The organism is Staphylococcus simulans (genome assembly GCF_002902285.1).
GTDB lineage: Bacteria > Bacillota > Bacilli > Staphylococcales > Staphylococcaceae > Staphylococcus > Staphylococcus simulans.
The window spans coordinates 1-115,343 of the sequence record NZ_PPRU01000045.1; the positions used below are offsets into that span (position 1 = coordinate 1).

Annotated in this window: 95 protein-coding genes, 2 tRNA genes, 2 pseudogenes and 1 riboswitch (1 of these 100 running past the window's edge); of the genes and pseudogenes, 68 read left to right on the forward strand and 31 right to left on the reverse strand. The window is 36.2% G+C overall.

The window, feature by feature from the left end; all coding sequences use genetic code 11:
- The 7 genes from CD112_RS13645 to CD112_RS10355 form a co-directional block, all read left to right on the forward strand.
- Positions 1-905: LPXTG cell wall anchor domain-containing protein (locus CD112_RS13645; RefSeq protein ID WP_180991556.1), on the forward strand; the 905-nt coding region annotated here is incomplete at its 5' end.
- Positions 906-1,376: 471 nt separating this feature from the next.
- Positions 1,377-9,809 carry a lectin-like domain-containing protein gene (locus tag CD112_RS10330; RefSeq protein WP_103364262.1) on the forward strand — a complete coding sequence of 2,811 codons (8,433 nt, stop codon included), beginning with the start codon at positions 1,377-1,379 and terminating at the stop codon, positions 9,807-9,809.
- Positions 9,810-10,053: 244 nt separating this feature from the next.
- Positions 10,054-10,440, forward strand: coding sequence for a S1 domain-containing post-transcriptional regulator Ygs (gene ygs, locus CD112_RS10335; protein WP_002481862.1), 387 nt, complete (start codon positions 10,054-10,056; stop codon positions 10,438-10,440).
- Between the two features lie 153 nt (positions 10,441-10,593).
- Positions 10,594-11,721 (forward strand): NADH-dependent flavin oxidoreductase, encoded by a 1,128-nt coding sequence (locus CD112_RS10340; RefSeq protein WP_103364263.1) that lies wholly within the window; start codon positions 10,594-10,596, stop codon positions 11,719-11,721.
- Between the two features lie 262 nt (positions 11,722-11,983).
- Positions 11,984-13,528: an L-glutamate gamma-semialdehyde dehydrogenase gene (gene pruA, locus CD112_RS10345; RefSeq protein WP_002481864.1), complete on the forward strand. Its 1,545-nt coding sequence runs from the start codon at positions 11,984-11,986 to the stop codon at positions 13,526-13,528.
- Positions 13,529-13,718: 190 nt separating this feature from the next.
- Positions 13,719-14,909, forward strand: a complete 1,191-nt coding sequence (locus tag CD112_RS10350) for an ornithine--oxo-acid transaminase (RefSeq protein WP_103364264.1) — start codon at positions 13,719-13,721, stop codon at positions 14,907-14,909.
- A gap of 109 nt (positions 14,910-15,018) precedes the next feature.
- Positions 15,019-16,263 carry a Glu/Leu/Phe/Val family dehydrogenase gene (locus CD112_RS10355; RefSeq protein WP_002481866.1) on the forward strand — a complete coding sequence of 415 codons (1,245 nt, stop codon included), beginning with the start codon at positions 15,019-15,021 and terminating at the stop codon, positions 16,261-16,263.
- A gap of 131 nt (positions 16,264-16,394) precedes the next feature.
- Here the strand turns inward: CD112_RS10355 and argH are convergent, their stop codons facing one another.
- Both argH and CD112_RS10365 read right to left on the reverse strand, forming a co-directional pair.
- Positions 16,395-17,768: an argininosuccinate lyase gene (argH, locus tag CD112_RS10360; protein WP_103364265.1), complete on the reverse strand. Its 1,374-nt coding sequence runs from the start codon at positions 17,766-17,768 to the stop codon at positions 16,395-16,397.
- Positions 17,761-18,963, reverse strand: a complete 1,203-nt coding sequence (locus CD112_RS10365; RefSeq protein ID WP_002481868.1) for an argininosuccinate synthase — start codon at positions 18,961-18,963, stop codon at positions 17,761-17,763. The genes argH and CD112_RS10365 overlap by 8 nt, the downstream gene beginning before the upstream one ends.
- 333 nt (positions 18,964-19,296) lie before the next feature.
- Between CD112_RS10365 and CD112_RS10370 the strand changes: the two genes are divergently transcribed.
- The 7 genes from CD112_RS10370 to CD112_RS10400 all read left to right on the forward strand — a co-directional run bounded on the left by CD112_RS10370 (position 19,297) and on the right by CD112_RS10400 (position 30,780).
- Positions 19,297-20,628 (forward strand): glucose-6-phosphate isomerase, encoded by a 1,332-nt coding sequence (locus CD112_RS10370; protein ID WP_103364266.1) that lies wholly within the window; start codon positions 19,297-19,299, stop codon positions 20,626-20,628.
- Positions 20,629-20,755: 127 nt separating this feature from the next.
- Positions 20,756-21,319: a TVP38/TMEM64 family protein gene (locus tag CD112_RS10375; RefSeq protein ID WP_103364267.1), complete on the forward strand. Its 564-nt coding sequence runs from the start codon at positions 20,756-20,758 to the stop codon at positions 21,317-21,319.
- A gap of 15 nt (positions 21,320-21,334) precedes the next feature.
- Positions 21,335-21,859: a signal peptidase I gene (lepB, locus tag CD112_RS10380; protein WP_023015794.1), complete on the forward strand. Its 525-nt coding sequence runs from the start codon at positions 21,335-21,337 to the stop codon at positions 21,857-21,859.
- 16 nt (positions 21,860-21,875) lie between these two features.
- A complete protein-coding gene (gene lepB, locus CD112_RS10385; protein WP_002481872.1) occupies positions 21,876-22,442 on the forward strand; it encodes a signal peptidase I in 567 nt (188 codons plus the stop codon).
- A 138-nt stretch (positions 22,443-22,580) separates the two neighbouring features.
- The gene (gene addB, locus CD112_RS10390) at positions 22,581-26,051 is read left to right on the forward strand and encodes a helicase-exonuclease AddAB subunit AddB (RefSeq protein ID WP_103364268.1); all 3,471 of its coding nucleotides are present in this window, start codon (positions 22,581-22,583) and stop codon (positions 26,049-26,051) included.
- Entirely contained in the window at positions 26,048-29,707 is a 3,660-nt protein-coding gene (gene addA / locus CD112_RS10395) for a helicase-exonuclease AddAB subunit AddA (protein WP_103364269.1), read from the forward strand. The genes addB and addA overlap by 4 nt, the downstream gene beginning before the upstream one ends.
- A gap of 161 nt (positions 29,708-29,868) precedes the next feature.
- Positions 29,869-30,780 (forward strand): fumarylacetoacetate hydrolase family protein, encoded by a 912-nt coding sequence (locus CD112_RS10400; protein WP_103364270.1) that lies wholly within the window; start codon positions 29,869-29,871, stop codon positions 30,778-30,780.
- 175 nt (positions 30,781-30,955) lie between these two features.
- Here the strand turns inward: CD112_RS10400 and CD112_RS10405 are convergent, their stop codons facing one another.
- The 3 genes from CD112_RS10405 to CD112_RS10415 form a co-directional block, all read right to left on the reverse strand.
- A complete protein-coding gene (locus tag CD112_RS10405; protein ID WP_002481876.1) occupies positions 30,956-31,351 on the reverse strand; it encodes a YisL family protein in 396 nt (131 codons plus the stop codon).
- Positions 31,352-31,485: 134 nt separating this feature from the next.
- Positions 31,486-32,808, reverse strand: coding sequence for a CoA-disulfide reductase (locus CD112_RS10410; RefSeq protein ID WP_103364271.1), 1,323 nt, complete (start codon positions 32,806-32,808; stop codon positions 31,486-31,488).
- A gap of 104 nt (positions 32,809-32,912) precedes the next feature.
- Positions 32,913-33,758, reverse strand: coding sequence for a Cof-type HAD-IIB family hydrolase (locus CD112_RS10415; RefSeq protein WP_002481878.1), 846 nt, complete (start codon positions 33,756-33,758; stop codon positions 32,913-32,915).
- A gap of 228 nt (positions 33,759-33,986) precedes the next feature.
- Here CD112_RS10415 and CD112_RS10420 point away from each other — a divergent pair, with 228 nt between their 5' ends.
- From CD112_RS10420 to clpB, 3 genes are all read left to right on the forward strand, one after another.
- A complete protein-coding gene (locus CD112_RS10420; RefSeq protein ID WP_002481879.1) occupies positions 33,987-34,295 on the forward strand; it encodes a metal-sulfur cluster assembly factor in 309 nt (102 codons plus the stop codon).
- A gap of 301 nt (positions 34,296-34,596) precedes the next feature.
- Entirely contained in the window at positions 34,597-36,450 is a 1,854-nt protein-coding gene (locus CD112_RS10425; RefSeq protein WP_023015798.1) for an acyltransferase family protein, read from the forward strand.
- Between the two features lie 258 nt (positions 36,451-36,708).
- Complete coding sequence (clpB, locus tag CD112_RS10430) at positions 36,709-39,315, forward strand: ATP-dependent chaperone ClpB (protein WP_103364272.1); 2,607 nt, start codon at positions 36,709-36,711, stop codon at positions 39,313-39,315.
- A 99-nt stretch (positions 39,316-39,414) separates the two neighbouring features.
- Here the strand turns inward: clpB and CD112_RS10435 are convergent, their stop codons facing one another.
- On the reverse strand, positions 39,415-39,618 hold the full coding sequence (locus CD112_RS10435; protein WP_002481935.1) for a YjzD family protein: 204 nt from the start codon (positions 39,616-39,618) through the stop codon (positions 39,415-39,417).
- 259 nt (positions 39,619-39,877) lie between these two features.
- Here CD112_RS10435 and CD112_RS10440 point away from each other — a divergent pair, with 259 nt between their 5' ends.
- Both CD112_RS10440 and fabF read left to right on the forward strand, forming a co-directional pair.
- Positions 39,878-40,819 carry a beta-ketoacyl-ACP synthase III gene (locus CD112_RS10440; protein WP_023015800.1) on the forward strand — a complete coding sequence of 314 codons (942 nt, stop codon included), beginning with the start codon at positions 39,878-39,880 and terminating at the stop codon, positions 40,817-40,819.
- An 11-nt stretch (positions 40,820-40,830) separates the two neighbouring features.
- A complete protein-coding gene (fabF, locus tag CD112_RS10445) occupies positions 40,831-42,069 on the forward strand; it encodes a beta-ketoacyl-ACP synthase II (RefSeq protein ID WP_103364273.1) in 1,239 nt (412 codons plus the stop codon).
- 446 nt (positions 42,070-42,515) lie between these two features.
- Here fabF and CD112_RS10450 read toward each other — a convergent pair whose 3' ends face one another.
- Entirely contained in the window at positions 42,516-42,890 is a 375-nt protein-coding gene (locus tag CD112_RS10450) for a DUF3899 domain-containing protein (RefSeq protein ID WP_002481938.1), read from the reverse strand.
- A gap of 285 nt (positions 42,891-43,175) precedes the next feature.
- Here CD112_RS10450 and opp3b point away from each other — a divergent pair, with 285 nt between their 5' ends.
- The 8 genes and pseudogenes from opp3b (at position 43,176) to thiC (ending at position 52,868) form a co-directional block, all read left to right on the forward strand.
- Positions 43,176-44,102 carry an oligopeptide ABC transporter permease gene (gene opp3b / locus CD112_RS10455; RefSeq protein WP_023015802.1) on the forward strand — a complete coding sequence of 309 codons (927 nt, stop codon included), beginning with the start codon at positions 43,176-43,178 and terminating at the stop codon, positions 44,100-44,102.
- Positions 44,102-45,168, forward strand: a pseudogene (gene opp3C / locus CD112_RS10460) (oligopeptide ABC transporter permease). The gene opp3b and the pseudogene opp3C (CD112_RS10460) overlap by 1 nt, the downstream one beginning before the upstream one ends.
- A gap of 14 nt (positions 45,169-45,182) precedes the next feature.
- Positions 45,183-46,265 carry an ABC transporter ATP-binding protein gene (locus tag CD112_RS10465; RefSeq protein ID WP_002481942.1) on the forward strand — a complete coding sequence of 361 codons (1,083 nt, stop codon included), beginning with the start codon at positions 45,183-45,185 and terminating at the stop codon, positions 46,263-46,265.
- A complete protein-coding gene (locus CD112_RS10470) occupies positions 46,255-47,298 on the forward strand; it encodes an ABC transporter ATP-binding protein (protein WP_002481943.1) in 1,044 nt (347 codons plus the stop codon). Before CD112_RS10465 ends, CD112_RS10470 begins: the two co-directional genes overlap by 11 nt.
- A gap of 13 nt (positions 47,299-47,311) precedes the next feature.
- Entirely contained in the window at positions 47,312-48,979 is a 1,668-nt protein-coding gene (locus CD112_RS10475; protein WP_060803839.1) for a peptide ABC transporter substrate-binding protein, read from the forward strand.
- Positions 48,980-49,148: 169 nt separating this feature from the next.
- Positions 49,149-50,135 (forward strand): MsnO8 family LLM class oxidoreductase, encoded by a 987-nt coding sequence (locus tag CD112_RS10480; protein WP_103364275.1) that lies wholly within the window; start codon positions 49,149-49,151, stop codon positions 50,133-50,135.
- A gap of 18 nt (positions 50,136-50,153) precedes the next feature.
- Complete coding sequence (locus CD112_RS10485) at positions 50,154-50,765, forward strand: GNAT family N-acetyltransferase (protein WP_103364276.1); 612 nt, start codon at positions 50,154-50,156, stop codon at positions 50,763-50,765.
- A gap of 89 nt (positions 50,766-50,854) precedes the next feature.
- Positions 50,855-50,953, forward strand: a riboswitch (TPP riboswitch).
- 169 nt (positions 50,954-51,122) lie between these two features.
- Entirely contained in the window at positions 51,123-52,868 is a 1,746-nt protein-coding gene (gene thiC, locus CD112_RS10490) for a phosphomethylpyrimidine synthase ThiC (RefSeq protein ID WP_103364277.1), read from the forward strand.
- Between the two features lie 67 nt (positions 52,869-52,935).
- Here the strand turns inward: thiC and CD112_RS10495 are convergent, their stop codons facing one another.
- Entirely contained in the window at positions 52,936-53,223 is a 288-nt protein-coding gene (locus tag CD112_RS10495) for a hypothetical protein (RefSeq protein ID WP_002481949.1), read from the reverse strand.
- Between the two features lie 624 nt (positions 53,224-53,847).
- Here CD112_RS10495 and CD112_RS10505 point away from each other — a divergent pair.
- From CD112_RS10505 to CD112_RS10525, 5 genes are read left to right on the forward strand one after another with little or no spacing between them, the layout of a single operon-like run.
- Positions 53,848-54,777, forward strand: a complete 930-nt coding sequence (locus CD112_RS10505; RefSeq protein ID WP_103364278.1) for an ABC transporter permease — start codon at positions 53,848-53,850, stop codon at positions 54,775-54,777.
- Positions 54,774-55,814: an oligopeptide ABC transporter permease gene (gene opp3C / locus CD112_RS10510; RefSeq protein WP_103364279.1), complete on the forward strand. Its 1,041-nt coding sequence runs from the start codon at positions 54,774-54,776 to the stop codon at positions 55,812-55,814. Before CD112_RS10505 ends, opp3C (CD112_RS10510) begins: the two co-directional genes overlap by 4 nt.
- A gap of 18 nt (positions 55,815-55,832) precedes the next feature.
- The gene (locus CD112_RS10515; RefSeq protein ID WP_057510798.1) at positions 55,833-56,915 is read left to right on the forward strand and encodes an ABC transporter ATP-binding protein; all 1,083 of its coding nucleotides are present in this window, start codon (positions 55,833-55,835) and stop codon (positions 56,913-56,915) included.
- Positions 56,912-57,850, forward strand: a complete 939-nt coding sequence (locus CD112_RS10520; protein ID WP_057510799.1) for an ABC transporter ATP-binding protein — start codon at positions 56,912-56,914, stop codon at positions 57,848-57,850. Before CD112_RS10515 ends, CD112_RS10520 begins: the two co-directional genes overlap by 4 nt.
- A gap of 46 nt (positions 57,851-57,896) precedes the next feature.
- Positions 57,897-59,519, forward strand: a complete 1,623-nt coding sequence (locus CD112_RS10525) for a peptide ABC transporter substrate-binding protein (protein ID WP_057510800.1) — start codon at positions 57,897-57,899, stop codon at positions 59,517-59,519.
- 103 nt (positions 59,520-59,622) lie between these two features.
- Here CD112_RS10525 and trpS read toward each other — a convergent pair whose 3' ends face one another.
- Positions 59,623-60,618 (reverse strand): tryptophan--tRNA ligase, encoded by a 996-nt coding sequence (gene trpS, locus CD112_RS10530; RefSeq protein ID WP_002481950.1) that lies wholly within the window; start codon positions 60,616-60,618, stop codon positions 59,623-59,625.
- A 421-nt stretch (positions 60,619-61,039) separates the two neighbouring features.
- On the opposite strand from trpS, the gene spxA reads away from it, so the two are divergent.
- The 3 genes from spxA to pepF all read left to right on the forward strand — a co-directional run bounded on the left by spxA (position 61,040) and on the right by pepF (position 64,485).
- Positions 61,040-61,438: a transcriptional regulator SpxA gene (spxA, locus tag CD112_RS10535; RefSeq protein WP_002481951.1), complete on the forward strand. Its 399-nt coding sequence runs from the start codon at positions 61,040-61,042 to the stop codon at positions 61,436-61,438.
- A gap of 312 nt (positions 61,439-61,750) precedes the next feature.
- Positions 61,751-62,470, forward strand: a complete 720-nt coding sequence (gene mecA, locus CD112_RS10540) for an adaptor protein MecA (RefSeq protein ID WP_103364280.1) — start codon at positions 61,751-61,753, stop codon at positions 62,468-62,470.
- A gap of 206 nt (positions 62,471-62,676) precedes the next feature.
- A complete protein-coding gene (gene pepF, locus CD112_RS10545) occupies positions 62,677-64,485 on the forward strand; it encodes an oligoendopeptidase F (protein WP_103364281.1) in 1,809 nt (602 codons plus the stop codon).
- A gap of 343 nt (positions 64,486-64,828) precedes the next feature.
- Here pepF and CD112_RS10550 read toward each other — a convergent pair whose 3' ends face one another.
- The 5 genes from CD112_RS10550 to CD112_RS10570 all read right to left on the reverse strand — a co-directional run bounded on the left by CD112_RS10550 (position 64,829) and on the right by CD112_RS10570 (position 68,427).
- Positions 64,829-65,158, reverse strand: a complete 330-nt coding sequence (locus CD112_RS10550) for a hypothetical protein (protein WP_002481954.1) — start codon at positions 65,156-65,158, stop codon at positions 64,829-64,831.
- Between the two features lie 17 nt (positions 65,159-65,175).
- Entirely contained in the window at positions 65,176-66,342 is a 1,167-nt protein-coding gene (locus CD112_RS10555) for a C47 family peptidase (RefSeq protein ID WP_002481955.1), read from the reverse strand.
- A gap of 237 nt (positions 66,343-66,579) precedes the next feature.
- Positions 66,580-67,365, reverse strand: coding sequence for a protease adaptor protein YjbH (yjbH, locus tag CD112_RS10560; protein ID WP_103364282.1), 786 nt, complete (start codon positions 67,363-67,365; stop codon positions 66,580-66,582).
- A gap of 15 nt (positions 67,366-67,380) precedes the next feature.
- Entirely contained in the window at positions 67,381-67,752 is a 372-nt protein-coding gene (locus CD112_RS10565; RefSeq protein WP_103364283.1) for a truncated hemoglobin YjbI, read from the reverse strand.
- Positions 67,753-67,854: 102 nt separating this feature from the next.
- Positions 67,855-68,427 carry a CYTH domain-containing protein gene (locus CD112_RS10570; protein WP_060803850.1) on the reverse strand — a complete coding sequence of 191 codons (573 nt, stop codon included), beginning with the start codon at positions 68,425-68,427 and terminating at the stop codon, positions 67,855-67,857.
- Positions 68,428-68,581: 154 nt separating this feature from the next.
- On the opposite strand from CD112_RS10570, the gene CD112_RS10575 reads away from it, so the two are divergent.
- The 8 genes from CD112_RS10575 to CD112_RS10610 all read left to right on the forward strand — a co-directional run bounded on the left by CD112_RS10575 (position 68,582) and on the right by CD112_RS10610 (position 76,853).
- A complete protein-coding gene (locus CD112_RS10575) occupies positions 68,582-68,929 on the forward strand; it encodes a UPF0738 family protein (RefSeq protein ID WP_002480403.1) in 348 nt (115 codons plus the stop codon).
- Positions 68,930-68,945: 16 nt separating this feature from the next.
- Positions 68,946-69,581 carry a GTP diphosphokinase gene (gene yjbM, locus CD112_RS10580; protein ID WP_002480404.1) on the forward strand — a complete coding sequence of 212 codons (636 nt, stop codon included), beginning with the start codon at positions 68,946-68,948 and terminating at the stop codon, positions 69,579-69,581.
- An 8-nt stretch (positions 69,582-69,589) separates the two neighbouring features.
- Complete coding sequence (locus CD112_RS10585) at positions 69,590-70,399, forward strand: NAD kinase (protein WP_103364284.1); 810 nt, start codon at positions 69,590-69,592, stop codon at positions 70,397-70,399.
- Positions 70,396-71,274 (forward strand): RluA family pseudouridine synthase, encoded by an 879-nt coding sequence (locus tag CD112_RS10590; RefSeq protein WP_103364285.1) that lies wholly within the window; start codon positions 70,396-70,398, stop codon positions 71,272-71,274. The genes CD112_RS10585 and CD112_RS10590 overlap by 4 nt, the downstream gene beginning before the upstream one ends.
- Positions 71,275-71,294: 20 nt before the next feature.
- Positions 71,295-72,677: a magnesium transporter gene (gene mgtE / locus CD112_RS10595; protein ID WP_002480407.1), complete on the forward strand. Its 1,383-nt coding sequence runs from the start codon at positions 71,295-71,297 to the stop codon at positions 72,675-72,677.
- Positions 72,678-72,687: 10 nt separating this feature from the next.
- A complete protein-coding gene (locus CD112_RS10600; protein WP_103364286.1) occupies positions 72,688-74,550 on the forward strand; it encodes a monovalent cation:proton antiporter family protein in 1,863 nt (620 codons plus the stop codon).
- A gap of 156 nt (positions 74,551-74,706) precedes the next feature.
- Positions 74,707-75,477, forward strand: a complete 771-nt coding sequence (gene fabI / locus CD112_RS10605) for an enoyl-ACP reductase FabI (protein WP_002480409.1) — start codon at positions 74,707-74,709, stop codon at positions 75,475-75,477.
- A gap of 131 nt (positions 75,478-75,608) precedes the next feature.
- On the forward strand, positions 75,609-76,853 hold the full coding sequence (locus CD112_RS10610; RefSeq protein ID WP_103364287.1) for an MFS transporter: 1,245 nt from the start codon (positions 75,609-75,611) through the stop codon (positions 76,851-76,853).
- 78 nt (positions 76,854-76,931) lie between these two features.
- Here the strand turns inward: CD112_RS10610 and cozEa are convergent, their stop codons facing one another.
- Both cozEa and CD112_RS10620 read right to left on the reverse strand, forming a co-directional pair.
- Positions 76,932-78,017, reverse strand: a complete 1,086-nt coding sequence (gene cozEa / locus CD112_RS10615; protein WP_103364288.1) for a lipoteichoic acid biosynthesis protein CozEa — start codon at positions 78,015-78,017, stop codon at positions 76,932-76,934.
- A 196-nt stretch (positions 78,018-78,213) separates the two neighbouring features.
- A complete protein-coding gene (locus CD112_RS10620) occupies positions 78,214-79,857 on the reverse strand; it encodes an alanine/glycine:cation symporter family protein (protein WP_002480412.1) in 1,644 nt (547 codons plus the stop codon).
- Positions 79,858-80,163: 306 nt separating this feature from the next.
- Here CD112_RS10620 and CD112_RS10625 point away from each other — a divergent pair, with 306 nt between their 5' ends.
- A complete protein-coding gene (locus CD112_RS10625) occupies positions 80,164-80,898 on the forward strand; it encodes an esterase family protein (RefSeq protein ID WP_002480413.1) in 735 nt (244 codons plus the stop codon).
- A 97-nt stretch (positions 80,899-80,995) separates the two neighbouring features.
- A complete protein-coding gene (locus tag CD112_RS10630) occupies positions 80,996-81,505 on the forward strand; it encodes a YjcG family protein (protein ID WP_103364289.1) in 510 nt (169 codons plus the stop codon).
- A 195-nt stretch (positions 81,506-81,700) separates the two neighbouring features.
- Here CD112_RS10630 and ltaA read toward each other — a convergent pair whose 3' ends face one another.
- Complete coding sequence (ltaA, locus tag CD112_RS10635) at positions 81,701-82,903, reverse strand: lipoteichoic acid biosynthesis MFS flippase LtaA (protein ID WP_070848496.1); 1,203 nt, start codon at positions 82,901-82,903, stop codon at positions 81,701-81,703.
- Positions 82,881-84,056 carry a diglucosyl diacylglycerol synthase gene (locus CD112_RS10640; protein WP_103364290.1) on the reverse strand — a complete coding sequence of 392 codons (1,176 nt, stop codon included), beginning with the start codon at positions 84,054-84,056 and terminating at the stop codon, positions 82,881-82,883. The genes ltaA and CD112_RS10640 overlap by 23 nt, the downstream gene beginning before the upstream one ends.
- Positions 84,057-84,441: 385 nt before the next feature.
- Between CD112_RS10640 and CD112_RS10645 the strand changes: the two genes are divergently transcribed.
- The 6 genes from CD112_RS10645 (at position 84,442) to CD112_RS10670 (ending at position 92,058) form a co-directional block, all read left to right on the forward strand.
- Positions 84,442-85,926: a UDP-N-acetylmuramoyl-L-alanyl-D-glutamate--L-lysine ligase gene (locus CD112_RS10645; RefSeq protein ID WP_057510811.1), complete on the forward strand. Its 1,485-nt coding sequence runs from the start codon at positions 84,442-84,444 to the stop codon at positions 85,924-85,926.
- Positions 85,907-86,164 carry a YueH family protein gene (locus CD112_RS10650; protein WP_023015819.1) on the forward strand — a complete coding sequence of 86 codons (258 nt, stop codon included), beginning with the start codon at positions 85,907-85,909 and terminating at the stop codon, positions 86,162-86,164. Before CD112_RS10645 ends, CD112_RS10650 begins: the two co-directional genes overlap by 20 nt.
- Positions 86,161-87,723 carry a peptide chain release factor 3 gene (locus CD112_RS10655; RefSeq protein WP_057510812.1) on the forward strand — a complete coding sequence of 521 codons (1,563 nt, stop codon included), beginning with the start codon at positions 86,161-86,163 and terminating at the stop codon, positions 87,721-87,723. Before CD112_RS10650 ends, CD112_RS10655 begins: the two co-directional genes overlap by 4 nt.
- A 266-nt stretch (positions 87,724-87,989) precedes the next feature.
- A complete protein-coding gene (locus CD112_RS10660) occupies positions 87,990-88,805 on the forward strand; it encodes a TerC family protein (protein WP_002480420.1) in 816 nt (271 codons plus the stop codon).
- Between the two features lie 185 nt (positions 88,806-88,990).
- Positions 88,991-90,682, forward strand: coding sequence for a S1C family serine protease (locus CD112_RS10665; protein ID WP_103364291.1), 1,692 nt, complete (start codon positions 88,991-88,993; stop codon positions 90,680-90,682).
- Positions 90,683-90,699: 17 nt separating this feature from the next.
- Positions 90,700-92,058, forward strand: a complete 1,359-nt coding sequence (locus CD112_RS10670) for a TrkH family potassium uptake protein (protein ID WP_103364292.1) — start codon at positions 90,700-90,702, stop codon at positions 92,056-92,058.
- A 135-nt stretch (positions 92,059-92,193) separates the two neighbouring features.
- Here the strand turns inward: CD112_RS10670 and hisIE are convergent, their stop codons facing one another.
- From hisIE to CD112_RS10715, 9 genes are read right to left on the reverse strand one after another with little or no spacing between them, the layout of a single operon-like run.
- A complete protein-coding gene (gene hisIE, locus CD112_RS10675; protein ID WP_002480423.1) occupies positions 92,194-92,823 on the reverse strand; it encodes a bifunctional phosphoribosyl-AMP cyclohydrolase/phosphoribosyl-ATP diphosphatase HisIE in 630 nt (209 codons plus the stop codon).
- The gene (hisF, locus tag CD112_RS10680) at positions 92,814-93,578 is read right to left on the reverse strand and encodes an imidazole glycerol phosphate synthase subunit HisF (RefSeq protein WP_002480424.1); all 765 of its coding nucleotides are present in this window, start codon (positions 93,576-93,578) and stop codon (positions 92,814-92,816) included. Before hisF ends, hisIE begins: the two co-directional genes overlap by 10 nt.
- Positions 93,575-94,279: a 1-(5-phosphoribosyl)-5-((5-phosphoribosylamino)methylideneamino)imidazole-4-carboxamide isomerase gene (gene hisA, locus CD112_RS10685; protein WP_103364293.1), complete on the reverse strand. Its 705-nt coding sequence runs from the start codon at positions 94,277-94,279 to the stop codon at positions 93,575-93,577. Before hisA ends, hisF begins: the two co-directional genes overlap by 4 nt.
- Positions 94,272-94,853, reverse strand: a complete 582-nt coding sequence (hisH, locus tag CD112_RS10690) for an imidazole glycerol phosphate synthase subunit HisH (protein WP_103364294.1) — start codon at positions 94,851-94,853, stop codon at positions 94,272-94,274. Before hisH ends, hisA begins: the two co-directional genes overlap by 8 nt.
- Positions 94,850-95,431, reverse strand: coding sequence for an imidazoleglycerol-phosphate dehydratase HisB (hisB, locus tag CD112_RS10695; RefSeq protein WP_023015826.1), 582 nt, complete (start codon positions 95,429-95,431; stop codon positions 94,850-94,852). The genes hisH and hisB overlap by 4 nt, the downstream gene beginning before the upstream one ends.
- Positions 95,418-96,413 (reverse strand): pyridoxal phosphate-dependent aminotransferase, encoded by a 996-nt coding sequence (locus tag CD112_RS10700; protein WP_103364295.1) that lies wholly within the window; start codon positions 96,411-96,413, stop codon positions 95,418-95,420. Before CD112_RS10700 ends, hisB begins: the two co-directional genes overlap by 14 nt.
- Positions 96,414-97,667 carry a histidinol dehydrogenase gene (hisD, locus tag CD112_RS10705; protein ID WP_103364296.1) on the reverse strand — a complete coding sequence of 418 codons (1,254 nt, stop codon included), beginning with the start codon at positions 97,665-97,667 and terminating at the stop codon, positions 96,414-96,416.
- Entirely contained in the window at positions 97,660-98,274 is a 615-nt protein-coding gene (gene hisG, locus CD112_RS10710; RefSeq protein WP_002480430.1) for an ATP phosphoribosyltransferase, read from the reverse strand. Before hisG ends, hisD begins: the two co-directional genes overlap by 8 nt.
- A gap of 12 nt (positions 98,275-98,286) precedes the next feature.
- Positions 98,287-99,117, reverse strand: a complete 831-nt coding sequence (locus tag CD112_RS10715; RefSeq protein ID WP_057510966.1) for an ATP phosphoribosyltransferase regulatory subunit — start codon at positions 99,115-99,117, stop codon at positions 98,287-98,289.
- A 236-nt stretch (positions 99,118-99,353) separates the two neighbouring features.
- On the opposite strand from CD112_RS10715, the gene CD112_RS10720 reads away from it, so the two are divergent.
- The 12 genes and pseudogenes from CD112_RS10720 (at position 99,354) to CD112_RS10775 (ending at position 111,295) form a co-directional block, all read left to right on the forward strand.
- Complete coding sequence (locus tag CD112_RS10720) at positions 99,354-99,638, forward strand: lactococcin 972 family bacteriocin (RefSeq protein ID WP_023015830.1); 285 nt, start codon at positions 99,354-99,356, stop codon at positions 99,636-99,638.
- Between the two features lie 430 nt (positions 99,639-100,068).
- Positions 100,069-100,655, forward strand: a pseudogene (locus tag CD112_RS10725) (MptD family putative ECF transporter S component).
- Complete coding sequence (locus CD112_RS10730) at positions 100,652-101,347, forward strand: energy-coupling factor transporter transmembrane component T (protein WP_070848503.1); 696 nt, start codon at positions 100,652-100,654, stop codon at positions 101,345-101,347. The pseudogene CD112_RS10725 and the gene CD112_RS10730 overlap by 4 nt, the downstream one beginning before the upstream one ends.
- A gap of 13 nt (positions 101,348-101,360) precedes the next feature.
- The gene (locus tag CD112_RS10735; protein ID WP_103364297.1) at positions 101,361-102,821 is read left to right on the forward strand and encodes an ABC transporter ATP-binding protein; all 1,461 of its coding nucleotides are present in this window, start codon (positions 101,361-101,363) and stop codon (positions 102,819-102,821) included.
- Between the two features lie 167 nt (positions 102,822-102,988).
- Positions 102,989-105,430, forward strand: coding sequence for an NEAT domain-containing protein (locus CD112_RS10740; protein ID WP_158257847.1), 2,442 nt, complete (start codon positions 102,989-102,991; stop codon positions 105,428-105,430).
- A gap of 77 nt (positions 105,431-105,507) precedes the next feature.
- Positions 105,508-106,173 carry a heme uptake protein IsdC gene (gene isdC, locus CD112_RS10745; protein WP_170121957.1) on the forward strand — a complete coding sequence of 222 codons (666 nt, stop codon included), beginning with the start codon at positions 105,508-105,510 and terminating at the stop codon, positions 106,171-106,173.
- Position 106,174: 1 nt separating this feature from the next.
- A complete protein-coding gene (locus tag CD112_RS10750) occupies positions 106,175-107,632 on the forward strand; it encodes an NEAT domain-containing protein (protein WP_103364299.1) in 1,458 nt (485 codons plus the stop codon).
- Positions 107,616-108,497 (forward strand): heme ABC transporter substrate-binding protein IsdE, encoded by an 882-nt coding sequence (gene isdE, locus CD112_RS10755; protein ID WP_070625852.1) that lies wholly within the window; start codon positions 107,616-107,618, stop codon positions 108,495-108,497. The genes CD112_RS10750 and isdE overlap by 17 nt, the downstream gene beginning before the upstream one ends.
- 8 nt (positions 108,498-108,505) lie before the next feature.
- Positions 108,506-109,480 carry a FecCD family ABC transporter permease gene (locus tag CD112_RS10760; RefSeq protein WP_103364300.1) on the forward strand — a complete coding sequence of 325 codons (975 nt, stop codon included), beginning with the start codon at positions 108,506-108,508 and terminating at the stop codon, positions 109,478-109,480.
- On the forward strand, positions 109,461-110,231 hold the full coding sequence (locus CD112_RS10765) for an ABC transporter ATP-binding protein (RefSeq protein WP_103364301.1): 771 nt from the start codon (positions 109,461-109,463) through the stop codon (positions 110,229-110,231). The genes CD112_RS10760 and CD112_RS10765 overlap by 20 nt, the downstream gene beginning before the upstream one ends.
- Before the next feature lie 2 nt (positions 110,232-110,233).
- A complete protein-coding gene (gene srtB, locus CD112_RS10770) occupies positions 110,234-110,944 on the forward strand; it encodes a class B sortase (protein WP_060803872.1) in 711 nt (236 codons plus the stop codon).
- 15 nt (positions 110,945-110,959) lie between these two features.
- Positions 110,960-111,295 carry an antibiotic biosynthesis monooxygenase gene (locus CD112_RS10775; protein ID WP_002480445.1) on the forward strand — a complete coding sequence of 112 codons (336 nt, stop codon included), beginning with the start codon at positions 110,960-110,962 and terminating at the stop codon, positions 111,293-111,295.
- Positions 111,296-111,412: 117 nt separating this feature from the next.
- On the opposite strand, the gene CD112_RS10780 is transcribed toward CD112_RS10775, so the two are convergent.
- Positions 111,413-111,631, reverse strand: a complete 219-nt coding sequence (locus tag CD112_RS10780; protein WP_002480446.1) for an IDEAL domain-containing protein — start codon at positions 111,629-111,631, stop codon at positions 111,413-111,415.
- 210 nt (positions 111,632-111,841) lie between these two features.
- On the opposite strand from CD112_RS10780, the gene CD112_RS10785 reads away from it, so the two are divergent.
- The 3 genes from CD112_RS10785 to CD112_RS10795 all read left to right on the forward strand — a co-directional run bounded on the left by CD112_RS10785 (position 111,842) and on the right by CD112_RS10795 (position 112,731).
- Complete coding sequence (locus CD112_RS10785) at positions 111,842-112,414, forward strand: competence protein ComK (RefSeq protein ID WP_002480447.1); 573 nt, start codon at positions 111,842-111,844, stop codon at positions 112,412-112,414.
- 150 nt (positions 112,415-112,564) lie between these two features.
- Positions 112,565-112,639 (forward strand) — tRNA-Asn (locus CD112_RS10790).
- A gap of 3 nt (positions 112,640-112,642) precedes the next feature.
- Positions 112,643-112,731 (forward strand) — tRNA-Ser (locus CD112_RS10795).
- 128 nt (positions 112,732-112,859) lie between these two features.
- Here the strand turns inward: CD112_RS10795 and lplA are convergent.
- Positions 112,860-113,846 (reverse strand): lipoate--protein ligase, encoded by a 987-nt coding sequence (lplA, locus tag CD112_RS10800; protein WP_002480448.1) that lies wholly within the window; start codon positions 113,844-113,846, stop codon positions 112,860-112,862.
- 203 nt (positions 113,847-114,049) lie between these two features.
- Here lplA and CD112_RS10805 point away from each other — a divergent pair, with 203 nt between their 5' ends.
- Both CD112_RS10805 and CD112_RS10810 read left to right on the forward strand, forming a co-directional pair.
- Positions 114,050-114,235: a YkvS family protein gene (locus CD112_RS10805; RefSeq protein ID WP_002480449.1), complete on the forward strand. Its 186-nt coding sequence runs from the start codon at positions 114,050-114,052 to the stop codon at positions 114,233-114,235.
- 6 nt (positions 114,236-114,241) lie between these two features.
- Positions 114,242-114,844, forward strand: a complete 603-nt coding sequence (locus CD112_RS10810; protein ID WP_002480450.1) for a CPBP family glutamic-type intramembrane protease — start codon at positions 114,242-114,244, stop codon at positions 114,842-114,844.
- Positions 114,845-114,914: 70 nt separating this feature from the next.
- Here CD112_RS10810 and CD112_RS10815 read toward each other — a convergent pair whose 3' ends face one another.
- Positions 114,915-115,121, reverse strand: coding sequence for a hypothetical protein (locus tag CD112_RS10815; protein WP_002480451.1), 207 nt, complete (start codon positions 115,119-115,121; stop codon positions 114,915-114,917).
- Positions 115,122-115,141: 20 nt separating this feature from the next.
- Positions 115,142-115,343, reverse strand: partial view of a TM2 domain-containing protein gene (locus tag CD112_RS10820; RefSeq protein ID WP_002480452.1) — the 3' portion only. Its footprint extends 5 nt past the window's final position; the window shows 202 of its 207 coding nt (coding positions 6-207); the start codon falls outside the window, past its right edge; the stop codon is at positions 115,142-115,144.

The window sequence follows — 115,343 nt, forward strand, 5'->3', positions numbered from 1 at the left end:
TTGCTCAAGATAAAGCAGATGCAGTCAATGCAGCACTTGAAGCGTTGAAAGCAGAACTTGAAAAAGCGAAAGCTATCAATCAGGCTGAGTTTACTCCTAATAGTGTTGAACCATTAGTTGACGCAATGGCAGTTGCACAAGGTATTATGAATAATCCGGAATCTGTAACTGTTGATCAAATCAAAGCAGCTACACAAGCGTTGAAAGATGCGCAAGCAGGTTTAGTTGCGAAAGCAGATAAAACAGAACTTGATAAATCAATTAATGATGCGGAACGTTTAACATTAGATCCGACTGATAAAGAAGATAAAGCCGTACAAGATGCGTTAGACAAAGCAAAAGCAGTACAAGCAGATGCTAATGCGACACAAACAGAAGTAGACGCTGCTAAAGATGCGTTGAACGAAGCAATCGAAGCTAAAGCAACTCAAGATAAAGCTGATGCATTAGCTGAATTACAAAATGCTTTAGATAAAGCACAATCAACAGATAAAACTAAATACACACCTGAATCAGTAGAAAAATTAGATGTATCAGTGAATACTGGTAAAGCGATTGTTGAAAATTCTAAAGAGGTATCAATCAAAGATATTCAAGAAACAACAAAAGCTATCGAAGATGCATTAAAAGCTTTAGAAGTTATTAAAGCTCCTAAAATTGAAAAAGAAACTGATAAAGTTAAATCAACATCAGGTAAATCAGTTGAAAGAACATCTGATAAAGCAGTTAAGAAATCAGAAGGTTCAAAAGCACAAACTAAAGCAAATAAAGCCAAAGTATTACCAAACACAGGTCAAGAAACTCCAGCAGATTCTAAATATGCTACATTAATGTTAGCAATTGGTGGTTTAATGGCATTGTTCGGCAGACGTAAAAAAGAAGATAAAGATAATACAGAAAAATAATCAAATCAACTTTTGAGCACTAAACAGTAAAAGATTTGAGAAAGTATTCACCCCTAGTTGGAATAATCTCCAGCTAGGGGTGTTTGCTTTTTATTAAGTTTTGAAGAATGCATCAATATGAATTATTTATATGACAAGGCTACATTGATTTTATGTACTTTTAACAGATTTATGTTTCTGTCTATTAAGTTCTCATTACATAATTGTAAAAATGAAATTAAAAAACTGAGTTAAAATATATGGTTTAGAACCTTAAATGTGAGAGGAATGGTCGGTTTTGATAACAGAGGTATGTATTCACGCCTGTGTTTTCAACAATCTATATGAATTTTGCATTGTTTTCCCAAATAAAAAAGAATGAATTTAACGATATTTTACTACTAAAACATAAAATTTATATCATATACAATTGGGCAATACAATATTATAATAAAGATGTAGTAGAAATATACTAGTATCGGAGGACATCATATGAAAAAATTGGACTTTTTGCCTATCTTAAGAAATAGATACTCTATTAGAAGATTTACTGTAGGCACAGCATCTATTCTAATCGGATCTCTATTATTCTTAGGTCATAGCGGCGAAGCCAAAGCAGCAGAGAATATAAACGATAACAATACAGTTGTAGAGGCTTCTAATGATAGTAGTACGACACAACAAGCACCTGAGGAAAATAACAAAACGTCACTTGAAAAAACAGTTGATGCTACACAACAGCAAACTGATAATAAAGCACAAACGCAAAATGCATTAGAAGAAGTTAAAAAACAAGCTACTACAGAGATTACTTCACTTAAAAATTTAAACAAAGAAGAAGTTGACAGTTATACTCTAGAAGTACAACAAGCAGACTCAGAATCAACTGTCCACGCTATAGTTGAAAAAGCTAAAGCAGCAGCACAAGCAGTTGAACAAAAAGAAGAGTCAATTCAAACGCAAAAAACTGAAAATTCAAAAGAATCAACAGAAACAACTGTTGAAAAAACAAAAGAAACACCTTCTACTGAAGCTGAACCAGTGAAAGCAGAAGCAACTGTTGAGAAAGCATCAGAACCTGTTGTTGAAAACAAGGAAGAAGCTCCTGAATCAGTAGTTACTCCTGCAACTGAGCCAGCAGTAGAAAAAGCGGTTGAAACAGTAACTGAAACATCTGTATTGTCTCCAGAACAAAAAGTAGAAAAAGTAAAAGCAGACTTGAGTAATGACTATGACAGTGCCAAAGTGGATGCAGTTCTAGCAGTTATTGATACTACGGACTTAACACCAGAACAATTAAAATCAGAAGTATTAAGACTCTTACTTGAAGAAGCATCAGCTCAAAAAGACTTATTTAGCCCTCAAGCAACTTTACCAAGAACAGGTGAAGAAGCTTCAGGTTATTCAACAAGAGCATTTGATCTTGAAGAAGCTGCAAGCCAAGAAATTGTTGTAACTAAAGAAAATTTTGGTGAATATTTTAAAACATTAAATGATGCAACTTATGATTCTCAAAGCGGTGTTGTAACATTAACGACTAATGAAGCGAACAAAAGTGGAGCTATGTCTTTAGATTTTAAACTAAATTTAACTAAAGATTTCAGTTTTTCTGGAGCGGTTAATCTTGGTGATAAATATGAAGCTCATCCAAAAGATGGAGTAACTGGTGGAGAAGGTCTAGCAATTACATTCAACCCAGGTAAGACCTATACCCTTGGGTTAACAGGGCAAGGGTTTGGTATTGGTGGCGAATCATCTAGTTTTGGTTTTAAATTAGATACATTTGTTAACAAGGCTAATGATGATAAAAGCAAAGCATTTTCGGATACTATTCAATTTGAGAATAAAGGTGCTTTTGGCGCATTTATTTACACTACAGACACAGGTCTAGTTAATACTGTAATAATAAATCCAAATGCTTCAGGAAATGCGGCTTTATTAAAAGAACAACCAAACAATCAATTAGTACCTTTTAAATTTAATTATAATGGTACAACTAAAGTGATGACAATTACGTATGGTACGCAAACATGGACTCAAAACATTCAAGACTATATTAACTATTCACGTAAAGATTCATTTGCTTTTTCAATTGTAGCTTCAACTACAGATCATTATAATTTACAACAAATCAAATTAGATGAGTTCAGATTTACAGCTTCAGCTGTATTAGATGAATACTTTATTGATGACGATACAGAAGAAGCAATTGATAAACCTCTTCGTACTGCGGGCGATGTTAACGAAAAAATCACATTAAAAGATCACGCTGAATATTTAGCTGAGAAAGGTTATGAATTTGGGCCCGAAAAAGTCAGAGATGAAGCTCATGCAAATGGTTACGATGGAATTGCTGAAACTGTCATTTTAGAAAATGATGCACAACAACTTGTTTATACAGTCGTTGATATTCAAAATCCTACAATCGCAGAGGTTACAGATGTTACTACAAATGTTTCAGAAGCTATTACACCAATCACTTTGGATATTACGGATAATAGTGGACACTTTGACACAATAGCAGTTACAGGTTTACCAACTGGTTTATCATTTAATGAAACAACAAAACAAATTACAGGTACTCCAACAACACCTGGAGATGCAACTGTTGAAGTAACAGCAACAGATATGGCTGGGAATACAACTACTAAAACATTTAAAATTTCTGTAGCAGGAGCTCAAGCACCTACAATCACACCAATCAATGCACAAACAGGCGAAGCTTATACACCAATTACTCCAATCGCTGTAAATGTTGAAGGGGATTTAAATCCAGCTCCAACTGTAGCAGTAACGGGTCTACCAGCAGGTTTATCGTTTGATGCGGCTACAAAACAAATTACAGGTACGCCAACAGCTGAAGGAACATTTAATGTTACAGTTACAGCAACACAAGAAGCGAGTGAACCAGCTACTTCAACATTTAATATTACTGTTCAGCCTAATGCTGCACTTAAAGATTTGAAAGCAGCAGTAGCAGATGCAGCCACTGTAAATAAAGATAGCTATACACCAAAAAGTGTTGAAGCATATGAAGCAAAAGTAACAGCGGGTGGCACATTAGCTGGTCAACCTGAAAATGGTTCGAATGCACAATTTACTGATGCATCAAAAGCTATTAAAGATGCTAAAAATGCATTAGTTCCAAGAGCAGATAAAGCAGCATTGAATCAATCTATTACAACAGCAGAAGCTCTTCAACCATTAGAGGCTGGAGATCCTGAAGATGATGCGCTTAAAACAGCATTAGAAACTGCTAAAACTGTTCAAGGTGATTTAAATATCGATCAACCTGCAGTTAATAAAGCGAAAACTGATTTAGATAATGCGATAGCAGCTAAAAATTTACAAGATGAATTGGATAAAGAAGATGCTTTAGATGAATTAAGAAAAACATTAGAGTATGTTGAAACTATTGACCCAGCTCAATTTACAACAAGTAGTAAAAAAGCGTTTACTGAAGCTTTGACAAATGCTAAAACTATTTTAGGTTCACCAGGTTCTAAAACAATTGCTGAGATTAAAGCAGCTACAAATGCATTAGAGGATGCACAAAATGTATTAGTTCCTCAAGCAGATAAAACAGCACTTAAAACAGCAATTAACACAGCTAATGGTTATAACAATCTAAATCCAAATAATCCTGTAGATAAAGCATTACAAGATAAATTAGCAGCAGCAAATGCGGTTAATACAAATGGTGATGCAACAGCTGATCAAGTTAAAACAGCTACAGATGATTTGAATACTGCGATTACAGCTAAAAAAGCTCAAGATGATCAAATCGCTAAAGATGCAGCTGCAAAAAAAGCAGCCCTCGATGCATTAAATGATGAATTGAATAAAGTTAAAGCTTTAGACAAAGCAACATATACACCAAATACAGTGACACCATTAACTGAAAAACAAACAGCAGCCCAAGCCATTGCTGATGCACCGGATACTAAAACAACTGAAGAAATCAATGCCGCAACAAAAGCATTGAAAGACGCTCAAAATGCTTTAGTTCCAAAAGCAGACAAAACTGATTTACAAAAAGCACTTGATACTGCAAAAGCTATTACTGGTTTAGAACCAACTGATAAAGAAGATAAAGCAGTCCAAGATGCTATTGATGCTGCACAAACAGTCAACAAAGATGACAATGCAACACCACAACAAGTAGCAGATGCAACAAAAGCCATCAATGATGCTGTTGCTACAAAAGCGCATCAAGATGCTTTAGATCAATTGAATAAAGCATTAGAAGATGCTGCCAAAGTAGATAAAACAGATTATACTGCTGATTCTGTTAAACCATTTGATACAGCAGTAAAAGCGGGTAAAACAGCAGCTGGCGATAACACATCAACAGTTGAAGCATTGAACAATGCGACTAAAGCAGTTCAAGATGCTACTGCACAACTTGTACCAGATAAATCAAAATTAGATACAGCAATTACTGAAGCGAAAGCTTTAGAACCTTTAACTGATTCTAATACAGATCAATTATTGAAAAATGTTTTAAATGCAGCTGAAACTGTTAAAAATAATCCAAATGCGACACCTGAAGAAATCAAAACAGCAACTTGGAATCTTGAAGATGAAATCAATAACAAAAAAGCAGCAGACGCGATTGAAGCTTTAAAATCAGCTGTAAATAAAGCTGAGCAACTTAATGAAGCGAAATATACACCAAATACGTATGAACCGTTAAAAACTGCAATTACTGAAGGACAAAAAATCATCAACAACCCACCATCTGCTGATACACCAGCAACACTTGCGAAAGCAAAACAAATTGAAGAATTAGTGAATGCTTTGAAAGAAAGAGCAGATAAAACTGAACTTGGCAATGCTTTAGATAAAGCAATTGCATATGGTGATTTAAATCCTAATGATGCAGAAGACAAAGCATTACAAGATGCAGTTACTGCAGGTCAAAAAGTAAATGGTGACGGTAATGCGACTACTGAAGAAGTTGCTAACGCAGTTAAAACAATCAATGAAGCGATTGTCGCAAAAGAACGTCAAGATGCTGTAGACGAGTTAACTAAAGCTATAAATGACGCAAAAGCAGTCAATAAAGATGACTACAAACCAAATACAGTAACACCATTCGAAACAGCAGTCACAGCTGGTGAAACTGCAAAAGATGACGCAACTAAAACAGTTGAAGAAATCAAAGCAGCTACAAAAGCCATTACTGATGCTAAAAATGCACTAGATAAAAAAGCGGATAAAACAGAATTGAACACATCTGTTACAACAGCTGAAAACTTAGGTGCACTTGATACTAAAGATGCTGAAGATAAAGCAGTCCAAGACGCTTTAGAGAAAGCAAAAACAGTTCAAGCTGATCAAAATGCAACACAAGAAGCAGTGAATACAGCTAAAACTGAATTGGATAATGCAGTCAATGCTAAGAAAGATCAAGACGCGAAAGATGCACAAGCTAAACAAGAAGCTTTAGATGCATTAAAAGCAGAACTTGATAAAGTGAAAGCAGTAGATAAAACTGTATATACTCCAAACACAGTCACAACATTAACTGAAAAAGAAACTGCTGGTAATGATATTGTTGCAACACCTGAAGCTAAAACAACTGAAGAAATTAATCAAGCAACTCAAGCATTGAAAGATGCCCAAAATGCTCTTGTGAAAAAAGCAGATAAAACAGAATTACAAAAAGCACTTGATAAAGCGAATACTTTCACTGATTTAGCAGCAACAGATAAAGAAGATAAAGCGGTTCAAGATGCTGTAGAAGCAGGTAATACTGTTAAAGCTGATGACAATGCAACAGTTGAACAAGTTGAAAAAGCTATAAAAGCAATCAATGATGCAGTTGCCGCAAAAGAACGTCAAGATGCTTTAGATGAATTGAATAAAGCCATCACAGACGCAAAAACAGTCAACAAAGATGACTATAAACCAAATACAGTAACACCATTTGAAACAGCAGTCACAGCTGGTGAAACTGCGAAAGATGACGCAACTAAAACAGTTGAAGAATTAAAAGCAGCTACAAAAGCCATCACTGATGCTAAAAATGCATTAGATAAAAAAGCAGACAAAACAGAGTTGAACACATCTGTGACAACAGCTGAAAATTTAGGTGCGCTTGATACAAATGATAAAGAAGATAAAGCAGTCCAAGATGCTTTAGATAAAGCAAAAACAGTTCAAGCTGACGACAATGCGAGTCAAGAAGCTGTAAATACAGCTAAAACTGAACTTGATCAAGCCGTTGCAGCTAAGAAAACTCAAGACGAACTTGACGCACTTAAAAAAGCAGCGCTTGATGAATTGAAAGCAGAACTTTCAAAAGTCGGTAAATTAGACTATAAAGACTACACACCAGACAGTGTGAAACCTTTAGCCGACAAAGAAGTTTTAGGCAACGCAATTGTTACAATTCCTGAACTTAAAACTACTGAAGAAATCAAAGCTGTCACACAAGAATTGAAAGATTTACAAAAAGCTTTAGTTCAAAAAGCAGATAAAACAGAACTTGTGAAAGCACTTGAAAAAGCAAAAACTTTAGGTGATTTAGTTGCAACTGACAAAGAAGACAAAGCCGTTCAAGATGCAGTAACAGCAGGTGAAGCTGTTAACGAAGATCACAATGTAACACAAGAACAAGTTGCTAACGCAACAAAAGCAATTAACAATGCGATTGCTGCAAAAGAACGTCAAGATGCTTTAGATGTTTTAACAAAAGCTATTAAAGAAGCAAACTCAGTATTTAAAGATGAATACAAACCAAACACAGTCACTCCATTAGAAGAAGCTGTTAAAGCTGGTGAAACAGCTCGTGCTGATGCTACTAAGACTGTTGAAGAGTTGAAACAAGCAGCACAAACAATTACTGATGCTCAAAATAAACTTGAACTTAAAGCAAATAAAGAAGAATTGAATAAAGTTGTTAAAACTACAGAAACTTTAGAGCTTAATCCAGCTGATAAAGAAGATAAAGCGGTTCAAGATGCATTAAATACTGCTAAAGAAGTTCAAGCAAATCAAAACGCATCACAAGAAACAGTTGATAAAGCTAAAACTGATCTTGAAAATGCAGTAAAAGCTAAAACAACTCAAGATAAAGTAGACGCATTCAACAAAGCGCTTGATGCATTGAAAGCAGAACTTGAAAAAGTAAAAACTATCGACAAAGACTTCTACACTCCTAATAGTGTTAAACCAGTTACAGATGCTGAAACTGCAGGTCAAACTATTGTAAATAATTCTGCTGATAAAACAGTTGAAGAAATCAATAAAGCAACACAAGACTTGAAAGAAGCACAAAAACACTTAGTAGAAAAAGCTGACAAAGTTGAACTTGATAAAGTCATCGACACAGCAGAAAATACTGAATTGAACGTAAATGATAAAGAAGATAAAGCAGTCAAAGATGCTTTAGACAAAGCTATCAAAGTTCAAGAAGACTTGAATGCAACACAAGAAGAAGTCGACAAAGCTCAATCTGATTTAGCAAAAGCACTTGAAACTAAAGCAACTCAAGATAAAGCTGATCAAGTGAATGCTGCATTAGAAGTATTGAAAAAAGAACTTGAAAAAGTAGCTTCAATCGATAAATATGCATATACTCCAAACAGTGTAGAACCATTAACTAAAGCTGAAACAACAGGTCAAGCTATCGTGAAAAATTCTGCTGGTAAAACAGTTGAAGAAATCAATAAAACAACACAAGACTTGAAAGAAGCGCAAAAACATTTAGTAGAAAAAGCTGACAAAGTTGAACTTGATAAAGTGATCGACACAGCAGAAAATACTGAATTGAACGTTAATGATAAAGAAGACAAAGCGGTTCAAGATGCTTTAGATAAAGCAATCAAAGTACAAGAAGACTTCAACGCAACACAAGAAGAAGTCGACAAAGCTCAATCTGATTTAGCAAAAGCGCTTGAAAATAAAGCAGCTCAAGACAAAGCTGACCAAGAAAAAGTACAAGCGTTCAACAAAGCGTTAGAAGCGTTGAAAGCACAACTTGCAAGCTCAAGAACAGTGGTTAAAGATAACTTCACACCAAACAGCGTTGCTCCATTCGAAGATGCACAAGCGGTGGCACAAGGCATCGTGAACAATCCAGAATCTGTAACAGTGGAACAAGTTGTCAAAGCAACAGAAGTCTTGAAATCAACACAATCAAGCTTAGTAACTAAAGCAGATAAATCAGAACTTGAAAAAGTAATTGAAACTGCTGAAGGTTTAGATTTGAACGTGACTGATAAAGAAGACAAAGCAGTAAAAGACGCATTAGATACAGCAGTAACTGTTGAAGCAGATCAAAATGCGACTCAAGAATCTGTGGATAAAGCACAATCTGATTTAGCAAAAGCACTTGAAACTAAAGAGGTTCAAGATAAAGCAGATGCAGTTGCGAAAGCCAAAGCAGACGCTTTAGCTGAACTTGAAAAAGCATTAGATAAAACCGAAACAATTGATAAATCTAAATACACTCCAGAATCTGTTGAAAAATTAGATCAAGCAGTTGTAGATGGAAAAGTCATTGTTGAAAAAGCAGATAATGTTTCTGTTCAAGATATTAAAGAAGCAACTAAAGCTGTTGAAACTGCATTGAATGGTCTAGAAAAAGTTAAAGCTCCTGCGAAAGAAACAGGAAAAACAACTGAATCTACACCAAATACAGCTAAATCTGATACAAAATCTGATGTGAAAGCACAAGATAAACAAACATCTAAAGCTACAAAAGCTACAAAAGAAGGTACAAAAGCTGAAAAAGCTGAAGCAACTAAAGCTAAAGCTGAAAATGCAGGCAAAAATAAAGCGAAAGCATTACCAAAAACAGGTCAAGATGTTTCATCTATCGACCCACAATATGCTTCATTAATGTTTGCGATTGGTGGTTTAATGATGTTCTTCAGAAAACGTAAAAATGAAGACAAAGATAACACTGAAAAATAATCCGTTCTTTCAAAAGAATGATTAAGTAAGTGTGCACCTCTGCGATCGATTTGATATCGAAAGCAGGGGTGCTTTTGTGTTTTTATTGGAATTTTAAGGTAGAGATTTATCTTATTTATTTCAGTGAAATTTGCGCTATAAATCAAAAAATTCGAAAATATCATACCGTTACGGTTAGTGAGCCTCTTTAATTTATGCTATGATGTTATTGTTAGAAATAATACGAAATTAAGGGGTTATTAAGTTGAATAATCACTATAAATCAGGACAACACGTAAAAGTTAAAGTGACTGGTATTCAACCTTATGGCGCATTTGTAGAAACCCCTGACAACACGGAAGGACTCATTCATATATCAGAAATCATGAATGATTATGTCCATAATTTAAATAGGTTCTTATCTGAAGGACAAATTGTCAAAGCCAAGATACTGTCTATAGATGAAGAAGGTAAACTCAATTTGTCATTAAAAGATAATGACTACTTTAAAAATTATGAACGTAAGAAAGAGAAAAAATCTGTTTTGGATGAGATCAAAGAAAACGAAAAATACGGGTTTCAAACATTAGAAGAACGTTTACCGGTTTGGATTGCGCAGTCTAAGAGAATGATTAGAGAAAATAAACTCTAATCTCATATGAAGGTCAATATACGACATGATAAGCATGTGGTATATTGGCCTTTTATTTATTTTGTCTTCAAAATGATTTGAGCGATTCTTTTTTAATTTATTTATCGGTGCTTTAAAATGAATGCACAAAGATAAATTAGGAGGCACGTATAAATGGATAAGAAATATGAACCATTGTTTGAATCATATACTCTGCCAAATGGAGTAGAGATTAGAAATCGTTTTGTGCTTGCACCATTGACACATGTATCATCCAATGAAGATGGTACCATCTCAGAAGATGAGCTGAAACATATGGAGTTACGTTCTAAAGATGTAGGAATCAGTGTCAGTGCTGCGAGTAATGTGACAGACATTGGTAAAGGTTTCCCAGGTCAGCCTTCAGTGGCGCATGACTCAGATATTGAAGGATTAAAACAATTAGCTGAAGTCATGAAGAAAAATGGCGCAAAAGCACTTGTACAAATTCATCATGCTGGTGCGCAATCTCTACCTAACTTAACACCAGAAGGAGATGTCGTAGCGCCAAGTCCGATTTCATTGAAGAGTTTCGGCCAACAAGAAGAACATCATGCGCGTGAAATCACACCTGAAGAAATAGAAGAAACAATCAAAGCTTTCGGTGAAGCGACACGCCGTGTTATTGAAGCAGGCTTTGATGGTGTAGAAATTCATGGTGCGAACCATTATTTAATTCACCAATTCGTTTCACGCCACTACAATCGTCGTCAAGATGAGTGGAGCAAGCCTTATAAATATCCGCTTGCTGTGGTAGATGAAGTGCTGAACACAGTTCGTAAATTCGCAGATAAAGACTTTATTGTCGGCTACCGCTTCTCACCAGAAGATCCAGAAGAAGACGGCATTAAAATGGAACAAACTAAAGAATTATTAGGTTACTTATCTAGCAAACCACTAGATTATCTTCATGCTTCACTGATGGACATCCACTCTAAAACTAGAGAGGGCAAATATGAAGGTAAAACGCGTATTGAGCTCATTCGTGAGTGGATTGACGATAAAATCCCATTAGTAGGTATCGGTTCAATCTTTAACGCTGATGAGGCCCTAGACGCTTTAAATACAGGTGTACAATTCATTGCGCTAGGTCGAGAAATCTTGTTAGATGCTGAATTCATTGAGAAGATTAAAGAAGGACGTACAGAAGATATTATTTCTTACTTTGATTCGACTCGTGAAGATAATCATAATTTACCGCCAAACTTATGGAAACAATTTGATAATGGTTTCTATCCATTACCAGAAAAAGGTGAACATTAATTCATTGGTAAGTGAAATGAAATCATATTATATGAAAGTTTAAGATTTATATATAAGACTGCACGTATTAATCGTGTGGTCTTTTTTAATTTTTGTGTAGAATCTTCTTTTTCCTGTCGTGACAGTCTTGCGCAATCACACTATTTTAAATTTTCGTAATTTTAAGCATTTTTCCTTTTACATCATAGGAGTTTTATGTAATTATTAGAAATGTAAGGGCTTTCTTATACCATTTTTAATATTAAACAAAGGGGGATTAAAAATGATTCCGTACAAACATGAACCATTTACAGATTTCCAAAAAGCAGAGAACAGAGAGGCTTATGAAAAAGCGCTCAAAAAAGTCGAAGAAGACTTAGGTAAAGAGTATCCGCTCATTATTAATGGTGAACGTATCTATACAGACGATAAAGTAAGATCATTCAACCCGTCGAATAGAGAAGAGACAATCGGTTATGTCTCTAAGGCGAATAAAGAATTAGCGGAAAAAGCATTAGAAGCGGCGAAAGAAGCGTTTAAAACATGGCGTACTGTAGCTCCTGAAGTCAGGGCAGATATTTTATTCAGAGCTGCTGCGATTACACGTCGTCGTAAACACGAATTTTCAGCATTGCTTACAAAAGAAGGCGGTAAGCCATGGAAAGAAGCAGATGCTGATACTGCAGAAGCGATTGACTTCATGGAATACTATGGACGTCAAATGTTAGAACTGAAAGACGGTAAACCTGTCAACTCTCGTCCAGGAGAATACAACCAATTTGATTATTTACCAATCGGGGTTTCTGTCGTTATCTCTCCTTGGAACTTTGCGTATGCGATTATGGCAGGTACAACAGTAGCACCTGTAGTAACAGGTAATACGGTATTATTAAAACCATCATCAAACACACCGGTTATTTCATACAAATTTATGGAAGTATTAGAAGAAGCAGGACTTCCAAAAGGGGTAGTAAACTGGATTCCTGGCGATTCTAGTGATATCGGTGACTTCTTAGTAGAAAATAAAGATGTCGGTTTAATTTCATTCACAGGTTCTAAAAATGTCGGTACAAGCATTATGCAGAAAGCATCTAAAATCCAAGAAGGTCAAAACCACTTGAAACGTGTCATTGCAGAAATGGGCGGTAAAGACACAATTGTGGTTGATAGTGAAGCGGATTTAGATGTTGCGACTGATGCGATTGTTTACTCAGCATTCGGTTTCTCTGGACAAAAATGTTCAGCTTGTTCACGTGTTATCGCAGTAGAAGATATTTACGATGACTTATTAGAACGTGTTCAAAAAGCAACTGAAGCTTTAACAGTCGGTGATGCTTCAGACTACAATAACTTTATGGGACCTGTTATTGATGAGAAAGCATTGAAGAAAATTAAAAGTTACTTGAAAGTCGGCGAAGATGAAGGTCGTTTAGTAACTGGCGGTAAAGTAGACGATGAAGTCGGAAACTTTGTATATCCGACAGTATTTGCGGACTTAGCTTATGACAGCCGTGTGATGCAAGAAGAAATCTTCGGACCTGTTGTTGGTTTCAGTAAAGCGAAAGACTTCGATCAAGCGATTGAATATGCGAACGCTACTGAATACGGTTTAACAGGTGCAGTTATTTCTAATAACCGCTTCAAACTCGAACAAGCACGTCGCGACTTCATGGTCGGCAACCTTTACTTCAACCGTGGTTGTACAGGTGCAGTTGTCGGTTACCAACCATTCGGCGGCTTCAAAATGTCAGGTACAGACTCTAAAGCAGGTGGCCCAGACTATCTAGTGCTTCACCTACAAGGTCGTACAGTATCTGAACACCTATAAAATATAACAATATAAACAACTTGAAAGAAGATTGAAGTAAGCAACACAAATCACATTATAGCTCTAGTCGCATTATGCGGTATCTATAATGTGATTTTTTTCAAAAATATTTTAAAGTGTGGAAACTATACAATGGAGTGACATTCTATAAGAAAAATAAAAACAAAGGGATATAGAGGAGGAATCATTTATGACAAGAACAGAAGATATTATCAAAAAAACAGAACACTATGGGGCGCGCAACTATACGCCACTTCCAATTGTCATTTCTGAGGCAGACGGTATTTGGGTAACAGATCCTGAAGGCAATAAATACATGGACATGTTAGCGGCTTATTCAGCAGTTAACCAAGGCCACCGTCATCCTAAAATTATTCAAGCACTAAAAGATCAAGCGGATAAAGTGACACTCGTTTCTCGTGCGTTCAACAGTGATAATTTAGGGGACTGGTACGAGAAAGTCAGTGAATTAACAGGCAAAGAAAAAATCTTACCAATGAATACAGGTGCAGAAGCAGTTGAAACAGCGGTTAAAGCTGCACGTCGTTGGTCTTATGAAGTTAAAGGTATTGATCCAGATAAAGCTGAGATTATTGCGTTTAACGGCAACTTCCATGGACGTACAATGGCGCCGGTATCATTGTCTTCTGAAGCGGAATATCAACGCGGTTATGGTCCTTTACTAGAGGGATTCAAAAAAGTAGATTTCGGAGATGTCGATGCATTAAAAGCAGCTATTAACGAAAATACAGCTGCGATTTTAGTAGAGCCGATTCAGGGTGAAGCGGGTATTAATGTACCACCTGAAGGTTATATGAAAGCGATTCGTGAACTTGCAGATGAGCACAATGTCTTATTTATAGCGGATGAAATCCAATCTGGCTTAGGTCGTTCAGGTAAAATGTTTGCGACAGACTGGGACGATGTAAAACCAGATGTGTACATTTTAGGTAAAGCACTTGGCGGTGGGGTACTGCCAATTTCAGCTGTAGCAGCTGATCATGAAGTGTTAGATGTCTTCACACCAGGTTCACATGGTTCTACATTCGGTGGTAATCCATTAGCTGCAGCAGTTTCTATTGCGGCATTAGATGTGTTGGTAGATGAAAAGCTCGCAGAACGTTCAAGAGAACTCGGTGATTACTTCCAAGAAGAATTAAGAAAGATTGATCACTCAGCTATTAAAGAGGTACGTGGTCGTGGTTTATTCATCGGTTTAGAACTGAAAGAGAATGCGAGACCATATGCTGAAGCATTAAAAGAACAAGGATTATTGTGCAAAGAAACACACGAAACGGTGATTCGATTTGCGCCGCCATTGATTATTTCTAAGGAAGAAATTGATGACGCATTAGAGAGAATTAAGAAGGTTTTCAGCTGAGTTCAAAAAGTTGTAACAAAAGGAATGAAAACCCTTTAAAAAGGTAGCGCTTATGTTACAATACAAATGAAAGCGAAATCATTGTTAGGAAAAAGAGGCGAGAAGGATTATGACTGAGAACAATAATTTAGTGGCATCGACACAACAAATTATCAAAGAAGCTTTGCATAAATTAGGTTTTGATGACGGTATGTATGATTTAGTGAAAGAACCTTTAAGATTTTTAGAAGTTCGTATTCCAGTAAGAATGGATGACGGTACTGTTAAAACTTTCACTGGCTATCGTGCACAACATAATGATGCAGTCGGACCTACTAAAGGTGGCGTTCGTTTCCATCCGAACGTTAACGTGGATGAAGTAAAAGCATTATCAATGTGGATGACAATGAAGTGCGGTATTGTCGACTTACCATACGGCGGCGGTAAAGGCGGTATCATCTGTGACCCACGTGAAATGAGTATTCATGAAGTAGAACGATTATCTCGTGGTTATGTACGTGCAATTTCACAAATTGTTGGACCTTCTAAAGATATACCAGCACCAGACGTAATGACAAACTCACAAATCATGGCTTGGATGATGGATGAGTATAGTGCATTAGATAAATTCAACTCACCTGGATTTATCACTGGTAAACCTATTGTGCTTGGCGGTTCTGAAGGACGCGACCGTTCAACAGCATTAGGGGTAGTTATTGCGATTGAACAAGCGGCTAAAATTAAAAACCTTGATTTAAATGGAGCAAGAATTGTCATTCAAGGTTTCGGTAACGCAGGCAGCTTCTTAGCGAAATTCTTATTTGATAAAGGCGCTAAGATTGTCGGTATCTCAGATGCATACGGTGCATTATCTGATCCAGAAGGTTTAGATATCGATTACCTATTAGACCGTAGAGACAGCTTTGGTACAGTAACAAACTTATTTGAAGAAACAATTTCTAACAAAGAACTCTTTGAATTAGATTGCGACATCTTAATTCCAGCTGCAATTGAAAACCAAATTACAAAAGATAACGCACCAAACATTAAAGCGGATATCTTAGTAGAAGCAGCAAACGGACCTACAACTTTAGAAGCAACACGTATCTTACACGAACGCGGTATCTTATTAGTACCAGACGTACTTGCGAGTGCCGGCGGTGTAACTGTGTCTTACTTCGAGTGGGTTCAAAACAACCAAGGTTACTACTGGACAGAAGATGAAGTAAACGAAAAAATGCGTGATAAATTAATCACAGCATTCAATGATATTTATGAATTAGCACAAAACCGTAAAATTGACATGCGTTTAGCAGCATACATTATCGGTATTAAACGTACTGCAGAAGCAGCACGCTATCGTGGTTGGGCTTAAATTTATAGCTCATAACGAAATTAAGACCTTATCAGTGAAAACTGGTAGGGTCTTTTTTTACTTTTAATTTTATAAATCATAACGAATGAAAAAACCATTACCTGATAACGCTCGGGTAATGGCTTTTCGTATTATAATAAAGCTTTTGCGACTTCAATTTGATGACGTACGGATTCTTGTCCTGTTGAACCGTAACTTTTTCTACGTTTCAAACAATTTTCAGGTTTTAAATAACTATAGATCGTTTCATCAATAGTAGGTGAGAATTCTTGATATTTTTCAAGTGGCACATCGAGTAAATAACAATCGTGTTGAATACACCAATAAACAATTTGTCCTACAATCGCATGTGCTTCTCGGAATGGAATATCTTTTTCCACTAAATAATCTGCAAGTTCTGTTGCGTTTGAGAAGTCTTTGTGTACGGTTTCGTTTAAACGGTCTGTATTCACAGTCAAAGTAGCGAGCATCCCTTCAAAGATACGTAATGAGCCTGTGACTGTATGCACCGCATCGAATAAACCTTCTTTATCTTCTTGCATATCTTTATTGTAAGCTAATGGTAAACCTTTTAATGTCATCAGCATGCTGACTAAATTGCCAGTAGTACGGCCAGTTTTGCCACGAATCAATTCTGCCATATCTGGATTCTTTTTCTGCGGCATGATAGATGAACCTGTTGAAAATGCATCAGATAAAGTGATGAATTTTGCTTCATCTGTTGACCAGAAAATAATTTCCTCAGAGAAACGTGATAAATGAATCATGACAAGCGAAATCGCATTGAGTGTTTCGACAATATAATCACGGTCACTTACAGCGTCTAAACTATTTTCATAAAGTGATGCGAAATCTAAAAGTTCTTGTGTTTTCTGACGATCAATCGGATGTGTTGTACCGCTTAAAGCAGCAGCACCTAATGGATTGATATCGATACGTTTTAAAGCATCGTTAAAGCGGGCTTTATCACGTTCAAGCATCCAGAAATAAGTCATGACATGATGTGCAAAAGAAATTGGCTGTGCACGTTGTAAGTGCGTATAACCTGGCATAATCGTATCGACGTGTTTATCTGCAAGTGAAACAATCGTTTCTTGTAAAGAATGAATCAATTCAATGATTTCTTTGACTGCTTTCTTTGTATAGAGATGCATGTCTGTTGCGACTTGATCATTACGGCTGCGGCCAGTGTGCAATTTACCGCCGACAGGGCCGATACGTTCGATTAATTCATGTTCGATGTTTAAGTGAATATCTTCTAAAGCTTCTGTAAATTCAACTTTACCATCGTGGTAATCTTGTTGGATGTCCTGGAGTCCCTTAATAATGGTGTCGCTTTCTTCAGAAGTAAGGATGCCTTGTTGTGCAAGCATCGTCGCATGTGCAATACTTCCTTGAATATCTTCATCTATTAATAGGTGGTCAAAGTGAATAGAAGCATTAAAAGCATCTACCCACGCTTCAGGTTCTGCTTGGAAGCGACCGCCCCAGGCTTTTTTACTCATGTGAATAACCCCCATGCAACATAGAATTGACTTCAGTCGGCAAGCCGTAAATTTCAATGAATCCTACTGCTGCTTCTTGGTTGAAGGCATCTTCTTTTGTATATGTCGCAAGTTCTTTGTTGTATAGAGAATATGGAGATTTTCTGCCATTTACAACCGCATTACCTTTAAATAATTTCACACGGACTTCACCGCTGACATGTTCTTGAGTTGAATCAATAAATGCTTTTAATGAATCAGTTAAAGGTGAGAACCATAAACCATTGTAGGTTTGTTCTGCGAATTGTTTTTCAATCACAGGTTTGAAGTGTGCCACATCTTTTGTCAATGTGATAGTTTCTAAAGCTTTATGTGCTTTCAGAATGACTTCAGCGCCTGGTGTTTCGTAGACTTCACGTGATTTAATACCGACTAATCTGTTTTCAACATGGTCAATACGGCCGATACCATGTTTGCCTGCTAAGTCGTTTAAATAAAGAATTAAATCATCTAATGGATATGCTTTTCCATCGACTTCTACTGGAATTCCTTTTTCAAACTTCAAAACGATTTCATCAGGTGTATCTGGTGTATCTTCGATTTCTCGAGTTAAATCAAATGCATCTGCAGGCGGTGCTGCGTAAGGATCTTCTAAAATACCACATTCGTTGGCACGGCCCCATAAGTTTTGGTCGATAGAGTAAGGAGAGTCATGGTTGATTGGTACTGGAATGTTATTTTTGATTGCGTAATCAATTTCTTCCTCACGACTCCAACCCCATGAACGTACCGGTGCAAATACTTTCAATTTAGGGTTCAATGCTTTGATGGCTACTTCAAAACGTACTTGGTCGTTACCTTTACCAGTACAGCCATGTGCAATACCTACTGCATCTGTTTTTTCAGCAATTTCAACTAATTTTTTAGAGATTAATGGGCGAGATAATGCTGAAACAACTGGGTATGTGTTTTCATACATTAAATTACCTTTAATTGCATAAGCAACATAGTCATCGCTGAATTCTTTAGTCGCATCAATGATATAGCATTCTACTGCGCCCATATCTAATGCTTTTTGATAAACTTGATCTAAATCTTTTCCTTCGCCGACGTCTAAACAACAAGCAACTACATCGTAACCTTTATCGATCAGCCACTTTACTGCCACACTAGTATCTAATCCGCCTGAATAGGCTAATACGATTTTATCCTTCATAATCTTTACACCTCGTTAGAATAGTTTGAATTTTTTAACATGTTATTATCATAGCAGATTGAAGATGAGAAATAAACCATTATTTTACATAAATATACAAAAAGATGAAATCTCACTCATTTATACCCTATGACAGCAAGGCTTGTTCTAAATGTATGCAAAATTCATAAAAACTATAGAATGTACAACACTTTATTTCCTAGAAAAATAGTAAAAAATGACGATTTTTTCACAATTAAGACGAGTCCTTCAATTTCATAGACAGTTTTATTGATTGTATTATCAGAAATTTAGTAAAATATGAGTGAAATCAAAAAGCAGGAGGCAGTTCAAATGACACATATTGAGCTAGACTATAGTAAAGCTTTAAAATTCGTTGACGAACACGAATTAACACAACAACAAGAAATCGTAAAAACAATTCATCGTGTTATTCACGAAGGTACAGGCGCAGGCAACGACTTTTTAGGCTGGTTAGATTTACCAGTAGATTATGACAAAGAAGAATTCTCTCGTATCTTAGAAGCAGCTAAACGCATCAAAGAACATTCTGATGTATTAGTTGTGATCGGTATCGGTGGTTCTTATTTAGGTGCGCGTGCTGCGATTGAAATGTTAAGTTCAGCATTCAGAACAAGTGATGAATATCCTGAAATCGTATTTGCGGGTAACCACTTATCATCAACTTACTTACATGATTTAATTGAATACCTTGACGGTAAAGATTATTCAGTCAACGTTATTTCTAAATCAGGTACAACAACTGAACCGGCTGTTGCTTTCAGACTCTTTAAACAGTTATTAGAAGATAAATACGGTAAAGAAGAAGCAAAATCACGTATCTTTGCGACTACAGATAAAGAAAAAGGTGCTTTAAAACAATTAGCAACAAACGAAAGTTACGAAACATTCGTAGTACCTGATGATGTAGGCGGCCGTTATTCAGTATTAACAGCAGTAGGTTTATTACCAATTGCAGCTGCAGGCATTGATATCCAAGCGATGATGGATGGTGCTGCTAAAGCGCGTGAAGAATTGAAATCAGATGACTTATCTGAAAACATCGCATACCAATATGCGACATTACGTAATATTTTATACGCTAAAGGTTATACAACTGAAATGTTGATCAACTATGAACCATCATTACAATACTTCAATGAATGGTGGAAACAATTATACGGCGAATCTGAAGGTAAAGACTTCAAAGGTATCTATCCTTCAAGTGCTAACTACACAACTGACTTGCATTCATTAGGACAATATGTACAAGAAGGCCGTCGTTTCTTATTCGAAACAGTGGTTAAAGTTGAAAATCCTAAATTCGATATTACAATCGAAGAAGATGCAGATGATTTAGATGGCTTGAACTACCTTGCTGGTAAAACAATTGATGAAGTAAATACAAAAGCGTTTGAAGGTACATTACTTGCGCACACAGACGGCGAAGTACCAAACTTAGTGGTTAAAGTGCCAAGCATTGATCCAGAAACATTCGGTTATTTAGTATACTTCTTCGAATTAGCTTGTGCGATGAGCGGTTACCAATTAGGTGTTAACCCATTCAACCAACCAGGTGTAGAAGCATATAAACAAAATATGTTCGCATTACTTGGTAAACCAGGTTACGAAGATAAAAAACAAGAATTAGAAGAACGTTTATAATTCTGAAATAAATATAAGACTCTCATATTGCTGACTAGTAATATGGGAGTTCTTTTTTTAGTTTCAAAATACACCTGTTCCCTATATAATAGTAGTAATCGAAGATGAATGAGAGACAGGTGGAGTTATGTCAGCACATCAAATTGAACAGTGGATGCGAGCAATGGGTGAATATGGGGATATACTTGGGTTTTTATTACCGTTTTTAGAATCATTTATTCCTATTTTACCGATGTTCGTATTTGTGTTTGTTAATGTAGATACATTCGGATTATTTTTAGGAATTATAATCTCATGGCTTGGCACATTTTTAGGGAGTTTCGTTGTTTTTTTAATCATACGTTATTTTGCGAACACTAAATTCATGGATAAAGTCAAAGAACGAAAAGAAGTTCAAAAGTTTTTGGGATTTGTGAATCATCAAGGTGTGACACCTATTTTCATTTTATTGTGCTTTCCATTTACCCCAAGTTCTTTAATGAATGTGGTGGCTGGCTTGTCTCAAATGAAACGTCAGACTTTCTTCATTATATTAGCTGTCTCAAACTTGATTGCGATGGCTTTAACAGGTATTTTAGGCAGAGAAATGCATAGCATTTTAGAAAGCCCGATTCGTGTCATGTCAGTGATTGTGATTTTAGCTGGACTTTGGGTAATCAGCAGAAAGTTGGAGCGTCGTTTTATAAAATAACGAAGGAGATAAATAGTGAGAAAAATTGTAAAATATTTGCTTTCCTTGATAATTGCGATTATTATTGTAATGTTGATTCAAGCTTTTATCTTAATCGGTGCAGTGGTACATTCTAATCAGATGTCACCTGCATTGCATCAGGATGATCGTATTTTGGTCAGTAAAGTACAAACCACTTTTAACCAAATACATAATAGTGATATCATCATGTATCGTCATCAAGGACGTATCTACTTTGGACGAGTCATTGGGACACCTGGTGAGTCTGTCGAAATAAAAGCGGGTCAATTGTATCGAGATGACCAACAAGTACATGAAAGTTATCAGGTACAACATCCTATTCAAACCCTAGCATTACGCAATATTAAACATTCAGAAGGAGATATCTTAGCACCTAAACACTATTTAATATTGAATGATGATCGCTCTGATTTAAACGATTCGAGAAAATTCGGAACGATACATCAGCAAGATATTGTGGGGACTGTGTTTTTAAGATATTATCCATGGCGTGATTTTAAAATTTCATTTAATGAATAATTGAGGTGTTTTTACAGTGAAAAAAGAATTGAAAGAATGGATTATAGCCATAGCTATAGCATTGGTTTTAATCTTATTGATTTATAATTTTGTTGCTAAATCTTATACTGTACGCGGAGATTCTATGTTCCCGACGTTAAAAGACGGTGAAAAAGTTATCGTCAACGTGATCGGCTTTAAAATGGGCGGTCTTGATAAAGGTAACGTAATTGTCTTCCATGCAGATAAAAACAGCGACTATGTAAAACGTGTCATCGGAACACCTGGTGACAGTGTAGAATATAAACATGATGTATTGTATGTAAATGGTAAAAAAGTAAAAGAACCGTACTTAGATTATAATGAAAAACATAAAAGTTATGATGAAATCACAGGTACGCTTCAAGTTAAAAACTTGCCTAACTCAGATGGCACAAATAAAATTCCAAAAGGAAAATTATTAGTCCTTGGGGATAACCGTGAAGTGAGTAAAGATAGCCGTTCATTCGGTTTAATTAAAGAAGATCAAGTTGTCGGTAAAGTCAGCTTACGTTACTGGCCTTTAACGAAATTCAAAGTGAACTTCAATCCAGCAGAAAATTAAATGTTAAGATAGATTAGACGAAAAAGAGTTGATACTTTCATTCAAAAATAAGTATCAACTCTTTTTACATTCATAAGGGAAGAAGCACGAAACTATGAGAACATATGTGCTACAATAAATGACAAAGAGGTGAGAAAGGTGACTGAATTTAACGCATATATCGGTCGTGCGGGAACTGGAAAATCCCATGCGATGTTAGACGAAATCAAACAAAAAATGAAACAAGATCCTTTAGGTGATCCGATTATTATCATTGCGCCGACGCAAAGTACATTCCAAATTGAACAAGACTTTGTGAAAGATCCAGAGTTAAACGGGAGTTTACGTGCAGAAGTCCTTCACTTTGAACGACTCAGTCATAGAATCTTTCAAGAAATCGGTGGTCTGACAGAAGATTACGTTTCAAAAGGTGCTATGGAAATGATGGTCTTTGATATCTTGCAAGACCAACGTAAATCATTAAATTTATACCAATCGCAAGTTAAGTATTATGGTTTCAGTTCTAAATTGACAGAACAAATCCAAGACTTTAAAAAGTATGCGGTCACACCTGACCAATTAGATTTATTTATCGCTGAAAATCAGCTTCAACCGAGAACACAAGATAAGCTGCATGATATTGCGTTAGTTTATCATCATTTAGAAGAACGATTAAAAGGCAACTTTGTTTCTTCAGAAGATACACTTTATAAGTTTGTAGAATGTATGGAAAACTCTGAGTGGTTAAAACATGCTGAGATATACATAGATGGTTTCCATAACTTCTCAACACTTGAGTATTTAATGATTGAAACATTAGTTAAACATGCCAAGTCTGTAAATGTTTTACTGACAACTGATGGCAATAAAGACCCATTTAGTTTATTTAGAAAGACATCATCTGTATTAACGCATTTAGAAGAGATTGCGTATCGATTAAATATTAACTTGAACCAACGTCTGTTTACGACACAATATCGTTTCGACAATTCAGATTTAAACCAATTAGAAACACAATTTGACGCACTTCAAGTTAATCCGCAACCAAACAATGGACACGTTAATATTTTAGAAGCTTCTAATGTACGTGAAGAAGTGAATGCGATTGCGCGAGATATTATTCGTAAAGCACGTGAAGAAAATATTCGCTTCCAAGACGTCGCTATTCTCTACCGTGATGAAGCCTACGCGCATTTAATGGAAAGTGTCATGCCTGAATACGATATTCCATTTAATATTGATACAAAAAAATCTATGACGCATCATCCAGTGATGGAGATGCTACGTTCACTCATTGAAGTTATCGAAACAAAATGGAGTTTTGAACCATTGATGCGCTTATTTAAAACACAAGTGCTGACACGTAAATACGAAGATAGCCGTTACCTTACAGATATCTTAGAAAACTTTGTCTTAGAAAGAGGTATTTATGGAAAGCGTTGGATAGATGACAGCTACTTCAAAATCGAACAATTTAATCAAATGGGCTTAAAGCGCCAACCGATGACAGAAGAAACAGAAGAAGTGTATCGTCGTGTCATTGATTTAAAAGATTTTGTGATGCATCATATTTTAAAATTTGAACAAGCTTTAAGTGAAGCACATACCGCAGTAGAATTTGCGGCTGCTTTCTATAAAGTATGCGAAGCCTTTAATTTACCGAGTCAATTAATGACTGAACGTGATGAGTTGGATTTAGCAGGCAAACATCAACAAGCTGAAGAACTTGATCAAGTTTGGAATGGTTTGATTCAAACATTAGATGATCTTGCGACAGTCTTTGGAGATACTGAAATGTCACAAAAACGCTTCTTAGAATTATTCGATGTCGGCTTAGAACAATTAGAATTTGTGATGATTCCACAAACTTTAGACCAAGTGTCTATCGGTACGATGGACTTAGCAAAAGTAGATAATAAAACGCATGTCTATATTGTGGGTATGAATGATGGCATTATGCCCCAAGCGATCTCTAATTCAAGCTTAATCAGTGATGAAGAGAAAAAATACTTCCAAGAAGAAACGCAATTAGAACTGAGTCCGACAGCAGATATCTTACAAATGGATGAAGCCTTTGTGTGCTATATTGCGATGACACGTGCAACTACTTATGTGACATTTTCATACAGCTTAATGGGCTTAAATAATGATGAAAAAGAAGCAAGTCCATTTATCCAAAGTATCAAAGATTTATATACGAATTTAGAGGTACAAAATATCGCCTTTATTGCACAACAAAATCCATTAACGTTAATGGAACACCCACATCAAACAAAAATCAATCTATTTGAAGCTCTTCAAAGTTGGTTGCATCATGAATTAACCGCAGAGTCTTGGTTAGATGCGTATCAAGCAATGCTGCATCACGATAAACTGAAACAAGGTTTAAACTATCTGACATCTGCATTGACGTATGATAATAAAACCGTACAACTGAATGAAACACAAACAAAAGATTTGTATGGGTCAACTATTAATGCCAGTGTATCGCGTTTTGAAGGTTACCAAAATTGTCCGTTCAAACACTATGCTTCTCATGGTTTACGCTTGAACGAACGTACAAAATATAAACTAGAGAACTTTGATTTAGGAGATATCTTCCATGCAGTTTTAAAATATATTGCGGATAAAGTTCAAGGGGATTTCAAAAACCTGACAAATCAACAGATACGTCAATTAACAACAGAAGCTTTAGAACAAATATTGCCGACAGTGCAATACAATCTATTGAATTCTACTGCGCATTATCGTTATATGTCTCAACGTATCGGTGCGATTGTTCAATCTACATTGACTGCGTTGAAATACCAAGGCAGTTTCTCTAAATTCAGACCTCAAGCGTTTGAAAAATCATTTAGAAGAAAACCGAAAAATCCAGATCAGCTTCAAGCAGAAGCGTTATATACTACACAAGGCATACCGATTAATATCCGTGGCCAAATCGACCGTATTGACACGTATACGAACCAAGACCGCAGTTTTGTGAATATTATCGACTACAAGTCATCAGAAGGCAGTTCAGAATTAGATTTAACTAAAGTGTATTATGGACTCCAAATGCAGATGATGACGTATATGGATGTCGTGCTTCAAAATAAAGAAAGACTAAACTTAGCAGCACAAACTGAACCTGGCGGCTTACTTTATTTCCATGTCCATGAACCACGTGTAAAGTTCTCAAATTGGGCAGATATTGATGAAGAGAAACGTCAAAAAGAATTATTGAAATCCTTTAGATTAAGCGGCTTGGTCAACAATGATCCAGATGTGATTGAGGCAGAAGATTCACGCTTAGAACCTCAATTTACTTCTGATATTGTTCCGTTGAATATGTTGAAAAGCGGCGCATTAGGTAAAAGCAATCCAGTCGCAGATACAGATACAATTTATAAATTTATTGAACATAATAAACAGAACTTCACACAAATTGCGTCTGATATTATGGATGGCCATACGGAGGTCGCTCCGATGAAATATGATCAAAAATTACCGTGTCGTTTTTGTAATTATCGTTCCGTGTGTCATGTGGACGGCATGATTGACAGTAAACGTTATCGTACAGTAGATGAAACGATTAACCCGATAGAATTATTGAAAGTAGCATCAGAAGAAGAGGAGGATGACGCATGATACCAGAAAAACCGAATGATGTGATTTGGACAGACGGCCAATGGAAAAGTATTTACGCGAAAGGCCAAGATACTTTAGTAGCAGCTGCAGCGGGTTCTGGTAAAACGGCTGTATTGGTTGAAAGAATTATTCAACGTATCTTACGTGATGAGGTTGATGTTGACCGTTTATTAGTTGTGACGTTTACCAATTTAAGTGCACGTGAGATGAAGCACCGCGTCGAACAACGTATCCAACAAGCATCTTTAGAAAATCCAAGTAATACACACTTGAAAAATCAACGCGTTAAAATTCATCAAGCTCAAATTTCGACGTTGCATAGTTTTTGTTTAAAACTTATCCAGCAACATTATGATGTGCTAGAAATTGATCCGAATTTCAGAACCAGCAGCGAGGCTGAAAACATCTTACTCTTAGAACAAACTATAGATGAAGTGTTAGAACAATATTATGATGCGTTAGATCCAGCCTTTATTGATTTAACAGAACATTTATCTTCTGATAGAAGTGATGACAAGTTCAGAAAAATCATTAAGAATCTGTATTATTTCTCATTTGCGAATCCACAACCGATGGCTTGGCTGTCATCATTAGTGGAGCCTTATAACAATACTGACACTCAAGATGAGTACTTGGCCTTATTAATCAATATTGCGAAAGTCTATATGTATACGGCACTTGAAAATTTAAATAAGAGTTACGACTTATACCATGAATTCGCAGGTGTTGAAAAACATTTAGAAGTGGTTGAAGGTGAGCGTGCGTTTTTAGCACGTGCTATGGAAGGGGATGTTTTAAATACTGAGTTAATCAGTGAACATCAATTGCCAAAGCGTTTTCCAAGTATTACCAAGAAGCTTAAAGAAGCGAATGAAGGCTTTGAAGACGGCCTAAAACTCGCGAAATCATATTATGATGACTATAAAGCAGCAGTTGAGAAAGTGAAAAAAGATTATTTCTCACGTTCAGCAGAAGATTTAAAAGCAGATATGCAGACGCTAGCACCTAGAGTAGCGGTATTAGCACAAATTACACAAGATGTGATTGAACAGTTCAGCCTCAAAAAGCGTAGTCGTAATATCTTAGATTTCTCTGACTATGAACACTTTGCGTTGCAAATTTTAATGGATGAAGCAGGGAATCCGACTGAAATTGCATGTCATTACCGTGACCGCTTCGACGAAATCTTAGTGGACGAGTATCAAGATACCAACCGCGTACAAGAACAGATTTTAAGTTGTTTGAAACGCGGCGACGAAACAAATGGCAACCTCTTCATGGTTGGTGACGTGAAACAATCGATTTATAAGTTCAGACAAGCGGATCCTAGTTTGTTTATTGAAAAATACAATCGTTTCAATATAGATGGCAGTTCTGGCATGCGCATTGATTTATCGCAAAACTTCCGTTCTAGACCTGAAGTATTATCTACAACCAACTATTTGTTTAAGCATATGATGGATGAAGCAGTCGGTGAGATTGTTTACGATGAAGCGGCACAATTGTATTTCGGTGCACCGTTTGATGATAGACCGCATCCATTACATTTAAATGTTTTAGTAGAAGAAGCAGAATCTGAACTTACAGGTGATGAACAAGAAGCGGAATATATTGCAGATCAAGTTGAAACCATTTTAAATCAACATGAAGTCTATGACATTAAGAACAAGACTTATCGTAAACCGACGTATAAAGATATTGTGATTTTAGAGCGTGGATATAGTCGTTCTCGTGCATTGCAGCAGGTGTTTAAAGACCGAGATATTCCGTTTCATGTAAATAGTAAAGAAGGGTACTTTGAACAAACTGAAGTCAGACTGGTCTTATCTTTCTTAAGAACGGTAGATAACCCGCTTCAAGACATCTATTTAGTCGGTCTGATGCGTTCTGTTATCTATCAATTTACAGAAGATGAACTCGCAAGTATTCGTATTGTCAGTCCGAATGATGATTATTTCTATCAATCGATTCAGCATTATATGCAGAGTGAAGAAGCGGATGTGCGCTTAGTTCAAAAACTTCAAGGCTTCTTAGATGATTTAGCATTTTATCAAGCGTTCAGTTTAAAACATCCGGTCTATCAATTGATTGACCGCTTCTACAATGATCGCTTTGTGATTCAATATTTCAGTGGTTTAATCGGCGGTAAAGGCAGACGTGCAAACCTTTATGGTTTATTCAATAAAGCTGTAGAATTCGAGAAATCCAGCTTCAGAGGACTCTTCCAGTTTATTCGATTTATTGATGAATTAATTGAAAGAGGTCAAGACTTCGGTGAAGAGAATGTCGTTGGTCCGAATGATGATGTGGTACGTATGATGACCATTCACTCTAGTAAAGGTTTAGAGTTCCCATTTGTGATTTATTCTGGATTAAGTAAACAGTTTAATAAACAGGATTTAAGTCAACCAGTGATTTTAAATCAAAAATACGGATTAGGTTTGACTTACTTTGATACTGAACTAGATATCACGTTCCCATCACTTGCCTCTGTGACACTTAAAGCCATTAATGAAAATGAAATCATTTCTGAAGAAATGCGTTTAATGTATGTAGCCTTAACAAGAGCCAAAGAGCAATTATTCTTAATTGGACGTGTGAAGAGCGAACAAGCATTAGATAAAATGGTTGGTACAGCAATTGCAGGAGATAAATTGCCTGTTAGTTACCGTTTGAGTGCGAAAACGCCATTTGAACTGATTTATCCGATTTATGCGAAATATCAATCTCACAGTATTACTAATGATTTGAAGTTTGAACAAGATATTAATGATTTAGCATTACCGCTTCAACCTAAAGTAGAAATTCAAATCGATGATTATGGTGATATCAAACCAGATGAAACAGAAGAAGACAAAGAGGATTATCGTACGGTGGCAGATATTATTGATTATCAGTCTGGTCAACCAGAAGTAGAACGTCAAATTGAACAACAATTAGCGTTTGAATATCCATATCAAAAAGATATGGTCAAACCGACGAAACAATCTGTATCTGAATTGAAACGTCAGTTAGAAACAGAAGAAAGCGGCACAAGTTATGAACGTGTCCGCCAATACCGTTTAGGTGCTTCGACTTATGAACGTCCACAATTTTTACGTCAACATCAAAAACGTAAAGCTAATGAAATCGGAACATTGATGCATACAGTGATGCAGCATTTACCGTTTAAAACTGAGCGTATGACTGAAGATGAATTAGATCAATATATTGATCATTTGATTGAGAAGAATATTATCGAAGATGATGCGAAACAAGACATTCGTATGAAAGAAGTTGTTAAATTCATCAATAGTGATCTTTATATGAAGATTGCGCAAAGTGATCAGATTATGCGCGAAGTACCTTTTGTGGTTAACCAAAGTAAAGTTGATCACGAAATGGATCAAAATGAAGATGTTTCTATTATCCAAGGGATGATTGACTTGATTTACCGACAAGATAATCAGTATTACTTTGTGGACTATAAAACTGACGCCTTTAACCAACGAAAAAGTGAAACAGATGAAGAAGTCGGCGAAAAATTAAAAGCGCATTATAAAGTACAAATGTACTATTATCAAGCCGCACTTGAGACGATTTTAAACACGAAAGTCAAAGGTTCGCTGTATTTCTTCCAATACGGTGAATTAAGATTAGATGACACTTCGCATTAATTCCAAATGGACAGGGTAGAGATAATTAAGAGGATTAGACGTTTAGTTTGTATTTTCATATTATCACTCCCTATATTTGGAAGTGTTTATTAAATATTTGTTATTTTTCTGAAAATACAGTTATAATGTAAATTAAGATTGAGATGAGGAGCTGATATTGAATGAAATTTTTATCATTCAAATATAATGATGAAACATCGTATGGTGTGAAAGTAAAACGTGAAGAAGCAGCTTGGGATTTAAGAAAAGTTTTCGCAGATTTTGGTGAAGGCGACTTCCATCCTAAGACTTTATTAGGAGGTTTAGAACAAAACCATACATTAGATTTCCAAGAGCAAGTGCGTAAAGCAGTTGTCGCAGCAACAGATAGTCCAAATTCAGAAGACTATAAAGTACAATTTGCAGACTTAGAATTTTTACCACCTGTGACACCGCCGAACAATGTGATTGCATTCGGACGTAACTATAAAGAGCATGCGGATGAATTGAATCATAGTGTAGAACGCTTATACGTGTTCACTAAAGCAGCATCATCTTTAACAGGTGATGAATCAACAATTCCTAACCATAAAGATATTACAGATACATTGGATTATGAAGGTGAATTAGGGGTTGTTATCGGTAAATCAGGCGAGAAAATTCCTAAAGGTTTAGCATTAGACTATGTATACGGTTATACAATCATTAACGATATCACAGACCGTACAGCACAACGTCAACAAGACCAAGCCTTTTTATCTAAAAGCTTAACTGGAGGTTGCCCTATGGGTCCTTATATCGTTACTAAAGATGAATTACCGACACCTGAAGACGTAAATATTGTCACAAAAGTAAACAATGAAATTCGTCAAGATGGCAATACAAGTCAAATGATTCTTAAAATTGATGAATTGATCGCAGAAATCTCTAAATTTGTTGCTTTACACCCAGGTGATATCATTGCGACAGGTACACCATCAGGTGTTGGGGCAGGTATGAATCCACCTCAATATTTACAACCTGGTGATGAAGTTAAAGTTACAATCGATAATATCGGTACTTTAACTAACTTTATCTCTAAAGAAGAAGAGTAATTAATTATCATCATGCTTTTTAATTAAGCATATTATTATAATAAAGCCCGAGTTGAAATGAATTTGTTTCAACTCGGGTCTTTTAATATCCAAAATAGAAAAATTAATTTTCACTTAAAGTTTAAAAGCAATAAGAAAAGCTCATCACATGTAGTGACGAGCTTTAAATAGTTTATTAATTACCAATACCGAATAGGCTTGAGATTGGTCCTTCTGGTAAGATAATGCCTAATGCCATTGTGATAATGATTAGAACAATTGTACCCCAGAATAAACCTGTGTGTGAAACTGAACGTTCTTTACGGATTAATGTCACTTCCATTAAAGCAACAACTGCGATACCGCAAATCATTTTTAATGTGAGTAACATATGTGCACTACCTGTTGCAGTAGCGAATTCTACAACAACTTGCCACACACCACTGAATAAGATCAGTACTAAGAACAAACGTAATGCCATGTGCAACGGTTTGTAAGCTTTCTTAGGTGCACCGGGTGATTTAAAACTGAAATAAGCTGCGATAAATAAAATGATCCCGATGACCCAGCTGAAAATGTGTAAATGTAACATGTAATTTCCCCATTTCTTCAATATTCCGTATCTATGATAACATATAACCTTAGCTTAATTATAATGATTATAATTATTTTTAATTTATTTTTGAATACTTGATGGTTTTATGGATTTTCTCTAAATAATATATATTATTTAGATTGCGCTTTATAACCCACCATATTAATAATATCTTTAGGTGAACTATAAGGCGGCGCATAAGCTGGTTCAAATTCAGTTAGTTCATCAATGGTCATATTGTTTTGCATGGTCATAGATAGTACATCAATACGTTTATCTGCACCTGCTTTACCGACTGCGGCAGCGCGTAAAATACGACGTGTATCTTTGTCGAAATAGACACGTAAATGGACACGTTCTGCGCCAGGGAAGTAGCTGGCATGGTTGTATTGTTCATTTTCAGTCATACCATAATTAAAGTGTTTCAATTCGTTTGGTGAGATACCGACACTCGTTAAAGTATAATCAAAGAATTTCACCGCATTTGCGCCTAAGAAGCCTTTAAATGGCGGAGCACTGTCTAAAGCGATATGTTGTGCTACAATGCTGGCAGCACGATGTGCACCCCAAGCTAGCGGTACACGTGTTGGTAAGTCAACATGACGATAATAGTAAGAGGCAATGTCGCCAATCGCATAAATGTCTTCAAAGTTCGTTTGGAAGTATGCGTTGACTGGGACATAACCATCGTCATCTAATTTGATGTCAGTACCTTTAAATGATTCATTGTTCGGTACAATACCGAGCCCTTCAATAATCATGTCGAAGTCTTCTTGTTTACCTGATTTGAAGTGCACCGTTTTACCCTCTACAGTGTCAATTTCTTCATTGAGTCGATAATCAATTTTGCGTTCATCCATCGCATCGAAAATCACTTGGTTCATATCTTGATCCATGAATTTATTGACTTTATCTGAGCGGTGGATTAATACCGTTTCTAAACCGTGATGATATAAGTTTTCTAAGACTTCTAATGAAATGTAGCCGGCACCGACAATCAGCACCTTTTTAACATTATTTTGTTTAATGTAGTTTTCAATCGCATCTGTATCTTCTAGGTTACGTAGTGTAAAGGCCATATCAGTGTCCAGTGGGAGTGAGTTTGCGCGACAACCTGGACTTAAAATTAATTTATCGTAATTGTCTGTGAATGTTTCGCCAGTCTCTCTGTTTTTGACTGTCACTTCTTTTTTAGAAGGATCAACATGTGTGACTTCGTGATAGACATGTGCATCGATATCTTTTTGTTCTTTTAAACCTTCAGGTGTGTAATTGAGCAATTGCGAACGATCTGGAATAATACCGCCTAAATAATAGGGAAGACCACAGTTCGCAAAAGTCACATCGCGATCTTTCTCATACACCGTTATCTTATAGTCTGAATTTAATCGGCGTAATTGGCTTGCGACTGTTGCGCCGCCAGCGACACCGCCGACAATAATAATATGTGTCATGTTTTTACCTCCAATATGATGTAATAAAAAAACAAGGTTGATACAAAGTGTCATAATAGATTGTCTTTAAAACACTTGCAAACCTTGAATTGATAAGATTTATATTAACAAGAATGCACGTTTGCGTTTTCTTGATAAGGAATATTTAAACTGAAAAAGTCATTTAAATAACGGCCGATACCGTCTTGGTTGTTAGAATAAGTTGTTTCTTTTGCGATGTGTTTCAGTTCATCTAAGCCGTTATCCATCGCTACGCCATGTTTCGCGTATTTAATCATTTCGGTATCGTTATCTTCGTCGCCGAAAGCGATAATGTGATTACGGTCTACACCGAGTGCATCTTTCACACTATCAATTCCTCTCGCTTTACTTATACCCCGTTTAACAATCTCTATAACTGGGAATGGCGCACCCCAGCGGCGATGTTCAATACTTTCTGCGAAGAAACGTGACAACATTTGTTTTACTCTTGGAATCATATGCTCTTCGGCTTCGATTAAAATAGAAGTCGGTGATTCATTTAATTGGCTGACGATATCTCCAGTCTCAATTTTAGGATTGCCCATAGAGAAACCTTCGAATAGATGTTCATCGTACGTATCGATAAAGACATGGTCTTTTACTTCTGCGATAATATTTTTTACCTGCATATTACGTAATGCGTCAATAATACTTGAGGCCAAGTCTGGATCCAATGTTTCATGTGTGACAGGGAAGTCAGCATCTGTCGGATTATGCACATAGGCACCATTGAAGTTGACAATCGGCGTATTTAAGCCTAATTGGTCATAATAAGGGCGGCTGGCTCTGAAAGGTCTGCCTGTCGCAATCATGATATGGTGGCCTTGTTCTTTTAACGTTTGTAAAACTTTAAATGTATATGGTGAAATTTCTTTTTCATCGTTTAATAATGTTCCGTCTAAATCTAAACAAATTAAATAAGGTTCCATAGTATAATCTCCTTGTGCTTAAGTTGATAAATAAATCTAAATGCGGTTTGACGCATGAAATGGATGAATTGAGTATAAACACTGCTCAATCTCCTTATATGAAACATTGTCTATAAATAGGCTGATTCATTTTTTGTGAATGTATTCCTATAATAGCATTTTATTGGAGTTTTGTCGGATATTTGATATATTGATAATAACCATAATTGCATAAAAGAGGTGAATATAATGGATGAAGCATTAAAAGATAATATCTTAGGTGCATTAGAAAACGTAATTGACCCTGAGCTCGGCATTGATATCGTCAACTTAGGTTTAGTATATAAAGTCAATCTCGAAGACGATGGTTTATGTAAAGTAGAGATGACACTAACATCAATGGGTTGTCCTTTAGGACCGCAAATTATTGAACAAATCAAAATGGCACTTGCAGAAATTCCAGAAATTCAAGATACTGAAGTGAATGTTGTTTGGAATCCGCCATGGAATAAAGATATGATGTCACGCTATGCGAAAATCGCTTTAGGCGTGAGCTAAGAGATATCATGCCAATGATATAAGAAATGAAACGACTTATTTGTTTAAAGCTAATGAAAAATAGCTGAAGACGATAAGTCGTTTTTTTATCCCGAATTGTACTTGTTCACAAAATTGTTATAAATGAGTTGTGCGACTCATGCTAAATAAAAGATTTATTCAAATAACTATAAAATATCTTGATATTGCAAGAATATTACATTAATATTACAATTGGTAATTATGACACTCACGTGTTCTGTCACATACATAGAGCACAATGAACCACGCAAAATCTTAAATCAGAAAGAAAGGTAAATGCATGACTAATTTGAAACGCAGTTCAGCTCAGAACAGTGCATCACCTGAAAAACCTAAAAAAATGAACTATATGCCTGGTTTAGATGGGTTAAGAGCAATTGCTGTGCTCGGTATTCTTATCTACCATTTAAATAAACAATGGCTTTCAGGCGGATTTCTTGGTGTAGATACGTTCTTTGTTATTTCTGGATATTTAATCACAAGTCTTTTATTAATAGAACATCATCAAACAGGAACGATCAGTTTAAAGCGCTTCTGGTACAGACGTATTAAACGTTTGATTCCAGCAATGTTATTTGTGGTCAGTGTAACTACGATATTCACGTTGTTATTCCAAAGAGATGAAATACTTCGTGTTAAACAAGATGCGATTGCGGCTATTTTTTACGTCTCTAACTGGTGGTATATCGCTAAAGATGTCAATTATTTCGACCAATTTTCATTTGAACCTTTAAAACATTTATGGTCTCTTGCGATTGAAGAACAATTCTATTTATTCTTTCCTTTAGTTTTGATTTTATTACTGGCTAAAGTTAAGAAACATAAACAAATTGTATTGATATTTTGGATTATCTCATTAGCTTCATTATTAGCAATGGTGTGGATTACACATCCTGGCATGAACTTCTCGCGTGTGTACTTCGGTACAGATACACGCTTGCAAACGTTATTACTCGGTGTCATTCTTGCATTTTTATGGCCGCCGAACCGTTTGAGAAAAGATCCACCACTTGCGGTACGTATGTCAGTTGATTTGATGGGAGTTATCTCATTAGCAATTTTAATGACTTTATTTGTCGTTGTAGAAGACCAAAGTTACTGGATTTATAACGGTGGTTTCTACTTGATTTCAGGGATTACACTCTTCTTAATTGCAAGTGTGGTACACCCGAGCGGCTTATTAGCACGCTTTATGGGCAATCCATTATTTGTATATATCGGACAACGCTCATATAGTTTATATTTATGGCATTTCCCAATTATCGTATTATTGCATCGCTACTTTGTAGCAGGACAAATTCCAGTATGGGTATATGTCGTAGATGTTGTTTTAACATTCATTATGGCCGAAGTGTCTTATCGTTATGTTGAAACACCATTTAGAAAACAAGGCTTTAAAATGTTGTCATTTAGAACGAAATCAAAACGTATTTGGGTTCATTGGCTGGCATTATTAGTCATTGCGATTCCGTTTGCGGTAATTTTAGCAGGTGTCTTTGATCATTACGGTAAAGATAAAACTGCGGATAAAGCGACTCAATTCAATACAAATTCAATTGATAAATATGTGGTACGCCCAGTGCCGTATGGCAAAATTGATTTCTTAGGCAATGGCGGCGGTAAGCAGCCAGAAGAACAAGTTGAAGTATACAATAAAGTGAAACCTTTATTAATCGGTGACTCTGTTATGGTTGATATTGGTGAACGCTTTAAAGAACAAGTACCGCATTCAGTCATTGATGGTAAAGTGGGACGTAATATGTACCAAGCTAAACCATTAATCGAACAAAATTACAGTCACTATAATAAAAAAGGCGACCAAGTCATTATTGAATTAGGTACGAATGGTGACTTCAATAAAGAACAATTAGATGATGTCATCGCATCATTCGGTAAAGCGGACATCTATTTAGTCAACACACGTGTGCCGCGTTCTTATGAAGGACACGTTAACCAATTGATGAAAGAAGCGGCTAAAGAACATAAAAACGTTAAACTCGTAGATTGGTATAAACGTTCTGCAGGACATCCTGAATACTTCGCATATGACGGTATTCATTTAGAATATCCAGGTGTTAAAGCATTATCTGATGAAATCATTAAAACAATGGGTCTCAGTAAAAAAGACAAATAAATAGAAACGAATACAAGAACTGAAATCAGAAAATGAACGCTGATTTCAGTTCTTTCTTATATTTAGAGTGAGTTTGTTATAGGTAAAAGTTTTGTGGTAAAGCATATGAGGAATGACTTAAAAAGAAGAGAAAAATTTACTGAAACGAAGCGTTATAAGTTGAAAAATAAAGGGGCGATGCTCTATACTATGTATAAGGTCAAAGAAAGTCAAAGTCAAAAGGACTTGCAAGCATACTGAGTAACAGAGGTGAAGAGAATGGATGCAAATAAGATGACCTATGCCGTGCAAGAAGCGTTACAACAAGCGATTCAACTTGCACAAGACTATGAACAACAAAATGTAGAAATAGAAGCAGTGTTATTAGCTGCCTTAAAAGAAACAGATAGTTTATTTAATAGTGTATTAGAACGTGCCAATATTGATACGAGTGAATTAGCGAACGCATATGATTCAAAATTAAAACGCCATGCGACAGTTAAAGGCGATAATATTCAATATGGTCAATATATCGGCAATGAAACCAATACGCTGTTTAATAAAGCAGAAGCTATTATGAAAGACTATGATGATGAGTTTGTATCAATGGAACATGTGTTGTTAGCAGCCATGGAAGTTGATGAGACAACTAAATCATACGTCGGTAATAAAAATGAAGTAATCAAAGAAATTATTAAGAAGATCAGAGGAGGAAATCACGTGACATCACAAAATCCAGAAGCAAACTATGAAGCACTTGAAAAATATGGTCGTGATTTAGTAGAAGAAGTCCGACAAGGAAATATGGATCCAGTTATCGGAAGAGATGAAGAAATTCGTAATACGATTCGTATCTTAAGTCGTAAAACGAAAAATAACCCTGTCTTAATCGGGGAACCAGGTGTCGGTAAAACTGCGATTGTTGAAGGATTAGCACAACGAATTGTGAAAAAAGACGTGCCGGAATCCTTATTAGATAAAACAATCTTCGAATTAGACCTAAGTGCATTAGTGGCTGGTGCAAAATACCGTGGTGAATTCGAAGAACGCTTAAAAGCAGTCTTAAAAGAAATTAAAGATGCTGACGGTCGTATTATTCTCTTTATCGACGAATTGCATATGCTAGTCGGTGCAGGTAAAACCGATGGTGCGATGGATGCAGGCAACATGTTGAAACCGATGTTAGCACGTGGTGAATTACACTGTATCGGTGCAACAACTTTAAATGAGTATCGTGAATATATTGAAAAAGACTCAGCATTAGAACGTCGTTTCCAAAAAGTAAACGTGTCTGAACCTGATGTAGAAGATACGATCTCTATTTTACGTGGATTGAAAGAACGCTATGAAGTGTATCATGGTGTACGTATTCAAGACCGTGCATTAGTTGCTGCAGCAGAATTATCAGATCGTTATATCACAGATCGTTTCTTACCAGATAAAGCAATTGACTTAGTAGACCAAGCATGTGCGACAATTCGTACAGAAATGGGTTCTAACCCAACAGAACTCGACCAAGTCAACCGTCGTGTAATGCAGTTAGAAATTGAAGAAAATGCGCTACAACATGAATCAGACAGTGTCAGCCAACAACGTTTGAAAGAACTTCAAGAAGAGCTTTCAAATGAAAAAGAAAAACAAGCAGCGTTACAATCTCGTGTAGAACAAGAAAAAGAAAAAATTGCGAAACTACAAGAAAAACGAGCAGAGCTTGATGAAAGCCGTAAAGCATTAGAAGATGCTGAAAATAACTATAATCTTGAAAAAGCAGCGGAATTGCAACACGGTAAAATCCCTCAATTAGAAAAAGAATTACGTGAATTAGAAGATGCGTTCCAAGATGATCAAGTTGGTGATGAAGAACGTATTATCCGTGAAATTGTGACAGATGAAGAAATCGGAGATATCGTCAGTCAATGGACAGGTATTCCAGTTACAAAATTAGTGGAAAGTGAACGTGACAAATTACTACACTTAAACGATATCTTGCATGAACGTGTCGTAGGTCAAGATAAAGCCGTTGATTTAGTTGCAGATGCGGTTATCAGAGCACGTGCAGGTATTAAAGACCCTAACCGTCCAATCGGAAGTTTCTTATTCCTAGGACCAACAGGTGTCGGTAAAACAGAGCTTGCGAAAACTTTAGCTTCTAGCTTATTCGATTCAGAAAAACACATGATTCGTATCGACATGAGTGAGTATATGGAAAAACACTCTGTCTCTCGTTTAATCGGAGCGCCTCCAGGCTATGTCGGTCATGATGAAGGCGGTCAATTAACAGAAGCAGTGCGTCGTAATCCTTACTCAGTTATCTTATTAGATGAAGTAGAAAAAGCACACTCTGATGTCTTCAACGTGTTATTACAATTATTAGATGAAGGTCACTTAACAGATTCTAAAGGCCGTAACGTAGACTTCAAAAACACAATCATCATTATGACAAGTAACATTGGTTCGCAAATCTTACTTGAACAAGTGAAAGAAACAGGTGTAATTACAGAAGACACAGAAAAAGCAGTCATGAATAATTTAAATCAATTCTTCAAACCTGAAATCCTGAACCGTATGGATGATATTGTATTATTCCGTCCATTATCAGTAGATGACATGAGCTTGATTGTAGAAAAAATCTTAGCAGAATTGAATATCCGCTTATTAGATCAACGAATTTCAATTGAAGTGTCAGACGCAGCGAAAAAATGGTTGGGTGAAGAAGCATATGAACCGCAATTTGGTGCGCGTCCATTAAAACGTTTTGTACAACGTCAAATTGAAACGCCGTTAGCACGTATGATGATTAAAGAATCATTACCAGAAGGTACAACAATTAAAGTTGACTTAGATGATGATGGTTTACAATTTGATGTAGAAAAAGCACAAATATAATGATTAATATAAAGAAACAGCCGTATCGCATTTGATACGGCTGTTTTCATACATAAAAAAATCCAGCAAGAACTTTTGCTGGATGCGAAATGCGGGCTGTTATTGTTTACTGTCTTCTTCTGCAGCAGATGGCTTAATAGGTTTCATTAGTGCGTCTAAAGCAACGATAGCAAGTGTAAAGACAACTGCTAAAACTAATGGAAGAACCATATCTAATGTTCCGCCGCCGGCTAAACTGTTTAACACGAAGTTAACCATTTGAAGCAGCAAAACAGACCAGAATAGTACCATAATGTATTTCATCTGTTGTGCCTCCATATTTCATCTTTAGTTCAATTATAAAATAGAGTGATTGCTTTGTATAGTGAAATCAGGAAATTCGACACAAGAGCCAAGTTGTAGAAGATGAAACAACATCACATTTATTGTGATACGCGCGTTCAAATATTATAATAGTGTAAGCAATGTCATGATGGATACGAATAAAGCACTTGTATTCAAAAAGTAGAATATGATAAATTAATACCTGGTATTAAAATTATTTTTAAGAAGGTGTAGAACCATGAATGTGGGTATTAAAGGTTTTGGAACTTACGTTCCAGAAAAAGTAGTAGACAATGCCTATTTTGAATCGTTTTTAGAAACATCTGATGAATGGATTTCTAAAATGACTGGAATCAAAGAACGTAGATGGGCAGGCGAAGACGAAGAAACATCAGATCTTGCTTATGAAGCAAGTGTGAAAGCAATTGAAGATGCAGGAATTAAACCTGAAGATATAGATATGGTAATTGTCGCAACATCAACAGGAGACTTCCCGTTTCCAACTGTAGCAAATATGTTGCAAGACCGTTTAGGTTTAGGAAAAGTTGCGACGATGGATCAATTAGCAGCATGTTCAGGATTTATGTATTCCTTGATTACTGCCAAACAGTACATACAGTCAGGTGACTATCATAATATTTTAGTAGTCGGTGTGGATAAACTTTCTAAAATTACTGATTTAACAGATCGTTCGACTGCTATTTTATTCGGTGATGGTGCAGGTGCAGCAGTAATCGGTGAAGTATCTGAAGGACATGGTATCTTAAGCTATGAAATGGGTTCTGACGGCAGTGGCGGCAAGTATTTATACTTGAACCACGATAACGGCAAAATCTTTATGAATGGTCGTGAAGTGTTTAAATTTGCGGTTCGTATTATGGGAGAAGCTTCTCGTAATGTAGTGGATAAAGCCGGATTAACTGCTGATGATGTCGATATGTTCGTACCGCATCAAGCGAACATCAGAATCATGGAATCTGCTCGTGAACGCTTAGGTATTCCAAAAGAAAAAATGAGTGTATCAGTAGATAGATTCGGCAATACTTCAGCGGCTTCTATTCCGTTAAGTATTGGACAAGAACTCGAAAACGGCAGAATTAAAGACGGCGATGTCTTAGTGCTAGTCGGTTTCGGCGGCGGCCTGACTTGGGGCGCAATTACATTAAGATGGGGAAAATAGGAGGATAAGGTATGAGCAAAGAGCAACGCGTTGTAATTACAGGAATTGGCGCATTATCTCCATTAGGAAATGATGCAGAAACGTCATGGGAAAACGCTTTAAAAGGTGTTAATGGAATTGATGAGATTACTCGTATTGACACATCTGATTACAATGTTCATTTAGGCGGAGAATTAAAAGACTTCAATGTTGAAGATTATATCGATAGAAAAGAAGCACGTCGTATGGATCGTTTCACACAGTATGCGGTAGTAGCGGCACGTGAAGCGGTACAAGATGCGAAGTTGGATATTAATGATAAAACAGCTGACAGAATCGGTGTATGGATTGGTTCAGGTATCGGAGGCATGGAAACTTTCGAAGTGGCACATAGCCAATTGTTAAATCGTGGACCACGCCGTGTCAGTCCGTTCTTCGTACCAATGTTGATTCCTGATATGGCAACAGGCCAAGTATCAATTGATTTAGGTGCTAAAGGACCAAACGGTTCAACAGTGACAGCTTGTGCAACAGGTACTAACTCAATTGGTGAAGCATTTAAAATTATCCAACGCGGTGATGCAGATGCGATGGTAACTGGCGGTAGTGAAGCGCCGATTACACATATGGCAATTGCTGGATTCAGCGCAAGCCGTGCGTTATCTACAAACAATGACAAAGAAACAGCATGTCGTCCATTCCAAGAAGGCCGTGATGGCTTCGTAATGGGTGAAGGTGCAGGTATCGTAGTGCTTGAGTCGTTAGAATCAGCACAAGCACGTGGTGCGAAAATTTACGCTGAAATCGTTGGTTATGGCTCAACAGGTGATGCGTATCATATCACTGCACCAGCGCCTGAGGGTGAAGGCGGTTCTCGCGCAATGAAAGCTGCGATGGATGATGCAGGTATCGAACCGAAAGATGTACAATACTTAAACGCACATGGTACAAGTACACCAGTAGGTGACTTGACTGAAGTTCTTGCGATTAAAAATACATTCGGAGATGCTGCGAAAAACTTGAAAGTCAGCTCAACTAAATCAATGACTGGCCACTTATTAGGTGCTACAGGTGGTTTAGAAGCTATCTTCTCAGCGCTTTCTATTCGTGATAGTAAAGTTGCGCCAACAATCCATGCAGTAACACCAGATCCTGAATGTGATTTAGACTTCGTGCCAAATGAAGCACAAGACTTAGACATCACATATGCGATGAGTAACAGTTTAGGTTTCGGTGGTCACAACGCAGTATTAGTATTGAAAAAAATTTGAAGACTAATTTTAAATAGACCTAAAAATAAGCCAGATGTTTGGACTCTAAATCAGAGTGCAAATATCTGGCTTTTGTCTTTCCTGAAAATACAATTGTATTTTATGCAGGAGCATTCATATTGAATATACAGATGCGATAGTGTAACAAAACGAATGGATTTTTCAGGTTTAATATACAAAAAGACATGCGATTATTACTATATTTCACTGAAAACCCTACAATGAACGTATTAAATTAATAAGAAATACAAAAAATAGATAAATAACTTATGTTAAATTTTCTTGTTTAGTACTAAAAATTTAGATTTTGTCAATGATGTATAATATGTGAAAAGTTTCCTTTGTATATCCTGAATAGACAATTGAAATTAAGTGGTAAATAAAACTAGCAATTAAATAGGTAGAAAAAAACGGCAAAGTGAAATCACTCTGCCGTTTTTTTGTGGTTAAAAAGTGAAAGTCGCTAGCAAACATAAAATGACATAAACCACATTGACTAAAGTTAAATAGATCGTCCAACGTTCTACAATATAGACCTCTCTTTTAACTTGTTTAGGATTAATAAATTCATCATCAACATGTGCTTTACGATGTTTGGCACTAGACATTTGGTAGCGCAAACGCCTGAAACCATAGCTTGTCGCATCAAAGATACCATCTTGAACTAAGATGAAAACGAAGCCGACAATAAAAAGCAACATACTGACAATGAATAAAATGTCGATAAATTGGGTCCACGTATGTTCGCGAAACAGCCAAATAATCAAACTTAAAACAGGTGAGAATATTGCCCAGAAAATCCATCGGAAATGTTTATTCATATCACGATTACCTCTCGATTCATTAAAAATTTAAAAGTAATTCATCAGCATTTATTTAGTAATAACTATAAAGTTTTTTTAATAGAAATACAAGAAACAAAAAGCACGTAATCTATTGATATTGCTATATTTGTTACACATGTGTGACGGAACTTTTTGTTATAACATTTAAATTATTCAAAAAATTGTGTTGATTTTAAATGTAAAGTACCGATATACTAATATTAAAATATTTCTGATAATTAGAAGGGAATGTTTAATTTGAATCTATAAGGGGGATTGTCAATGCTTAGATATATACTCAAGCGTTTTGGGTACATGCTTATTTCTTTGTTTATCATTATGACTATCACTTTCTTCTTAATGAAATTGATGCCAGGTTCACCGTTTAATGATGCAAAGTTAAGCGCAGATCAAAAGGAGATTTTGAACGAGACCTACGGTTTGAATGATCCAGTCATTGTACAATATTTGCACTACTTAAAGAACGTAGTCACAGGAGATTTTGGGGTTTCATTCCAATATCATAACCAACCAGTGTGGGATTTAATTCAACCTCGTTTGATTCCGTCAATTGAAATGGGACTTGCGGCGATGGTCATCGGGATTGTTTTAGGATTGATTTTGGGTGTTGCAGCAGCAACAAAACAAAATACATGGGTGGATTACTCAGCGACAGTTATTTCAGTTATCGCTGTTTCAGTACCATCATTCGTATTAGCAGTATTATTACAATATGTGTTCTCAGTAAGATTAAGATGGTTCCCAGTTGCAGGTTGGGAAGGTATTTCAACAGCTATTCTGCCATCACTCGCACTTTCAGCAGGCGTACTTGCGACAGTCGCACGATACATACGAGCGGAAATGATCGAAGTGCTGAGTTCTGATTATATTTTACTTGCGAGAGCCAAAGGGAATTCAATGATGCGTGTGCTATTCGGCCATGCATTACGAAATGCATTGATTCCAGTTATCACAATCATCGTGCCGATGTTAGCTGGAATTTTAACAGGGACACTTACAATCGAGAATATCTTCGGGGTTCCAGGACTAGGGGATCAGTTCGTAAGATCGATTCAAACGAATGACTTCTCTGTCATTATGGCAACCACTCTTTTATTCAGTACGTTATTCATCGTATCGATTTTCATAGTGGATATTTTATATGGAATTATCGATCCGCGTATTAGGATACAAGGAGGTAAGAAATAATGGCAGAAGACAAAAACAACACTTGCATGGAGATTACTCCAATGCAACGTTATCACATACGACAGATGGCGAGAATGCGCCTGACTTTATCTTAGTAGAACAAGATATTGATAAAGAACCAGAAATTCAACGTGAAAGTAAAAACTTCTGGCAAGATGCTTGGAGCCAATTAAGACGAAATAAACTTGCAGTAGTCGGGATGATTGGATTAATTTTAATCATCATCATGGCACTTGTCGGTCCTTTAATCAGCAGCCATGATTATGCTGAACAAGATGTAGACCGCAGAAACTTACCAGCAAAAATACCTGTCTTAGACAAAATACCTTTCTTACCGTTTGACGGTGTAGGTGCAGATGGCAAAGACGCATATAAAGAAGCTGGTGTGAAAGAGAACTTCTGGTTTGGGACAGACCAATTAGGTCGTGACTTATGGTCACGTACTTGGCAAGGTGCACAAGTATCATTATTCATCGGTGTTGTTGCCGCCGCATTAGATATCTTTATCGGTGTAGTTTACGGGGCAATATCCGGATTCTTTGGAGGACGAACAGATGACGTCATGCAGCGGATTATAGAAATCATCGCTTCTATTCCGAACTTGATTGTCGTAATTTTATTCGTATTGATTTTCGAACCTTCAATTTGGACAATTATTTTAGCAATGGCCATTACAGGATGGATTGGCATGAGCCGTGTTGTTCGTGGTGAGTTCTTAAAATTAAAAGGACAAGAATTCGTATTAGCATCACGTACATTAGGGGCTTCTAAAGGGAAATTGATTTTCCGTCATATTTTACCAAATACATTAGGAGCAATTGTTGTAACTTCAATGTTCACAGTACCAAGTGCAATTTTCTTCGAAGCATTCTTAAGCTTCATCGGAATCGGTGTACCAGCACCTAAAACATCACTTGGTTCATTAGTAAATGACGGACGCGCGATGTTATTGATTCATCCACATGAATTATTTATTCCAGCATTGATTTTAAGTTTATTGATTTTATTCTTCTACTTATTCAGTGATGGATTACGTGATGCATTCGATCCGAAAATGCGTAAATAAGGGAGGCAAAAAGGATGTCAGATAAAATATTAGAAGTAAACGACTTGCATGTCTCCTTTGATATTGATGCTGGAGAAGTGCAAGCTGTACGTGGTGTAGACTTTTATTTGAGAAAGGGAGAAACCCTTGCGATTGTAGGTGAATCAGGTTCTGGTAAATCAGTGACAACGAAAGCACTGACAAAACTCTTCCAAGGAGATGCTGGCCGAATTAAAAAAGGCGAAATTTTATTCTTAGGTGAAGACTTAGCACAAAAACCTGAAAAAGAATTAATCAAATTAAGAGGTAAAGACATCTCTATGATTTTCCAAGATCCGATGACGTCGTTAAATCCAACGATGCAAATAGGTAAACAAGTGATGGAACCTCTGATTAAACATCGTAACTATAGTAAATCACAAGCAAAAAAACGTGCGCTAGAGATTTTAGAAATGGTAGGTTTACCAAACGCGAAACAACGCTTTAAAGCTTATCCTCACCAATTCTCAGGTGGGCAAAGACAACGTATTGTCATTGCGACAGCACTCGCATGTGAACCAAAAGTATTAATCGCAGATGAACCGACAACAGCATTAGACGTGACAATGCAAGCACAAATTTTAGACTTGATGAAACGTCTGCAACAAAAAATTGATACATCAATTATTTTCATTACGCATGACTTAGGTGTCGTCGCAAATATCGCAGACCGTGTTGCAGTTATGTACGGTGGACAAATGATTGAAAGAGGAGAAATTGATGAAATATTCTATGACCCTCAACATCCATATACTTGGGGACTGTTATCTTCAATGCCTGACTTAGAAACAGGTAATGATATTGAATTAACAGCAATCCCAGGAACACCGCCAGACTTGTTGCACCCACCAAAAGGAGATGCATTCGCACCACGAAGTCAATATGCATTAGATATCGACTTTGAAGAAGAGCCGCCATGGTTCAAAGTATCACCGACACACTTTGTGAAATCATGGTTGTTAGATGAAAGAGCGCCGAAAGTTGAACCGCCAGAGCTTGTGAAACAACGTCAAAGAAAAATGGCGAATAAGTTTGATAAACCACAACGACAAGAGGGGGTGGCGTTCAATGAAGGATAATCGTGAACAAAAATTTAACGAATCAAATACAGCGCTAGAGCAACAAAAAAATATTGAACAAGAACAAAGGGAAACAGCTGAACAACGTCAACAAGAACCGTCACAAGAAGTGTTGCTTGAAGTTAATAACTTAAAACAATACTTTAATGTCGGAAAGCGTAATGAAGTTCGTGCTGTTGAAGGTATCTCATTCAAGATATTCAAAGGGGAAACATTCGGCTTAGTAGGAGAATCTGGTTGCGGGAAGTCAACCACTGGTAAAGCCTTAATTAAGTTGAATGATGCGACAGCTGGAGAAGTTTATTACGAAGGGGTTAACATACAAGATATTAAAAAGCGTAAAGATATGTTGAAATTCAATAAGAAAATCCAAATGATTTTCCAAGATCCATACGCTTCATTGAACCCGAGATTAAAAGTGATGGATATCGTTGCAGAAGGTATTGATATTCATAAATTAGCAAAGAATACGAAAGATCGTAAAAAACGCGTATATGACTTATTAGAAACAGTAGGTTTAAATAAAGAACACGCGAACCGTTATCCGCATGAGTTCTCTGGTGGACAAAGACAACGTATCGGTATTGCACGTGCTTTGGCAGTTGAACCAGAATTCATCATCGCAGATGAACCGATTTCAGCGCTAGACGTTTCAATTCAAGCACAAGTGGTCAACTTATTGTTGAAACTTCAACGTGAGAAAGGTATTACTTTCTTATTCATTGCCCATGACCTATCTATGGTGAAGTATATTTCAGATAGAATTGCGGTTATGCATTTCGGTAAAATTGTAGAATTAGGGACTGCGGATGAAATCTATAATCATCCTTTACATCCTTACACACAATCTTTGCTATCAGCAGTACCTCAACCAGATCCTGAAAGTGAACGTACAAGAACACGTATTGTCTATAAAGAAGATGCTGAAAAGAATGATGAACGTTCATTACAAGAAATCAATCCAGGACATTATGTCTTTGTGACAGATGAGGAAGCGCAAGAATTAAAACAAAGATTACAACAAACAGTGTAAGGGGGATAAAGCGATGAAGAAAAAATTAATTTCATTAGCCATGATGCTTGCTGCAGCAGCCCTCATACTCAGTGGGTGCAGTCAAGGCGGCGGTATTTATGATGATAAAGGGCAAGTGTATCGAGAAGTTATTTCTCAAGATATGAGTACATTAGATAGTGTATTAGCTTCTGATGAAGTTTCATTCAACACATATAACCAAGTATTTGAAGGTTTATATACATTGGATGGAGAAGATAAAATCCAGCCAGGTGTTGCTAAAGAAAAGCCGAAAAAAAGTAATGGCGGTAAAACTTTAACGATTGAACTTAGAAAAGATGCGAAGTGGTCAAATGGCGATCCAGTTACTGCACATGACTTCGTCTTTGCTTGGAGAAAAGCATTGAAACCTGAAACAGCATCTGAATATGCATATATTATGTATGATTTAAAGAATGCTCAGAAGATAAATGAAGGTAAAATGTCTCCCGATAAATTAGGCGTTAAAGCTTTAAATAAATATAAACTTCAAATTGAACTAACTAAACCGTTACCATATTTTGATCAAATGCTAGCGTTTGGTACATACATGCCACAAAATGAAAAAGTTGCGAAAAAGTATGGCAAGAGATATGGGACAACTGCTGACAAAGTTGTCTATAACGGTCCATTCAAAGTGAAAGAGTGGAAAGTAGAAGATAAAATTCTTTTAGAAAAAAATGAAGATTACTGGGACAAAAAAGCAGTTAAATTGGATAAAGTTAGCTATAAAATATTGAAAGACCAACAAGCAGGTGCATCTTTATATGATACAGGTTCAGCAGATGTTACGGAAATAACTTCTGAACAGGTAGATAAATACGAAAAGAATCCTGCACTTTTCAAAAGACTATTTGCTTCTACGTTCTTCTTGAAACTCAATGAAAAAGAACAAAAAGAATTTAAAAACAAAGATATGCGTTATGCAGTAGCACAATCTATCAACAAAAAAGATTACGTTGATACAGTCTTAAATAATGGATCTGCACCATTTGATGGCTTTACAGCTAAGAAAACAGCTATTCTTGAAGATGGTAAAGATTATGCTTCATTGGTAAAATCTCCATTGAAATATAATCCGAAAGAAGCTAAAGCACATCTTGAAAAAGCGAAGAAGGCTCTTGGTAAAGATGAATTCACATTCACTTTAAATACTCAAGATACAGCATCAGCAAAAATTTCAGCACAATTTATCAAGTCTGAAATGGAGAAAAACTTACCAGGTGTAACTGTCAATATTAAACAATTACCATTCAAACAGCGTGTCACAGCTGAATTATCAATGAATTATTCTATGTCTCTATCTGGATGGGGACCAGACTATCCAGACCCGATGACTTTCTTAGACATTATGACTACTGGAAATGCTCAAAACAATACAGATTGGGGCAGTAAACAGTATGATGATATGTTAAAAGAAGCTAATGGACCTTTATTAAAGAATCCAAAAGAGAGAATTAATAAATTGAAAGAAGCAGAAGAATTAATGTTGAAAGAAGCACCAGTTGCACCACTTTATCAACAAGGTAGAGCTTACTTGAAAAATCCACAAATTAAAGGTGTAGTTTATCACCAAGTTGGTGGTAGAGATTCATTGAAAACAGCCTACATCGATAAAGATATCGATAGAAAAACAGGTAAGAAAAAGAAAGATAAAGAGTAATAAACAAAGGGATAATTTTTCACACAATAAGGGGATTTAAATATTGAAACACGGTCAGTTTTGGCCGTGTTTTTCTTTATGCATAATTTAAGAAAATCGTAGTCTTTGACTTTATGTACGCTTAACCCTAGCATGACAAGTAAGAGAGACAAGAACAGGAGAGGGTTATATGTTGCCGGTCAGTATATTAGACCAAACGCCCATTACTAAAAATCAAACGTCACAAGAAGCTTTAAAACAAACGATAGAACTTGCGCAACTTGCAGATCAATTAGGATATACACGTTATTTAGTCGCAGAACATCATAATTTGAAAGATGTGATTGGAACATCTCCAGAAATCTTAACGATGCATTTATTGAATCAAACTAAAAATCTACGCATAGGTTCTGGTGGTGTTATGTTGCAGCATTATCATCCGCTTAAAATAATCGAACAGTTTCATTTAATGGATGAATTATCTAACCATCGTGTAGATTTGGCGGTAGGAAAAGCACCAGGAGGATATCCTAAGGTAACTGAAATCTTAAAAGAAGAGTTGAAAGAGCACTACTTTTCATTTGATGAGAAATTTGAGATATTGAATCGCTTGAACACTCAAAATTTTGATAATTCATCTAAATACGCAGGATTAAAAACGGCCAAACGTCAAAGTGAGACCTCAAGTGTACCTGTATATTTACTGGGCACGAGTTTAAACTCAGTAATACAAGCTGCAGAAGCTAAAGTTGGTGTCATCTATGCATTCTTTATTAACGCTGAACAAGAAGCGCTAGAGGAGGCTTTAGAGGCTTATAAATCACGCTTCCCAGAAGGACGCTTTATTGTAAGTATACCCGCTATGGTTACAGCAGTTGGTGATAATCAATTACCATTTCGATTTTCACAACGTCATTTTGAATTGATTTCTAAAGATGGCAGACGCACGGTTTTAAATACTAAAGCACAAGTTGATGATTATTTATCACAAACTGATGAAACATTTGAAGTGACAGAAAAACGTATGCATATTATTAGTGGAAATAAGGAAGAAGTCCAAAGCAAGTTAGATGAAATTAATAGGAAGCATATGATTGATGAGTGGATGTTGCACATGACGATTCCAAATCATAAATTGCGTATGAATACAGTAAGACAACTTGCACCAACAAACTAGAAAAAAGGAGCGCTAAGCGTGAATGATACTATAAAAATAACTTCAGCATCACGTGATTTTGATCAAGCTGGACATTTAAGCTATGTCGCGATTGGTGATATGTGTCATGCGATGTTAGGGAGTCAGAATGACCGATTAATTGAACACTATATGCAGAAAATGTATCGCAAGAAAAAGAATCGCTTCAGCTATGAACATACACTTCAAGCAACGATTAATGATAAAGTAGCAGGGTTGATGACATGTATGCCATATCGTGACTTAGAACGAAGTTTAGTTTCGACAGTCATTCAAATTGCTTTGTTAAAACACATTTTTGTGTTTCCGCATATTTTGAATTATTATCAATCTATCTTGTCATTAATTCGTATGCAAGAAGGTGAAGATGATGAGTATCATGTCAGTATGTTATCTGTTTCATCCGAGTTTCAACGTAGAGGTGTCGGACAAGCTTTGTTTGAAGAAGCGGAACATAAAGCTAAAGCAGCAGGATTTAATAAGATTTCGCTAACTGTAAATCAAATCAATTACAAAGCAAATGCCTTATATCAAAAGTTAGGTTATGAAAAAGTGGGTGAAGCAAAGGCCTCAATGATTACATTAAATAGAATGAGAAAACACTTAACTTAATAACATAACTATGACTTTTAAAATGTGATACCGCACATTGACTTGTATAATAGATTGTTGAATGTTAGTATAAAAATGTAAATTAAATATCTCATTGCTAGGGGTGCCGAAATGGCTGAAAGATATACCATCAACCCTTTGAACCTGATCTAGTTAGTACTAGCGTAGGGAAGCGTACATAGATGATTAAGAAACAGAAATTCAATATGACGATAGATGGACATAGAGATATGTTTATTTTTAGTTGTATATGTATAAAATCCTTACGCATTCATAAAATTATGAATGCGTTTTCTTATTTGTCTTGTCTTGATGTTTTATAGGCCTCCTAGCAATGATGCAGGGAGGAATTATTTTATGAAACAAGAAGAAATTGAATTGAAAAAAGGTTTTCCAGCAAGCAGACGTGTCTTTAAACAAGGGGCAGATGAAGATATTCGTGTGCCGTTTCGTGAAATTGAACTCAGTGATACGGTGACAGATTATAGCACACAAAAGAACGAACCTCTTACAGTGTATGATACAGCGGGTGTATATCACGAAGAAGGTTATGAAGTAGACGTCCAAAAAGGTATTCCGAAATTACGTTCTAACTGGATTGAAGCGCGTGAAGATGTAGAAGCATATGAAGGACGTAAGGTGCAATCGATTGATAATGGCTTTAAAAAAGAAGGTCATCATAAATTCGTTGAAACGCCATTTAAATATCAGCCTAAACGTGCGCAAGAAGGTAAACGTGTGACACAAATGTATTATGCAAAACAAGGTATCATCACAAAAGAAATGAAATTTGTGGCTGCACGTGAAGGTGTCGAACCAGAATTTGTCAGAGATGAAATTGCGAGAGGTCGCGCAATTATTCCTAATAACGTGAACCATCCTGAATCTGAACCGATGATTATTGGTAAAAACTTCCAAGTAAAAATTAATGCGAATATCGGTAATTCTGCAGTGTCTTCATCGATTGAAGCGGAAATTGAAAAATTAGTATGGGCTACACACTGGGGTGCAGATACAATTATGGATTTATCTACAGGTAAAAACATTCATGCGACACGTGAATATTTATTAAGAAATTCACCTGTTCCTGTAGGTACAGTTCCAATTTATCAAGCATTGGAAAAAGTGAATGGTATTGCGGAAGATTTAACATGGGAAATCTATCGTGACACATTAATTGAACAAGCAGAACAAGGTGTAGACTACTTTACTATCCATGCAGGTGTATTACTACGTTATGTTCCATTAACTGTTGATCGTTTAACAGGCATTGTTTCCCGTGGAGGTTCTATTATGGCGCAATGGTGTTTAGCGCATCACGAAGAAAGCTTCTTATATGAACACTTTGATGATATTTGTGAAATCTTAAATCGTTATGATATTGCGGTTTCTTTAGGAGATGGATTAAGACCAGGTTCAATTTATGATGCGAACGATGAAAGCCAAATTTCAGAATTAAAAACATTAGGTGAATTAACAGATATCGCTTGGAAACATGATGTTCAAGTTATGATTGAAGGTCCAGGACATATTCCAATGCATAAAATCAAAGAAAACCAAGATTTAGCAGATTTTTACTGTAAAGAAGCACCGTTCTATACATTAGGACCACTTACAACAGACATCGCACCAGCTTATGACCATATCACATCTGCCATCGGAGCAGCACAAATCGCAAGTCATGGTACCGCAATGCTTTGTTATGTTACACCTAAAGAACACTTAGGTTTACCAAATAAAGACGATGTACGTGAAGGTGTAATTACTTATAAAATTGCAGCACATGCGGCAGATTTAGCGAAAGGCTTGAAAGGTGCATCAGAACGTGATGATGCAATTAGTAAAGCACGTTTTGAATTCCGTTGGATTGACCAATTCAATTTATCTTTAGATCCAGAGCGTGCGCGTGAATATCATGATGAAACCTTACCAAAAGAGTCAGCAAAAGTTGCACACTTCTGTAGTATGTGCGGACCTAAATTCTGTTCAATGCGTATTTCTCATGATTTACGTCAACATCATTTTGATGAGCAAGAAAGACAAGATGCGATGAAAGAAAAAGCGAAAGATTTCGTAGAACAAGGCAGTAAGATTTATCAATAATTAGAAGCAAACTAATAAAGATAGCACCAGTACAAGAAAATTAATGTACTGGTGCTGTTTTTTTTACTTATAGCGCATGGAAAACCGCAATAAAAACTGTACCGATATAAAAAGTCAAACTCGCGTAAATCCAAAAGTAATTCGTACCGATAGATTCAGCACGTTGTTGAGCATTATGAAAGAACGGAAGGTTACCGTTTTTAATCAATGAAACACCCACAAAGAATGCAAAAACGATAAAGGAACCAATAAATAAAATTGTGTTAATAACCATATCGTAATGTACAAAAAGACTATACCCCACATAAATCGTTGCTGCGATACAAGCTACTGTTCTTATTATTGTAGAAAGCATGTGCTACACCTCTCATTCATTTTATATCGTTATTATATAACATTTAAGTTAATAGAGGTATTACTATTTAGATTGTTCAAGGCAAGAAAGATAAAATAAGAAATGCTTTTCTAAATCAATGAGAATGAAATAAAGCAATAAAAATAGTAGCAATAAAGAAACTAAGACTGATTAAAATCCAAAAGTAATTAGGTTTTCTAATTTGAGAGACTTTCTTGTAATGATCAAACAAGGTATCAGGTATTTTAGATTGTTTCTTTTTACTGATTTTTGAATTAAATCGACTAAAAACGTAGTTTAAAAGATGTAAGGAACCGTTAAAAATCAATGGTTTTATAACAAGTAAAGCAAATATTAAAAATGAACATACGAATAAAAGAGAATTAAGTGATTCATTAAAATAGACAAACAAGCTAATCAAACTATATGCAATTAAAATAATTGAGATTGAAATTTTATAGATTTTTGGTTGCAAAGCCAAGCCACCTCTTCGATATGATATGCAATTATTATAGTGTATTTTTATTACTAATGAAATAAAAATCTTTATTGCACTAAACCAAGAAAGTGGGTATAATACGCTTATCAAAAGATTCAGAAAATACAAGCGAGAGAGTGAACAACATGATTAAGTATATACTACAAAGAATAGGCTTTATGGCCATCACGCTTTTTTTAATTATGTCTATCACATTTTTCTTAATGAAACTGATGCCAGGATCTCCATTTAACGATGAAAAGCTGAGTGCTGCGCAGAAAGCGATTATTAATGAAAAATATGGTTTGAACGATAGTTTGCCTGTTCAATATGTACATTATTTAGGAAAAGTAATCAAAGGAGATTTCGGAGTATCTTTTCAATACGATAATAAAGAGGTTTGGTCTCTTATACAACTCCGTTTAGGGCCTTCAATGGAAATTGGATTGTATGCCATGATTGTTGCTGTAATATTCGGTATCTTATTCGGATTGATTTCGGCATTTAAAAAGAATACATGGATTGATTATACATCTACTGTTATTACAGTATTTGCCATTTCGGTTCCTGCTTTTGTACTTGCTGTATTGCTGCAATATTTCTTGGCAGTGAAATTAGCAATTTTCCCAGTTAGTGGATGGACATCATTAGAGTCTGCTGTATTACCAACTGCTTCGTTAGGACTAGGATTGATAGCAGTTATTGCAAGGTATATCAGATCAGAAATGATTGAAGTGTTGAGTTCTGATTATATTTTATTAGCAAGAGCTAAAGGATTATCAGAACCAAGAATTTTATTTGTGCACGCGTTACGTAATACTTTAATTCCACTTGTAACGGTTGCAATTCCAATGTTAGCCAGCGTTTTAACAGGAACGCTTACAATTGAAACAATTTTTGCCATACCAGGTATTGGTGATCAATTTGTAAGATCAATTCAAACTAATGATTATCCAGTTATTATGGCATTGACATTATTATTCAGTTTCTTATTTGTCGTTTCAATTTTTGTTGTAGATATTCTTTATGGCATTATCGATCCACGAATCAGAACACAAGGAGGTAAAGAATCATGACGCAATTATCATCAGAGTCTAAGTCATCAAATGAACTAAAGCGTGTTGATTTATCAAAGTTCAGATTCAGAACGATTGATGTGAACGATATTGAGAAAAATGAAAGAGAATATCATTCGACAGCTAAGCATGTCTGGTTGCAAATTCGTAAAAATAAAGCAGCTTTTTACGGCATGATCGGATTAATCATACTCGTATTATTTGCACTAATAGGGCCACTTGTTAGTTCATATACGTATTATGAACAAGATACAAACAGTGCCAATTTACCACCTAAAATTCAAGGTTTAGATAAAGTGTCATTTTTACCATTCGATGGTAAGGATGCGAGCGGTCGTGATTTATATGCAGAACAACATGTTGAAAAATACCATTGGTTCGGTACAGATAATTTAGGTCGCGATATTTGGACGAGAACATGGAAGGGTACACAAATTTCAATCTTTATCGGTTTAGTAGCCGCTTTTATGGATGTCACAATCGGAGTGACCTATGGGGCGATATCAGGTTATCTTGGCGGTAAAACAGATTTATTCTTACAACGTTTAATTGAGATATTAAGCTCGATTCCTAACTTGATTGTATTGATTTTATTTGTGCTTATTTTTGAACCATCGATATGGACTATCATTTTAGCCATGAGTGTGACAGGTTGGATTGGGATGAGTCGTATTACACGTGGTCAATTTATGAAATTAAAAAATGAAGAGTTTGTATTAGCTGCACGCTCTTTAGGCGTTTCAAATTTAAAAATTATTTTCAAACATATTTTACCGAATGCAACTGGAGCAATCATTGTAACCTCTATGTTCACAGTACCAAGTGCAATTTTCTTCGAAGCATTTTTAAGCTTTATCGGACTTGGTATCCCAGCACCACAAGCTTCTTTAGGTTCTCTTGTGAATACTGGTAGAAAGTTCTTATTAACATTCCCGTATCAATTGTTTATTCCGGCGATTGTTTTAAGTCTATTAATACTTTGTTTCTATTTGTTTAGTGACGGAATTCGAGATGCATTTGATCCTAAATCAGAATAAACATCAGGAGTGTAACATATGAATAAGATATTAGAAATCAAGAATTTATATATAGATTTTCATTTAGACAATGGCGTTGTTCAAGCCGTTCGTAATGTAAGCTTGGATTTAGAAGAAGGGGAAACATTAGCAATTGTAGGTGAATCAGGTTCAGGTAAATCTGTATTAACAAAAGCTATTACAAAATTATTGCCACCAAGAATAGCTAAAATCAAAGAAGGCAGTGTTATTTTTGAAAATAAAAATCTTGTTGATTTAACGAATAAAGAACTGCAATCAATTAGAGGTAAAGAAATCTCAATGATTTTCCAAGATCCAATGACAGCATTGAACCCAACAATGAAAATTGGAAAGCAAATCACCGAATTATTAAAAGTTCACAAAGGGATAGGGCATAACGAAGCCAAACAAGAAGCTATCAAAGTACTTGAAAGCGTGGGTGTACCTAATGCGGAGAAACGATTTAATTATTATCCGCATCAATTTTCAGGTGGGCAACGTCAACGTATTGTTATTGCAATGGCATTAATATTAGATCCTAAAATCATTATTGCGGATGAACCGACAACCGCTCTAGATGTATCAGTTCAAGCAAAAATATTAGAACTATTTAAAGCATTACAACAAGAATATAAAACTTCCATCATCTTTATTACTCATGATTTAGGTGTTGTTGCGAATGTTGCGGATAAAGTAGCGGTAATGTATGCAGGTGAAATTGTAGAATATGGCACAGTGAATGAAATATTCTATGATCCAAAACATCCGTATACATGGGGGCTATTAGGTTCAATGCCGCATTTAGAAACTGATAAGTCTGTTAAATTAGCCTCAATTCCAGGTTCACCGCCTGACTTAATGTTTCCACCTGTGGGTGATGCATTCGCAAGACGAAGCGACTATGCGATGGACATTGATTTTGAACAAGCACCGCCAACATATCAATTCAGTAAAACACATTATGCTAAATCATGGTTATATCATGAAGCAACACCAGCATTTGAAGTGCCTGATGCAGTTAAAGTGTTGAATGAAGAGTTTGAAGAAGAGACTTTTGAAAAACCTTTACTTCTTCAAGTAGAGGAGGAAAGCAAAGCATGACAGAGCCAATTTTAGAAGTGAAACATGTCAAAAAGTATTTTAATATCGGTAAACCGAATGAAGTGAGAGCGGTTGATGATGTCAGCTTAACGGTTTTTAAAGGAGAAACATTCGGACTTGTTGGTGAATCAGGTTGTGGGAAATCAACACTAGGTAGAACGATTATGCATTTGTATCAAGCAACAGATGGTGAAATTATCTTTGAAGGTAAGGATTCTCAAAAAATAAAATCACGAAAAGAAAAACTGGAATTCACACAGAATGTCCAAATGATTTTCCAAGATCCATATGCTTCTTTGAATCCTAGATTTAAAATTATCGATATTATCTCGGAAGGGTTAGATGTACAAAAGTTACATCAATCAAAAGAAGAAAGAAAACAACGTGTGTTTGAACTGCTTGAATTAGTAGGTCTTAATAAAGAAAGTGCTTATCGTTATCCGCATGAATTTTCAGGTGGGCAACGTCAACGTATCGGTATTGCACGTGCCTTAGCAGTGAATCCTAAGCTTATTATTGCTGATGAACCTATTTCAGCATTAGACGTTTCTATTCAAGCTCAGGTGGTTAACTTGCTTCAAGAGCTTCAAGAAAGCATGGGATTAACAATACTATTTATTGCTCATGATCTATCTATGGTCAAATACATTTCGGATCGTATTGGCGTGATGTATAAAGGTAAAATTGTTGAACTTGGAGATGTGGAAGAAATTTACAAAAATCCGCTTCACCCATACACAAAATCTTTATTATCAGCTATTCCGATTTCAAATCCGAATATTGAACGCCAAAGACAAATAATTGAGTATCATCCTGAAGATGACAGCAACATTGGCTTTAAACGCTCTGAAGCGTTGAAATTATATGAAGTGAAAGATAAACATTTTGTTTATTGTACTGAAGAAAAAGCGAAAGCATTAGCACAACAACTCTAGTATATTAATTCATTAATATAAATTACATCAGAAAGAAGGAAACAACATGAATAAGAAAGCTAAGATAGCTACTGGTATTCTGTCGTCGCTTTTAGTATTGACAGCATGTTCTAGTGGCGGAGGCAACGCAGGTAAAGACGAAAAGACATTGAAAATCGCGGAATCAGCAGATATCCCGACATTAGATCCATCAAAAGCGACTGACGCTGTTGCATTCACACAATTCGAACAAATTTATGAAGGCCTTTATAAAGTAGGTAAAGGAGATGAAATTATCCCTGCACTTGCGAAAGGCGAACCTAAAAAATCAGATGATGGTAAAACATGGACAATTAAACTTCGTGACGATGCAAAATGGTCTAATGGTGATCCTGTTACAGCTGATGACTTCGTATATTCATGGCGTAGAACTGTAAACAAAGACACAGCTGCTGAATATGCTTACATGTTCGAAAACATTAAAAATGCCAAAGAAATTACTGAAGGTAAGAAAAAAGTAGAAGAACTTGGTGTTCAAGCAGTAGACAAACACACATTGAAAATTGAATTGGTTAAAGACTTACCATATATGAAAGCTTTATTAGCATTCGGTAGTTTTTTACCTCAAAATGAAAAATTCGTCAAAGACCATGAGAAAAATTATGGTACAACTGACAAAGATGTTATCTTCAACGGTCCATTCAAATTGGAAAATTGGAAAAATGAAGACTCTTGGGACTTAGTTAAAAATGATAAATACTACAACAAAGACAAAATCAAATTAGAAAAAGTTCACTATAAAGTTGTTAAAGAAGCACAAACAGCAGTGAATATGTTTGAATCTAAAGATTTAGATTATGTAAGAAGTTTAACACCTGAAAACATCAAAAAATATAACGGCAACAAAAACTATAAAACAACACCTGAATCAGCTGTCTTCTTCTTAAGAGTCAATGAAACTAAGAATAAAGACTTAGCAAATGAAAACTTAAGAAAAGCTATTGCGAAATCAATCGACAGAGAAACATTCGTTAAAAAATTATTAGACAATGGTTCTGCAGCGACTGATAAATTAACAGCAAAAGGTATCGTTAAAGAAGATGGTCGTGATTACACTGATGGCGTTAAATCATCTTTAAGCTATGATGCTAAAGAAGCAAAAGCTTACTATGAAAAAGCTAAAAAAGAATTAGGTAAAGATAAATTTGAAATTGAATTCTTAACATACGACAAAGATAATGCGATTACTGAAACAGAATTTATGAAAGCACAAATCGAGAAAAACTTACCTGGTGTGACTTTAAAAATCAAACAATTACCATTCAAACAAAAATTAAAAGTAGAATCTGAGAAAAACTATGACATTTCATATGCTGGTTGGGCTCCTGACTATCCAGATCCAACTACATTCTTAGATTTATTCAAAAAAGACAGTCCGCACAACCAAACTGGTTATGCTAGTGATGAATATGATGGTTTATTAGAAAAAGCTAACTCTGATGCAGCACTTAAAAATCCTGCTGAACGTTTAAAAACTTTACAACAAGCAGAAGATAAAGTATTAGAAAGTGGTAACGTTGTACCATTGTATCAACGTGGTCTAGCTCAACTTTTAAGAACTAATGTAAAAGGATTAGAAAATCATCAAGTAGGTCCTGATTACAGCTTAGATAAAGTAGAATTGAAATAATTGAATAAATAAGATTAAGCACTGTTGCTTTTTTAGTAATGGTGCTTTTCTTATGAATAAAAAAACAAGCACTCACAAGAGCACTTGTTCAATAAGTCACTATTTATCTTTTGCGTTTACGGCCTAAGCCCATCGCATTTTCCATTTTTTGTAATGTACGTGAAGAAGCTTTAATAGCTTTGTCTCGACCAAGATCTAAGATTTCATCTAGTTTATCTGAATGGTAGTAATCGTTATAGCGTTCTTGGAATTCTGTTAAGAAGTTTTTAACGACTTCTGCTAAATCGCCTTTAAAGTCACCATAGCCTTTACCTTCATAACGTTTTTCAAGGTCTGAGAATGATTCGTCAGTTAGGCTTGAATAAATAGAAAGAAGATTGCTGATACCTGGTTTATTATCTTTGTCATATTTAATGATACCATCTGAGTCAGTTACAGCACTTTTGATTTTTTTAGCTGCTGTATTTGGATTATCTAATAAAGAGATGTAGTTTTTCGTATTATCATCACTTTTACTCATTTTTTTAGTAGGGTCTTGCAGACTCATGACACGACCACCGATTTTCGGCATACGTACTTCTGGTTTTACTAAGACATCGTTGTAGCGGCTGTTGAAGCGGTCTACAAGATTTCTTGTTAATTCAAGATGTTGTTTTTGGTCTTCGCCGACAGGTACGATATTCGTATTGTAAAGTACGATATCAGCTGCCATAAGTGGCGGATAAGTTAAAAGACCAGCAGGGATACCTTCTGTTTGTTTAGATGATTTATCTTTGAATTGTGTCATACGTTCTAATTCGCCTACAGAAGAAATAGTTGTCAGCATCCATCCTGCTTGAACGTGTGCAGGAACCTCTGATTGAATAAATAATGTTGATTTTTCTGGGTCGATTCCTGATGCTAAGTAAATTGCGGCTAATTGACGGATGCGCTCACGCAATTTCAGTCTGTCCTGCGGTACTGTAATCGCATGTTGATCTACGATGCAGAAGAAACAATTATAATCATCTTGGACTTCACTGAATTGTTTAAGTGCACCGATGTAGTTGCCTAATGTTGGAATTCCACTTGGTTGAATTCCTGAAAATAGAGTTTCCATTTAAGATGCCCACTTTCTTACGTAATATAGTAATGGTTTCATTATAGCAGTATTTTAAATATTTGTAATGTGTGTTAAAATATAGATGTAGCTAAATTTTTAACCTCATACCCGTGTGGCATTTTATATTCAAAATATTGAAAAGCTATCGTCATTTTAGCTATTCGATCTCAAGAATTCGGTATGTTTTAAATTTTCTATAAATAATCCCTTTTTTCTCATTTAATTTTAATGTTGAAAGGGTATACTTTAATCATAGAGTTAAGAGAAGGAAATTTTAACGTGTAGACAAAGTTTAAGTTGAAAGTAACACGAGTTATTTGGACATAGATGAGTACTGCGTTTTGATTTTAGATAAATTCCTTAACTAAATCAACAAAATCAATGAATTTAATTCATGATAAATAGGAGAGTGAGATGTATGGTAACACTATTCACATCACCAAGCTGCACATCTTGCCGTAAAGCGAAAGCATGGTTACAAGAACATGACATTCCGTATACGGAGCGTAACATTTTTTCAGAACACTTAACAATTGATGAAATTAAACAAATCTTAAAAATGACAGAAGACGGAACAGACGAAATTATTTCAACTCGTTCTAAAACATATCAAAAACTAAACGTGGACATTGATTCATTACCACTACAAGAATTATATACAATTATTCAAGATAACCCAGGCTTATTACGCCGTCCGATTATCTTAGATGAAAAACGTTTACAAGTTGGTTATAACGAAGATGAAATTCGTCGTTTCTTACCAAGAAAAGTGCGTACGTTCCAACTACAAGAAGCGCAACGTATGGTAGACTTATAGGATTTAAAATCCAATTAAATGAATGTGAGGGGCTGCAGTGCAAAAGTACTGTGGCTTTTTGCATGTAATAAAAAAGATCAACTACTGATATAAGTAGTTTTTATAGAGTGTTTTCAGGGAATATGTTATTATAATAGGCCAACGGTAGAGCAGTTATGCCTTTATAAACAAATAAATTGTAATTTGCACACCGTTTTTATACAATATGGGTACTATTCTAGGTTGTCGACAAAGTAGACGCTGCCTAGACTCTAGAAAAGTTTGTCTAAAGTCTAGATATTGCTATTCATCGACTGTAAGGAGTGAGATGATATGAGAATAGAGCGCGTAGATGATACAACTGTTAAACTTTTCATAACGTATGGTGACATTGAAGCAAGAGGGTTCAAAAGAGAAGACTTATGGACAAACCGTCAACGTGGTGAAGAATTCTTCTGGTCAATGATGGAAGAAATCAATGAAGAAGAAGACTTTGTAGTTGAAGGTCCATTATGGATTCAAGTACATGCTTTTGAAAAAGGTGTGGAAGTCACTATTTCTAAATCTAAAAACGAAGAAATGATGAACTTAAATGATGATAGTATGAACAGTGAATTCGATCGTCAATTAAACGAATTGCTTGAACAGACTTTCGAAGAAGAACATGAAGAAGCTGAACAAAAACAGCAATCACGTTCAAATCGCTCTCAAGCAAGAGAGCGTTTCCAACAACCACGTCGTACAAATGGTCGTTTAGTTATTGTTAAATTTGAAGATTTAGAATCTGTCATTGATTATGCACATCACCATAATCAACCAACTGATGACTTTGAAGATTTATTATATATGTTGAATAACGAATATTATTATGCAATTCATTTTGATGACAGCGTAGTAGAAGAAACAATCAATGACTTCTACAGTCAATTGTTAGAATTTGCAACGCCAAGTGATCATTCTGAAGTTTATTTAAATGACTACGGTAAAATCATTATGAGCCATAATGTAACTGCACAAGTACGTCGTTTCTTTAACGATACAACAGAAGCATAATATAAATTTAATTGATTAAGCCTGTCCTTGTTGGACAGGTTTTTTCTATTTCCTGGGAAATTGAATGACAACGTTGAGACGTAGAAGTTTTGTTTTGAATTTGTATTGTTTCTTCTATACAAGTTAATAGAGGTAATGACGTGCAAAATAAACGAAATAATGAGAAAATCTAAGTATTGACATTAGCATAAGAGGAGGCTTTTTTTATGAGTCAACAATTAACAAGAGAGCAACAAGAACAAAAATATCCCGAGTATACTTGGGATCTGACAACAATCTTTGAAAGCGATGAAGCATTTGAAGCTGCATTTAAAGAAGTAGAAGGCTATTTAGGTGCGGAAGAAAAATTCAAAGGGCACCTAGGAGACAGTGCTGAAACACTTTATGAAGCGTTAGCTTTAGAAGATAAAATTGAAACTGAACTTGAAAAGGTCTATGTCTATGCACATTTAAAACAAGACCAAGATACAGGCAACGATAAATATACTGGCTATGAAGCTCGTGCGCATCAACTTGCGATTAAATTAAGCTCAAGCTGGAGTTTCTTAGTACCTGAAATCTTACAAATTGATGAAGAGACAATTCAAAAATTCATCGATGAAAATAAAGATTTAGAACGTTATGCCTTTGATTTAAAATTAATCAATGAAGAACGTCCGCATGTCTTAAGTGCAGATAAAGAAAAATTATTAACAGAAGCGCAAGATGCTTTATCAACACCATCTAACGTATATGGTATGTTCAGTAACGCAGATTTAGAATTTGAAGATGCGGTAGATAAAGATGGTAATAAACACCCATTAACTCAAGGTACGTTTATTAAATATTTAGAATCTGATGATCGTGAACTTCGTCGTTCAGCATTCAGAAACTTATATAAAGCTTATGGTGCTTACAACAATACTTTAGCGGCGACATTAACAGGTGAAGTGAAAAAACATGTGTTCAATGCGCGTACACACAATTATAAAACTGCTCGTGAAAAAGCTTTAAGCAACAACCATATTCCTGAAGCAGTTTATGATAACTTAGTTAAAACAGTACACAAATATCTGCCATTATTACATCGTTACACTCAATTACGTAAAGATGTTTTAGGTTTAGAAGATATGAAAATGTATGACCTCTACACACCATTAGTGAAAGATATCAAATTTGAAATGCCTTATGATGAAGCTGTGGAATGGATGTTAAAAGCTTTAGAACCAATGGGTGATGAATATTTAGATGTCGTTAAAGAAGGTTTAAATAATCGTTGGGTCGATGTGTATGAAAACAAAGGTAAACGCTCAGGCGGTTATTCTTCAGGTGCACATTTAACAAACCCATTCATCTTATTAAACTGGTCAGATACAGTCTCAGACTTATTTACATTGATTCATGAGTTTGGTCACTCAACGCATAGCTACTTCAGCAGAAAATTCCAACCATCTAATCATAGTGATTACTCAATCTTCGTCGCAGAAGTTGCTTCTACAACAAACGAAGCATTGTTGAGTGATTATATGGAGAAAATTTTAGATGATGAGCGCAGATTGCTCTTATTAAACCAAGAATTAGAACGTTTCCGTGCGACATTATTCCGTCAAACAATGTTCGCAGAGTTCGAGCATAAAATTCACCAAATTGAAGAAGCAGGGGAACCACTAACTGCAAATCGCATGAATGAAGAATATGCGAAATTAAATCGTGAATACTTCGGTGATATTGTAGAAACTGATGAAGATATCAGTAAAGAATGGTCACGTATTCCGCACTTCTATATGAATTATTATGTTTATCAATATGCAACAGGTTACAGTGCAGCACAAAGTTTAAGTTATCAAATCTTAAATGAAGGTAAACCTGCAGTAGATCGTTATATCAATGAATTCTTGAAAAAAGGAAGCTCTAATTATCCGATTGAAATCTTAAAAAATGCAGGTGTAGATATGACAACACCAGAACCAATCGAACAAGCATGTAAAATGTTTGAACAAAAATTAGATGAATTTGAAAAACTAATTAAAGCGTAAAGTTTGTGAAATCGTTTATAATATGACAAGTTTGTGACAAAAACGTTTTCATGGGTTAAGCGCCTTGAAATAGGGTTTGGCACGTGGTATATTATGACCATGAAATTAATCACATAACAAACATACCCCTTTGTTTGAAGTGAAAAATTTCTCCCATCCCCTTTGTTTAGCGCCGTGTATTCAGACACGGCGTTTTTTTTATGCTTAAATTTAATAAAGTGAATTTTAAAGTTTTATAGATACATATAGAAAAGCGCCGGCAGCCATGGTAGGGGTTACCATGAAACTGCCGGCGCCTTGTTTATTGCGCGATAGGTGTAGAGAGATGTATTTTAGATAAGGATTAACCTTTTTCTAAAATGTAAGGCTGAGAACTGCCCATACGATCAGCATTGATCACTTGATAGCTGACGTGTTGTAAATCTTTTTTCTTTAAACAAATGACAAAATCTGAGTCAGATGTCGGCGTTAAGGCGATTTCGTCATCTGTTGTACTGATAGATTTAATTTCATAAACATCTTCTAAAGTGCTTGGGATTGAATAAAGTATACGTATATCTAAAGAGAGGGTATCGTCTTGACTTAGCCACTCTCCTTGGAAATGATTTAACAGCGTTTCTTCTGAATCAGATAACGAGTTGAGATATTTCACATTAATACTAGTTGTTTCCATATTAGCTATCCGTCCTTTTAGAAACCAACAACAGAACCGTACCAGTGGTAATGGTCACCATTAGACACAGGAATCACGTTACTGTCTGCTGGTTGTAATGAATAATCACGATCCCAAGGATTCCAGAATACAATGACTTGTTGGTTATCTGCAGTAACTGCGTTACCTACAACTGCCATTGCATGTCCAGCATGCATACCTTGAGTCGCTTCAATTTGTTTTCCTAGTATTGCTATACCCTTATTGTCCTTAGTATATTGGTCTACCATATTAAAACTTGGCATTCCATTATAATAAGATGTATTTTTACCTTGAGCACGGCCGTATTGAATCATTTCATCTGCAGTCAAACCAGTGAATTGGAATGCTTGACCAGATAGTCCAGGGTGGATTTGATGCATAACGTCTTGTGCTCTATATTGGCTTGTGTTTTTAGTAGCGTTTAATAATGCAGCCATTGTATAACCTGCACACCAACCATTGTTGCCTTGTTGTTCACGAATTTGGAAGTTAGGTAGTAAGTTGACATATTTAGTCGCAACACTGCTGTGTGTAGCTTCTGTTTGTGTCGCATTAACAGTTTGTTTTAATTCTAAATTCGGAACTGCAGGTGTTGACGGTTTTGTTTTATCATCTGGTAATTTTGTTTGCATGACTAGATCTAAACGTTTGTCATGTTCAATGTAGTAACCGTCTTTATTTGTGAATATTGTAATAGGGGTATTGTTTTGGCGATATTGATTTAATTCGTCAGAGATGAATTTTGAAATACGCACACTATAGTTGGCATTATTTTTATTTGCGTGTACGTCATTTTCACTCTTAGGCGTTACAGTGAGGATATACTTAATTGTGTCGCCTTGCATAACAGGGTAGTAGAAGTTGCCATCCTCTTGGCCATTGAATTTGTAGATTTTAAAGGAGTGACCGAGTTTGAATTCTCCGTTATTACCGGAACGATCAATTTGAGAAAGGGCTTGTGCATAACTTGAGAAGTGTTGTTTCGCTTCTTGTTTTGCTTGACCCGGAACATCGGTGTTATCAACTTTAATTTTAAGTGAATCGGATGAAGCATTTGCGGTAGTTGTTTGTTGTGTGACGTATGACAATGCACCGCTGATGACCATGATGGCTGCAAGCAGCAACATGGAAGCAGTTTTGAAAAATGTTTTTGCTATATTCAATTGCTATTCCTCCATTCAATAAAATTGATTTGTGAAATATCTCATTTTTAATATAACATAAAAGAATTTAAAAAATAGGGTAGTTTTTAAGTATTTGATATTACTATCGGTTTCTAGTTTGTGATAAGAATAATTGATAATTTTATTAAATGAAAACAATTGAATATGATTGGGTTGTGCGGGTTTAAATAAAATAAAAAAACACTTGTCGCAATGACAAGTGTTCCACTCGAGCTATTATTTAGCTTTCCAGAATTCTCCTTCTGGACTGCTTAATTTTTCAATTTTTTGTTGTAAAGCTAGTTTTTTCAATTCTTTTTGTAGCAATTTTTTCGGCCATTCATAGATTGTTAGTAACTCTTCTAGTGTAACGAATTGCTGTTCTTGAATATACGTTTCAAGTTTAGGCAGTAATTCCTTTTCTATAGGTGTGCCCATTAATTCATTAATGATATAAGTATAAATGTGGTAAGGATATAAGCCTTCGACTTTTAAACCTTCTTCGGTTACATCTTCATTGAAAAAGACAAGAGAAGGTGCATGATCGACTTCCATTTCTCTCGCAATATGCAAGTCGACTTTCAGACTTTCAGTGAGCTTTCCACTCTTTAAATCTTCTTTGAATACGTCATAATCCAAACCTGCATTCTTCGCAGACGCTTCAATCATATTTTCAGTGATAATATCACGTTTCGGTATAATTTCATTTTGCATTAAATGAATAAAACGTTCTGCACGTGCACGCCCTTGAAGTTCAGCAGCTTTATATGCCAATGCGATATTATCGTTTTCAGAACTACTTTGAGCTTGGCACTTCGTCAGTATGCGTAAGGATGGGTTTAATATATGACGAATACGGATATATTGTTTATATTCAACTCTTAATTTAGATAGTATTGCGGATAGTTTAAAACAATCTTCATCAAACGGATCGAAGAAAGAATAAATTTCTATCTTGCTCACAGGTGAAAGGTTCATTTCATCTTGTCTATGATTACATATTAACTTTAACTCTTCAGACATCTCATTCACCTACAATTAATTTTCAGAATTAACCATATGATTTGCGGTCAATCGCAATCTTTCATATAGGTATTCATCAACACCCGCAGGCAGCTCTGCATGTTGAATCGCTTTATTCATATTTTCTAACCAAGCATCTCGTTCAAAGGTTGTTATGCGAAAATCCATATGTCTCATTTTTAACATCGGATGGCCATGTTCTTCAGTATAAAGTGCTGGGCCTCCTAGAAACTGCGTTAAAAATTGTTTTTGTTTTCGACTGGTTTCCGCAAAATCACCAGGGAAGAGGTGGTTGATTCTTTCATCTTGTTCAACAAGAGAATAAAAGTAATCTGTCATGTGATATAGGCGTTCTTGGCCTATTACTTCGTAAGGTGTCAAAGCCATTTTCTCACCCTGTTTCTTTAATATATATCTAATATAACATGAATTTTTACAATTAAAAGTAATACGACTTTTGACTGAGTGCTACCGAATTGTGCTTAATGATTATTTGTTTTTTACTTCAAAAAAGCGAGCGACTTTATTTTTAGGAATATACGATTGAATATTGAAATCTTGTAAGATTTCTTGAAACTTCTTCAAACCTTCTTCGGGTTGTTCCACTTCAAATTCAAGCTCGAAATCCTCAGTACCAAGGTATTCGCTATGATCTAGTACAAGGAGACCTTCATCAATCTCTGTCTCCATGCGGTGGGTCGTTAATGCCCCTAATACATAAAGTTGTGTAACATCTATACCTGTTTCTTGTAAGACAGAATGAATCGGATCTGGCAGTTTGTCAGGTGTAAGATGCATGTCTTGTTTTGGCACGACTTCAGTCATGTGATTATATTCAGTTAAACCTACTTTAGCAGGTACTTTTAATGTCATTTCATACGTGTCATCAATTTCACGAATTCTGAGTGCCATCAAGTGTTCAGCTAAAGCGAAATCCGGTGTATCAATATAATGATTTTTTTGCGTAAAAGGTTTTAATGTATTAAAATATCTATTTCTTAATGCTTCGTATTGATTATGTGTCAGTAGTTGCTTATATTCTATTTCTTGATTAATAGTCATCAGTTCACCTCTGTGACTATATATTATGGACGATTTGAAAACTATTTGAAAGTATTTCAATTTATAGGCTTCGTGATACAAAGCATTTAGGTTGTGTAATGAGTGATGTACATATGTTAAAATAAGTAGGAATAACACAAGGAGGATTTAGGTTATGCGTATTTATGTGAACGAAATAAAAGTGAAAGATGATGGCATTTATTGCTATACAGATAAATCGACAGAAGGGTTGACTGAAGCAGGGCAAATGCTCGTTGATAGTGACAATTACGGGTTTGCTCATATCCTTGATGATGGACAATCCTATTCCTATCTTATCTTTGTGCAAGAGACTTGGTCTATGCTTCATGAAAATAAGGGGAAAGCAATTTATGTAAATGACGATTTAAAATTAGAACAATTTGACCAAGAGTTAGATTATATCTTAAGTAATATCAAAGGGAACTCAAACTATGGTAAGGATTTTGTGGCGGAAGTCGAAAAAACGTTTGAGTTAGAGTGAAGCGGAGTGAATCGCAATGAATCAATGGGATCGATTTTTAGCACCTTATAGACAAGCAGTTGAAGAACTTAAAGTAAAATTAAGAGGTTTGCGTAAAATTTATGATTTAGAAGCCGATGCGTCGCCAATCGAATTTGTAACCGGACGTGTGAAGCCGTTAACAAGTATTATTGAAAAAGCGACTGAGCGCGATATATCATTTGATCATCTGCATGAAGAAATGTATGACATCGCTGGTTTACGTATTATGTGTCAGTTTGTGGATGATATACCCGTTGTCGTTAATCTGCTTAGACAACGCAGAGACTTTAAAGTTGTTGAAGAAAGAGATTATATCAACAATACAAAAGAAAGCGGCTACCGTTCATATCATGTGATTATTCAGTATCCGATTGAAACGTTGGATGGGCAACGTTCGATATTAGCTGAAATTCAAATCAGAACGCTAGCGATGAATTTTTGGGCGACTATTGAGCATACTTTACGTTATAAATACGATGGAGACTATCCTCCTGAAATTCAAAAACGCTTAGAAAATGCGGCAGAAGCTGCCTTTTCACTAGATGAAGAGATGTCTGAGATCAAAGACGAAATACAAGAAGCACAACGTTACTATTCTAAAAAACGTGCGAAAAAACATAATCAAGAGTGAGGTGCTTTATGCGTTATTATATCGTGTCTAAAGGGGACCACAAATCAAACAGCATCAAAGAAAATATGGAAGCACAAATGGAAGCGAACAATATGATTAAAGATGCCGACGAACCTGAAATTGTTATTTCTGTCGGCGGGGATGGAACTTTATTAGAAGCCTTCCATCAATATTGTCATCGTGTGAATGAAACTGCATTTGTCGGTGTACATACAGGGCATTTAGGATTTTATGCAGATTGGCTGCCGCATGAAGTAGATAAGTTAATAGAAGAAATTGCAGATGGAGATTACGAAGTCATTCAGTATCCTTTAATCGATATTATTGTGAACTACAACGATGACAAAGAACCTTCACATCATATCGCACTGAATGAAGCAACGATGAAAACTGAAGATAATACAACACTTGTAGCAGATGTTAATTTACGTGGACAACACTTTGAAAGATTTAGAGGAGACGGTTTATGTATTTCCACTCCTTCAGGATCAACTGCCTACAACAAAGCACTTGGCGGTGCTTTGATTCATCCTTCGTTGCGCGCAATTCAATTGACTGAAATTGCATCCATCAATAACCGTGTGTTCCGTACAGTCGGTTCACCGATTGTTATGCCAGAACATCATTATTGTCTGATTACACCAGTCGATCAACGCGTGATTATGACATCTATCGACCACGTTACAATGAAACATCACAATGTAGAAAGTATTGAATATCGTGTAGCTAAACAGCGTGTACGATTTGCACGTTTCAGACCATTTCCATTCTGGAAACGCGTCCACGATTCATTTATTTCTGACGGCAGAGACGAATGAAATTTCACTATGACATTGAAACACCGGTTTTATTAAAGACTTTTTTACAAGAACAATTTTATTCAAAGAAAATGATAAGTGCCATTAAACAAAATGGCGCTTTACTTGTAAATAAGCAACCTGTAACTGTGCGAAAACAAATGACAGAAGGCGATACGTTAGAAGTTGTGCTGCCTGAGGAGAGACCAAGTCAGAATTTAATCTATTATCATGCACCGTTAGATGTTTTATATGAAGATGATTATTATTTAGCCGTTTCAAAACCTGCACATCAAAATTGTGCGCCGTCTAGAGAACATCCGCATGAAAGTTTGATTGAACAAGTTTTGGCATATTTAAACCCAGATAGTAGTCAAACGGTTATCGTGCCGCATATTGTGACACGACTAGACCGTAATACACAGGGTATCGTATTGTTTTCTAAACATGGACATTTTCATCACAGAATGTCTGACGTAAAAATGGAGAAAATATATCAATGCATTTGTTTTGGATTATTATCTGGAGAAGGCGATATTATTGCGCCAATCGCACGAAAATCTGACAGTATTATTGAACGTCAGGTCAATGAAACAGGCAAGTATGCAAAAACCAGTTACCAAACCCTTTCAGCGTGTGACCGTTTTACATTAAACCGTGTACAACTGCATACTGGACGAACCCATCAAATTCGTGTGCATTTTCAATATATAGACCATCCACTTGTCGGAGACAGTTTATACGGCGGCACACACCCATCCATACAAGGACAAGCGCTTGTATGTACGGATTTAAAGTTTATCCACCCTGTGACACATAAATCGGTGGTTTTAAAGGATAGCGTAAGGCAAAAAGCACTTGAGGACCTTTTTCAACAGCTTTGTAGAGAGAGTTAAGAAGTAAGGAGGAGGCCAAATTGGCAAAAGAAGATGATAAATTTGTAGATGAGCCAGAAGTCTATAACAAAGATTTATTAGATCAGCTCTTAATAGATAATGATATTGATGCATTTAGAGAAGAATTCTTATCCATGCATACGTATGAACAAAGTGAGTTCTTCGAAGATAGTGATGATGAAATCAGACAAAAAATGTATCATCTCTTATCACCGAAAGAAGTCGCGAGTTTCTTCGACCAACTCGAGTTAGATGATGACGAGTACGATGAACTCTTTGAACAAATGAAAGCAAGTTATGCGGCGCATATTTTAGAAGACATGTCTTATGACAACGCCGTAGATATTATGAGTCATTTGACTAAAAGTAAAGTCGCTACTTTATTAGCGTTAATGGATCAGCAAGATGCGAAAGAAATCAAAGCCTTGCTGCATTATGAAGAAGATACTGCCGGCGGTATCATGACGACGGAGTATATTTCTTTAAAGACAACTACACCTGTTAAAGAAGCATTGATGCTGGTTAAAGAACAAGCACCTGATGCTGAGACGATTTACGTTATCTTTGCAGTAGATGATGATAAACATCTCGTAGGTGTCTTATCTCTGCGTGATTTGATTGTCGCAGAAAACGATGCTTATATTGAAGATATTATGAGTAATCGTGTGGTCAGTGTCAACGTGGCAGATGACCAAGAAGATGTTGCGCAAAGAATGCGTGACTATGACTTTATCGCAATGCCGGTTGTAGATTATCAAGACCATTTACTGGGTATAATCACAATCGATGATATCGTCGATGTTATCGATGAAGAGGCATTAGAAGACTACTCTGGTTTAGCCGGTGTCTCTGATATTGATTCAACAGACGATTCAATTTTTAAAACAGCTAAAAAACGTCTGCCTTGGTTGCTCATTTTGACGTTTTTAGGTATGATAACTGCAACTATATTAGGGTCATTCGAAGAAACATTAGAAAAAGTCGCATTACTTGCGGCCTTTATTCCCATTATCAGCGGGATGTCAGGTAACTCAGGGACACAGTCCCTAGCGGTGTCTGTACGTAATATCACGACTGGCGAGATTGAAAATCAAAGCAAGTTCAAAGTGACGCTTAAAGAAGCGGGTTCTGGCTTTGTCTCTGGTTTAGTCTGTGCAACCGTACTCTTTACCATTATTGTAATTTTATATGGTACACCGTTATTAGCACTGATTGTAGGTGGCAGTTTAACGATTGCGATGACAGTCGGTACAATGATGGGTTCAATCATTCCATTGATAATGACGAAATTGAAAATCGACCCTGCTGTAGCTAGTGGTCCATTTATCACAACAATCAACGATATTATCAGTATGTTAATTTACTTCGGATTAGCTACATCATTTATGTCATATCTCACATAAGGAGGGACACATGGAATTTGTATCACTCGTCATTGTTGTCATGGCTGCGTTTTTAACGCCGATTATTGTCAACAGACTTAATATCAATTTTCTACCTGTCGTTGTGGCGGAAATTTTAATGGGATTAATCATCGGACAATCCGGTTTCCATTTAGTCGAACGCGACAACATCTTGAATATTTTATCAACACTAGGTTTTATTTTCTTAATGTTTTTAAGCGGTTTGGAAATTGATTTCAATGCGTTCAAAAGCGATAAAAATGAGCCTGAAAAAGCTAAAAATAAAAACAAGAAGAAAGCACCGGGTCATTTACAATTATCATTATTTGTATTCTCGCTGATTATGATTGTTTCAATCATTTTAGCGTATGCATTTAAATGGTTTGGCTTGATTGATGATATCTTATTAATGGTCATTATCATTTCTACAATTTCATTAGGTGTGGTAGTACCAACACTTAAAGAAATGAATATCATGCGCACAACCATCGGACAGTTTATCTTGTTAACGGCTGTATTAGCTGACTTAGTTACGATGATTTTATTAACTGTATATGGTGCAATTAACGCTAAAGGCGGCGGCACATTATGGTTGATTTCGATTTTAATTGTCTTTACTATTATTTTCTATTTCCTTGGCGGGATTTTCAAAAAAGCACAATTCCTTCAAAAATTGATGGATGGGACAACACAAATCGGTATTCGTGCAGTTTTTGCGTTGATCATCTTATTAGTGGCATTAGCAGAAGGTGTAGGTGCTGAGAATATCTTAGGTGCCTTCTTAGCAGGTGTAATTGTATCACTGCTTGGTCCTGACGAAGATATGGTAGAAAAACTGGACTCATTTGGTTATGGTTTCTTTATCCCGATCTTCTTCATTATGGTCGGTGTGGATTTAAATATCCCTTCACTGATTAAAGAACCATCAATTTTAATCATTATTCCAGTGCTGATCATCGCATTCTTAGTATCTAAGATTATTCCTGTATATGCGATAAGACCTTGGTTTGATCAAAAAACCACATTGTCTTCTGCCTTTTTACTGACATCTACGTTATCGTTAGTAATCGCAGCAGCTAAAATCGCTGAACAACTTCATACGATTACACCAGAAATCTCTGGGATCTTAATCCTGAGTGCTGTCATTACGTGTGTATTTGTTCCGATTGTCTTTAAAAAGACATTCCCAATGCCGACAGAAGCGACACGTCGTATTAACGTCAGTCTGATTGGTAAGAACCAATTAACGATTCCGATAGCGCAGAACTTGATGTCTGATTTATACGCGATTACGTTATATTATCGTAAAGATTTAAGTGATAAGCGTAATTTATCAAATGATATTACTACTGTTGAAATTGCAGATTATGATGAAGCGATACTTGAAAAGCTTGGACTCTTTGATAGTGATATTATAGTGTGTTCAACCAACGAAGATGAATTAAACTATAAAGTCGCACAAATGGCTAAAGAACACGGAGTAAACCGTGTCATCTGCCGCTTTGAAGAGGGCGGAGAAACTGAAGCTGAATTACGTCAATCAGGTGTTGAAATCTTCAGTAGTTTCTTAAGTAATAAGATCTTGCTGACAGGTTTAATTGAAACACCGAACATGTTGAACTTATTAAGCAACGTTGAAACATCATTATATGAAATTAAAATGCTTAACTATAAATTCGACAACATTCAATTACGTAACTTCCCATTCGACGGCGATATTATCTTCGTACGTATTGTACGTGATAATGAATCGATTGTACCGCATGGTGATACGATGTTACGTTACGGTGACCGCTTGATTGTGACAGGTTCGAAAGAATATGTAGATGAATTGAAACGTGATTTAGAATATTATTCACTCGGTTCAATTTAAACTTAAAACGAAAGTCTAATGAGATGTTAGGCTTTCGTTTTTTATTTCTACGATGCATACCATAGATAATGGTTGAAACAAGTCTATTAGAACAAAAAATGTTATAATACTAATAATCAAAATTTGAATCATTAATAGAGTAAAAGGAGCGTTTTCATGTTTAGTTTAGAAGGAAAAACATACGTTATTATGGGAATTGCGAATAAACGCAGTATTGCTTTTGGGGTAGCCCAAGCTTTAGATGAATTAGGAGCAAAACTAGTCTTTACATACCGTAAAGAACGTAGTAAGAAAGAATTAGATAAACTTGTTGATCAATTAAATCAAAAAGAGCATCTTACGTACCAAATTGATGTTCAAAGTGATGACGAAGTAATCGATGGATTCAAAAAAATCGGTGAAGATGTAGGCCAAATTGATGGTGTCTTCCATTCTATCGCATTTGCGAATGTTGAAGACTTACGCGGTCGTTTCTCAGAAACTTCAAGAGAAGGATTCTTACTTGCACAAGACATCAGTTCTTATTCATTAACAATCGTTTCAAGAGAAGCGAAAAAATTAATGCCTGAAGGCGGCAGCATTGTTACTACAACTTACTTAGGCGGAGAATACGCAGTACCTAACTACAACGTAATGGGTGTTGCGAAAGCCAGCTTAGAAGCAAACGTGCGTTATTTAGCATTAGACTTAGGTCAAGACAATATCCGTGTTAATGCTGTTTCTGCAGGTCCAATTCGTACATTAAGTGCGAAAGGTGTTGGCGGTTTCAACACAATCTTAAAAGAAGTTGAAGAACGTGCACCATTAAAACGTAATGTTGATAAAGAAGAAGTCGGCAAAACAGCTGCTTTCTTATTAAGTGATTTATCAAGCGGTGTAACAGGAGAAAACATCCATGTTGACGCTGGTTTCCACGTAATTAAATAATCATACTCAGTATAGCCCACTATGATAGTCCAAGACTAAAATAGTGGGCTATTTTTTTAATTCGGCTATTCAATTCTTTAAATGAAGTGTATGATAGTTACGGGAATAAAATCAAAAGTGGGTGGACAAGGATGACAGAAAAGATTCATCAACAAGGTAAGTCGTATTCAAATAAAATTCTAGCTTCTTCAATGCTTGGATTCGGGCTAGAGAATATGGACATTATGTTTTTAGCCTTTGCGCTATCAAGTATTATTAATGAGTTCCATATCAGTTCTGCAGAAGCCGGTTTAATCGCTTCGATTACGAACTTCGGTATGTTGTTCGGAGGTATTATTTTTGGCGTGCTTGCAGACAAGTATGGTCGTATTCGTATCTTTACATACACGATATTTATTTTTGCGATAGCAACCGCATTACTTTCAGTCTCTTCTAATATTTATATGGTCTATATTTTAAGATTCATTGCCGGTATGGGCGGCGGTGGAGAATTCGGTATCGGGATGGCGTTAGTGGCTGAAGTGTTTAAGAAACAACGTCTAGGCCGTGTTTCTTCAGTGGTCGCAATCGGAGGTCAAATCGGCGCATTGATTGCTGCGCTGTTAGCTGCCGCAATTTTACCGCATCTCGGTTGGCGCGCGCTCTTTTTAATCGGTGTGGTACCTGTGATTTTAGCATTCTACATTCGTCGTAATTTAGATGAAACAGAATCATGGAAACAAGCAAAAGCAAATCGTACGTTAGAAAAGAAAAATCAATCGCCAATCGGTTTATTATTTAACACGAAACATATGGCACATACGACAATCGCATTAACGATTATGTCGAGTGTACAAGTTGCTGGGTATTTTGGTTTAATGAACTGGTTGCCGTCAATTCTTCAAAAACAACATGGCTTAAGTGTTTCTAACTCATCACTTTGGACCATCAGTACGATTGTTGGTATGAGTTTAGGTATGTTTGCGTTCGGACAAATATTAGATCGCTTCGGTGCCAAACTTTCTTATACGATTTTCCTTATCGCATCAGCTGCATCTGTCTTTATTTATGTCTTTGCGCAAAGTGCAGTCGCATTACTGATCGGTGGGGCCTTTGTCGGCTTCTTCGTTAACGGTATGTTCGCAGGCTATGGGGCAGTTATCAGTAGTTACTATCCAACACATATTCGTAGTACAGCGAATAATGTCGTCTTCAATATTGGACGTGCATTAGGTGGCTTATCACCGATTGCGATAGGGTATTTAATGGATCATTATGGCATGAGTACAACAATGATTTTCCTTGCCTGTCTTTATATGATTTCACTTGTGATGATGTTATCGCTTAGAAATATGCCGTTGAAAGGCAGAAAAGCGATGCGCGCGAATCAAGCATAATCTAAAAGTAAATAAGTCTTATCAATGTAAAAAGCGTTCAACTTCATTTTAGAGAGTTGAACGCTTTTATAATACTCGTTAATCTTTAACTTCACTTTGTGCTTTCCGCATAATATCTTGACGGTAAACAAAGATATTACGGACGACTGTTTTAATCACTGCGTATAATGGAACCGCAACTAAAATTAAAACAAATCCGCCTAGGTTACCAGCCGCTAAGATAACAATGATAATCGTAAGCGGGTGAATGTTAAGTGATTTACCCATAATATTCGGTGTAATGACATTACCTTCTAATTGTTGGGCAACGAGTGTTACCACACAGACCCAAATAAATGCTGTCGGACTTTGAATAATTCCGATGATTGCGGCAGGTAAGAAGGACATCCACGGTCCTAAGAATGGAATCATGTTTGCGACACCAGCGAATAACACAAGTAAAAGTGTATATTCTAAACCGATAATTGTATAACCAATGTAAAGAATAATTCCTAAAATTACACTTACTGTGACTTGGCCTTGAATGTATGATTGTAATGTATAGTTCACATCTTTTAATAAGTTAGTTACAAATACTTTGCGGTCACCATTGAATAATTTAGCCACTGAAGGAATGAACTTCTCGTGGTCTTTCAACATGTAAATTAAGAAGAATGGCACCATAATCAGTAAGAATAGTGTAGAGATAATTTGAGAGACAATCGCAATCGAATTAGATAGGATATTTGTCACATTATCTCCGAATGATTTTACAACTTTATTGATGCGATCTGTTACATCATTAGGAAGTTTATCCATTTGGTCTAGTGTATATTGTATGATTCCTTGAACTTCTTTTTGAAGTTGCGGTGCTTGTTTAATCAACCCGTTAATTTGGTTAGCGATGAGTGGCGCAACGACTGTAATTGCAGTTGCAGTTAAGCCGATTAAAATCACAAAGATAATCGAAATACTGCCCCAACGCGGAACTTTGCGTTTTTCTAAAAACTTTTGAAGCGGTAAAAAGACATAAAATAAAAAACCGCTTAAGATAAATGGTAAAATGACTGATTGAATAATGATAATCAGCGGTTTAAAGATAACATGTACTTCCATAATCAATCTGATTAATAGAAATAATATCAATAACATGATTCCCGTTCGGAACCACACCTTATTTAGCATTGATGATGTCCTCCTAAAGAAATAGACTTATAAACCATTATAGACTAAATTAAGTTATTGAAAAAGTCATATTTCTGTAGAAATGTAGATTATTTCCTGAGAAAATTTATGATTATTTCTATGAAATACAAAAGAGGAAACGGTATACGCTTCCTCCTCTTTTTAATCTATTTCAATTGTTTATGTCTATCTTATTTTAAACTTCTTCTAAGTTATTTTGTGGTGGGAGCTTTTTATTTTTAGCACCTTTTTCTTTGGCAACTGCTTCATCTTCATTGAAATGTGCATCCTTTAAACGTTTCGGATAGTCTTCAAGCCAGAATGTCGCAGTTGGCAATTTGTTTGGATCTGGTTTGTAAATCGCGAAGTTACCAGAACCTTTTTGTTTCATTTGGAACTCGTAATCTTTTAAAGCGTCAACCGCAGGACGATGGAGTATCCAAATCGCAATAATATTAAGCCATGCCATCATACCTACACCTAAGTCCCCCATACTCCAAGCAACATCAGCTGTTTTAATTGAACCATAGAATGCTGCGAAAATTAACGCAAAACGTGCAACTGTGAACCAAATTTTTGTCGTAAAGACTGAACTGTTTCTTGTCATATACGCAATATTTGTCTCTGCGATGTAGTAGTATGCGAGTATTGTTGTGAAAGCGAAGAAGAATAATGCAATCGCAATAAAGTATGAACCGATACCAGAGAAAGCAGGATCAAAGTGATAGCTGCCGCCTTGTAAGGCTTTATCGATACCTGCTTGTGCGTACATTGCTGTACCTGAGTAATCTTTCGTACCGTCAGCGTTTTGAACATAGATACCATTATCTTTGATTAATTCCGGAATACCACCTGGCTTTAAATCGCCGTTTGTTGTATTATATGTGCCTGAAATTAAGATGATTAATGCTGTTGCTGTACATACGAATAATGTATCGACATATACTGAGAATGATTGAACTAAACCTTGTTTGGCTGGGTGAGAGACTTCAGCTGCAGAAGCGGCGTGTGGTCCTGTCCCTTGTCCAGCTTCGTTTGAATACAAACCACGCTTTACACCGATTTCAATCATGGCACCGAAGATACCACCAAACGCTGCTTGCATACCGAATGCTGATTTAAAGATTAATCCAAATAAAGCAGGTACGGCTTGGATATTGATGATAATAATAAAGACTGCCATTAAAATATAAAGAATAGCCATGAATGGTACGACTGCTGTCGCAACATTAGCGATCCATTTAACACCGCCGAAAATAATCAGACCTAAAATGACTGCAATTGTAACTGCAACAATCCAGTTTGGAATTTGGAACGCGTTGTTCATTGAACTTGCGATTGCGTTAGATTGTACCCCAGGTAATAATAAGCCTACTGAGATAACCGTTACAATCGCAAAGACTAAACCGTAAATTTTACCTAGACGTCCTTTAATCCCATATTCAATGTAGTAGGCGGGACCGCCTCGATATTCACCTTTTTCTTCACGTTTGAAGATTTGACCTAATGTTGATTCGATAAATGCACTGCTGGCACCTAAAAATGCGGTTACCCACATCCAAAAGACTGCACCTGGACCCCCAATAAAGATAGCTGTAGAAACGCCGACGATATTCCCCGTACCGACACGTCCAGCTAAAGAGAGTGCAATCGCTTGGAAACTTGAGATTCCAGTCGGTGATTTTTCACCGTGGAACATTAAACGAATCATCTCTTTAAAATGCCTGACTTGAAAGAATTTCATCATCAAAGAAAATAAAATCCCCGTAATCAATAGACCATAAACAAGCGGTTTACTCCACACAATTTCATTAAACCAAGCTACAAAACTTTCTAGCATAATGATTTCCCCCTTAATAAAGCGAAAAAGAAAACGCTTACATTTTACCCCTAAAAAAATAAGCGCATTATGTTCCGCTACTGTATGTGTTTCGACATGCATCAGTGAAATTGATTTTTTTCAATTATACTTTGAATAAAAGTTCCGTGCAACACTTTTAATGAAAATAAACATTAAACTTTACAAATAAATACTTATAGGATTAATCGGAATGGCACAATAAAGCTAGTTAATATCTAGCTTATTACCCAATGCGCATAAAAATTGTTAAACTAGAGTTAAATTTAACAATAAGGAGAGAGTAATGTGAGTGAACTAGAACCAGGTGTTGTGACTCAAACACAATTTCATAGTGACATTTTAGAACGTGATATTACGTTATCTATCTACTTACCTAAAAATTATTCACCATTATTTAAATATAAATTAGTGTTTTGTTTTGATGGTTTAGACTTCTTTCGTTTCGGACAAATTCATCGCGTCTATGAACGCTTAAGAGAAGATGAACAAGTAGAACGCGCCATTTTCATTGGTTTCCATTATGAAACCGTGGATAAGCGGAGAGAAGAATTTTCACCGAATGGCAGCCGTGCACCTTTAACTGTCAAAGCAATGGGACAAGAGTTGTTACCGTATATCGATAAAACATTTCCGACATTTAAAGTGGCGAATGGACGTGTGTTGTTAGGTGACAGTTTAGCAGGATCAATCGCGTTAATGACGGCACTTTCATATCCGCGCTTATTTAATCAAGTCGGTATGTTCAGTCCGATGTTTAATGAAGTCGTCGATTTACTCGCAAATCGTTGTCAGTTTATTGATCAGTTAGATATATGGCAAGCGGTTGGTAAAGAAGAAATTGACTTTGCGTTGCCGACTACAGGTGAACGTGCGGATTTCTTAACACCAAATCGTGAATTAAAAGACTTGTTAGAGAAGTTTAATGTTACACATTATTATGAAGAATTTGATGGGGGACATCGTTGGAAGTACTGGAGAAAGCTAATGGAACCCTTACTTTTATACTTTTTAGCGGAGTAAACCATTCAGTAAATTCTGTAAAGTCACAGTTTTTGGTAACGATTTCATAGAATGTTTGCTATAATGGCCATATAGTTCAATCTAAGGAGGAATTCAAATGATTTTAGGGTTAGCATTAATTCCATCAAAAACATTCCGTGAAAAAATTGATGCATATCGTAAACGTTATGATGAACGCTATGCGCAAATCCCACCTCATATTACAATCAAAGATTCATTTGAGGTTGAAGATAATGATTTTGACAGCGTGAAAGAAGATATTCAATCACGTATCGAAGGCATTGCGCCACTTCACATTCATGCAACGAAAGCATCAAATTTCGCACCTGTAAATAATGTGATTTATTTTAAAGTTGAAAAAACATCTGAATTAGAAGAATTAGATAATCGCTTCAATAATGGTGATTTTTACGGCCAACCAGAACATTCATTTGTTCCGCATTTTACAATTGCTCAAGGTTTAACAAGCCAAGAATTCGAAGATATCTTTGGACAAGTTAAACTGGCTGGTATTGATTACGAAGAAACAATTAGTGAGTTGACATTATTGAAATATAATAATGAAGCTGACAAATGGGAAACAATCGACACATTCAGTTTCAAATAAGCTATGAAGTGTATGAAAGATCTCACAGCATTTCAGTGATAAAAAGTACGGGGCTGAGACATTGTGATATTGAGGGCTCGATAGTGTAGATGTTACTATCTATTTTCAATGTCTTAACCTCTTACTTTTAAATACATATACAAAAAGGCAGCCGATTCTATGTCTGAATCAGCTGCCTTTTTATGACAACTTACATTATTTTGTTGGTTGTTGTTTTTGAATACGCAGGAAATAAATCCCATAGAAAATGGCTAAGAAGACGAAGACGCCTCCTGAGAAGTAGAACGTCATATTCAAGTTATTCGTAAATTGATAAAGCATTCCACCGATAAGTGGACCAATCATAGCACCGACGCCTTGGATGCTGTTAAAGACACCCCAAGTTTCTTCTTGTTCATCTTTCTTAATGAACTTAGCCATGAACGTATTCCAAGCTGGTAATAAAAAGCCATACATTAAACCAATAAACAGTGCGACACCCCACACAAGGTAAATCTGTGTAATGAGTGAAAGACTAAATATGGCAAGTGTATATAATACAAAGCCTGTAAAAATCGCACTGAACATAAATTTATTACCATGATGATCGATGATTTTTGATAAGAATAGCATGGATATAGCGCAACCGACACCACCAATAATCAAAGCTGCCGTATATTCAACCATACTAACTTTTACCACTTTTGTTGCGTAAGTCGGTAAAATCGGTACAAGTGCACTGATTGAAGCACCTTGTAAGATAATACCTGGAAATAGGACACCATTTGAATGTGCCACACGTTTAATTTGCGCAAGTTGTTCTTTTAAACGACGTGTTTTGTAGTTAGTGAGACGGATTTTAACAAAGTAATAAAGTATCCAAGCTACTAACACAACGAGTGCCATTAAGAATGTAAAGTGTGTTGGATGCACTTTAACAATTAGCAGCATGCCAATCATACCTGCTAATAAACCAAATAGCCATGCGAAATAAACATGGCCCATTTGTTTACCACGAGATTCATCACGTACACTAGATAGCATAATGACCCAAATTGGGCTTGAAGCGACACCTAGTAAGATGGAACTCATAATTAAAATAATGGCATTATAAGGGAACCAAATCACTAAAAACAAACTGCCGAAAGCCAGTAAAAAGCCGAGTGTCAATACTGGTTTCGCACCGAATCGTTTTAATAAGAAGCCGACAACAAAGTTTGTTGCGGCATCAGAAATATAATGAATGGAAACTGCAGCTGAGGTTACACCGACAGCTACTGAAGAAACAGTAGGTAAGAACGGAAGGTAACCTAAGACAAACATGCCTCGTGCGAATTCCATAAAGAACAATATAAACAACATAATTATGAAATTACGTTTATAGTTTGCGTTGTATTTACTTGAGGAAGAGCTTTGCATATAATGGTACCTTTCCATAAATTTCTTCTGTTTGTGAAGATTCATCTAAGAGATGAAGTAAGTCTCGGCATAATTTATAGGTAGGGTATTTGACTTTTAAGTCTTGCATACGAGCAACCATTGTATCTAGTTCTTTTTCATCTTGTGTTAAATCTGTAATTAAAGCAATTGCTTCTTCTGTTGTGTCTGCCACTTTACCCATGCCTTTAGACTCAAAGTAAAGTGCATTTTCTAACTCTTGACCTGGCGCTGGATCTAAGAAAATCATCGGCACTTTACGTGCAAGCGCTTCTGAAATCGTGATACCACCAGGCTTAGTAATCATAAGGTTAGAGGCTGCCATCCATTCGTTCATATGATGTGTATAACCTAAAATCAACACATTATGATTGCCATTAAATTGATGCTTTAAATTACGTTTTAATTCTTTATTGCGTCCGCATACCATTACAACTTGTGTCTCTGGCGTACGTTCTAAAATATCGGCAATCATTGATTCAAAGCCTTTAGATACACCAAATGCACCCGCAGACATTAAAATAGTAGGACGGTTAGAATCTAAGCGATTTTGACGCATCCAAGCGTCTTTATCAACGTCTTCTTCAAATTGTGAAGAAATTGGAATACCTGTAACTTTTATAATATCTTGTGGTACGCCGATATCTTTAAATTCTTGTTTTAAGTCTTCTGTAGCGACATAGTAACGTGAAGAGTGGGGCGTTACCCAGTTTTTATGTAAGCGATAATCTGTCATTACCGTCGCAATCGGGATATTCATATTAAATTGTTCTGTTAAAACAGACATGACCGGCGTTGGGAATGTCAGTAAAATCAAATCAGGTTTTTCTTTAATCAACAAATTGATCAATTTGTTTAAACCGTAATATTTGTAAAAACATTTATCAATGTCTTTTGGGCGGCTATAGTAAAAGCGTTTGTATGAATTTCTGAAATATTTAAAACTATTGATATAATACTTTTTGCAAATGGATGTTAAGATGGGATGTGCTTCTAAAAATAAATCATGTTCAATCACAGATAAGTGTTTAAGATTCATTTCATTTAATTGATTCACAACGCTGTTCGTCACTTGCAAATGGCCGTTCCCGAAAGAACCTGTAATTATCAATATCTTCTTATTTTGAGTAACCATGAAACCAGCCACCCTCCAGTTAGTAGATTTAATGTTGTCTATGTGAAGCTAATATATAGAATATATTGCTTTGTCTACAGTGTAACGTATGTTGCAGCCAGATTAAATAATATTGACGCTAACATCACTGAATTATAACACTTATTCACAGAGTATAAAAATATTTTCATACTTTCTTAACATTTGGTTCAATGAAAAAGAGATTCGTGATTTGTAAATTGTGCTTCTCTTATATAGGAAGTATTTGAATTTAATATGTAATTGACAGCGTAATCGATATATTAATAACGTAGAAAAATGTACAATAGAAAATGAACTCACGCATCTAGATTTCTAAAGAAAAAATGTATAATATAGTAGTATTGGAAAAGAAGGGGCGATCGATGTGAAAGCGAACGAATTGTTCGAAAAGATAAAATCGAAACAAGTACTTGGCAGTTTAGATAGAGAAGTAGATGATGTAACAACAGATTCTCGTACTGCAAAAGCAGGCAGTATTTTTGTAGCTTCAAAAGGCTATACAGTAGACAGCCATAAATTTTGCCAAAATGTAGTTGAACAAGGCTGCAAAGTGATTGTAGTAGAACGTGAACAACAATTAACAGGCGATGTGACACAAGTGATTGTGCCGAATACAAGACGTGTCGCAAGTTTGATTGTACATAAATTATATCAATATCCGAGCGAAAAATTGGTAACGTATGGTGTGACTGGTACGAATGGAAAAACATCTATTGCGACGATGATTCACCTAATTCATCGTAAATTAGGAAAAGGCAGTGCTTACTTAGGCACGAATGGATTCCAAATCAATGAAACAGTCACAAAAGGTGAAAATACAACACCAGAAACTGTGACATTGACGAAGAAAGTACATGAAGCAGTAGATGCGGGTGCTGAAGCCATGACATTAGAAGTATCAAGTCATGGTTTAGCTTTAGGTCGTTTAAGCGGTGTTGAATTTGATGTTGCTGTTTTTTCAAACTTAACACAAGACCATTTAGACTTTCATGGCACTATGGAAGCATATGGTCACGCGAAGTCACTCTTATTCAGCCAATTAGGTGAGGATTTAAGTAAAGAAAAATATGCAATCGTCAACCAAGATGATGCATTCTCTGAATACTTGAAAACCGTAACACCATACGAGGTATTTACGTATGGTATTCATAATAAAGCACAATTCCAAGCTGAAAATATCAAAGAATCATTAACAGGTGCTTCATTTGATTTTGTGACACCAGACGGTACATTCCACGTGGATTCACCTTATGTCGGTCAATTCAACATTTCAAATATTATGGCAGCGATGACGGCAGTTTGGAGTAAAGGTACACCTATGCAAGACATCGTGGACGTAGTCAGCCAATTAGAACCGGTTGAAGGCCGTTTAGAAGTGTTAGATCGTTCATTACCAATTGATTTAATCATTGATTATGCCCATACGACAGATGGTATTGAAAAGCTGATTGATGCGGTTAAACCATTTGTGAAACAAAAATTCATTTTACTTGTCGGTATGGCAGGAGAACGCGATTTAACGAAAACACCAGAAATGGGCAGACAAGCAAGTCGTGCAGATTATGTTATCTTTACGCCGGATAATCCAGCGAATGATGATCCGAAAATGTTAACACATGAATTAGCTAAAGGTGCGACTCATGACAATTATGTAGAGTTTACGGATCGTGCTGAAGGAATTCGTCATGCGATTGAAGTTGCAGAACCAGGCGATACTGTTGTATTAGCTTCAAAAGGACGTGAGCCTTATCAAATTATGCCAGGTCATGTTAAAGTACCACATCGTGATGATTTGATTGGTTTAGAAGCGGCTTACAAGAAATTTGGAGGTGGCCCTTCTGAAGATTAGGACACTTCAAACGATAGAAGGTGCAATCGTCTATAGTTATACAGATGAAACAATGCAGAACCAGCTCATTGCGGTTCCTGATATGAGTTGGTCTGCGTTGATAGATAAAAAGGAGTCAGCAGAAGATGTAGAAGAAGACTTAGTAATGGAACTATTTAACTTAATGGATGAAGCTGAAGCGGAAAGCTTAGCGCACGAACTGACTTTAATTCTATTTGATAAAGGAGACGAAAGATGAGTATAAAGGATGAAATTGAATCCAGAAAAACCTTTGCGATTATTTCTCACCCGGATGCCGGGAAAACCACTTTAACTGAAAAACTACTGTTATTTGGCGGTGCCATTCGTGAAGCAGGGACGGTTAAAGGGAAGAAATCTGGGAAATTCGCAACAAGTGACTGGATGAAAGTGGAACAAGAACGTGGTATCTCAGTAACAAGTTCTGTGATGCAGTTCAACTATGATGATTTTAATATTAATATTTTAGATACACCGGGGCATGAAGACTTCTCGGAAGATACGTATCGTACGTTAATGGCAGTCGATAGTGCTGTGATGGTAATTGACTGTGCCAAAGGGATTGAGCCTCAAACATTAAAACTCTTCAAAGTATGTAAAATGCGTGGTATTCCTATCTTCACTTTCATCAACAAACTGGATCGTGTTGGTAAAGAACCTTTCGAGTTGTTAGATGAAATTGAAGAAACTTTGAATATTAAAACGTATCCGATGAACTGGCCTGTAGGTATGGGTCAAAACTTCTTCGGTATTATCGATCGTGAAGATCGTACGATTGAACCATTCAGAGATGAAGAACACTTATTGCATATCAATGAAGACTATGAAATTGAAGAAGAACATCCAATTACAAACGATAGTACCTTCGCACAAGCAATTGAAGAGTTTATGTTGGTGGAAGAAGCGGGCGAAGAATTCGATAACGAAATGATGTTAGCAGGTGAATTAACACCCGTATTCTTCGGTTCAGCATTAGCAAACTTCGGTGTACAAAGCTTCTTAAATGCTTATGTAGACCATGCACCGATGCCTAATGGCCGTTTAACAAAAGACGAAGAAGAAGTGAGTCCATTTGCGCCTGACTTCTCAGGATTTATCTTTAAAATCCAAGCTAACATGGATCCTAAACACCGTGACAGAATCGCATTTATGCGTATTGTCAGCGGCGCATTTGAGCGTGGTATGGACGTGAAACTACAACGTACAAATAAAAAACAAAAAGTAACACGTTCAACATCATTTATGGCGGATGATAAAGAAACAATCAACCATGCAGTTGCAGGAGATATTATCGGTTTATATGATACAGGTAATTACCAAATCGGCGATACATTAGTCGGTGGCAACCAAAAATTCAGTTTTGAAGATCTGCCACAATTCACACCTGAACTCTTTATGAAAGTATCACCGAAAAACGTAATGAAGCAAAAACACTTCCATAAAGGTATTGAACAATTGGTACAAGAAGGTGCCATCCAATACTACAAAACATTGCATACCAACCAAATTATTTTAGGTGCTGTAGGGCAACTGCAATTCGAAGTTTTCGAACACCGTATGAATAATGAATATAATGTCGATGTGATTATGGAACCCGTTGGCCGCAAGATTGCACGTTGGGTTGAAAATGAAGAAGATATCCAAGATAAGATGAGTACAGCGCGTTCTATCTTAGTACAAGACCGCTATGAACAAAAAGTATTCTTGTTTGAAAATGAATTTGCGACGCGTTGGTTTGAAGAAAAATTCCCTGAAATTAAACTTTATAGTTTATTATAGGTATCCAATGGGGTATAATTATTTTAAATAAATGAATACCTATGACAGTCATGTCAGAGGGGAGTAACTTACGAAGTTGGATTCAATTCCGCTTCAACATTCTTATCGTCATTACGAAATGCATAGACATTTCCGGTAAAATGGAGTCCGTACAAACAGCTATGGATTCAAGTGAGACCTTTGCTATTTATTTAGCATAGGTCTCTTTTATTTTGTCCACGTTTTTTAGCCAGACGATTGAATTATTTTGAAGGAGTGGTCATTGAATGGATCCGAGTTTAATTTTATCCTATGGATGGGTATTGCTCGTACTCGTATTTTTAGAAGGATTACTTGCTGCGGATAACGCAGTGGTTATGGCAGTAATGGTAAGACATTTACCGCCTGAGCAAAGAAAGAAAGCACTATTTTACGGTTTATTAGGAGCCTTTATCTTTAGATTCTTATCATTATTCCTAATCAGTTACTTAGTAAACTTCTGGTTTATCCAAGCAGCTGGTGCCGTTTATTTACTATATATGTCAGGACGGAATTTATATCAATTCTACAAATCCAAAGGTCATGGACCTGAACAACCAGAAGGTGATGATCATCACTATGATGAGCACGGAACTGAAAAGAAAGTCAGCCCGAAAGCCTTTTGGAGTACTGTTGCGAAAGTCGAATTTGCGGATATTGCCTTTGCGATTGACTCAATGCTTGCAGCAATGGCCATTGCCTTCACGTTGAAACCAGTTGGTATTCATTTCGGCGGTATGGACTTAGGTCAATTCGCAGTAATGTTCATGGGTGGTATGATCGGTGTTATCTTAATGCGTTTTGCGGCAACTTGGTTCGTAGAACTATTAAATAAATATCCTGGTCTTGAAGGTGCAGCCTTTGCGATTGTCGGATGGGTTGGTATCAAATTAGTGGTACTTGTTCTTGCACATCCACAAGTTCATTTAATTCCAGAACATTTCCCACATTCAACATTATGGCAAATCATTTTCTGGGGTGTCATGATTGGACTTGTTATCTTTGGTTGGTTATCATCTTTACGCCACAACAAAAAGAAAGCAAAAGAACAATCAAATTCATAATACAATATGCAATGACAAACCGTTTATCTTTATTGATTCAAAAGATAGACGGTTTTTGTTTTACCTTCAGATTGAAGTAGAAGAAAAAATCCTCTAAAATTTTTAGTGAAAGCACTAAGTTTACAAGAAATTTACAATAGATTGTGTCATAATAGATAAGAAAGATTGTAGTAGAGGAGGGCGTTATGATGGCAGAAGATAATGGAAAGCGTCAACCAGATGAAAAACAAGTTATACCGAAAAGTCATTATAAACGAAAACGTCGAGAGTTTTTCCATAATGAAGAACGAGAACAACGTGTTGAACAAGAAAAAGAGCAACAAGCACAAGAAAAAGAAAAAGCAGCAATGCAAGCTAAAAACAATGAAGAACGTGTGAAAGACAACTTAAGAAAAGCACGTATTGAAAAATTGACACAAGAAGAAATTCAACATCAACAAGAAATTGCGCAAGGTAAACGTGAGCCTGAAGTAGAAAATGAACAAACAGAGACACCGAAGGCAAAAACATCATCAAAAGATGAATCCTTACATAAAGAACAGCCATCAACATCCACTGCAGGTGCGAAAAAAGAAACAGTGAAGAATGAAAAAGCTGTTTCAAATGTTTCATCAGTCACAGTAGACGATGACACAAAAATTCATGAGCCCGCAACATCAGAAGAACCAGCAGAGACAGAATCAGAAACAACACCGCCTCATAAAGATGGCGAACCTGCAAAACGCAGTACACAAAGCAATCAGGCCAAAGCATTCTTTGAAAAACATTGGGCTAAAATCGCAATTGCGGTCGGCGTAATTATTTTATTGCTATTACTCTTTGCGATATTCCATAATCTAAGAAGTGATAATGGAAGTGCCGGTGATGTCGCAACGTTTGATGGCAGTGGCGATAAACAAGAGACAGCTATGATGAAAGCAGCAAAAAGTTCAATTCATTCAGTCGTAACAGTTGAGAACAAAACAAAAAATAAAAGCTCAATTGATAAAGAAACCGCAAATTCTGATAATGAAATTGGTTCAGGTGTCGTCTACAAAAAAGTAGACGACTCCATTTTTATATTGACGAATAGTCATGTAGTCGGCGATAAAAAAACTCAACGTATTTTATACGATGACAACAAAGAAACAACAGGGAAAGTCATCGGTAAAGATAAATATTCAGATGTAGCAGTTGTGAAAGCAAACGTTGAAAAAGATAGTGATGTCAAAGCTATACGTATTGGCGATTCTAAACAGCTTCAATTAGCAGAACCTGTTATAACAGTTGGAAATCCGTTAGGAGCTGACTTTAAAGGCAGTATTTCAAATGGTGTCGTTTCAGGTTTAAATCGTAATGTACCTGTAGATATCGATAAAGACAACCACTATGATGTACTGACAAAAGCCTTTCAAATTGATGCGCCTGTCAACCCTGGTAACTCAGGCGGTGCAGTAGTCGATCAAAACGGTAAATTAGTCGGTATCGTCTCTTTAAAAATTGATATGCCGGCAGTAGAAGGCATGGCCTTTGCGATTCCAGTCAATAAAGCTGTGACACTCGCAAAACAATTAGAAGATAAAGGTAAAATTGATTATCCGAATACAGGTGTTGCTTTATCGAATGTCGCTGATTTATCAGATCAAGAACGTGATCAATTCAAAGTTCCTAAAGATTTACAACAAGGTACTGTAGTCAGAGAAGTAAATCAAAACTCACCAGGTGAAAAAGCAGGTTTAAAAACAGGGGATATTATTGTAGAATTAGATGGTAAAAAAATTGAAGATAATTTAAGATATAGACAGATTGTCTTTGAACACCAAGCAGATTTGAAACCATTATCTGCAAAAATATATCGAAATGGTAAACTAAAAAGTATAACGATTAAATTGAAGTAGTGTTGAGGTGAAAACAGTTGTCCATTTTTAACCAGTTATTTAAAAGATCCAGTCCTCAACAAGGTATTGTCTTATTCTATTTGATTGCGATTATCGCAGCATTTTTGATGTTAAATTTACCTGGCGTGCATAAGCCTGGTGTGCACGTGGATCCCATTGATACATTATTTGTGGCTGTATCAGGGATCAGTGTGACTGGATTGACACCTGTGACGATTGCCGATACATATTCGACTTTCGGACAAATTGTCATTATGATTATTTTAAATATCGGCGGTGTCGGCGTCATGGCATTAGGTACGGTGTTATGGCTCATTTTAGGTAAACATATCGGCTTACGTGAACGTCAGATGATTATGTTAGATAATAACCGCCATACGATGAGTGGTGCGGTTCAATTGATTATTGAAATTGTCAGAGCTGTCTTATTAATTGAACTTGTCGGTGCGCTATTACTGGCCTTTTATTTCTATAGAGATACCGCAGATATCCAATATGCGTTAATGCAGGGCTTCTTCGTTTCAGTGGCCTCTACAACTAACGCAGGACTCGATATTACAGGGAATTCATTGATTCCTTATGCGAATGATTATTTCGTACAAGCGATTGTGATGTTCTTGATTACACTGGGTTCTATCGGGTTCCCGGTACTATTAGAAATTAAAGCGTATATCAGTAATAGAAATCCGAACTTCCGCTTCTCATTATTTGCGAAAATCACAACGATTACGTATTTCGCATTATTCTTATTCGGAACAGTGATGATTTTAATCTTAGAGATGGACAACACGTTGAAAGACGTCAGTTGGCATAAAGCACTCTTTTATGCCATGTTCCAATCGACTACAACCAGAAGTGCCGGATTACAGACAGTAGACATCTCACAATTTACAGATGCGACCAACTCATTGATGGGGACATTGATGTTTATAGGATCATCACCAAGTTCAGTAGGTGGGGGCATTCGAACAACGACATTTGCGATTCTGATTCTCTTTATTTTAAATTTCCGTACGGATTCAGAACGTATTACCATCAAAGTCTTTAATAGAGAAATCTTACCGTCAGATATCCAAAAGACCTTTATGGTGTTTAGTGTTGCAACAATCTTATCACTAACATCAATTGTGATTATTCAAGCAGTAGAAGGCAGTAAAATGTCTATTCTACAAGTCTTCTTTGAAGTCATGTCTGCATTCGGAACCTGTGGGTTATCGCTAGGTCTCTCGAGTGATGGTACAGATATCACCAAAGTGGTCTTGATGGTCTTGATGTTTATCGGGCGGGTTGGATTAATCTCCTTCATCTTAATGATTGGCGGCAGAAAAGAGCCTGTCTTGTATCACTATCCAAAAGAAAAAGTACAAATTGGTTAAAAAGTAACCTAGTAGAAATTTAAATCACTTTCAACATCATTAAACATAGAAATAACTACAATAAATAAAGCATGCGTTTGAAGCTCTGGATTGAGCTCAAACGCATGCTTTTTATATGCTTATTTAAAACAATTTTTACCAGTCTTGAACAGATTTACGTTCACCTTTGAAATTACCGCTTTTTTGATGTCTGCTTTGTAGAACTTGTTTCACATCATCTACAGTTACACCACAAGCGTGGAGTAACACAAAGAGGTGATATAAGACGTCAGCTGTCTCATTAGCTAATTCTTCTTGATCGTTCTTCATAGCAGCAATCACAACTTCAAATGCTTCTTCACCGAATTTCTTCGTGATTTTCTCAATACCTTCATTCAATAAGTAATGTGTATATGATTTGTCATCATCGCTGTTTGCGCGTGATTGCACAATGTCTTCTAAACTATCGATAAAGAAAGGTGTTTCTGTATTGAAACAACTCGTTGAACCTGTATGACAAGTTGGACCATCTGGATTGACGAAGACTAATATTGTATCTTGATCACAATCTAATTTAAGATCAACGACATGTTGGTAGTTGTGAGAAGACTCGCCTTTTTTCCATAGGCGTTCTTTGCTTCGAGAATAAAACCAACACACTTTATCTTCTAAAGTTTTTTGATACGCTTCTTCATTCATATATCCCAGCATTAACACTTGTTTAGTTTGATAGTGTTGTAAGATTGCGGGTACTAATCCTTTTGAAAAGTCTGGTGTTATTGCCATCTGACTTCAACTCCTTCTTCTTTTAGAAATGCTTTCACAGCGCCGACGGTTGTTTCTTTATCATGGAAAATGCTGGCAGCGAGGCCGGCTGAAACATCAGTTTCCTTAAATAAATCCGCAAAGTGTTGCGCATTGCCGCCACCGCCTGAAGCGATAATCGGAATAGATACACGGTCATTGATTAATGATAATAAGCGGTGATCAAAACCTTGTTTGACACCATCGTAATCCATACTAGTCACAAGCAATTCACCAGCACCTAATGCTTCGACTTCTTGAACCCAGTCTAAAGTGCGTTTATCTGTACGTTGCTTACCGCCATGTGTATAACAGAACCAATCTTGTTTATCTTCTTCCCATTTCGCATCAATTGCGACGCAAATGCATTGGGTACCGAATTTCTGACTTGCCTCCGCAATTAATTCTGGATTTCTTAATGCGCTAGAGTTTAATGAAACTTTATCTGCACCATGTTTTAACAAGATAGAGATATCTTCAACAGAATTGATACCGCCGCCGATGGTTAATGGGATAAACAGTTTAGAAGCAGTCTCTTCGATAATATCTAACATCATTTGATGACCACTTTCAGTACGTGAAATATCTAAGAAAACAAGTTCGTCTGCTAGTTCTTGGTTATAGTACGCTGCCATTTCCACAGGGTCGCCGATATCACGCAATCCTTTAAACTTCACACCTTTGACGACACGACCGTCTTTGACATCAAGACAAGGGATGATACGCTTTTTTATCATTCTAATCCCTCCCAAAAGGCTTCAGTATTCGCAGCTTTGCCGACGATGGCCGCATGTACACCATCCGCTTCTAAACGCTTCAAATCATCAGAACTGCGGATTCCGCCAGATGCGACGACGGGTAGGGCAGTCGCTTGCGCAAGTTGTTTCGTTAATTCGAAGTTCGGTCCTTCTAATTTACCGTCTTTCGAAATATCTGTATAAATCAAGCCACCAAGCGGTAAGTGTTCAATGGTCTTAACGAATTCAAATAAGTTCAATCCTGTTTCTTCTAACCATCCGTTAACTTTGATTTCGTCAACATAAGCGTCTACAGATAGATAAATACGATTTGGAAACTGTTCAGCAGCTGTTTTAAGCCATGCGGTATCTTGAATACCTTTCGTTCCGACAATTACATAAGCGACACCTTTATTGAAATAATCTTCAATCGTTTCAGTAGAACGGATACCGCCGCCAACTTCAATTGGCAAATCTGTTAAACCAACAAGTTGTTCAATATAATCCGCTTCAACAGGTTGTTTAGTTTTCGCAGCGATTAAATCGATAACATGGATACGTTTCACACATTTATAACTACTATAGAATTGAACGGCTTCTTCTGCAGTTCTCGCCATCGCTTCTTTCGTTTCATACTCACCTTCAGTTAAACGCACACTTTGTGAATCGATTAAATCAATTGCTGGCCATACTTCAATCATGAATAAAACCGCCTTTCAATGCTTGGTCTAAAATAGCTAATCCGAAATCACCGCTTTTTTCTGGATGAAATTGGATGCCGATTTTATTATCTTTTTGGACAATGGCGGTAATCGGCAGACCATATTCCGCTGTCGCAATAATCGGTGCAGGTGTTTGAACGTAATAAGAGTGAATAAAGTAAACGTCTTTATCTAAAAGAGGGTGTTTACTTTCTAAATTATTCCAACCTAAGTGCGGTACAGGGTATGGTGTATCAATCGGCACGACACGACCAGGAATCATACCTAAACCCTCTACATCGCCTTCATCACTGTGTTCAAACATCAGCTGCATACCTAAACAAATACCGATCATCGGTTTCTTGTCTTGAAGCTCAATCAGTAACTTATCTAGGCCAGAAGCTTTGAGTGCTGTCATCGCATCTTTAAAATGACCGACACCTGGTAAGATAATATGCGAGCTTTCTTTAATTGTGTCAAAATCGCTTGTCAGTTGTACATCGTAGCCTAAGTGATTGACCGCGCGTTCAACATTTTTGATATTTCCGACACCATAGTCTACAATCGCGATCATTCAATCACTCCTTTAGAGGAAGGCACACCTTGTGTATCGCTTTCTGAAAGTGCGATTTTTAAACTGCGCGCAAAGGCTTTAAAAATCGCTTCAATTTCATGATGCGTATTACCGCCGCGGATTAAATCAATGTGTGTTGTCAAACGGGCATTAATCACAAGCGCTCTAAAGAATTCTTCGACAAGTTCTGTATCGAATGTACCGACTTTCTCTTTAGAGAATTCGGCATTAAATGATAAGAAAGGACGTCCACTGATATCTGTAACGACACGTGCTAACGTTTCATCCATTGGAATATAGAAAGTACCGTATCGTGTAAAAGATGTTTTATCACGAACAGCTTCTAATAATAATTGACCTAACACAATTCCGATATCTTCTGTTGTGTGATGATCATCAACATAGGTATCACCCTCAACTTTTAACTGAAGGGCAATACCGCTATGGAAGCTGAACAAAGTCAACATATGGTCTAAGAAGCCAACCCCTGTTGAAATCGATGTTTCTGATTGATTGGTAAAATCTAGCGTTGCTTCTATAGAGGTCTCTTTAGTTGCGCGTGTTTTATGATAAGTCATTTTGTTCACTCCATTCCTTGATGATTTGTGAGAGTTGATCGAGTTCTTGATCTGTCGCAATAGAATAACGGACAGCTTCATTTAATTCAGGTTCATCATAAATACGTGGTTTAAAACCATGTTCCATCACGTATTCACCTAAACTGCGTGCTTTTGGTCCATATGTGAAGACAAAGTTTGCTTTAGATGGAATCACTTTTAAATCATTGCTGTGGTAAGGTTTGAAAATATCATTAAGTTTACGACATAAGTAACGTTGTTCTGCGATCAGATTCATAACGCGTTTAGTATCTTTAAATAATGTTTCCGCTAGTGTTAAAGATAAAGTGCTCATCGGATACGGGTGTGCGAAACGATTTAATAATTGAATCGTTTTTGGTGTTGAAATCACGACACCGATACGTAAGCCAGCTAACGCGAAGGCTTTACTTAATGTTTTCATGACGATGATATGATCTTCTAACGCTACTTCAATCGGTTCGCCAAATTCAATATAAGCTTCATCAATGACAAAGTAACCGCCAAGTGCTTTCATTTTGTCGCTGATAGCTTTCAAGAAATTGAAAGGATATTGTTCGCCTGTTGGGTTATGTGGCACGCTCATGATAAAGAAAGCAGGTTGAACGTCATCAATACGGTTTAAAATCGTTTCGAGTGAGAAGCGGAAATCTTGGTCGCATGAGACATATTCAATGTCACGCTCAGTTTGGCGCGCAAATTCGGTATACATAACAAAATCTGGGCTTAACGTAAGTACTGGGCCTTCTGGCAGAGCTAACATACATTTTTGAATCCATTCATCAGATCCGTTCGCAGCTAAAACTTGATTGGTATTTAAATTATAAAAATCCGCGTATGCTTTAAGAAAATCATTATATTGTGTTTCTGGGTAGACGCGAAAATCTGTATAATTAATGACTTCTGCAATTTCTGATTTAGAAAGTGCAGGAATCGGGCTTTCGTTTTTATCAATATAAATCAATTATGATTCCTCCTGTTCTACTCTGACTTTAACTGAGGCTTCATGTTGGTATAAGCCTTCTTCATGGGCGATTGTCATAGCGCCTTCTGCAAGGTTGTTGAAGGCTTGTTGGTCGTAACGGATTACAGAGTGACTTGTGAGGAAGTCATTGACTGTTAAACCGTTTGTGAAGCGGGATGTTTGGTTAGTAGGCAAGACGTGGCTTGGCCCTGCATTATAATCGCCTAAAGCTTCAGGTGCATAAGAACCTAAGAACATTGCGCCAGCATATTTGATTTTGTTGATGTAATAGTCAGGTTCTTTTGTTTGAATTGATAAATGTTCAGGTGCGACATAGTTTGCGATTTCTATATTGTCTTCGATACTTTCAGTCAAAATAGGGTAGTGGAAGTCTCGTACACTTGGTTCGATAATCGCTTTTCTTGGGGCATTGTTGATAGCCTTTGGTAATAACGCTTCTACTTCTTCTAATAAAGATTGACTTGTAGATAATAAGAAAGTACGTGCACGCTCATCGTGTTCAGCTTGTGCTAAGATATCTTGAACAATAAATTCAGGACGAGATGTTTCATCTGCGATAATCATAATCTCGCTTGGTCCAGCGATTTGATCAATACCGACATAGCCATAAAGTAATTGTTTCGCTAACGCAACAAACTGATTACCTGGTCCGACGATCTTATCAACTTTAGGTACAGTTTCCGTACCAAAGGCTAACGCCGCAATACTTTGTGCACCGCCGACTTGGAAAATACGATCGACACCCGCAATTTTACAAGCTGCTAGAATACTTGGTTTAATGCCTTCAGCTTGTGGAGGTGTCACTGCGATAATTTCTTTGACCCCTGCAACTTTAGCAAGTGTCGCAGTCATTAAAACAGTCGAAGGATAAGCGGCTTTACCGCCTGGAACATAAATACCGACACTTTCAAGCGGGTTATAAATTTCGCTTGTGTATTCACCGATGACATCTTCATGTTTGATACGTTCTTGGAATGCTTTGATATTTTCAAAGCTTTGTGTCAAAGCTTCACGTAATTCTGGTGAGATTTGAGTCAAGCTGGCTTCAATATCCGCTTGCGGTACTTCTAATTGTGAAAGTTCGACACCGTCAAATTGTTTATTATAGTCAAATAAGGCTTTGTCTTGATTCTTTTTGACGTTTTGAATGATTGTGTTGACTTGGTCGATTAATGATTGTTCGATATCTGAAACGTTTTGGAAACGCGCATAAAATTCAGTTTTATTAAGCATGTATAGAAACCCCCAGTTGTGTAATGAATTGATTAATAGCGTCTGATTTACTGAAGAAAGCATGTTTATTGGTAATTAATTTCGCATTTACATTACCAATTTGTTCACGTTCTTCTAATCCGTTAGATTTAAGTGTTGTACCTGTTTGGACGATATCCACGATAGCATCGACCATATTGACGACAGCTGCGAGTTCCACTGATCCAGATAAAGGAATGATGCTGACATCTTGACCGAGTTGATTGAAATATTGGCGTGTAGTATTAACGTAAGTCGTCGCAACACGATTGATATCTGTCACACCAGGTTTGGCTGCTACAGAAAAGTGGCATTGACCGAATGGTAAATCGATATAGTTATTCACATTATGATTTGGCTTTTCACTTAAGATATCACTGCCGGTAATCCCTAAATCTGCGATACCTTCTTCAACATAAGTAGGGACATCTGTTCCTTTAACTAAAATGAATTTAATATCTTTTACGGTAATCTGCAGCTTACGTTCACGTTGATGTAAAGCTTCTGCCCATATAGGATTGTTGTTGCGTTCTAAAAATGCGATGAAGTCTTTGAGTAATCTCCCTTTGCTGAGGGCAATCGTTAACATAATTTGTTCCTCCTAATCTAATTGAATCCCAAAACCGAAACCATCGATTGTTCCACTGTAATGACCGCCTGACATTATCGGTTCAGACTGGCTATTTTCAAACAGCTGCATAAAGCTGCCGATATAGTAAGTTTTCGGTGGCATTGTTGTTACATCTAAGTGAATCGTTTGGATGCCTGCACGTTTCAATTCTTCTGACCATCGTAATAAAGATAAGTATGTCGGATGATCGTTAGGGATAATATTTCGAATATAATCCAGTTGCAAATGAGTCGGTTGTTTCAATAAACCTAAAAGTTTATGACCTTTAGGCAACTGCTGATTAAGTTCAGAAAGGTTACGTTCATTAATCAATTGTAAGATTTTTGGTGTGCGTTCTTCTTCACTAAGCAACAACGATAACAGTTGATAGTGACCAATCACCGCAAAATCTACCTCTCGTTTCATTTCCTTTTGAACAAATCCCAACATTAACTGAAAGCTCGTCAACATTTCTTGGTAAGTCGGATGAAATACTTCAATACCTAAGTTTGTGCTGATATGTTCATTGTTTGCGATAGGGCCTGCATATACGGCTTGTTTTAAATTTAAAGCATACGTTCTGACATAATGTTGAAGTTGATCTGTCCAGTCATTACGAAGCGCAAAGAAATTTTGACCATTTTTCCAAATACTGCGCGTTCCCATACTTTCTAAATCATCTTGCGTCAACTGTTGCCAATTCAAACGTTCAATAAAATGCAGGTCTATCACTTCATATTGATGAGATTGGAAATATTTTAAAAAGCGGAGTTCCAAATCTTTTCGTTTAAGCACTTTATCTTGGTATTCGATGTATTCCATTTATAGTTCCTCACTTCCATCAACGCTTTCACTCTCTACCGAACTAAAGCGTATTGATTTAATGACGTAATCATAGCACGAAATCACAGTTAAATCAATAGAATATTCAGAATATGATAATTATTACGAAAAGACTTATTAATGTAAGAATATTCAGAAAATTTATTGACGCTAGCGGGTTTTTTATTTTATATTATTTTTAATAGATAGAGAACGTTTTAAAAAACGGTGTTTTCATGAAAAAGTATGTTGCTAGAACAATAATTATTGCCACTTTATTACTAGGAATGGGAACAACTACAATTGCAAATGCTTACGAATGGGCAGAAGGTGGAAAATGGAGTCATGGAATAGGCTCAACATATGTTTGGTCATATTACACACATAATAGTTATGGTCATGATTCTACAGCAATCGGCAAATATCGTTCAGATAGTGGCTATACCACTGCTGGAAAACAAGCACGTGCATCTGCGAAAAAAGCTTGGTGGGGTAACCAAGCATATTATAGAGTGTATTAGAATATCATTTAAAAAGAGTGGGGCTGGGACATAAATCCAGCCCCTTTTATATTTTAGATGTGAATCTAATTTTGCAAAGCAAAAAAGTTAAAATATATAAATTAGCTAGTATACTAGGCTATGTGTACGAGGATAAATTTAAATCTAAACATAGTTTATATAGAGAGATTTTAATTGTAGTAGAAAATGAATAGTCTGATTGATAGGATAGAAAGTGTTGGTTTGATGTGGGTTTCTAAATGGATTTGAATAATTTAAAGCTCAGATAAGCAGTTATTTCTATTTTATTGTTTTATATACCTTTTACTAAATGAAAGTAATTTTTGATTGAAATACGTAATTGAGAATCATTATCAATGGTGGTAAACTATGATTAAGTTATATTCACACGATAAATTTAACGACAGATTTTTAAGGAGGAGATACATGCATGCAACGTGAGAAATTAGAAGTTAAAGATTTAATTAACATCGGGCTCTTTACCGCAATATTCTTTGTGTTAATTACACCTGTAGGTATTGCTGAGATTGTGCCAGTGATTATGTTTTTCTTACCTGCATTATTTGCGGTTATTGGCAGTGTACCTATTATGTTGTTGGTAGCTAAAACACAAAAGTTTGGTGCTTTAAGTATCAGTGGTATTGTAGTGAGCTTAGTATTGTTTATTATGGGTCACCCAGGGCTCGCATTAATTACTGGTATTCCATTACCCATACTTGCTGATTTAATTATGAAGATAGGCAACTATCGTCATTGGTTGTCATTAAGTATCGGTTATATTGTTTTTCATTTTGGTCACTCGGCAGTTTGCTTCCATTTTACTTCGCAAGACAATCCTTTTTCGATTATCTAGAACAAAAAAGAGGACACGAATATACAGCATTACTAGATAAACTATTCACGCTACAAACATTACCAATCATTATAGTGACTTGTATGGTCGGTGCGGTTATCGGAATTGTCATCGCAAGAATTCTATTTAAAAAACATTTTGTACGTGCAGGTATGGTCTCATGATCAAAATGCAAATTGATCCAAGAATAAAATTGTTAAGTATGGTATTGATATCCTTTATCGCTTTAACAGGAACTACTACGGGTCATGCGGTTTATCCACGACTTGTAATTATTCTGATACCTACATTTTGTCTGCTTTATCTACATTATTATAAAGCTGGCTTATTATGCTTTTTTATTCTTTTTACTGGATGGTATATCGAAACATTCCAATTGAGAGATTACCATGCGGTTGTGTATAGTTTGATATTTATAATAGCCAATTTGCTTACACGTTTTTTACCTGCTGCTTTAATGGGATTTGTCTTATTTAAAACAACGTCAGTTGAAATGTTCATTCGTGCATTAGAGAAAATGAAGTTTCCAAATGTGTTGACGATTCCTTTAGCGGTCATGTTTCGTTTTCTTCCTGTGGTCTATCAAGAATCGCAAAACATTAAACATGCGATGCGTATGCGGGGTATGACGACACTTCAAGCGTTTCTACATCCGATACGTTATACCGAAATGCGTATTGTACCGTTAATTAATCGAGTGGTCAAAATTTCAAATGAGTTGACAGCCGCTTCTTTAACAAGAGGACTGTCTGTAGACGCTGCACGTACGTCACTCATTGTATTTAAAATGACCGCAATCGACAAAACTATCGCAGGATTACTCATTTTACTGGTTATCCTTTATTACGTTATATAAGAGGGAGGCTCAAATGATTCAATTTAACAATGTAACTTTCAGTTACAGTGCTTCAGATAAAAATGCATTAGAAGATTTTAATTTAACTATTCGTCCTGGCGAAGTGATCTGTTTAACCGGATTATCAGGATGCGGAAAATCAACAGTACTAAGATTAATCAACGGGCTAATTCCTCAGTTTTTCTCAGGTGAAATCACAGGAGATATTGTCATCGCAGGACAAAACATGAAGGACTATGCTTTCAAAGATTTAAGTCGCCAAATCGGTAGTATCTTTCAAAATCCTAGATCACAATTCTTCTGTACACATGTATTAAATGAACTTGCCTTTGAATTAGAAAATTACTATACAGACCCAGAAGAAATTCAATCACGAATTATTAGAGCAGTAGATCAATATCAAATTAATGATTTACTAGAAAGTAATGTCTTTGAATTGTCGGGTGGTCAACAACAAATGATTGCCTGTATCAGTATTGAAATCGCAGGACAAGCGCTTATTGTCATGGATGAACCTTCTTCAAATTTAGATTTCAAAGCCGTTCAAAAATTAGCACGTATGATTCAATCTTGGAAGCAACAAGGGAAGACGATTGTTATTGCGGAACATCGTCTGCATTATTTATTAGATTTGGCAGATCGTTTTATCTTAATTGAATCAGGTCAGATTACTAAAGCGTGGAATCAAGATGATTTTCGTCAATTAGAACTAAAACAATTAAAAGCACATGGTTTACGAGCGACAGATTTAACACGACTACGACCAAAACGATCAGAACCTTCATCACACGATGTGATACCTATACAAAACTGGCAATATCGCTATCAGAAAAAAGAAACATTAGATTTAAATATTGAGCGATTTGATTTACATAAAGGTGCGATAACAGCGATAGTCGGCCACAATGGGGCAGGGAAATCTACATTCGCGAAAGCATTAATGGGTGCAGTTAAGTTAAATAAAGACGCAGTGATTATGAACGACACACATAAAATACGTCAAAAACAGTGGAAGCACGATGTATATCAAGTCTTTCAAAATGTAGAGTCTCAACTTTTCGGTGAAACTGTAGAAGAAGAAATCAGATTCAGTCATCGTAATATGCCAGATGCTGATTTAGTACATGCGTTAGATATAATTGATTTAAAACAACATCGTGATAAACATCCCTTATCACTTTCAAACGGAGAAATGCAGCGACTGGCGATTGCGAGTGCTAAAGAAAGCGGCAGACCTATTTTAGTATTTGATGAACCAACCAGTGGTTTAGATGGCAAACGTATGTCTGAATTTGCGACAGAATTACGACAATTAAAAGGCCAAGGGTATACAATTCTGGTCATTACACATGACTATGAATTGATTATAAACAGCACAGATTATGTTGCGGAATTTCATGAAGGGGAGGTCAAACACCACTATCCGCTTGATATGCGTAATGTCAAAGCGCTTCAAAACTTCTTCGAATTATAAATATTTAATAATAACGTAAATATAATAGTGTTATTTTAACTATTTTAAAAAACATAAATAATAGTAATGACATTGATTTAAGGGTGTGCTATACTCCCTTTATACATTGTTAATGAGAATGATTATCATTATTGGTGTAAAAATTAATGATTAGGAGCGTTATCAACGTGAGAAACAACAAAGAGAGAACAGTTATGAACCATGCCAACCAGAAAGCGTACCAATATTCAATTCGTAAATTTACTGTCGGAGCAGCTTCGATAGCTGTAGGTGCAGTGATCTTCTTAGGAGGAGGACAAGCACAAGCAGCTGAACAAGAAGCGCCCGTATCAAACGCAGCAGCACCGACTACTGTAACGGATAGCGGCACTTCGACGACACCAAACGCGACACCTGTTTCAGCGTCAAAAACAGTTGAGTCAAAAGAGAAAGAAGCAGTTAAACCACAAGCAGCATTTACAGCACAATCTCAAACAGACTCAAAACCGACACCTGAGAAAGTTGAAACAACACCAGCACCAAAACAAGAAGCACCACAAACAGAAAAAGCAACAGCAGCACCAACAAATCAAGTCTCAGTACAAGAAGCAATTAAACAACCATCTTTACAAGATCCTCACGCAAACGAAGAGCGTTACCCAGTAGAGTTTAAAGTTGTTAAACCCAATACTGATGAAGAAGCATTCTTCCATGCATCGAATATTAAGCAACCTGCTTATTTTATGAAAGGTGATAAAGCATCAACTGTTGAATTAACATTGGACATTCCAACTATTTGGGATAGATTCGATGTTTATCAAGAGAACCATAAATTAAATACACAAGTCACTGCCTACGATAAGAAAGCAGAAACAGCTAAATTACAATTCGCAGTTCCAAACAATACGCAAAGTGTCATTGTGAAGTCATCAACGAAATCATCATCAAGATTGGTTAATAGTCAAGAGTTTGAAGATGTTGAACTTAAATTCAACCAACCTATCAACGCAAGTGATTCTAAGCCATTAACACAAGATGAGTATAAGAAAAAGAAAGAAACAGAAGCATTTGACAATGCGATTACGCTAGAAGATAAAATTTATCAACTTAAAAAATTGATGGCGAAAGATAAAGTGCCTTCAGAAAATGATAAAGAAATGCTTGCTGACTATGAAGAACAATTAAAAGAACAGTTAGAAGCAGCGAAAAAAGAATTTAAAAATGCGCCATTGTCAGATTTCACAATTACGAACCCAGAACAACATAACTTTGAAGTGTTGCATAGTAAGAAAAATGAGCCCTCACATATGGACTTTGAAGTAGTCAAACCTATGCAAGTCTTCCAACAAAACGGTAAACACTATGTGGCGATGACAATTAAGTCAGAAAGCATGTGGGATGACTTTATGGTGGATACTAAAGAAGGTTACGAGCGTGTGAAAACGATCGCACGTGATACGAAGAAGAATGAAAGAACAGTCGTCTTCCCATATCAAGTTGGTATTGATCACTATGATGCGATTGTGAAGGTTAGCTTACCTAAAATCAACTACGAAGGTGCTTACCATGTAAGAATTAAAGACCTTGACCAAAATAAACCGCCGACTGCACAATCAAACCAACAACAATCAGATGCAGCAGCACCGAAAGTGACGCCTAAGCCACAAGTAGAAAAGCCAGCTCCAAAACCACAAGTTGAACAACAATCTGACCACACTACACCTAAAGTAGAAACTCTAAGTGCTGTGCCTGTTACAAAAGAAATCGGCTTTATGGTTAAAAAAGACGGTGAAGATCAAAAATCAGTCATGGATGATTATATGGACCACCCAGCAAAAGTGGTTAAGGAAAATGGTAAAACATTTGTACAGTTTACAATTAAAAATCCAGATTGGTGGCAATCATTTGAACTCTTTGATGGTGCACAACAGCTCAAACAACATGAGGTTTCAAAAACAGCTGATCAAAAAGTTATTAACTTTGAAGTGAAACCAGGTACAAAGATGTTAACAAGTAAGGTGCATATTGTAGTCCCAGGCATCAATTACAACAATAAATATACGACACAAATTGCGTTTGACGAAGCAGTTGCCGATTTGATAGCGCCTGAGTCAAAACCTCAAGTTAAACCTATGCCTAAGCCACAAGAAAAAGCTGAAGATCAAGCAACTGATAAAGTTGTAGATAAAACAGCTGAAAAAGAAAAAGTACAACCAAAAGTTATCACACCTGAAAAAGATACTAAGCAAGTCGATGAATCGACTGAAAAAGCATCGGATGAGTCTAATGTAAAACCAGAAATAAAAGTAGAACCGATGTCAGTTCAAAAAACAGAACCAAAAGTATCTGAAGTTGTGACAGAAGTACAAGATGCGGCAGCAACTCAACCATCTATGAAAGCTATAGCATCTAAATCTGTACAGCCGCTTGGTTCAGTTAAAGCTAAAGCAATGAAATCTGAAACTGTAAAATCAGTTAAAGGAAACAAATCAACACCTGCTAAGGCAAAAGCATTGCCGAAAACTGGTACAGAAGAATCAGCGACAACATTCGGTATTTTATCTGTATTTTTAGGCGGTATCGCACTGTTTTGGAATAGACACGTGAAATCAAAGAAAAATAGTCTGTAATGTATTCCTGAGAATCAAGAAAATGAGGTTGTGGGTCTCTCACAACCTCTCATCATATAGAAAGAAGGATGATTCATATGACAACAACAATCAAGAAAGTTATCGCAATGAGTGCGGTATTAATTGTGTTAACTTGGGCCATTTTTTCCATTGTAGCTTCAGCTGCTGAAAAAGATCTGAATTACGATATTTTAAAACATAAAACACAAGACGTATCCATGGCAAATGATTATTTCAATAAACCCGCTAAGTTAATTGATAAAAACGGTAAACAATATGTACAATTCACAGTCAACCACAGCCATTGGATTGTTAACTTTACATTTAACGGTCAAAAAGAAAATATTGTGCATGAAGATAAAGCAAAAGATGAACGTACTTCAGAATTTTTAATCGATAAAACATCAGGCGAAATTCCAGGCACAATTAAAGTGTATATCGATGAAGAAGTAAACGGTAAACCTTTTAAATATGACCATAACTACAACATCACATATTTATTAAAAGGTGATAAGCAAGGTGACAGTGCCGCAGCTGCATCCCATGCGGATGATTCAAAAGGTGACACTTCAAAAGGAGAAAATGCCGAAGCAACAGGAAAAGCAACATTATCAGATGTGACACCGACAAATCCACAAACAGCTGCCGGTGAATCTAAATGGCTTTATATCACTTTAATGGGTGCTTCAGCTGTATTACTTCTATCTTTTGTCGTCTATAAACGTAAAAAAGGACAACATTAAAATGAATGTACCTCACAAATGTTTAGTTGCTGTACTATGTGGCAGCTTACTTTGTTCATTTACCGTTGACAACTCAAAAGCTGAAGTCAATCATCAAACATTATCACAACAAACAATTAAAGAGATACCTTTTAAAGTCTATAAAGAAAACAGTCAGGATGTGTCAGTTATGAATGATTATATGGCACATCCAGCAACTGTCAAAACTAAAAACAACAAAGTTTATTTACAGTTTAAATTGCTGCATCCAGAGTGGTGGAAAGCTTTTGAATTATATGAAGGTGATAAACAATGTGATGTACGTACAGTCAGTGAAACAAAAGAAGCACGTATTGTAGAAGTTGAAGTCACATCAGAGACGCAAACATTTACTTCAAAAGTACATATTATCGTCCCTGCTATTCATTACGATCATCACTATACAACCAAAATTAATTTAGAAGCACAATTGCCAAAAGATGTGACACCTAAAGTACAACCGACACCAAAGCCAAGTCCTGAATCGAAGCCAAAAACTGACGTTCAACCAAAACCAAATACACAACCAACAGAAAAACACGCACCCAAAAAAGTATTTCCTAAGAAATCCAATACCCACGTATCAGAAATACAGAATTTGAATTTCAAAGTATTAAAACATCAAACAAATGAACGATCAGTGATGGATCAATATATGGTACATCCAGCTAAAGTGACCTATCACAATCAGCAAGCTACTGTTCAAATGACATTAAAAAATGCTGCGTGGTGGAAGTCTTTCGAAATCTTTAATGGTGAAACGCGTATTCCAGTAAAAGTGGTAAGTGAAGATTCACAACAAGATCAACGTGTCATTGAATTTAACATGCCAAAAGATCAGAAAATATTGACCTCAAAAGTACATATTATTGTTCCGCATTTAAATTATGATCATCACTATACAACTGAAATGGTGTTTAATGAAACAGCTCAAGAGACAGACACACCAAGCCAACAAGAAGAAAAAGGTGGCACATCTATCAAACAAGATGAGGATACAGAAATATCAACAAATGAAACGACAGAAACGGTTGAAACTAAAGAAAATACTGTAGTAGAAACTCCGTCAGAACATGCATCTGAGACACATAATCATAAACAAACACCAACCAATTCAGCATTTAATCAGGCACAATCGATGAATGACACACCATTTATTACGTCATCAAGACCTTCACAACCAAGTGCTGTTAAAACAACACAAACTGCAAAAACAATGGAAGAACCGCCATTGCCTGAAATATTTCCTAAATTCAATCGGCATGCGGATGATGGTGAACCTATTAAATTTACAAAGACACATTCAGATGTTGGAAAGTATTTAAAGAGAATGAATCAAATTTATTTAGGTGCGGTGATTATTTTGGCGAGTGCTTTGTTAGTAGTCTCTACACTTTACGTTAGAAAGGGTGAAGGTAAAGGTCATGAGAAAAAACATTAAACGATGGTGTGTGGTACTTTTAGGTTTAATTGTTCTACTGACTGGTTGCCAAGCACAAGAAGATAAAAATAACCAAACATCTTCTGAAAAATACCGCATTGTACCGACAACAGTAGCTTTGACACAAACGTTAGATGCTTTGAATTTAGACATTGCAGGTAAACCCGACTCATATAAAACACTGCCTAAAAGATATGACAATGTACCGAAAGTCGGACAACCGATGACACCAGATATGGAGAAGGTACAAGCTGTTCACCCGACACATATTTTAGGCGTTTCTACTATTGAAGATGAGACAAAACCTAAGTTCAAAATGATTAAAGCTAAAGCTATCTTTTATGACTATGACAGTCTAAAAGGCATGAAGACTTCTATTTCACAGATGGGTAAAGAATTTAATCGTGAAACAGAAGCATCAAAGCTAAATCAAAAATTAACTCATGCAGAAGAACAAATCAGACAAAAAGCTGCACAACAAAAGCACCCTAAAGTACTCATTTTAATGGGTGTGCCAGGCAGTTATTTAGTTGCTACGAATCGCTCTTATATCGGCAATTTAGTTGAAATTGCGGGCGGTGAAAATGTGATTAAAGAAGATTCGAAACAATATCTAGCTTCTAATACAGAGTATCTGTATGACGTTGATCCAGATATTATTCTGCGTCTGCCACATGGAATGCCTGAAGAAGTTAAAAAGATGTTTGATAAAGAATTCAAAGAAAATGATATTTGGAAACATTTTAAAGCAGTCAAGACAGGTCGTGTCTATGATTTAGAAGAACAACCTTTCGGCATTACAGCTAATATCGATGCAGACCAAGCCATGCAAGATTTATATGATATCTTCTACAACAAGAAATGAGGTGCAATATGAAATATAAATTCAGTGTCGTCTTTATGTGTACCTTATTTCTCTTTGTTGTAGTGGTCTTGTTTGCGTTGCTTAACGGTAAATTAGGCATAAGTTCAGCTCAGCTTTGGAATAAAATCGCAATAGGTCATGATAATCAAATCGATGCGATTATAGATTTACGTTTACCACGTATCATTGTCGCGATTTGTGCAGGTGCTGCGTTATCCGTAGCAGGTGCTTATTTACAAGCAGTGCTGAAAAACCCGCTTGCAGACGCCAGTATTATCGGTGTCAGTTCAGGTGCCTTGGTGGCTAAAGCACTTGTGATGACTTTGATGCCGACTTTATTCTTTTATATGCCAATTATCAGCTTTATAGGCGGATTATTGCCATTTACTTTATTGTTTTATTTACAACATCGTTATCAGCTGAATCCGATGCGCATGCTGCTTGTCGGTGTGTCGATGTATGCGATGTTGAATGGTATGTTGGAATATTTAACCGCTAACCCAGCTGTGCGATTATCTGCTGGTTTATCTTTAAAAGTATGGAAAGACGCAGCACAAATTTCAGTGACTACATGCATAGGACTTATCTTAGCTATAACTGTTATCTTTCAAGCGAATATGTTGGGTTTTGATGATCGACAAGCACACAACTTAGGCTTTCCTATTCAACGTTACCGTATGTGGATAGGGTTAATTGCGGTCTTTTTAGCGAGCAGTGCAGTAGCTGTAGCTGGTGCTATGGCCTTTGTTGGTTTGATTGTACCGCATATTGCACGTCGATTAGTCGGCAGTGACTATAAGAAAGTTGTGATTTGTTGTGTGTTATTCGGTGCGATAGCCGTGCTATTAGCGGATACACTTGGCAGGTTGATGTCCCGTCAATTTGAAGTGCCAGCGCATATTATTACGGTCATTATCGGCGGACCTTATCTTATCTATTTAATTTGTAAAGGAGCGTACCGAAATGAATATCAACAACGTTGAGTTTAAATATGGTCAAAGACAACTCTTTAATGACTTGAATCTGACAATTAAACGTCATGCGGTAACTTCTATTATCGGACCGAATGGATCAGGTAAGAGTACCTTACTTCAAATGCTTGCAGGTTATCTTCAACCTCAGGCTGGTTGTGTGTACATAGAAGGCAATGATTTGAATACATTAGGTAAGAAACAACTTGCGCAAATGTTATCAGCAGTCCATCAAAACAATACAGCACCTGAAGATTTCACCGTTAAAACATTACTGCGCTATGGACGATATAGTCATCATCGTTGGTTGAAGAAGGATGTAAGAGGAGAAGCGGTCATTGAACGTGTACTTGAACAATTCAATTTAACTAAGTATGCAGATCGTCCGATTGGCGCTTTGTCAGGTGGCGAAAAACAACGTGTTTTTATCGCAATGGCCTTAGTCCAAGAACCACAATATTTATTATTAGATGAACCTACCACATTTTTAGATTTACATTATCAATATCAAGTCCTTAAGATGATTCGACAGTTAAACGACATGCATCGTTTAACTATCATCATGGTGCTTCATGACATAAATCAGGCTTTAACTTATAGTGATGAACTGATTTGTGTCGCAAATGGTGAAATTGCAGCACAAGGCAAGCCGCAAGCTATCGTGACACCAGAATTATTAAAAACAATTTACCAAATCGACGCAAAGATTATTCATGATAAAGATTGCGGCATATTAATTGGTAAATGTCACGGCGGGTGTTAATGATGAATAAACTAATACGTGTCATTCAATTTGGATTAGTGCTGGTTATTATTGCGGCTATCTATCTTATCTTCCAACATCGTTTAGATAATGAAGCGGAAGAAAAACAATACGAGGTCTTACAAACGGACTATAAAAAGAAAGGGGTCCGCCCACAATTTGAAGCATTAGCAGAGGTCAATTCTGACATTCATGGGTGGATTCGTTTAGAAGGTACGAGTTTGAATTATCCCGTTTTACAATCCCGAGATAATGAAGATTACTTAGAACATAACTTTAAGAAACAAAAAACGAAAAAGGGCAGTATCTTTGTAGATTATCGTAATAACTTACAAGATTTATCTCAAAATACAGTGCTTTATGGTCATAGTGTTGGCGATAAAACTATGTTTGATGATTTACATCAATATTTGAATCAAACATTTTATGATGCACATCAAACGATAGAGTTTGATACAAAGTATCATCAGTATGCGTTAAAAGTATTCAGCGCATATTCGACGGATACCCATGATAACTATATACAGACAAATTTCAACAATGTACATGAATACGAACAGTTTTTAAAAGAAACGAAAAATAAATCGAAAATCAAAACAGATATTTCAGTTCATCCACAAGACAAGATAATGACGTTATCTACGTGTGAAGATGCTTTTTCGCGTTCTGATAAACGTGTTGTTGTGGTTGGAAAATTAATTGAAAACAGATAAAGGAGTGTATGCGCTATGTTTATGGCAGAAAACAAATTGAAATTAGATAAAGGTTCAGCAGAAGGAATTGTAGAACGTTTTTACAAACGACAAGGTATTGAAACAATTGAAGGTTTTAAAGAAATGTTTGTCACAACGACAAATAATTTAAAAGAATATGATGAAGTGAAAATTTTAACAATTTGGGATGCAGAAGCATGTTTCAAAAATTGGTTGAGCTCAGATGTCTTCAAAGATGCCCATAAAAATGTACGTCATCAATCTCAAGATCAAGCGAGTCCAATCCAAGATAATGAAGTACTGACTTATACAATTGGCTATTACTATTTAAATGATCAAGAGGGGAAATAGAACGAAGTTTATTTCTCATTATGATTAAAAATAAGCAAACAAAAAAGGTCTATTCATTCGGTATTTGAAATGAATAGACCTTTTTAGTATGAACAGGAACAGGAATCCCACGACGAGTTAGCCAATTAAAACATCCTCCAATTGATTATATTCTTCAATGTAACGATTGAATGCTGCTTCATCTTTTTCGATTAAAGCTTGGTCAATCAGTTCTGTAAGTTTTTCTTTACGTACATTACGTAGAGCTTGATCAATTACGAGTTCTACCCCCAGGTCGTTTACATTCGCTACGAACGCCTTCAGTGTTCCATTTTTTACATTGATATTGTGATTCATTTTAATCACTGCCTTTCTTTTTTTAAGTTATTTACGAGTATACATTGCATTTAATCTAAAATCAATGAATATTCTGACTTTTTAAAAATTAAAAGTGTAATATTAACTCAAAAGTTTCTATTGACTTTTCTAGGTGCTAGTATACAATAATTATATGGTTAGATGTCTAACGAATTCTAATCCTAATTAATTAAATAGGAGGACGTGCTTATGGACGAACATAGCATCTTCAAAAGCGATGATATGGCCATTATCCCAGTCATTGCTCAAGAGTATGGAGCACTCCATACAAAATTGCTTACCTACAATAAAGATCCGAGGATTGTAGAAAGCTCCCCGCAAAAAACTTTAGACAACTCTTGTCGCTTTTATGGTTCAACCTTTCAATCACTTCGAACTGATACCGCTCGGATTACCAACATCAACAGTAAACCACCCATTTTACTTTCACCAGTTATTTCAATCTTTCTATTCTCTACCCATTCTGAACGCTCTGAAGACAATATTTGGATAAACATTGAATTTGTACAAGATATCAAAGCGTTGAAGAACAATACCACTAAAATCACTTTTTCTGACGGACAATCTTTAATCACAACCGCAACAGTCCGTACTATCTGGCATCAATATAAAAATGCAGCTTATTATGAACACATCATTAGAAAGCGTGTTAAGAAAATTAAATGGAATACAGAGCGTCCTATTGACTACTCTAAACCTGCTTTAGACGTGTATGAAACACTTTGTACTTATTTAGTGATTAATAACACACCACGCAGCTAGCGTAATTTTAAACATTTTATGATATTATCTCAAACTGCGGGATGTTTATAGGGAATGAGTGTAAATGTTCCGCAACTTTTTCGTTATTTTCTCTTGAATTATTTTAAGGGATTGTTATAATAGTATTTGTGCTTGAAGAAATTACATTATTCCACAGTAGCTCAGTGGTAGAGCTATCGGCTGTTAACCGATCGGTCGTAGGTTCGAGTCCTACCTGTGGAGCCATATGGAAACGTACTCAAGTTGGCCGAAGAGGCGCCCCTGCTAAGGGTGTAGGTCGCGAGAGCGGCGCGAGGGTTCGAATCCCTCCGTTTCCGTTACTGTAAGAATCCCATTAAATCAATGTCTAAGACGTTGACTTAATGGGATTTTTCTTTTTTGTCAAAGTTGAATGAGAAAAGGTGAGAAACTGAGTTCTCACCTTAATCATGTAAAGCTTATTTAATTATGACATTAATCGAATTAATTCTTCTCTTGGAATATCTCCGAAATAATGATACGTATCGAATTCAGATAAAGCCGCTTCAATACTCTCGAAATTATGCAAGCTGCCGACTAATGCATGTTCTAAATCTGACACATCGCCGACACCGAAGAAGTCACCGAAAATTTTCGCATGTTCAATACGTCCGCGCTTAACATCCAATTTAATTTGAACGAAACCTTTTTCGAATTTCTCTTCACGTTCAAAGTTATATTTAGGGTTTTTACCATAGTTCCAATTCCATGAACGATATTTTTCATTACTTAATGCTTCAATGTTCTTCCAATCATCTTCAGTTAATACATATTCTTCAACTTCATGTTCACCAAAGATATGTTTTAGGATAATTTCTTTGAAAGTTTCAATGTCAATCGGCTCTTCTAAGAATTCAGAGATGTTTGCGACACGTTTACGTACTGATTTAATCCCTTTAGATTGAATCTTCGCAGGGTTTACACGTAAAGCGTTCGCAACTTCGTTTAAGTCACTATCTAACATTAAAGTACCATGGCTGAACATACGCTCTTTCACTTTAACCATCGCATTTCCTGAAATTTTAGCTGCACCGATTTGGATATCGTTACGTCCAGTCATTTCAGCATCTACGCCCATTGCTTGTAAAGCTTGAACAATCGGTTCTGTGAACTTCTTAAAGTTATGGAAACTGTTGCCGTCGTCATCAGTGATAAAGCTGAAGTTTAAGTTTCCGAAATCGTGATAAACGGCACCGCCGCCTGAAATTCGACGCACAACATCGATATTGTGTTCATCTACATAGTGTTGATCAACTTCTTCAATCGTATTTTGGTTTTTACCAATAATGATAGAAGGGCGGTTAATATAGAATAAAAAGTAATCGCTATCGTTAGGAAGGTGTTTTAACACATACTCTTCCATCGCTAAATTTAATGTGGGGTCTGTAATACCTTTGTTACTAACAAACTTCATACATTCTCTCTCCTTCTGTACTTACTTTGCTTGATACTTTATTTATGCCCTAATTTAGGATAAAATGCCAACTATACACTTTGCCAGAAAAAAGGCACCAGTCGGACTTCAATTACAATTATAACGTGTTTACAGGATATTTGTTTATTTGAAGAGAGAATTTTAGTACAATATAGAATAGTATAATTCAAGGAGGATCTGTAATGACTATTGCAGAAGTAGGAGATATTGTAGAATTTTATGACGGTTTAAGAGGCCGTGTCGAAAAAATTAATGATAACTCTGTTATTGTTGACTTAACTATTATGAAAAATTTTGAATCATTAGATTTACCTGAAAAAACGGTAATTAATCATAAACGCTATAAGATAGTTGATCAAGAAGGTTAAAATATAATGAAAACTAATACAAAAGCATTACTATGGTTTGTGATAAGCTTTGTAGTGTTCCACATCATCTTATTTATCATGTGGGGAGAACGACAAGAATATTGGTATCTGTATACAGGCATTATGTTGTTTGCGGGTATCAGTTATGTCTTTTATCAACGTGATTTAGAATCTAAACGATTGTTGACGTCTATCGGTATCGGTATTTTAACCGCAATCGCATTAATCATTGTACAGTTGATTATGTCTTTGATGTCACAAGATTTAACGTATACATCATTGATTAAAGATTTATCACGTTCTGGCGTTTACTTTAAATGGCAGATTTTAGTGACATTACTCTTTGTGATTCCTTGTCATGAACTTTATATGCGTACGGTACTGCAAAAACAATTGTTGAATCTTAAGTTACCGGCTTGGGCAGCGATTGTGATTACTGCACTCGCTTCAAGTTCACTCTTTTTCTACTTCGATCAAATCTGGTTATGCATTTTTATTTTCATCGTACAAGCTATTCTATCAATCAGCTATTATTATACGCGTCGAATTATTACAACTTCTGTTGCACAAATTGTGGCAGTGGTGTTATTACTGATTTTTCATCCTTAATTCAAAAGGACAAAAAAAGAACCTGTCAGCTTATCTCAAGCTTGGACAGGTTCTTTTTGCTATATCTTAATTAATACGTTGAACGCTCTAAAAGTTCGAAATAAGAAATCTTGGAAATATCTACTACATATTCTGATGGTTCTGTAACGTGTAATGCGCCTGCATTTGAATTCTCTTCAACGGCTTCTACTGAAATTTCATTGCCGTTGTCCATATAAAGGACAAGATATTTAGCAGGATTTTCATTTAAATACGTTAGAATCGTTGCTTTATTCATATAGTTTCAACTCCATTTAACTAAAATGTGATATTACCATGTTTGTCTGCTGGTCTGAATAGCATTGTATTGATTGCGCTGATAATCGCGATCACATGTGGAATGCCTGTCCAGAAGAACGCTAAGTGTAAAAGGCCTGAGCCGTTTTTACCTGCGTAGAATCTGTGCACTCCGAAGTTGCCGAGGAACAGTGCAAGTACAATATAAACAATTTTATTTACT

Bases quoted from the DNA above. Each gene is read 5' to 3' on its own strand.
- CD112_RS10470 (WP_002481943.1), top strand. From the start codon at position 46,255: ATGAAGGATAATCGTGAACAAAAATTTAACGAATCAAATACAGCGCTA.
- yjbH (WP_103364282.1), bottom strand. From the start codon at position 67,365: ATGTCTGAAGAGTTAAAGTTAATATGTAATCATAGACAAGATGAAATG.
- CD112_RS10420 (WP_002481879.1), top strand. From the start codon at position 33,987: ATGGATGAAGCATTAAAAGATAATATCTTAGGTGCATTAGAAAACGTA.
- ltaA (WP_070848496.1), bottom strand. From the start codon at position 82,903: ATGCAAAGCTCTTCCTCAAGTAAATACAACGCAAACTATAAACGTAAT.
- CD112_RS10480 (WP_103364275.1), top strand. From the start codon at position 49,149: ATGTTGCCGGTCAGTATATTAGACCAAACGCCCATTACTAAAAATCAA.
- fabI (WP_002480409.1), top strand. From the start codon at position 74,707: ATGTTTAGTTTAGAAGGAAAAACATACGTTATTATGGGAATTGCGAAT.
- CD112_RS10610 (WP_103364287.1), top strand. From the start codon at position 75,609: ATGACAGAAAAGATTCATCAACAAGGTAAGTCGTATTCAAATAAAATT.
- hisG (WP_002480430.1), bottom strand. From the start codon at position 98,274: ATGTTAACGATTGCCCTCAGCAAAGGGAGATTACTCAAAGACTTCATC.
- argH (WP_103364265.1), bottom strand. From the start codon at position 17,768: ATGAGTAAAAAAGCCTGGGGCGGTCGCTTCCAAGCAGAACCTGAAGCG.
- CD112_RS10765 (WP_103364301.1), top strand. From the start codon at position 109,461: ATGAATATCAACAACGTTGAGTTTAAATATGGTCAAAGACAACTCTTT.
- CD112_RS10665 (WP_103364291.1), top strand. From the start codon at position 88,991: ATGATGGCAGAAGATAATGGAAAGCGTCAACCAGATGAAAAACAAGTT.
- CD112_RS10565 (WP_103364283.1), bottom strand. From the start codon at position 67,752: ATGGCTTTGACACCTTACGAAGTAATAGGCCAAGAACGCCTATATCAC.
- CD112_RS10570 (WP_060803850.1), bottom strand. From the start codon at position 68,427: ATGACTATTAATCAAGAAATAGAATATAAGCAACTACTGACACATAAT.
- CD112_RS10375 (WP_103364267.1), top strand. From the start codon at position 20,756: ATGTCAGCACATCAAATTGAACAGTGGATGCGAGCAATGGGTGAATAT.
- yjbM (WP_002480404.1), top strand. From the start codon at position 68,946: ATGAATCAATGGGATCGATTTTTAGCACCTTATAGACAAGCAGTTGAA.
- clpB (WP_103364272.1), top strand. From the start codon at position 36,709: ATGGATGCAAATAAGATGACCTATGCCGTGCAAGAAGCGTTACAACAA.
- CD112_RS10435 (WP_002481935.1), bottom strand. From the start codon at position 39,618: ATGAAATACATTATGGTACTATTCTGGTCTGTTTTGCTGCTTCAAATG.
- CD112_RS10620 (WP_002480412.1), bottom strand. From the start codon at position 79,857: ATGCTAGAAAGTTTTGTAGCTTGGTTTAATGAAATTGTGTGGAGTAAA.
- CD112_RS10340 (WP_103364263.1), top strand. From the start codon at position 10,594: ATGGATAAGAAATATGAACCATTGTTTGAATCATATACTCTGCCAAAT.
- addA (WP_103364269.1), top strand. From the start codon at position 26,048: ATGATACCAGAAAAACCGAATGATGTGATTTGGACAGACGGCCAATGG.
- isdE (WP_070625852.1), top strand. From the start codon at position 107,616: ATGAGAAAAAACATTAAACGATGGTGTGTGGTACTTTTAGGTTTAATT.
- pruA (WP_002481864.1), top strand. From the start codon at position 11,984: ATGATTCCGTACAAACATGAACCATTTACAGATTTCCAAAAAGCAGAG.
- CD112_RS10590 (WP_103364285.1), top strand. From the start codon at position 70,396: ATGAAATTTCACTATGACATTGAAACACCGGTTTTATTAAAGACTTTT.
- CD112_RS10410 (WP_103364271.1), bottom strand. From the start codon at position 32,808: ATGACACATATTATTATTGTCGGCGGTGTCGCTGGCGGCGCAACAGTC.
- CD112_RS10735 (WP_103364297.1), top strand. From the start codon at position 101,361: ATGATTCAATTTAACAATGTAACTTTCAGTTACAGTGCTTCAGATAAA.
- CD112_RS10415 (WP_002481878.1), bottom strand. From the start codon at position 33,758: ATGGAACCTTATTTAATTTGTTTAGATTTAGACGGAACATTATTAAAC.
- CD112_RS10810 (WP_002480450.1), top strand. From the start codon at position 114,242: ATGAAAACTAATACAAAAGCATTACTATGGTTTGTGATAAGCTTTGTA.
- CD112_RS10350 (WP_103364264.1), top strand. From the start codon at position 13,719: ATGACAAGAACAGAAGATATTATCAAAAAAACAGAACACTATGGGGCG.
- CD112_RS10425 (WP_023015798.1), top strand. From the start codon at position 34,597: ATGACTAATTTGAAACGCAGTTCAGCTCAGAACAGTGCATCACCTGAA.
- CD112_RS10785 (WP_002480447.1), top strand. From the start codon at position 111,842: ATGGACGAACATAGCATCTTCAAAAGCGATGATATGGCCATTATCCCA.
- CD112_RS10815 (WP_002480451.1), bottom strand. From the start codon at position 115,121: ATGAATAAAGCAACGATTCTAACGTATTTAAATGAAAATCCTGCTAAA.
- CD112_RS10630 (WP_103364289.1), top strand. From the start codon at position 80,996: ATGATTTTAGGGTTAGCATTAATTCCATCAAAAACATTCCGTGAAAAA.
- hisD (WP_103364296.1), bottom strand. From the start codon at position 97,667: ATGCTTAATAAAACTGAATTTTATGCGCGTTTCCAAAACGTTTCAGAT.
- CD112_RS10475 (WP_060803839.1), top strand. From the start codon at position 47,312: ATGAAGAAAAAATTAATTTCATTAGCCATGATGCTTGCTGCAGCAGCC.
- CD112_RS10525 (WP_057510800.1), top strand. From the start codon at position 57,897: ATGAATAAGAAAGCTAAGATAGCTACTGGTATTCTGTCGTCGCTTTTA.
- CD112_RS10600 (WP_103364286.1), top strand. From the start codon at position 72,688: ATGGAATTTGTATCACTCGTCATTGTTGTCATGGCTGCGTTTTTAACG.
- isdC (WP_170121957.1), top strand. From the start codon at position 105,508: ATGACAACAACAATCAAGAAAGTTATCGCAATGAGTGCGGTATTAATT.
- CD112_RS10805 (WP_002480449.1), top strand. From the start codon at position 114,050: ATGACTATTGCAGAAGTAGGAGATATTGTAGAATTTTATGACGGTTTA.
- pepF (WP_103364281.1), top strand. From the start codon at position 62,677: ATGAGTCAACAATTAACAAGAGAGCAACAAGAACAAAAATATCCCGAG.
- thiC (WP_103364277.1), top strand. From the start codon at position 51,123: ATGAAACAAGAAGAAATTGAATTGAAAAAAGGTTTTCCAGCAAGCAGA.
- CD112_RS10655 (WP_057510812.1), top strand. From the start codon at position 86,161: ATGAGTATAAAGGATGAAATTGAATCCAGAAAAACCTTTGCGATTATT.
- trpS (WP_002481950.1), bottom strand. From the start codon at position 60,618: ATGGAAACTCTATTTTCAGGAATTCAACCAAGTGGAATTCCAACATTA.
- CD112_RS10780 (WP_002480446.1), bottom strand. From the start codon at position 111,631: ATGAATCACAATATCAATGTAAAAAATGGAACACTGAAGGCGTTCGTA.
- CD112_RS10730 (WP_070848503.1), top strand. From the start codon at position 100,652: ATGATCAAAATGCAAATTGATCCAAGAATAAAATTGTTAAGTATGGTA.
- CD112_RS10550 (WP_002481954.1), bottom strand. From the start codon at position 65,158: ATGGAAACAACTAGTATTAATGTGAAATATCTCAACTCGTTATCTGAT.
- CD112_RS10575 (WP_002480403.1), top strand. From the start codon at position 68,582: ATGCGTATTTATGTGAACGAAATAAAAGTGAAAGATGATGGCATTTAT.
- spxA (WP_002481951.1), top strand. From the start codon at position 61,040: ATGGTAACACTATTCACATCACCAAGCTGCACATCTTGCCGTAAAGCG.
- CD112_RS10355 (WP_002481866.1), top strand. From the start codon at position 15,019: ATGACTGAGAACAATAATTTAGTGGCATCGACACAACAAATTATCAAA.
- hisF (WP_002480424.1), bottom strand. From the start codon at position 93,578: ATGATAAAAAAGCGTATCATCCCTTGTCTTGATGTCAAAGACGGTCGT.
- hisB (WP_023015826.1), bottom strand. From the start codon at position 95,431: ATGACTTATCATAAAACACGCGCAACTAAAGAGACCTCTATAGAAGCA.
- CD112_RS10330 (WP_103364262.1), top strand. From the start codon at position 1,377: ATGAAAAAATTGGACTTTTTGCCTATCTTAAGAAATAGATACTCTATT.
- CD112_RS10405 (WP_002481876.1), bottom strand. From the start codon at position 31,351: ATGTTACATTTACACATTTTCAGCTGGGTCATCGGGATCATTTTATTT.
- cozEa (WP_103364288.1), bottom strand. From the start codon at position 78,017: ATGCTAAATAAGGTGTGGTTCCGAACGGGAATCATGTTATTGATATTA.
- CD112_RS10660 (WP_002480420.1), top strand. From the start codon at position 87,990: ATGGATCCGAGTTTAATTTTATCCTATGGATGGGTATTGCTCGTACTC.
- CD112_RS10520 (WP_057510799.1), top strand. From the start codon at position 56,912: ATGACAGAGCCAATTTTAGAAGTGAAACATGTCAAAAAGTATTTTAAT.
- CD112_RS10715 (WP_057510966.1), bottom strand. From the start codon at position 99,117: ATGGAATACATCGAATACCAAGATAAAGTGCTTAAACGAAAAGATTTG.
- opp3b (WP_023015802.1), top strand. From the start codon at position 43,176: ATGCTTAGATATATACTCAAGCGTTTTGGGTACATGCTTATTTCTTTG.
- CD112_RS10750 (WP_103364299.1), top strand. From the start codon at position 106,175: ATGAATGTACCTCACAAATGTTTAGTTGCTGTACTATGTGGCAGCTTA.
- CD112_RS10465 (WP_002481942.1), top strand. From the start codon at position 45,183: ATGTCAGATAAAATATTAGAAGTAAACGACTTGCATGTCTCCTTTGAT.
- CD112_RS10505 (WP_103364278.1), top strand. From the start codon at position 53,848: ATGATTAAGTATATACTACAAAGAATAGGCTTTATGGCCATCACGCTT.
- hisIE (WP_002480423.1), bottom strand. From the start codon at position 92,823: ATGGCAATAACACCAGACTTTTCAAAAGGATTAGTACCCGCAATCTTA.
- srtB (WP_060803872.1), top strand. From the start codon at position 110,234: ATGAATAAACTAATACGTGTCATTCAATTTGGATTAGTGCTGGTTATT.
- CD112_RS10365 (WP_002481868.1), bottom strand. From the start codon at position 18,963: ATGAAGGATAAAATCGTATTAGCCTATTCAGGCGGATTAGATACTAGT.
- CD112_RS10400 (WP_103364270.1), top strand. From the start codon at position 29,869: ATGAAATTTTTATCATTCAAATATAATGATGAAACATCGTATGGTGTG.
- lplA (WP_002480448.1), bottom strand. From the start codon at position 113,846: ATGAAGTTTGTTAGTAACAAAGGTATTACAGACCCCACATTAAATTTA.
- hisA (WP_103364293.1), bottom strand. From the start codon at position 94,279: ATGATTGAAGTATGGCCAGCAATTGATTTAATCGATTCACAAAGTGTG.
- opp3C (WP_103364279.1), top strand. From the start codon at position 54,774: ATGACGCAATTATCATCAGAGTCTAAGTCATCAAATGAACTAAAGCGT.
- CD112_RS10760 (WP_103364300.1), top strand. From the start codon at position 108,506: ATGAAATATAAATTCAGTGTCGTCTTTATGTGTACCTTATTTCTCTTT.
- CD112_RS10370 (WP_103364266.1), top strand. From the start codon at position 19,297: ATGACACATATTGAGCTAGACTATAGTAAAGCTTTAAAATTCGTTGAC.
- CD112_RS10450 (WP_002481938.1), bottom strand. From the start codon at position 42,890: ATGAATAAACATTTCCGATGGATTTTCTGGGCAATATTCTCACCTGTT.
- fabF (WP_103364273.1), top strand. From the start codon at position 40,831: ATGAGCAAAGAGCAACGCGTTGTAATTACAGGAATTGGCGCATTATCT.
- CD112_RS10640 (WP_103364290.1), bottom strand. From the start codon at position 84,056: ATGGTTACTCAAAATAAGAAGATATTGATAATTACAGGTTCTTTCGGG.
- CD112_RS10440 (WP_023015800.1), top strand. From the start codon at position 39,878: ATGAATGTGGGTATTAAAGGTTTTGGAACTTACGTTCCAGAAAAAGTA.
- mecA (WP_103364280.1), top strand. From the start codon at position 61,751: ATGAGAATAGAGCGCGTAGATGATACAACTGTTAAACTTTTCATAACG.
- hisH (WP_103364294.1), bottom strand. From the start codon at position 94,853: ATGATCGCGATTGTAGACTATGGTGTCGGAAATATCAAAAATGTTGAA.
- CD112_RS10585 (WP_103364284.1), top strand. From the start codon at position 69,590: ATGCGTTATTATATCGTGTCTAAAGGGGACCACAAATCAAACAGCATC.
- CD112_RS10495 (WP_002481949.1), bottom strand. From the start codon at position 53,223: ATGCTTTCTACAATAATAAGAACAGTAGCTTGTATCGCAGCAACGATT.
- CD112_RS10775 (WP_002480445.1), top strand. From the start codon at position 110,960: ATGTTTATGGCAGAAAACAAATTGAAATTAGATAAAGGTTCAGCAGAA.
- CD112_RS10720 (WP_023015830.1), top strand. From the start codon at position 99,354: ATGAAAAAGTATGTTGCTAGAACAATAATTATTGCCACTTTATTACTA.
- CD112_RS10515 (WP_057510798.1), top strand. From the start codon at position 55,833: ATGAATAAGATATTAGAAATCAAGAATTTATATATAGATTTTCATTTA.